Origin of the sequence: Chryseobacterium candidae, assembly GCF_004916905.1 — a bacterium.
GTDB classification, from domain to species: Bacteria; Bacteroidota; Bacteroidia; order Flavobacteriales; family Weeksellaceae; genus Chryseobacterium; species Chryseobacterium candidae.
In genome coordinates, this window is record NZ_SDLV01000003.1 from 288,357 (window position 1) to 403,699 (window position 115,343).

Annotated in this window: 93 protein-coding genes (2 of these 93 cut by a window edge); 47 read left to right on the forward strand and 46 right to left on the reverse strand. The window is 36.7% G+C overall.

Annotated features, from left to right (window positions below; translation table 11 throughout):
- The 3 genes from EK417_RS02060 to EK417_RS02070 all read right to left on the reverse strand — a co-directional run.
- A protein-coding gene (locus tag EK417_RS02060; RefSeq protein WP_136521194.1) for a DUF7336 domain-containing protein crosses the window boundary here: on the reverse strand, positions 1-486 show its 5' portion. The gene continues 12 nt to the left of window position 1, outside the view; the window shows 486 of its 498 coding nt (coding positions 1-486); the start codon lies at positions 484-486; its stop codon lies beyond the left edge, outside the window.
- A 145-nt stretch (positions 487-631) separates the two neighbouring features.
- On the reverse strand, positions 632-2,038 hold the full coding sequence (locus EK417_RS02065) for a DUF5689 domain-containing protein (RefSeq protein ID WP_136521195.1): 1,407 nt from the start codon (positions 2,036-2,038) through the stop codon (positions 632-634).
- A 26-nt stretch (positions 2,039-2,064) separates the two neighbouring features.
- Entirely contained in the window at positions 2,065-4,941 is a 2,877-nt protein-coding gene (locus EK417_RS02070; protein WP_136521196.1) for a carboxypeptidase-like regulatory domain-containing protein, read from the reverse strand.
- Positions 4,942-5,189: 248 nt separating this feature from the next.
- On the opposite strand from EK417_RS02070, the gene EK417_RS02075 reads away from it, so the two are divergent.
- Both EK417_RS02075 and EK417_RS02080 read left to right on the forward strand, forming a co-directional pair.
- Positions 5,190-6,380, forward strand: coding sequence for an endonuclease/exonuclease/phosphatase family protein (locus tag EK417_RS02075; RefSeq protein WP_076596011.1), 1,191 nt, complete (start codon positions 5,190-5,192; stop codon positions 6,378-6,380).
- Positions 6,381-6,430: 50 nt separating this feature from the next.
- Entirely contained in the window at positions 6,431-6,850 is a 420-nt protein-coding gene (locus EK417_RS02080; RefSeq protein WP_110366508.1) for a DUF6146 family protein, read from the forward strand.
- 70 nt (positions 6,851-6,920) lie between these two features.
- Here the strand turns inward: EK417_RS02080 and EK417_RS02085 are convergent, their stop codons facing one another.
- Together EK417_RS02085 and rho are read right to left on the reverse strand one after the other, a co-directional pair.
- Positions 6,921-7,517 (reverse strand): superoxide dismutase, encoded by a 597-nt coding sequence (locus tag EK417_RS02085; RefSeq protein WP_076596015.1) that lies wholly within the window; start codon positions 7,515-7,517, stop codon positions 6,921-6,923.
- Positions 7,518-7,711: 194 nt separating this feature from the next.
- Positions 7,712-9,535 (reverse strand): transcription termination factor Rho, encoded by a 1,824-nt coding sequence (gene rho / locus EK417_RS02090; protein WP_136521197.1) that lies wholly within the window; start codon positions 9,533-9,535, stop codon positions 7,712-7,714.
- Positions 9,536-9,679: 144 nt separating this feature from the next.
- Here rho and EK417_RS02095 point away from each other — a divergent pair, with 144 nt between their 5' ends.
- From EK417_RS02095 to EK417_RS02110, 4 genes are all read left to right on the forward strand, one after another.
- Positions 9,680-10,069, forward strand: a complete 390-nt coding sequence (locus EK417_RS02095) for a DUF4293 family protein (protein WP_076596017.1) — start codon at positions 9,680-9,682, stop codon at positions 10,067-10,069.
- A 146-nt stretch (positions 10,070-10,215) separates the two neighbouring features.
- Positions 10,216-11,136 carry a M28 family peptidase gene (locus EK417_RS02100; RefSeq protein ID WP_136521198.1) on the forward strand — a complete coding sequence of 307 codons (921 nt, stop codon included), beginning with the start codon at positions 10,216-10,218 and terminating at the stop codon, positions 11,134-11,136.
- A 229-nt stretch (positions 11,137-11,365) separates the two neighbouring features.
- Complete coding sequence (locus EK417_RS02105; RefSeq protein ID WP_136521199.1) at positions 11,366-13,204, forward strand: ABC transporter ATP-binding protein; 1,839 nt, start codon at positions 11,366-11,368, stop codon at positions 13,202-13,204.
- An 18-nt stretch (positions 13,205-13,222) separates the two neighbouring features.
- Positions 13,223-13,570, forward strand: coding sequence for a DUF1801 domain-containing protein (locus EK417_RS02110; RefSeq protein ID WP_076596020.1), 348 nt, complete (start codon positions 13,223-13,225; stop codon positions 13,568-13,570).
- 50 nt (positions 13,571-13,620) lie between these two features.
- On the opposite strand, the gene EK417_RS02115 is transcribed toward EK417_RS02110, so the two are convergent.
- From EK417_RS02115 to rsfS, 9 genes are all read right to left on the reverse strand, one after another.
- Positions 13,621-15,429 (reverse strand): phage tail-like protein, encoded by a 1,809-nt coding sequence (locus EK417_RS02115; protein ID WP_136521200.1) that lies wholly within the window; start codon positions 15,427-15,429, stop codon positions 13,621-13,623.
- A 365-nt stretch (positions 15,430-15,794) separates the two neighbouring features.
- Positions 15,795-16,115: a transposase gene (locus EK417_RS02120; RefSeq protein ID WP_076596022.1), complete on the reverse strand. Its 321-nt coding sequence runs from the start codon at positions 16,113-16,115 to the stop codon at positions 15,795-15,797.
- 1 nt (position 16,116) lies between these two features.
- Entirely contained in the window at positions 16,117-16,530 is a 414-nt protein-coding gene (locus EK417_RS02125; protein WP_076596023.1) for a transposase, read from the reverse strand.
- A gap of 97 nt (positions 16,531-16,627) precedes the next feature.
- Entirely contained in the window at positions 16,628-17,620 is a 993-nt protein-coding gene (locus EK417_RS02130) for a helix-turn-helix transcriptional regulator (protein WP_083688841.1), read from the reverse strand.
- Between the two features lie 434 nt (positions 17,621-18,054).
- The gene (locus tag EK417_RS02135) at positions 18,055-18,711 is read right to left on the reverse strand and encodes a phosphatidylserine decarboxylase family protein (RefSeq protein ID WP_076596024.1); all 657 of its coding nucleotides are present in this window, start codon (positions 18,709-18,711) and stop codon (positions 18,055-18,057) included.
- A 4-nt stretch (positions 18,712-18,715) separates the two neighbouring features.
- Positions 18,716-19,588: a phosphatidate cytidylyltransferase gene (locus tag EK417_RS02140; RefSeq protein WP_076596025.1), complete on the reverse strand. Its 873-nt coding sequence runs from the start codon at positions 19,586-19,588 to the stop codon at positions 18,716-18,718.
- 24 nt (positions 19,589-19,612) lie between these two features.
- On the reverse strand, positions 19,613-20,194 hold the full coding sequence (locus EK417_RS02145; RefSeq protein ID WP_110366516.1) for an LUD domain-containing protein: 582 nt from the start codon (positions 20,192-20,194) through the stop codon (positions 19,613-19,615).
- 136 nt (positions 20,195-20,330) lie between these two features.
- Positions 20,331-22,352: an ATP-dependent zinc metalloprotease FtsH gene (gene ftsH, locus EK417_RS02150; protein WP_136521201.1), complete on the reverse strand. Its 2,022-nt coding sequence runs from the start codon at positions 22,350-22,352 to the stop codon at positions 20,331-20,333.
- Positions 22,353-22,373: 21 nt separating this feature from the next.
- Entirely contained in the window at positions 22,374-22,739 is a 366-nt protein-coding gene (gene rsfS / locus EK417_RS02155) for a ribosome silencing factor (RefSeq protein ID WP_136521202.1), read from the reverse strand.
- Between the two features lie 87 nt (positions 22,740-22,826).
- On the opposite strand from rsfS, the gene EK417_RS02160 reads away from it, so the two are divergent.
- Positions 22,827-23,540: a biotin--[acetyl-CoA-carboxylase] ligase gene (locus EK417_RS02160; protein ID WP_110366518.1), complete on the forward strand. Its 714-nt coding sequence runs from the start codon at positions 22,827-22,829 to the stop codon at positions 23,538-23,540.
- On the opposite strand, the gene EK417_RS02165 is transcribed toward EK417_RS02160, so the two are convergent.
- The 4 genes from EK417_RS02165 to EK417_RS02180 form a co-directional block, all read right to left on the reverse strand.
- Positions 23,534-24,646 carry an LptF/LptG family permease gene (locus EK417_RS02165; RefSeq protein WP_076596029.1) on the reverse strand — a complete coding sequence of 371 codons (1,113 nt, stop codon included), beginning with the start codon at positions 24,644-24,646 and terminating at the stop codon, positions 23,534-23,536. The two genes, EK417_RS02160 and EK417_RS02165, sit on opposite strands and share 7 nt — an antisense overlap.
- 6 nt (positions 24,647-24,652) lie before the next feature.
- Positions 24,653-25,783, reverse strand: coding sequence for a tRNA guanosine(34) transglycosylase Tgt (gene tgt, locus EK417_RS02170; RefSeq protein WP_136521203.1), 1,131 nt, complete (start codon positions 25,781-25,783; stop codon positions 24,653-24,655).
- A 67-nt stretch (positions 25,784-25,850) separates the two neighbouring features.
- Entirely contained in the window at positions 25,851-26,219 is a 369-nt protein-coding gene (locus EK417_RS02175; RefSeq protein WP_076596042.1) for a DUF4296 domain-containing protein, read from the reverse strand.
- 5 nt (positions 26,220-26,224) lie between these two features.
- Positions 26,225-26,941, reverse strand: a complete 717-nt coding sequence (locus EK417_RS02180) for a polyprenol monophosphomannose synthase (protein ID WP_136521204.1) — start codon at positions 26,939-26,941, stop codon at positions 26,225-26,227.
- Positions 26,942-27,183: 242 nt separating this feature from the next.
- Here EK417_RS02180 and EK417_RS02185 point away from each other — a divergent pair, with 242 nt between their 5' ends.
- From EK417_RS02185 to EK417_RS02205, 5 genes are all read left to right on the forward strand, one after another.
- On the forward strand, positions 27,184-27,852 hold the full coding sequence (locus EK417_RS02185) for a DUF4271 domain-containing protein (RefSeq protein ID WP_110366521.1): 669 nt from the start codon (positions 27,184-27,186) through the stop codon (positions 27,850-27,852).
- A gap of 12 nt (positions 27,853-27,864) precedes the next feature.
- A complete protein-coding gene (locus EK417_RS02190) occupies positions 27,865-28,605 on the forward strand; it encodes a uroporphyrinogen-III synthase (protein ID WP_076596032.1) in 741 nt (246 codons plus the stop codon).
- Positions 28,606-28,971: 366 nt separating this feature from the next.
- Positions 28,972-29,703 carry a T9SS type A sorting domain-containing protein gene (locus tag EK417_RS02195; protein ID WP_076596033.1) on the forward strand — a complete coding sequence of 244 codons (732 nt, stop codon included), beginning with the start codon at positions 28,972-28,974 and terminating at the stop codon, positions 29,701-29,703.
- A gap of 143 nt (positions 29,704-29,846) precedes the next feature.
- Positions 29,847-31,895, forward strand: a complete 2,049-nt coding sequence (locus EK417_RS02200; protein ID WP_136521205.1) for a S9 family peptidase — start codon at positions 29,847-29,849, stop codon at positions 31,893-31,895.
- Positions 31,892-32,233 carry a hypothetical protein gene (locus EK417_RS02205; RefSeq protein WP_076596035.1) on the forward strand — a complete coding sequence of 114 codons (342 nt, stop codon included), beginning with the start codon at positions 31,892-31,894 and terminating at the stop codon, positions 32,231-32,233. The genes EK417_RS02200 and EK417_RS02205 overlap by 4 nt, the downstream gene beginning before the upstream one ends.
- Before the next feature lie 115 nt (positions 32,234-32,348).
- Here EK417_RS02205 and EK417_RS02210 read toward each other — a convergent pair whose 3' ends face one another.
- The gene (locus EK417_RS02210; protein ID WP_136521206.1) at positions 32,349-32,840 is read right to left on the reverse strand and encodes an SRPBCC family protein; all 492 of its coding nucleotides are present in this window, start codon (positions 32,838-32,840) and stop codon (positions 32,349-32,351) included.
- Positions 32,841-33,039: 199 nt separating this feature from the next.
- On the opposite strand from EK417_RS02210, the gene EK417_RS02215 reads away from it, so the two are divergent.
- The 5 genes from EK417_RS02215 (at position 33,040) to EK417_RS02235 (ending at position 39,310) form a co-directional block, all read left to right on the forward strand.
- Positions 33,040-34,584: a sensor histidine kinase gene (locus EK417_RS02215; RefSeq protein ID WP_076597877.1), complete on the forward strand. Its 1,545-nt coding sequence runs from the start codon at positions 33,040-33,042 to the stop codon at positions 34,582-34,584.
- 158 nt (positions 34,585-34,742) lie between these two features.
- Entirely contained in the window at positions 34,743-35,429 is a 687-nt protein-coding gene (locus EK417_RS02220; RefSeq protein ID WP_002982671.1) for a response regulator transcription factor, read from the forward strand.
- 72 nt (positions 35,430-35,501) lie between these two features.
- The gene (locus tag EK417_RS02225) at positions 35,502-36,152 is read left to right on the forward strand and encodes a polyadenylate binding domain-containing protein (protein ID WP_136521207.1); all 651 of its coding nucleotides are present in this window, start codon (positions 35,502-35,504) and stop codon (positions 36,150-36,152) included.
- 100 nt (positions 36,153-36,252) lie between these two features.
- The gene (locus EK417_RS02230) at positions 36,253-36,534 is read left to right on the forward strand and encodes a hypothetical protein (protein ID WP_228457876.1); all 282 of its coding nucleotides are present in this window, start codon (positions 36,253-36,255) and stop codon (positions 36,532-36,534) included.
- Positions 36,535-36,604: 70 nt separating this feature from the next.
- Positions 36,605-39,310, forward strand: a complete 2,706-nt coding sequence (locus EK417_RS02235; RefSeq protein ID WP_136521208.1) for a TonB-dependent receptor domain-containing protein — start codon at positions 36,605-36,607, stop codon at positions 39,308-39,310.
- 251 nt (positions 39,311-39,561) lie between these two features.
- Here the strand turns inward: EK417_RS02235 and EK417_RS02240 are convergent, their stop codons facing one another.
- The 12 genes from EK417_RS02240 to EK417_RS02295 all read right to left on the reverse strand — a co-directional run bounded on the left by EK417_RS02240 (position 39,562) and on the right by EK417_RS02295 (position 60,268).
- Positions 39,562-40,059, reverse strand: a complete 498-nt coding sequence (locus EK417_RS02240; RefSeq protein WP_076597874.1) for a cupin domain-containing protein — start codon at positions 40,057-40,059, stop codon at positions 39,562-39,564.
- Positions 40,060-40,084: 25 nt separating this feature from the next.
- Positions 40,085-42,367 (reverse strand): GH92 family glycosyl hydrolase, encoded by a 2,283-nt coding sequence (locus tag EK417_RS02245; protein ID WP_136521209.1) that lies wholly within the window; start codon positions 42,365-42,367, stop codon positions 40,085-40,087.
- A gap of 21 nt (positions 42,368-42,388) precedes the next feature.
- On the reverse strand, positions 42,389-43,249 hold the full coding sequence (locus tag EK417_RS02250) for an ROK family protein (RefSeq protein WP_136521210.1): 861 nt from the start codon (positions 43,247-43,249) through the stop codon (positions 42,389-42,391).
- A gap of 130 nt (positions 43,250-43,379) precedes the next feature.
- Complete coding sequence (locus EK417_RS02255; RefSeq protein ID WP_136521211.1) at positions 43,380-45,788, reverse strand: endo-beta-N-acetylglucosaminidase H; 2,409 nt, start codon at positions 45,786-45,788, stop codon at positions 43,380-43,382.
- 57 nt (positions 45,789-45,845) lie between these two features.
- Positions 45,846-47,996: an endo-beta-N-acetylglucosaminidase H gene (locus EK417_RS02260; protein WP_136521212.1), complete on the reverse strand. Its 2,151-nt coding sequence runs from the start codon at positions 47,994-47,996 to the stop codon at positions 45,846-45,848.
- A 110-nt stretch (positions 47,997-48,106) separates the two neighbouring features.
- On the reverse strand, positions 48,107-49,534 hold the full coding sequence (locus tag EK417_RS02265; protein WP_136521213.1) for a glycoside hydrolase family 125 protein: 1,428 nt from the start codon (positions 49,532-49,534) through the stop codon (positions 48,107-48,109).
- A gap of 32 nt (positions 49,535-49,566) precedes the next feature.
- Positions 49,567-51,798 (reverse strand): GH92 family glycosyl hydrolase, encoded by a 2,232-nt coding sequence (locus tag EK417_RS02270; RefSeq protein WP_136521214.1) that lies wholly within the window; start codon positions 51,796-51,798, stop codon positions 49,567-49,569.
- A 128-nt stretch (positions 51,799-51,926) separates the two neighbouring features.
- On the reverse strand, positions 51,927-52,898 hold the full coding sequence (locus tag EK417_RS02275; protein WP_136521215.1) for a glycoside hydrolase family 130 protein: 972 nt from the start codon (positions 52,896-52,898) through the stop codon (positions 51,927-51,929).
- Between the two features lie 42 nt (positions 52,899-52,940).
- Positions 52,941-54,230: an MFS transporter gene (locus EK417_RS02280; RefSeq protein ID WP_110366535.1), complete on the reverse strand. Its 1,290-nt coding sequence runs from the start codon at positions 54,228-54,230 to the stop codon at positions 52,941-52,943.
- Positions 54,231-54,403: 173 nt separating this feature from the next.
- Positions 54,404-56,029, reverse strand: a complete 1,626-nt coding sequence (locus tag EK417_RS02285; protein WP_136521216.1) for a SusD/RagB family nutrient-binding outer membrane lipoprotein — start codon at positions 56,027-56,029, stop codon at positions 54,404-54,406.
- 17 nt (positions 56,030-56,046) lie between these two features.
- Positions 56,047-59,007 carry a SusC/RagA family TonB-linked outer membrane protein gene (locus tag EK417_RS02290; protein WP_136521217.1) on the reverse strand — a complete coding sequence of 987 codons (2,961 nt, stop codon included), beginning with the start codon at positions 59,005-59,007 and terminating at the stop codon, positions 56,047-56,049.
- A gap of 382 nt (positions 59,008-59,389) precedes the next feature.
- Positions 59,390-60,268, reverse strand: coding sequence for an AraC family transcriptional regulator (locus tag EK417_RS02295; protein WP_136521218.1), 879 nt, complete (start codon positions 60,266-60,268; stop codon positions 59,390-59,392).
- A 199-nt stretch (positions 60,269-60,467) separates the two neighbouring features.
- Here EK417_RS02295 and EK417_RS02300 point away from each other — a divergent pair, with 199 nt between their 5' ends.
- The 5 genes from EK417_RS02300 (at position 60,468) to fabF (ending at position 65,350) form a co-directional block, all read left to right on the forward strand.
- Positions 60,468-61,334: a helix-turn-helix domain-containing protein gene (locus EK417_RS02300; protein ID WP_136521219.1), complete on the forward strand. Its 867-nt coding sequence runs from the start codon at positions 60,468-60,470 to the stop codon at positions 61,332-61,334.
- 87 nt (positions 61,335-61,421) lie between these two features.
- Positions 61,422-61,841 (forward strand): OsmC family protein, encoded by a 420-nt coding sequence (locus tag EK417_RS02305; protein WP_002982623.1) that lies wholly within the window; start codon positions 61,422-61,424, stop codon positions 61,839-61,841.
- Positions 61,842-62,020: 179 nt separating this feature from the next.
- On the forward strand, positions 62,021-62,626 hold the full coding sequence (locus EK417_RS02310) for a TetR/AcrR family transcriptional regulator (protein WP_110366539.1): 606 nt from the start codon (positions 62,021-62,023) through the stop codon (positions 62,624-62,626).
- A gap of 10 nt (positions 62,627-62,636) precedes the next feature.
- Entirely contained in the window at positions 62,637-63,905 is a 1,269-nt protein-coding gene (locus EK417_RS02315) for an acetyl-CoA C-acetyltransferase (RefSeq protein ID WP_136521220.1), read from the forward strand.
- A gap of 203 nt (positions 63,906-64,108) precedes the next feature.
- Positions 64,109-65,350 carry a beta-ketoacyl-ACP synthase II gene (gene fabF, locus EK417_RS02320; RefSeq protein ID WP_136521221.1) on the forward strand — a complete coding sequence of 414 codons (1,242 nt, stop codon included), beginning with the start codon at positions 64,109-64,111 and terminating at the stop codon, positions 65,348-65,350.
- Between the two features lie 323 nt (positions 65,351-65,673).
- On the opposite strand, the gene EK417_RS02325 is transcribed toward fabF, so the two are convergent.
- Positions 65,674-66,444 carry a murein L,D-transpeptidase catalytic domain family protein gene (locus tag EK417_RS02325; RefSeq protein ID WP_076596412.1) on the reverse strand — a complete coding sequence of 257 codons (771 nt, stop codon included), beginning with the start codon at positions 66,442-66,444 and terminating at the stop codon, positions 65,674-65,676.
- Positions 66,445-66,625: 181 nt separating this feature from the next.
- On the opposite strand from EK417_RS02325, the gene EK417_RS02330 reads away from it, so the two are divergent.
- Complete coding sequence (locus EK417_RS02330) at positions 66,626-68,143, forward strand: hypothetical protein (RefSeq protein WP_136521222.1); 1,518 nt, start codon at positions 66,626-66,628, stop codon at positions 68,141-68,143.
- Positions 68,144-68,177: 34 nt separating this feature from the next.
- Here the strand turns inward: EK417_RS02330 and msrB are convergent, their stop codons facing one another.
- Positions 68,178-68,624 (reverse strand): peptide-methionine (R)-S-oxide reductase MsrB, encoded by a 447-nt coding sequence (gene msrB / locus EK417_RS02335; protein ID WP_410493704.1) that lies wholly within the window; start codon positions 68,622-68,624, stop codon positions 68,178-68,180.
- A 142-nt stretch (positions 68,625-68,766) separates the two neighbouring features.
- Here msrB and EK417_RS02340 point away from each other — a divergent pair, with 142 nt between their 5' ends.
- Both EK417_RS02340 and EK417_RS02345 read left to right on the forward strand, forming a co-directional pair.
- Positions 68,767-70,011, forward strand: a complete 1,245-nt coding sequence (locus tag EK417_RS02340; protein ID WP_136521223.1) for a DUF445 domain-containing protein — start codon at positions 68,767-68,769, stop codon at positions 70,009-70,011.
- A 25-nt stretch (positions 70,012-70,036) separates the two neighbouring features.
- On the forward strand, positions 70,037-70,927 hold the full coding sequence (locus EK417_RS02345; protein ID WP_136521224.1) for a hypothetical protein: 891 nt from the start codon (positions 70,037-70,039) through the stop codon (positions 70,925-70,927).
- Positions 70,928-70,957: 30 nt separating this feature from the next.
- On the opposite strand, the gene EK417_RS02350 is transcribed toward EK417_RS02345, so the two are convergent.
- Both EK417_RS02350 and EK417_RS02355 read right to left on the reverse strand, forming a co-directional pair.
- Positions 70,958-71,995 (reverse strand): quinone-dependent dihydroorotate dehydrogenase, encoded by a 1,038-nt coding sequence (locus EK417_RS02350; protein WP_076596416.1) that lies wholly within the window; start codon positions 71,993-71,995, stop codon positions 70,958-70,960.
- 379 nt (positions 71,996-72,374) lie between these two features.
- Positions 72,375-73,082 carry a pseudouridine synthase gene (locus EK417_RS02355; RefSeq protein WP_136521225.1) on the reverse strand — a complete coding sequence of 236 codons (708 nt, stop codon included), beginning with the start codon at positions 73,080-73,082 and terminating at the stop codon, positions 72,375-72,377.
- 302 nt (positions 73,083-73,384) lie between these two features.
- On the opposite strand from EK417_RS02355, the gene EK417_RS02360 reads away from it, so the two are divergent.
- The 3 genes from EK417_RS02360 to EK417_RS02370 all read left to right on the forward strand — a co-directional run bounded on the left by EK417_RS02360 (position 73,385) and on the right by EK417_RS02370 (position 77,500).
- A complete protein-coding gene (locus EK417_RS02360; RefSeq protein ID WP_136521226.1) occupies positions 73,385-74,926 on the forward strand; it encodes a glycine--tRNA ligase in 1,542 nt (513 codons plus the stop codon).
- Positions 74,927-75,029: 103 nt separating this feature from the next.
- Positions 75,030-75,863, forward strand: a complete 834-nt coding sequence (locus EK417_RS02365; RefSeq protein WP_136521227.1) for a hypothetical protein — start codon at positions 75,030-75,032, stop codon at positions 75,861-75,863.
- Positions 75,864-75,970: 107 nt separating this feature from the next.
- Positions 75,971-77,500 carry a hypothetical protein gene (locus EK417_RS02370; protein ID WP_136521228.1) on the forward strand — a complete coding sequence of 510 codons (1,530 nt, stop codon included), beginning with the start codon at positions 75,971-75,973 and terminating at the stop codon, positions 77,498-77,500.
- A 69-nt stretch (positions 77,501-77,569) separates the two neighbouring features.
- Here the strand turns inward: EK417_RS02370 and EK417_RS02375 are convergent, their stop codons facing one another.
- A complete protein-coding gene (locus tag EK417_RS02375) occupies positions 77,570-78,898 on the reverse strand; it encodes a M48 family metalloprotease (RefSeq protein WP_228402561.1) in 1,329 nt (442 codons plus the stop codon).
- Between the two features lie 100 nt (positions 78,899-78,998).
- Between EK417_RS02375 and EK417_RS02380 the strand changes: the two genes are divergently transcribed.
- Both EK417_RS02380 and EK417_RS02385 read left to right on the forward strand, forming a co-directional pair.
- Positions 78,999-80,132: a serine hydrolase domain-containing protein gene (locus tag EK417_RS02380; protein WP_136521229.1), complete on the forward strand. Its 1,134-nt coding sequence runs from the start codon at positions 78,999-79,001 to the stop codon at positions 80,130-80,132.
- Positions 80,133-80,134: 2 nt separating this feature from the next.
- Entirely contained in the window at positions 80,135-80,749 is a 615-nt protein-coding gene (locus EK417_RS02385; protein WP_228457878.1) for a YdeI/OmpD-associated family protein, read from the forward strand.
- Positions 80,750-80,773: 24 nt separating this feature from the next.
- Here the strand turns inward: EK417_RS02385 and EK417_RS02390 are convergent, their stop codons facing one another.
- Both EK417_RS02390 and EK417_RS02395 read right to left on the reverse strand, forming a co-directional pair.
- Positions 80,774-82,045: a Y-family DNA polymerase gene (locus tag EK417_RS02390; protein WP_076596423.1), complete on the reverse strand. Its 1,272-nt coding sequence runs from the start codon at positions 82,043-82,045 to the stop codon at positions 80,774-80,776.
- Between the two features lie 183 nt (positions 82,046-82,228).
- On the reverse strand, positions 82,229-83,812 hold the full coding sequence (locus tag EK417_RS02395; protein ID WP_136521230.1) for a Na+/H+ antiporter: 1,584 nt from the start codon (positions 83,810-83,812) through the stop codon (positions 82,229-82,231).
- A gap of 234 nt (positions 83,813-84,046) precedes the next feature.
- Between EK417_RS02395 and EK417_RS02400 the strand changes: the two genes are divergently transcribed.
- From EK417_RS02400 to EK417_RS02450, 12 genes are all read left to right on the forward strand, one after another.
- A complete protein-coding gene (locus EK417_RS02400) occupies positions 84,047-84,547 on the forward strand; it encodes a M15 family metallopeptidase (RefSeq protein WP_110366553.1) in 501 nt (166 codons plus the stop codon).
- 190 nt (positions 84,548-84,737) lie between these two features.
- A complete protein-coding gene (locus EK417_RS02405; RefSeq protein ID WP_076596426.1) occupies positions 84,738-85,775 on the forward strand; it encodes a patatin-like phospholipase family protein in 1,038 nt (345 codons plus the stop codon).
- A gap of 236 nt (positions 85,776-86,011) precedes the next feature.
- On the forward strand, positions 86,012-86,182 hold the full coding sequence (locus EK417_RS20955; RefSeq protein WP_168801917.1) for a hypothetical protein: 171 nt from the start codon (positions 86,012-86,014) through the stop codon (positions 86,180-86,182).
- A gap of 230 nt (positions 86,183-86,412) precedes the next feature.
- Positions 86,413-87,033 carry a leucine-rich repeat domain-containing protein gene (locus tag EK417_RS02410; RefSeq protein WP_110366556.1) on the forward strand — a complete coding sequence of 207 codons (621 nt, stop codon included), beginning with the start codon at positions 86,413-86,415 and terminating at the stop codon, positions 87,031-87,033.
- Between the two features lie 10 nt (positions 87,034-87,043).
- On the forward strand, positions 87,044-89,101 hold the full coding sequence (locus EK417_RS21285) for a hypothetical protein (protein WP_181446065.1): 2,058 nt from the start codon (positions 87,044-87,046) through the stop codon (positions 89,099-89,101).
- Positions 89,102-89,157: 56 nt separating this feature from the next.
- Positions 89,158-92,943: a hypothetical protein gene (locus EK417_RS02420; protein ID WP_136521231.1), complete on the forward strand. Its 3,786-nt coding sequence runs from the start codon at positions 89,158-89,160 to the stop codon at positions 92,941-92,943.
- A gap of 73 nt (positions 92,944-93,016) precedes the next feature.
- Entirely contained in the window at positions 93,017-95,410 is a 2,394-nt protein-coding gene (locus EK417_RS02425) for a hypothetical protein (RefSeq protein WP_136521232.1), read from the forward strand.
- Between the two features lie 3 nt (positions 95,411-95,413).
- The gene (locus EK417_RS02430) at positions 95,414-95,896 is read left to right on the forward strand and encodes an SMI1/KNR4 family protein (RefSeq protein ID WP_136521233.1); all 483 of its coding nucleotides are present in this window, start codon (positions 95,414-95,416) and stop codon (positions 95,894-95,896) included.
- A gap of 231 nt (positions 95,897-96,127) precedes the next feature.
- Entirely contained in the window at positions 96,128-96,682 is a 555-nt protein-coding gene (locus EK417_RS02435; RefSeq protein ID WP_136521234.1) for a hypothetical protein, read from the forward strand.
- A 110-nt stretch (positions 96,683-96,792) separates the two neighbouring features.
- A complete protein-coding gene (locus tag EK417_RS02440; protein ID WP_110366561.1) occupies positions 96,793-97,713 on the forward strand; it encodes a helix-turn-helix transcriptional regulator in 921 nt (306 codons plus the stop codon).
- A gap of 53 nt (positions 97,714-97,766) precedes the next feature.
- A complete protein-coding gene (locus tag EK417_RS02445) occupies positions 97,767-98,384 on the forward strand; it encodes a hypothetical protein (RefSeq protein ID WP_228402566.1) in 618 nt (205 codons plus the stop codon).
- Positions 98,384-98,815 (forward strand): nucleoside deaminase, encoded by a 432-nt coding sequence (locus EK417_RS02450; RefSeq protein ID WP_076596437.1) that lies wholly within the window; start codon positions 98,384-98,386, stop codon positions 98,813-98,815. The genes EK417_RS02445 and EK417_RS02450 overlap by 1 nt, the downstream gene beginning before the upstream one ends.
- A 69-nt stretch (positions 98,816-98,884) precedes the next feature.
- Here EK417_RS02450 and EK417_RS02455 read toward each other — a convergent pair whose 3' ends face one another.
- On the reverse strand, positions 98,885-99,412 hold the full coding sequence (locus tag EK417_RS02455; protein WP_136521235.1) for a GNAT family N-acetyltransferase: 528 nt from the start codon (positions 99,410-99,412) through the stop codon (positions 98,885-98,887).
- 68 nt (positions 99,413-99,480) lie between these two features.
- Positions 99,481-100,239: a type III pantothenate kinase gene (locus EK417_RS02460; protein ID WP_076596439.1), complete on the reverse strand. Its 759-nt coding sequence runs from the start codon at positions 100,237-100,239 to the stop codon at positions 99,481-99,483.
- A gap of 484 nt (positions 100,240-100,723) precedes the next feature.
- Here EK417_RS02460 and EK417_RS02465 point away from each other — a divergent pair, with 484 nt between their 5' ends.
- Positions 100,724-101,347 carry a hypothetical protein gene (locus tag EK417_RS02465; protein WP_136521236.1) on the forward strand — a complete coding sequence of 208 codons (624 nt, stop codon included), beginning with the start codon at positions 100,724-100,726 and terminating at the stop codon, positions 101,345-101,347.
- Positions 101,348-101,464: 117 nt separating this feature from the next.
- Here the strand turns inward: EK417_RS02465 and EK417_RS02470 are convergent, their stop codons facing one another.
- The 3 genes from EK417_RS02470 to EK417_RS02480 all read right to left on the reverse strand — a co-directional run bounded on the left by EK417_RS02470 (position 101,465) and on the right by EK417_RS02480 (position 105,871).
- The gene (locus EK417_RS02470) at positions 101,465-103,303 is read right to left on the reverse strand and encodes a M1 family metallopeptidase (RefSeq protein WP_136521237.1); all 1,839 of its coding nucleotides are present in this window, start codon (positions 103,301-103,303) and stop codon (positions 101,465-101,467) included.
- Positions 103,304-103,517: 214 nt separating this feature from the next.
- On the reverse strand, positions 103,518-103,988 hold the full coding sequence (locus tag EK417_RS02475; protein ID WP_136521238.1) for a DinB family protein: 471 nt from the start codon (positions 103,986-103,988) through the stop codon (positions 103,518-103,520).
- 191 nt (positions 103,989-104,179) lie between these two features.
- Positions 104,180-105,871: a DUF6909 family protein gene (locus tag EK417_RS02480; protein WP_136521239.1), complete on the reverse strand. Its 1,692-nt coding sequence runs from the start codon at positions 105,869-105,871 to the stop codon at positions 104,180-104,182.
- A gap of 172 nt (positions 105,872-106,043) precedes the next feature.
- Here EK417_RS02480 and EK417_RS21675 point away from each other — a divergent pair, with 172 nt between their 5' ends.
- The 4 genes from EK417_RS21675 to EK417_RS02500 all read left to right on the forward strand — a co-directional run bounded on the left by EK417_RS21675 (position 106,044) and on the right by EK417_RS02500 (position 111,682).
- Complete coding sequence (locus EK417_RS21675; protein ID WP_083688865.1) at positions 106,044-106,220, forward strand: transposase; 177 nt, start codon at positions 106,044-106,046, stop codon at positions 106,218-106,220.
- A gap of 642 nt (positions 106,221-106,862) precedes the next feature.
- Positions 106,863-108,269 (forward strand): T9SS type A sorting domain-containing protein, encoded by a 1,407-nt coding sequence (locus EK417_RS02490; protein ID WP_136521240.1) that lies wholly within the window; start codon positions 106,863-106,865, stop codon positions 108,267-108,269.
- A gap of 167 nt (positions 108,270-108,436) precedes the next feature.
- On the forward strand, positions 108,437-110,632 hold the full coding sequence (locus tag EK417_RS02495; protein ID WP_076596445.1) for a glutamine synthetase III family protein: 2,196 nt from the start codon (positions 108,437-108,439) through the stop codon (positions 110,630-110,632).
- 339 nt (positions 110,633-110,971) lie between these two features.
- Complete coding sequence (locus EK417_RS02500) at positions 110,972-111,682, forward strand: C40 family peptidase (protein WP_076596446.1); 711 nt, start codon at positions 110,972-110,974, stop codon at positions 111,680-111,682.
- A 184-nt stretch (positions 111,683-111,866) separates the two neighbouring features.
- Here the strand turns inward: EK417_RS02500 and EK417_RS02505 are convergent, their stop codons facing one another.
- The 3 genes from EK417_RS02505 to EK417_RS02515 form a co-directional block, all read right to left on the reverse strand.
- Positions 111,867-112,442 carry a pentapeptide repeat-containing protein gene (locus EK417_RS02505; protein ID WP_136521241.1) on the reverse strand — a complete coding sequence of 192 codons (576 nt, stop codon included), beginning with the start codon at positions 112,440-112,442 and terminating at the stop codon, positions 111,867-111,869.
- A 103-nt stretch (positions 112,443-112,545) separates the two neighbouring features.
- On the reverse strand, positions 112,546-113,775 hold the full coding sequence (gene rodA, locus EK417_RS02510; RefSeq protein ID WP_110366567.1) for a rod shape-determining protein RodA: 1,230 nt from the start codon (positions 113,773-113,775) through the stop codon (positions 112,546-112,548).
- Positions 113,772-115,343, reverse strand: partial view of a penicillin-binding transpeptidase domain-containing protein gene (locus tag EK417_RS02515; RefSeq protein ID WP_076596449.1) — the 3' portion only. Its footprint extends 474 nt past the window's final position; only the last 1,572 of its 2,046 coding nucleotides appear in the window; the start codon falls outside the window, past its right edge; the stop codon is at positions 113,772-113,774. The genes rodA and EK417_RS02515 overlap by 4 nt, the downstream gene beginning before the upstream one ends.

Here is a 115,343-nt window from a genome sequence, read left to right on the forward strand (position 1 = left end):
CTTCCATAAAAGGGTCGCAAGGTCTAGTTTACTGATATTAAAATCATTCTGATGATCTTTAAATCCAGGCTTATTTTTCAGTTCTTCAATAGCTTTTTCTGCTTTTTCTAAAGATGAAAATACTCCGACATATCTTTCGTCATCCAGAAAGCTGTGTATGGTATAATAATGACTGACACTGAAAACCGTATTTAAACCTAACTCTTTTATTGAAATACAGTTGTCATCTATCTCGTCGCCTTTTAAAATATAGTCACGTCCAATTTCCCCAATGACCTCCTGAAATCCTTCATTCCAATGTATCTTATCCAGAATATAACAATCTGTAAAAAATGATTCGGGATAATCTCTGAATCCGGATAGAATAACTGCTTTGGTTTTCAGTTCCTCCAAATCTTCAATACTATTGGAAAACCCGAGAAATTTGGTATCTGTATGGGATTCATCTGTGTAGGTATGGTTTAATGCATAAATAAAATATTCCATTTTAGATTTACTTTCCTTTTTAGAAATAAAAGTATAAAATTGCAATTGATTTAAACAACTTTCTATCGTTAAAAATAAGATCGGGCAGCTTTTCAAGCTGCCCGATTTTTATAAAGTGTATCAGAATATATTTTATCCTAATGTATTACTCAATTTTGATATTATCAATCTGAAGATCATACACTCCTCCATTCCCGGTTTTGATAGCAAACATATCTTTTCCGGCTGTAGTGTTAATATCAGCAATACCTGTAAGGGTAAGCTCAACTAATCTCCACTGTCCATTTGTATTGATAGAACCGTTGTAAGAGTTAGCACTTTCTACTCCTAAAGTAGCACCAGTAGAGAATGTTCCTAAGTTGAATACGTAGAAGCCTCCACCTGCTTTATATACGTTGAAAGAAAGACTTTTCCCTGTTGCAGTACCTTTGATATACATTGTAATTCTTTTTGGCACCGCTGGGATTCCTGTAGTAGCCACAGATGTAAATACATAATCGTTAGCTGTAGGAGTACCTTTGATCTGAAGTGAATTTGTACCATTATACCCAAGACCAACACCTTGTGTAGCGTAAGGCTTAAGACCGAAAGTATTTACACTTGATAAGAAAGATGTCCAGTTTTCAAAGTCAGAACCTGCGAAAAGGTTTACAGCAGAAGCAGACGGAGCATCAGGTTCACCCGGATTGAATCTGTCGTTAGGGAAGTTAATATCATCAAGATTTCTGATATAAGCCTGATCTGTGAAAATCGTTGCATTACTTGAGCTGGTAAAACGGCTTAGTAGAAGAACGATATCACCACTTTTTGCATATTTAGGAGAGATCGGCGATTTCGCAAAAGTTGCATAGTTACTGAAACGAAGATCTAATCTACCAGCCTTTTTATCAGTGATATAACGGTCTCCTGTTCCTGATTCATCAGCAAAAGTTTTTGTCAATTCAGGATCTTCGAACTGAACATTTTTAATTTTTACGAGCTGATTGATGTGAGCACCATTTTTAAGAGCATCAGCGATAGAATTAAACTCTAATGGCTTTATTGCAGTTACAACAGCCTTTTGTCCGTCACAAACTCTTGCAATATAATTTGAAACTTTATTAGGGTTGATTCTTCCAATAGGATAGTTAGGGTCATAAGAACCTACTTTAATGTTTCCATTAACTCCCTGAACGATCAATCCTTTCAGGTTGATTCTTACTAAAGCTCCAATAGGATAATCAAGATACTGATTTCCACCATCGATGTCAATTTCAATCCCTTGCGTTGGGTTTTCAGGTTTATCCTGAAGGAACATCATTTTATAGATATTTCCTGATTCATCACTTGAAGAAACATAAGCTTCAACAATGTAATCTTCTTTAATGATATCAGCTTCAGTTGGTTTTGCTTTTGCAATGGTAGCAAGATCAGTTAACGGGTGATTAGCTGCTGCAAATTTGTTGGTACATTTAATTTCCGGTAATTCATAATCATCAGTTTTTACACAAGACGAGAATGTCAGCATTGAAATAGCACTAAAGATCGCCGCTTTAAAATATATATTTTTCATTGTTTTCGATTTTTAATTTTAGTTTTTTAGAATCTGAATTGAAGATTAACAAAATAAGATCTGCCCTGATTATACCAATACTTTGGAGCGAATACCATATTTCCGCTGTCGTAATCATTAGCGTAATCAATATAGTTAACGTTTCTGGTCTGTTCAAATCCTCCTGTAATATAATTTCTGTTATTAAGGATGTTATTAACCGATGCAGACACCAATACATAATACTTACCAATCAGCCAGGACTTCCCTGCATTGACATTGAAGAAGAATGCTGAAGGAAGCTTTGTAGGTGTAAGAACTCTTGCAAGTTCTTCATCAGTTACCTGATCATAAGGAACTCCAGGTGTGTTAGGATTGGTATAGAATCTTGCGGTTCTGGTTACCGGAGACGGATCCAGGAACGAATGTCCGAAATAGTTCCATGTTGCTCCCAGCCACCAGTATTTAGGGCTGCTGTAACGAAGACCTAGCGTATATGCTTCCTGAGGCGTTCCACCCTGTCTGTAGTTTTTAAGTGTTGCTTCGCCCATATTGGTATAAGATCTTGATACGATATTTCCGTTCCCGTCAAGCTCTCTGAATGTTCCAACAGCGTCAGATGCAAAATAAACGGTAGGGTTATTGGTATAAGTGTATTGCCCTAAGCTTAATAAACCACTTGCTGTTAAAGTAGGAGTTACTTTTACTTGTGCGCCAAGCTCAATTCCCATATTTCTTTTATTTGCACCTGCCAGTACCTGCGTAATGAAAGCTCCATCCTGAACCGGAGCCTGATCACCACTCTCAGTAAGGTTTGTCAGTTTAACTCCCTGTGCAAAATATCTTTGTACACTTGTTTCGTTTTGAGTATTAACAAGGTAACCTGTCAGTCTAAGTTTAACAATCGGAGTAGAGATTACATAACTCAGATCGTTGGCATCAACAACAACATTCTTGATTCCCGGCGTTGTAACACCACTTACTCTTGTATTAAAATAAATATCATTTAAGAAAGGAGACTGTGAAAAGTAAGCTCCGTTATAAACAAGGAAGTTTCTACCATTAATTTTATAGGTAACCTGACCTTTCACCCCTGCATTCCAGAAGTTTTGGTCTGCACCTTTTCCATAAGAAGACTCATACAGATAATGTTGGAATAATCCTTCTCTGCTATTTGTTGTATATCCGAATAATCCGGAAATAAAAACATCAAATTTTCCTGTAGAGAATTTGAAAGCAGGGTTTATTTTGAATTCCTGTCTTCTGAAAATATAGCTGTACCCGATTTTATCGCCTTCTCTTTTGGCAACATCTGTATCACTTTCTCTCGTATTAAATTTTCCCCAAACGCTTCCTGCATTCGTATTGGATGCAAACGGATCCATATTCAGGGCAAAATCAGCACCTAAAAGGTCATTTACTTCTCTGTACTGTTCAGATCTGTAATTCTGGTAAGATAAGTTTAAGATAAAACGGGAAGTATCCGTGAAGTTATAAGTATAGTGAGTAGATACATTCCATACTTTATCGTCTTTTACATCATCTACAAGATAATAAGCAGCTCTTCTTCCGCCCAATAATGCATTGTATTCTACATTTCGGTTGGCATTATAAAGATTATCCCAGTTGATCTGTGTGTGTGATTGATCGTCATTGGTCCACCAGTCTCTCGTAATTCCGATATTGGCAGCCTGTTCCGGTGATGGATTTGTATAGTTTAACCAATAGCTTGGCAGATTACGGTAATAGGTTGGAGAAGGGTTATTGGCTCTGTACCAGTCCAGTCTTGAACTGTACTCTTTACCGAACTGGTAAGAAACAGATGTCCATAGCTGAGAGTTTTTATTGATTTTCCAGAAATCCTGCAACTGGATCATCGGCTGGAATCCTCTTTTCACTCTTTCATTTCTTTTATCTCCGTTCTGCCATCCCCAATAAGAGTTATAATGAACTCCTCTGAAGTCATATACTTCCTGAGTACTTGGACTTGAGGAACTTCTTGCATATTTAGATCCAATGGCATTTAAAGTCATGGTATGACTATCACTGAATTTTTTTTCAATACCAAGATACCCACTGTATGCATCATAAGCGGTACCATCCTGGATCCCTTCCTGTGCCCATCTTCTGGCAATCATTCCTGTAAATGCCCATCCGTTCTTATTCATTCCGGATGAAAACCTGTAGGATAATCTATTGGTATAATTTCTGTTGGTCAGAGAGTAGGTTAACTGACTTCCTTTTCTATACTCGCTGGCTCTTGTATTCTTATAAAATACTCCGGTAGTTCCTCCGAAAGCATATTCTGAAGGGGCATGGTTAGCTGCAATTTCCGGGTAACGGGTAATTTCGTTCAATCCTCCCCAGGTACTGAAGTCTACATCTCCATTATCTGCAGCAGCCATAGAAACCCCGTTAATCATATTCTCACCTGTTCTGCTGTCAATCCCTCTTGGGCGAAACCAGTAGGGTCCCAAATCAAAACTTGCCATTCTGTTGAAAACATCCTGAGAAGACTGTAGTAGTCCTACGGTTGCAGTTTGCTGTGCACCACCGCCGTCGCTTTCTCCGGAATCTTCTATGATAGCTAACCCCTGATCTGCACCATTCAGTGCAGAATAAAGAGTAATTACTCCAAGATCTTTTCTTTTCTCATCACTGGTTACATCAAATTCAAAAACTTTAGTTTCAAAATTGGGTTTTGTAACCATAATCTGATAATGTCCGGGCATCAAATCCGTAAATTGGAAATATCCGATTTTGTCTGCCTTTGCATCATTTCCTGCTCCTTTTAAATCTACACTTGCCTGCTCAACAGGCTTGCCTTCCGCATCCTTAAGATACGCAAACACTGTTGTCTGCGCATAATAATATGATGCAGGCAGCAAGGTAAATAAAGAGATCAATGATAATTTTTTAATCATGAGTATATTTATTTTTTTAATACTTTTCTTGTTAATTTTCAACAGTTTAAAAGTTGGGGGCACAAATTTAATCAAATTTTGCAATCCGGAACTTTTTTAACGGATTTTTTTCTTAACATTGCAATCTTTTAAGAATCATTATAAAAGAGAGATTCGAATTACTGCTTTTAAATTTACAAATATTTAAAACGCAGTGAGTTAAAAAAAAGTAAATTTGTAATTAATAGAATAATAAAAACTCTAAAGAGATGAAGAGATTTTCGAGTTTGTTTGCCCTGTTTATTTCGATCGTGGCATTCTCACAACAACAAGGAAAACTGAGAAAAGTAGCAACCGTGGGTTTCTTAAATGTAGAAAACCTTTGGGATACTATTCGCTCAGCAGATTATATAGACGGAACCAAAGACATTAAAAATCCCGCTTTCCACAGAAGTATTCCTATAGATTCTATTAAGTTTCTGGAAGCTGAAAAATATGACGGGCCATGGAGTGACGGAGCTTTAATTGGCAAAAAAGTAGTTAGAGAACAAGGTGGTTCTGAAGAGTTTACTCCAAAAAGTGCAAAGAACTACGGAAGTAAAATTTATAAGGCAAAGCTGGCTAACGAAGCTAAGGTAATTTCTGAAATGGGAGCTCAATATACCAAAACAGCTCCCGCGGTAGTGGGTCTTATTGAAGTTGAAAACAGACAGGTGATTCAGGATCTTGTGAATGAGCCGGCTTTAAAGAAATATGATTACGGAATTATCCACTACAATTCTTATGATTACAGAGGAATTGATGTGGCGTTGATCTATCAGAAAAGAAGATTTACTCCTACCAATTCATTAAAAAAAGAACTGGTCATTTACGGTGATAGCGGAAGAAGAGAATATACAAGAGATATTCTTGTGGTAACAGGATTTTTAGATAATGAAAAAGTAGCATTTTTCATGAACCACTGGCCTTCAAGAAGAGGTGGTGAAGCAATTTCTTTACCTAAAAGAAATGCTGCCGCAGCGTTATTAAAAAAACAAATGGACAGTGTAAGAGCAGCAGATCCCACCACAAAGCTTTTTGCAATGGGCGACTTTAATGATGACCCTGTAAGCCCAAGTTTAAAAAACCATTTGAAAGCTCAGGCCAATCCAAAAGATTTAAGCGAGGAAACTCCTTATCTTAACCTGATGTATCCTTTATATAAGAAAGGGGTTGCTTCTTTGGCTTATCAGGACGCCCCGAACCTGTTTGACCAGATTATCGTTTCTAAAAACGTAATTTCAGATCAGGTAACTAAAGAATATTCTGTTTACAAAGCAGAAATCTTTGCCCCGCCTTACCTCGTTAATAAAGAAGGGAATTATAAAGGATATCCTTTCAGATCCTGGAATGGAGACCAGTTTACAGGAGGCTACAGTGATCACTTCCCGGCATTTGTAGTTCTTCAGAAAGAACCATAAAAAAGTTAGGCACTCTTATTGGAGTGCTTTTTTTATATAAATGTCACGTCATGAAAAATATTGTTTTATTAGTAATAATTGCCTTGATACCTTTAAGCTGTTTTTCTCAGGAAACTCCAAAGAAAAATAAGGAGCAACATGAAATGAAGCCCTCTAAAAATGAAGACGGAGAATGGGACCTTACCGTTATCGATACCCAATTTGACTATTTTCTGAGTGCTGTTGCAAAACCCATCAGCCAGTATTCAGAATCTTATCTGAAAACAAAAAATACGTTTTTGGTGAATGAATGGAATGGTTATTATAATTCCGGCAGATACAGAAATATTATAGAATCCGGAATAGATTATGATCCTAAGGAAAATTACGGAATCAGGTTTGAATATAAATTATATCAGGTTTTTGTCTATGTAAACTGGAAGTATAAGCTAAGATTGAATGGATTATCCGGAAGCGATGCGATAAGGTAAATTTAAATAATACTCAATAAAAAAGGTTCAGAGTAATTCTGAACCTTTTCATTTTTATAATAGCTGAAAATTATTTATTGAATAATTCCTCTACTTTATCCCAGTTTACTACATCGAAAAATGCAGAAACATAGTCAGGTCTTCTGTTTTGGTAGTTCAGATAGTAAGCGTGCTCCCAAACGTCTAATCCTAAAACCGGAGTTCCTTTAACGTCTGCTACAGGCATTAATGGGTTATCCTGGTTAGGGGTAGAAGAAACAGATACAGAACCGTCAGTATTTTTTACTAACCAGGCCCATCCTGAACCGAATCTTGTTTTAGCAGCCTCAGAAAAATCAGTTTTGAATTTATCAAAACCTCCGTAATTTTCGATAGCAGCCTTTACATTTCCTACAGGCTCTTTGCTTCCACCGGGAGTTAAAATTTCCCAGAATAAAGAGTGGTTAAAGTGACCTCCTCCGTTATTTCTTACTGCTGGCTTGTCAGTTCCTGTCTGGCAGATTTCTTCAATAGTTTTTCCTGCTAGTTCAGTTCCTTCAACTGCTTTATTTAAATTGTCAATATATGCCTGGTGGTGTTTTGTATGGTGGATTTCCATAGTTCTTGCATCGATCGTTGGTTCCAATGCATCGTATGCATATCCTAGTTTTGGTAATTCAAATGACATAATCTTTATTTTTAATGTTATTATTCAAAATTAGCCAATATTTAAGGTATTATCAAGGATTGTGGATTACTTTAATAAATCTTTAACATTGATATATTGATTTAGAATGAATTAAGTTTTAATTTTTTTATCATATTAATAAAAAGCACGAACCCAATGATCCGTGCTTTCTATTTAACAATATTAAATTAAATTTATTTATTCATAGACATCAGGAATTCCTCATTATTGAGAGTTCCTTTGATGTTTTTATTTACAAATTCCATTGCTTCTACAGGATTCATTTCAGAAAGATATTTTCTGAAGATCCACATTCTCTGGGAAGTTACTTCATCCAGAAGCAGATCATCTCTACGTGTGCTGGAGGAAATAAGGTCAATAGCAGGATAAATTCTTCTGTTCGCAATTTTTCTGTCTAGCTGAAGCTCCATATTACCGGTACCTTTAAATTCTTCAAAGATAACTTCATCCATTTTAGATCCTGTATCAATTAATGCCGTTGCAATGATGGTAAGAGATCCTCCTCCTTCAATTTTTCTTGCCGCTCCGAAAAATCTTTTAGGCTTGTGAAGAGCATTGGCATCTACCCCACCGGAAAGTACTTTACCAGATGCAGGCGTTACGGTATTGTAAGCTCTTGCTAGTCTTGTAATAGAGTCCAGTAAAATCACTACATCATGTCCGCATTCTACCATTCTTTGTGCTTTTGCAAGAACAAGGTTGGCTACTTTTACATGTTTTTCTGCTGCTTCATCAAATGTAGAGGCAATTACTTCTGCATTTACGCTTCTTTCCATATCAGTAACCTCTTCCGGACGCTCATCAATCAGAAGAACCATCATATAAACTTCCGGGTGGTTTGCCGCAATAGAGTTAGCTATATCTTTAAGCAACATCGTTTTACCGGTTTTAGGCTGTGCAACAATCATTGCTCTCTGACCTTTTCCGATAGGTGCAAATAAATCTACAATTCTGGTAGAAATGGTAGAATTACTTCCTGCTAAATTGAATTTCTCTTCCGGGAAAAGGGGAGTAAGATATTCAAAAGCAACACGGTCTTTGATAAATGCAAGGTCACGTCCGTTAACTTCTGTTGGCTTTAGCAATGAAAAGTATTTCTCCCCTTCTTTTGGAAGTCTTACAATTCCTTTCACGGTATCTCCGGTTTTTAACCCGTAATTCCTGATCTGAGCTGTAGAAACATACACATCATCAGGAGAAGATATATAACTGAAATCTGAAGAACGTAAAAACCCGTAGTTATCCGGTAAGATCTCCAAAACCCCTTCAATACTTACCAATCCATCGAAATTGAATTCTTTTTTATGGTCGTGCTGCTCCTCTCCTTTTTCAGAATTTCTGTTTTGATTCTGATTTTGGTTTTGATGCTGCTGGTGCTGTTGGTTTTGATTTTTATGTTGGTTTCCACTGTTCTGTGGATGGTTGTGTCCTTTTGGAGGTCTGCTAGCCTGCTGTTGTTGAGGGTTGTTAGGCTTTTCTTCAGCCTGAACAGGCTCTTGAGGTTCTGTGTTTTTTGGAGCTTCAACTCTTTCCTGAGATACTTCTGCGTTAGCTGTATTGGTAGAAACTCTTTTTCTTTTCTTTTTTGCCTGAGCGCTTGCTGCTGATTCTTCTGTTGCTACAGCGGTTTCAGCTTTGGGTTCTTCCGGTTTTATTTCTTCAGAAACAGGTATCTTTTCTTCTGTTATTTCCTCTGTTTTAGTTTCTACCGGAACTTTTGCAATTGCTTTTGGCCTGGCTGCTGTTTTTTTCGGGGCAGCTTTTTTTGCCGGGGCTTTGGCAGGTTTCTCTGCTGGAGCCTCTTCAGTATTTACACTGGCGGTTTCTGTGGCGTTGAAATAATCTTTTGCAACTTTAGGGTTAGAAGCCTGAAAGTCAAGAATAGCAAAGATCTTGTCATTTTCATTGCTGGTTCTTGCAACTTTAACGCCCAAATCTTTTAAGATTTTAGTCAGTTCCGTTACGGATTTTGACCTTAACGTTTCTATGTTAAACATATTTAATGTAAAAATGTAATTAATTGTGAGTAAGAAAAGTAAGTCCGGCGACTTTGGTTTTCAAGTACATTGTATAATGCAAATCTACACTTATTTTTGAATTGTGCAAAATTTATATTATTTTTGCCAAGAATTTAATATTCAATGCTACAGAGAATACAAACCATATGGACCTTATTAGCAGTTTTAGCTGCAGTTTTCCTTTTTATAACAGGACAGGATGTTGTCATTTCAGACAGTATTCCTTTACTTAATATAGGCTGTATGGTACTTGTTATCACCGGAGCATTAAGTATTTTCAGTTTCAAAAACAGAAAAAGACAAATTTTGCTGAATACCATCAGCATCATTATAAACGCTTTGTTGATTGGTGTATTGGCGTACTGGTTACTAAACTTATCCGGAGGAATTCAAATTCCTGAGAAGGGTATTGAGCCGATTTTCCCATTGATTGCGGTAATCTGTCTGCTTATAGCAAACGTTTACATCCGTAAAGATGAGAGGCTCGTAAAATCTGTAGACAGACTTCGATAGCCTTACAACGATTTTTTGAGTGAGAACAGCTTCTTTTTAGGAGCTGTTTTTTTATTTTGTCATCCCATTCTTAATTTAAATTATGTAAATTCATTGCAACTTTTTGATTAAAAACACGACATATCATATAATTTTAACAAAAGACAATGAAAAAGCTAACCTATCTTACTTTATCACTATTCTCCATATTTACCTTTGGACAGGAGGTTTCCAAAGAAAGAGTAAAAACAGTTCTTTCCACTCTCGCTTCAGATGAAATGAAAGGCCGTGAAATCGGGACTCAGGAAAATGAAAATGCTGCCAATTATATCGCTAAACTTTTCAAAGAAAATAATCTGGAATACTGTACCGGAACATCTTATCTGGTTCCTTTTGACTACAACGGAAAGACGGTATACAATGTTTGCGGAATCAAAAAAGGAAAATCAGGTCAGTATCTTGGTTTTTCAGGGCATTTTGATCATATCGGAACCAGTGATAAAAGCGGAGACAATATTTATAACGGAGCAGATGATGATGCCAGCGGAATCACTACTCTGGTAGGTATTGCCGATTATTTTAAAAACAAAAAACCGGAATTCTCCATGGTATTTATGGCATTCAATGGAGAGGAAAAAGGAATGCTGGGCTCACGAGCTATTTCCACAGATAAAAATCTGGATCATATTTATAATAAGATGACAGCTCTTTTCAATTTCGAAATGGTAGCTACAGAATCTCAATGGGGGAAAAACGCATTATATATGACAGGAGACGGATTCTCAGATCTTGACGAGCTTTTCAATAAAAATGCAGTAAACGGATTAAAAATTAATGCCGATCCTTATGCGAAACAGCAGTTGTTCTACCGTTCAGACAATGTGAGTTTTGTAAAAAAGAAAATCATTGCCCATTCATTTTCTACCGTTGATATGACAAAAGCATCTCATTACCACCATGAAAATGATGATATCAATATTGTAGACTTCGATAACATGACACAGATCATCAATAACTTTGGAAAAACACTGGATCAACTGGGTCCTAAAAATTTTGCTCCGAAGTACAATGACCAGGTTAAATTGTAAGTGAAATCATAAAAAATTGCTGTTGCAGCAGTTTTTTACTAAATAGCAATACCTTTTTATCTCCTGTTCTTAAGCCATGCTAAGGTTTATTTATTCAAAAAATAAAGCTGAATAGCGCTGGGTTGTAACAAAAAGATACTTTTTGAAACTTATCCAATAAAGTAAAACAGGATTAAGAACGTCTTATCTTGTAATTTTACGTAATTTTGCTATCCAATTTTTTCATTGAATGAACGAGTATAAAAAAATCTTAAAGTTCGCGAGACCGCATCAGAAATATATCTACGGCAGTTTATTTTTCAATATCCTGTACTCTGTATTTCAGATTGCTTCCTTAGGGACTATTCTACCGGTTTTGGGAATGCTTTTTGGCACCATAAAACCCGAGAAATATAAAACTGCACCTGTTTATTCCGGTGATCTTATTGACTTTTTCTCTTTTGCAAAAGATTATTCCAATTATTTTATTCAGTCATTAGTTTCTGAATATGGCTCTCTAAAAGTACTTGCCTGGCTATGCATTATCACAGCATTTATGTTTCTCTTAAGAAATATTTTCAGGTATTTAGGCTCACTTTTATTGATCAATTACCGTGTAGGTGTTACTAAAGATTTACGGGGAGCTATGTACAGGAAAATATTGACTTTACCCGTTTCTTTTTTTACAGAAAGCCGAAAAGGAGATATGATGTCCCGTATGTCTAATGACGTAGGAGAAGTGGAAGGAAATATTCTGGGAAGCTTAGTTGAATTAATCAACGCGCCTTTTATGTTGATCAGCACTTTGATTTCTTTATTTATTGTGAGTCCGGAAATGACACTTTTCTCATTATTGGTATTGCCTGTAATGGGAACAATGATCGCTTTGATTGGAAAAAGTCTAAAAAAAGACTCCCATGAAGCACAACATGAGCTGGGAACCATCTTTTCTATCGTAGACGAAACACTAAAATCTTCAAAGGTTATTAAAATATTTAATGCTGAAAAGATCATGGATAACCGCTTCATGCAGTCCATGAACAGATGGATTTCCAGCTCAATGAGCTTGGGAAAAAAGAAAGAATTAGCATCGCCAATGAGTGAATTTCTAGGTTCTATTACCTTTTTAATCATTGCATGGTATGGAGGAAAACAGATTATTGTAGACCAAAGTTTATCGCCTGCAGGGTTTTTGGTATTCTTGGGAATGTTTTTCCAAATCTTACCACCGGCCAAAAGCTTATCTACATCCATTTCCAATGTACAGAAAGGAGAAGCTTCATTGAAAAGAGTATTGGAAATTCTTGATGCAGACGTAAAAATTGATGAAATACCCAATCCTGTTTCGATCTCAACATTAAATCATTCCATCGAATTTAATAATATTGGCTTTTACTACGATAAAGATCATACCATTCTTAAAAACTTCTCACTTTCTATCCCTAAAGGGAAAACAGTTGCTCTTGTCGGGCAAAGTGGAAGCGGTAAAACAACGATTGCCAATCTTTTAGCCAGATTCTATGATGTTTCGGAAGGAGAAATTCTGATTGACGGAACCGATATCAAGCATTTAAAATTACAGGAATACCGTAAGCTATTGGGAATGGTAACCCAGGAATCTGTATTGTTCAATGATTCCGTTTATAATAATATTCTGATGGGTAAACCTGATGCTACCAGAGAAGAAGTAATTGCTGCAGCAAAAATTGCCAATGCAGACTCATTTATTACAAGGCTTCCTGAAGGTTATGATTCCAATATCGGAGATGACGGTGGTAAACTTTCCGGAGGTCAGAAACAAAGAGTTTCTATTGCCAGAGCGGTATTAAAAAACCCGCCAATCATGATTCTGGATGAAGCAACCTCTGCGCTGGACACGGAATCTGAAAGATTCGTACAGGATGCACTGGAGAAAATGATGGAAAACAGAACGTCTTTAGTCATTGCCCACCGCCTTTCAACCATTCAGAAAGCAGACTGGATTGTAGTGATGGAAAAAGGAGATATTGTGGAACAGGGAACCCACCACGATCTGATCGCAAAAAGAGGAATGTATCACAAACTTGTTGAACTTCAAAACTTCGACTAACCTTTTAACTGAATTAAAATGAACCCTATACAAGAGTATTTCTACAGAATCCAAGAACCTGAAAGAAGTACTCTTTTATTTTTGCGTGATACCATCTTAGCTTCAGATCCGGAAAATATTACAGAAACATTCAGTTTCGGACTTCCGTTTATCAAATACAAAAAGAAAATGCTATGCTACTTTTATTACAGCAAAAAATATCAAAAGCATTATCTGAGTTTTTATCATGGTGACAGACTTGATTATCCTGAATTGATACAGGATGGCAGAAAGAAGTTTAAAATCCTTCTTATCGATATGGATAAGGATATCCCTGTGGAATTAATATTAAACATGATACAGGACGTTAAAAAACATATAAAATAAAAAACTCCGGCACGAATAATCGTGCCGGAGTCATCTTTAAAAAACTTTTATCATTGTGTGTTTATTCCATTGAATTCTGCCTTTTTAATGGCCCATGCAAGAGCATTGGCATAGAATATTGAATTGTATACGTTCATCTCATAAGCAGCAGCTCCGTTTCCATAGTTGGGTTTAGGAATAGGCTTATAGTTCGTATCTGCATAGAATGGGCATATTGTGTCTGAAGTATTCGGAGCAGCCACCGTTCCACACTGAGAATTGAATCCACCATCTCCTACCCAGATGAAATTTAAACTGTTATGCTTAAATGCAGTTACACGGCCTACTGTTCCTGATGGTGAAGCTGTAGAGATATTTGTATCTCCTGAATATACTGTAATTTCACTTGATGGCAGCCCTGTAGCATAGGTTGTAGCAGAAGCATCTTCTCCCCATTGCAATCCTCTGATATCACCAAAAGGACCGTTCAGGATTTCATCATTAGTCAGGGGCAACTTATAGATTGATCCTGCGCTGTTTACACTTCCTGTATTTACAGATCCATCAAAAACATTTCTTAACAGGTTCTGCATTCCGCTGTTACTTTCAGAATAAGCAACAATTACACCACCCTTTGTCAGGTAATTTCTTAATACCTGTGCTTCTGCAGCATTCATTCCCCATGCATATCCTATTACAATAATATCTACAGGGTTAGCTCCCGTTGTCCATGTTGTAAGCTGAGCAGCGCTTGGGCTGTCTGTACCGTCTATGATTTGATCCCATCCTTCATATTTTACAATACTATTAGCCAATGTGCCAAAATTGGCTGCGGCTTTGGTTACCATCCCTGATGGAGAAGTTCCGGATACGTTATATCCACAACCGTTGGGTGCTGTTCCAATAGTTAGAAGTTTTTTCTTGGGAATCACTACAATTACATTTACAGAGCATGTGGTAGATACTCCTCCCTGGCTGTCGGAAGTAATGGTCATTGTTTTAACCGTCGTAGAAGAAGGTGAACCTGTTCCTTGTAAAGTAATATTCTGATTTCCTGTAGAGGTAAATGTTCCTGATCCGCTGAAAGAAATTCCATCAACGGTATTGGTTGTAACCGTGTAACTTCCCAATGCCGAAACATTTACAGGCAATGTAATTGTATTGGACGCTGTAAGTGCTGTTCCCACTTTATACACGCCATTTACGGTTGCACTTCCACAGCTCATGGTATAAGACCCGGCCGGGCTTAGTACTGCAATAGAAATTGCTGGTGTACAATTAACTGCTGCCCCATTGGCTTCAAGTGTTATATTATCCGTCTGCACATTCTGAGGAGTTCCCTGCCCCGGAATCTGTATTGTTTGTACGCCTGTATTAAGGAAAACACCTGTTCCATAAAAGTTATATCCATTCGGTGTAGTTCCTGTAATTGTATAATTTCCTAATTTAGTTACATTTACAGCAATACTCAGGTAATTTGAACTGGTAAGTTCTTTTCCTTTAACATAGCTTCCCATTGCTTTGGAAGAAGAGCAATCTACTGTAAAAACAGCTTTCCCCATCTGTCCGCAGACACTTTTCCACTCATTATCAGCAAGACTCCAGTAATTAATACAGTCTTCTGTTGTATTATAAATTGTCAAGCCATCATCTTGAGCATTGTTGATTACAATAGCATTTCTTTGTGCTTCAGTAAGTCTAGGGATAAGAACCCCTTTGTTGTTATTACTAGAAACAACATCCAATACAGAATTGGCATTAGGTGTTGTAGTATTAATCCCTACTGCACCATTGGTGCTTTGAGAATAATATTCTCCAAAAGTAAAGAGAAGTGCAATTAAAATGCACTTGATCGAGGGCGATTTAAATTTTGTACTCATCATATTAAGTTATAATTGTTTAATGGTTAATTATTTTAACTAAAATTATAAAACTTTTCGCAAAATAACAACAACATTTGCTTAATATCATGATTTTAGCTACGCAATACTACTCATGCGTAGCTAAACTCATAAACAACCAACGAATTATAACACATATTAAATAATAATCAAATTTAAGTGATTTTATAAAAAAGAAAAATGATTATGAACATTAAAAAAACAATCAAAACATTAAGAGCATTAAAACATGCACCGCTTTAAGCATAAAAACAGAACAATGTCTTATGTTTTAGGTTTTTCATAAAGACCTTAAATAGCAAATAGTCTTTGATAACGTAAAAGTTCATGGCAAAAACACCTTTTCATTCATTAAAAATAGTTTTCCATTTGGAAATAGTATTTCTACTTATCTTAAACAGTCTGCTCAGCTGGAGATTATTAAGTCCGTTCTGTTTCTGATATTTCAGAATTTTTAATATAGATTTTTCGTCATATGAACGAAGTCTTTGATTATTAAATCCAACCGCATATTCAGGCTCTCCAAAAACCAGCTGATTAAACTTGAGAACATCAAAAGCCGAATTCAATGTTTTAAGCTTAAGCCTGATTGTAGCGTCTATTAACTTTTCCGGGAACTTTTCCTCGAGAATATCAGTATAAATCTGTTTGTAATCCGGAGTCATATTATATTTTTTTCATCCATTTGTATAAAGTAGTTTTAGGTATTTTATACCTTTCCACAGCATCGCTGACAGTCATTGTTCCGGTTTTTATTTTTTCCAGAATAAAATCCTTCACCTCTTGCGTATAAATGCTTTTTCTGAAAATCAGGGTATTTTCCTTTTTTCTGAATGCATTATCAATTCTGGACTGCGGAGAATACAAAATAAGATGCCCGGTATAAAATCTAAAGAAATCAAACTTTAAAAGCTTGCACCATTTCAGAAGGATATCGGTATCCATACTTTTCGTATGGTACATTTTTTCTATATCTTCTTCCGTTTGCTCGAAAAATCTGCAGATTCTTTCTATAGAAATCTGATGCTCTTCTACTTTGGACCTGATCAGATCCCCAATATTAATGTCCTTAATATTCATCACAATATTTTTAAGTAAAAATATTGACAAGAGAAGCAAAGATCACCAAGAAAAACTACTCAAAACTACGTATAAGTAATAAAAAACAGGATTCTGTTTAAATTTTTATAAGAAAGCTGTTGATATTGATCTCCGAGGAAATATTCAGTTTTTTCCGGATTCTGTATTTTTTACTTTCTACGGCGCGAATACTGTTATTGGTACACTGTGCTATTTTCTTAGTATCAAAATCCAGCTTCATCAAAGCACAAAAATACAACTCAGAATGAATGAGATTAGGATTGATCGTTAAAAGATCTGGAATAAAATGAGGAAAAAACACCTGAAACTTTTCAAAAAACATAGGCGAATTGTTTTCTGCCAACATTAAAATTTCCCTGATATTTTCTTCCGAAAGATGATTGATAAGCATTTGATGCTTCATCAGCTCTGCATTCGTTTTTACAAGATCTTTGATGGTAGAATCTTTCTCATTTTTATCTGTAATTAAGCCATGGATCAACTGATCTTTCTGGGTTATAAAAACGATATCCACCAGGAAAGAGGCAACAGAAAACAAAATATTCAGCAATTTTATGGTCTTAAAATCCTCTTTTTCTATAAATCTGCTTTTAGGAAGAAAATCAAAATCAAAGTAAAGGCAAGCAATAAAGTTAATGCTGATAATAAAAGTAATAAAAAAAATTGCAAAAGCATCTTTTTTATAGTTCAGAAAGAATGGAACGGCAAACAAAAGACAAAAATAGAAATACTCTACTCCTGCATTTTTATAGGTATAGATATTAAAAAAGTTCACTATAAAAGTAAGTAAAACGAATATTCCGATTATGGAGGTTTTCAAAATCTTTTTAAAACGTTTCGTTTTTCCTTTTATAGCAATCAGAAACAGCCAGAAAAAGGTAATGACAGTAAGGAATATGGAGATCAGCATATCTCCGAAAAAAGTAATAATAAAAATAGAATAAAACAGGAATATGAAAAACAATAAAAGCAAATACCGGTTAATAAGATGAAGATAATTACTTTCAAAATCATCATCCATGTTCTCAGCTTCGTCGTTGATCACCTTAAATAAAAATTTATAAATCATCTTGATGTTTTTTATGTTTTCACAAGCTTAAGTTGGCATTTGTACTCCTGAAGGCATAAATTTCCCAATATTAACAGCTTTTTATGCAAAAAAAACTACAAATGAAATTTACTAGTCTTTTTCAGCATTAAAAGAATATGATTAAGGTGTTTTTTCTAGCTACAATTTACTAAAAATTGATATTAAAATTATCAAATGAAATATCATTTTTGAAAACAAATTAATAAGCATTTACCTCATATCACTTAAAAAGCATGAGCTTGTGTTTTTTGAGCATGCAAAATTATTAATCACAATGGAAAAGCACCCATCTTCCAATACGCAATATTACTCATGCGTAATTTAAACTTTATACACTTAAATGTGGTTTCGTATTACTAAATAAAAAAGAGAGCTGTATAAGCTCTCTTTTCATTCTATATGCGATAAGAATATTAATTTTCTTTCAGTTTGGCGATAACATCCTCACCACCTTTTGTAATATCTCCGATTTTACAGATAATCTCAGTATCCAAAGGCAGGAATACATCCATTCTGGAACCGAATTTGATAAATCCGAATTCATGTCCGGCTTTTGCCTTATCTCCTTCATTACAGTAGAAAACGATTCGTCTTGCAACATAACCTGCAATCTGTCTGAAGACTACTTTATGATCAGTCATCGTCTGAATAGCTACCGTAGTTCTTTCGTTCTCCGTAGAAGACTTTTCATGCCATGCTACAAGATACTTTCCAGGGTGGTATTTTTTGTAAATAACATCTCCCGAAACCGGATATCTACAAATGTGAACATTGAGAGGAGACATAAAAATAGAAACCTGGATAGCTTTTCCTTTGATAAACTCATCCTCTTCCACTTCTTTGATCATTACCACTTTTCCGTCCACCGGAGCAATTACGTTTTCTTTGTGATCAAGAATATTACGATCAGGAACTCTGAAGAACCAGAAAACTAAACCGTAAATAACCAATAAAGGCATAATGATCACCAGTGACCATATTTTAAGGAAATAGATTGCGAGAGCACCCAGTATAATAAAAAGCAGGGTTGCAACGGTAATCGTTCCTTTTGATTCTCTATGTAATTTCATGAGACTAAATAAATTTTTCTAAAATAAAGTACAAATATACGACAGGAACGCAGATAATAAAACTATCAAGTCTGTCTAAAACTCCTCCATGTCCAGGAATAATGTTTCCACTGTCCTTTACACCGAAGTTTCTCTTCAATTGACTCTCCACCAAATCGCCTAATGGCGCAAAGGCAGCCACTAAAAATCCTACGACCATCCAGTTCCCCCTCAACTCCGGCTGATAATGCTCAATAAAGTAGGATAAAACCAGTGTTAACACGACACCTCCCGCATATCCTTCCCATGTTTTTTTAGGAGATATTTTAGGGGCCATTTTATGTTTGCCGAAAAACTTCCCTACCAGGTAAGCAAAGGTATCGCTACTCCAGATCAGAATGAACAGAAACAGAACCTCCAAAGAGAAACTATCACTATAGCTGGAGAACTTTGGCAGCCCTAATGCAAAACTAAATGGCAGTGCTACGTAGATAACAGTAAAAATAAGCTTCCCGCTGTCGAAGTATAATTCGTTAGGATATTTGAATAAAGTAACTACAGCAATACCAATAAGTGCCAGTGCCAGTATTTCACTAAGCCTGAAATCAAAAAAGAAATCGTGATTAAAATATCTTTTGGAAAACATGTAGAAAATAAAAATGACCAATGGATATACGACCCATTTTTCATAGCCGTTTCCAAACTTCATGATTTTTACACATTCCCAGGTTCCTACAATCAGCAGCAGACTCATCAATCCATGATAAAGATACTGTTGCTTGATAAGACCCGGTACAATATTGTTCAGCAGCTGTGCTCCCAGCGGAGTAGAACAAAGAATAATGATAGCTACATAAACGATACCTGATATGGTTCTTTGAATGAGATTTTTGTCCAAAATTTAAAATTTAGAAATGGTTGCTTAATCTTCAAGCAGCAATAAAAACAGTTTTGTACTGGAATTGGAAGAACTGTCCATTTTTGATTGGCTTCCGCTAATGGAAGTAAGGTTCTTGATATTTCCGTTCCTTTTTATTTTCCCCATAGCATCATTCAGGTTGTTTACAATCTGAGAAACATTGGCAATGATGATAATTCTATCGGGAAGCCTTGAAGAATGATAATGAAGAATATTATTATGTGAAAGCATGATTCTGCCATCATAGGCGATCAGGTATTCACAGGTGATGAATGCGGCGTCATTAGACGGCTGAAGTTCTGAAGTGTAGGTAGACTTCACAACATTCAAAAAGTTCTGAAGTTCTTTATCCCAACAGAAAAGGTTTTGAATACCTTCTATTTTGACAATCTGATTTAAAGTTTGTAGAGCTTCCGCTTCATCTGCACAATAATTAAAAAATCCCCCGGAATGCGTAAATAATTGCGCAAACTTATAGTCAAGATCCGCATTTTTCAGCGAATCCCCAAGCTTCTCCAGGCTCTGTTTATCCTCTTCTTCAGGCTGGTTGGTAAGTTTGCTTACAATCCTCTTGAATAAATTCAACTTAATCTATTTTTAGTCAACTTTATACAAAAATAGAAAATAAATTACAATAGTGTCCAAAATATCTCCTTAAATATAAAAAACCTGACAATTTTACAGTTGTCAGGTTTTTATGAATTATATTTTTTTTAGAATCTTAAAGCTGTGTCGGGCTTTCCGGAGCCTGAATTTCGCTTCCTTCTTCTTTTTCTTTGATCTGAGGTGTTTCCACTACTAGCGGCTCATCTTTTTCAGGAATAGTATTGGTTACAGGCTTCTCTGTCAATTCTGGATCCCATGCTCTTTTTCCGAATATTTCTTCTAAGTCTTCACGGAAGATCACTTCTTTTTCTAACAGTTTATTAGCCAAAGCATCAAGTTTATCTTTATTTTCTTCAAGAATTCTTACCGCTCTTTCATACTGATTTTCGATAATCAATTTGATCTCAGCATCAATTTTGGTAGCCGTTTCTTCGGAATATGGTTTTCCGAAATTGTATTCAGACTGGCCAGAACTGTCATAGTAAGAAATATTACCGATATTAGGGCTTAAACCGTAGATTGTAACCATTGCCTGAGCTCTCTTTGTTACTGTTTCCAGATCAGAAAGTGCTCCTGTAGAAATATTATTGAAGATCACCTGCTCTGCTGCTCTACCTCCTAATGTTGCACACATTTCGTCCAACATCTGTTCAGTAGTGGTAAGCTGTCTTTCTTCCGGAAGATACCATGCTGCTCCTAAAGAACGTCCTCTTGGAACAATCGTTACCTTTAAAAGTGGAGATGCATGTTCTACCAGCCAAGAGATTGTAGCGTGACCTGCTTCATGATAAGCAACTCTTCTCTTTTCAGATGGTTTGATTGCCATGTTTTTCTTTTCAAGTCCACCGATAATTCTGTCAACCGCATCCAGGAAATCCTGTTTTGTAACAGAAGTATGGTTATATCTGGCCGCAATAAGCGCAGCTTCGTTACAAACATTAGCAATATCTGCCCCACTGAATCCAGGAGTTTGTTTTGCTAAGAAATCTCTATCAACATTATCATCAAGCTTGATCTTTTTCAAGTGCACATCAAAGATTTGTCTTCTTTCGTGAAGCTCCGGAAGGTCTACATAGATAGAACGGTCAAAACGTCCTGCTCTCATCAAAGCTTTATCCAGGATATCTGCTCTGTTGGTTGCAGCCATTACAATTACATTCACATCTGTTCCGAAACCGTCCATTTCAGTAAGAAGCTGGTTCAGGGTATTTTCTCTTTCGTCGTTTCCGCCGGAGAAATTATTTTTTCCTCTTGCACGTCCGATGGCATCAATCTCATCAATGAAGATAATTGCCGGAGATTTTGCTTTTGCCTGAGCAAAAAGGTCTCTTACTCTTGAAGCACCTACTCCTACAAACATTTCAACGAAATCTGAACCTGAAAGTGAGAAGAACGGAACTTTAGCTTCCCCAGCAACGGCTTTTGCCAATAACGTTTTACCTGTTCCCGGAGGCCCTACCAAAAGAACACCTTTAGGAATTTTACCTCCAAGTTTTGTATATTTTTCGGAGTTCTTCAAGAAATCTACCACTTCCTGAACTTCTTCTTTGGCTCCTTCCAATCCTGCAACATCTTTAAATGTTACCTGAATTCTTTCTTTTTCGTCGAAAAGCTTTGCTTTGGATTTTCCGATTGAGAAGATCTGTCCGCCAGGACCTCCGCCTCCACCCATCTTTCTGAAAAGAAGGAAGTAGAATAATCCAAGAATAGAAATCCAAACCAGCGCAGGAACCAAGATGTCCATTAGAGCACTTTTGCCTGTTCCGTAATCTTTAGTTGTTTTAATAGCCGGATTGCTGGCTTTGACCTGCTCAAATTTCTGAAGGAAAAGTTGAAGGTCTCCGTATTTCACAGAAAAATCTGCTTTAGGAGCCATTTCGAAAGCAGAAAGAGGATTGTTTTCTTTTCCTGCTTTGGAAACCATTGCCGTTTTCGCTTCTTTTGTTAGGAAAACATCAGCTTTCTCTATGTCTTTGTATATAATTATATTCTGGACTTTGCCCGCCTGCATTTCTCTAAAGAAACCATCTTCATCAATAGATTTTGCTGCATCACCTCCAAGGAAATTGGAACCAAAGAATAGCAAAAGAGCTACGATTGCAATAGGAAAGAACCAGTTGAATCCTTTATTATTCATTTAGACTTTTTAAAATTTTTATTATTCATTTTCAATTTTGGTAATGACTGCGTCACCCCAAAGTTCTTCTATGTCGTAGTACTCACGTACCTGTTTTTGGAATATATGAACCACCACTGAAACGTAATCCACCAATACCCACATTGCATTTTCAGTACCTTCTACGTGCCAGGGTCTGTCCTGTAGTTCGTTTCTTACTTTCTTCTCTACATTTCCTGCCAATGCAGCTACCTGTGTATTTGAGTTTCCGCTGCATATCACGAACGTTTCTGCTACGGAGTTTTCGATGTTGGAAAGATCGAAGATCATAATGTCTTCCCCTTTTACATCCTGGATAGCTTCAACGATTTTATCTATTAACGCTTGTTTTTCTGCTGTTTTATTCATTAAAAAAATACTATAATCTGCAAATTTATTGTTTTTTCTTTACTTTAACCTTACTTTTACCCTCTTAATCTCTTAAAGTTTTCTTAAATGAGTCAACTCTTCTATCTGAAAGAATGTTCTTCTACTAATGACGAAATATCAAAGTTTTTACTTTACGGAGATTCAAATTTTATAGGGCTTCATACTTTTAATCAAACAAAAGGCCGTGGTCAGTATGGAAATGTCTGGACTCAGACTGCCGGAAAAAACCTGGCTTATACGCTGGCAGTGAATACTCAGAACATCCTGTGCTCCGACTTTATGTTCAATTATTATACCGCAATGGTGATCCGTGATTTTCTTGCCAATTTGTCTGACTCTGAGGTAAAAATCAAATGGCCGAATGATATTATCCTTAAAGGTAAAAAAATCGTTGGAATTTTAATAGAAAAGAAAAAAATTAATCAGAATAATTATTTCATCATCGGAGCAGGCATCAATATTCTGCAGGAAAATTTTGATGAAATATCCAATGCAGGATCACTCCTGACACAGACAGGACTCCAATTTGACCTGGAAGAGCTTGCTTTAAACCTTCATGAATATTTGTCCGGAAAACTGAAAAACATGCCTTCCGATCAGGAAATTCTGGATGGATTCAATAAAAGACTTTTCAGAAAAGATCAGATATCGGTCTTTGAAATTGAAAAAGAACGACAAAATGGCATCATCCGATATGCAGACGAAAAGGGCGAACTCTGGATTGAACTGGAAGACGGAATGCATTCCTTTTATCACAAAGAAGTAAAACTTCTTTATTGATTGGCTCTTTTGATATAAAGATAAAGGGTAAGCGGTAAAAATACCATATTAGGCAGCCACATGGCTACTGCTGGAGACAGGCTTTTATTTTCTGAAACCACTTTTAAGGCTTCGAATGAAAACACAAAAATAAAGGCCAATGAAATCCCTATTGCAAGGTTAATTCCCAACCCTCCTCTTTTCTTTTGTGATGACAGGGAAAGCGCCAGAAATGTCAGAATAATGATCGAAACGGGCATTGAAGTTCTTTGGTGAAGTTCATTCAGGTAAGAATTCAGGTTACTGTTTCCTCTTGCTTTTTCTCTTTCAATAAATTTCAGAAGTTCCGGTGTGGTTTTATTCTGTCCCAAAAGCTCATTAGGGAAAAGTTCTTCCGGCGAATGGCCGTAGTTCTTCCTTAATTCTATCCCGTTTCCGAGTTTTTCGGTATTGTCTTTATTGATTGTTTTTTCCAGATAGTTATTTAAAACAAACTGCTTTTTTTCTTTATCCCAATATACTTCGCTTGCTTTCAGCTCATAGATCATTTTTCTGTCTTTATCATATTTCTGATAGACAAAACTTGATCCTCTTTTTTCTCTTTTATTCCATGAATCAACGAAAATATATTCCGTTTTACTCAGCTGTGAAGAAGCCGGAGCTGTTCCTAAAATCTTTTCTTTATTAGCTGCATTATAAGTATATGCTTCCAACTCATTTTTCTTGATATTGGCCCACGGCAGCACCATATGGTATACCACAAGGGCAATCAATCCAATAAAAACAGATGTAAATAGGTAAGGCTTGGAAAACCTGTGAAAACTGGCTCCACTACTTATAATAGCAACAATCTCAGTATTATTTGCCATTCTGGAGGTAAAATAAATTACTGAAATAAACACCAAAATAGACAAGAATGTTACCACAAGATTGATGATCCAGAAGGGATAAAAATGGATAAGGAAATACGTAAGATCCAGTTTCGGATCAATAGCCTTGGCGTTTTCTATCCTTGGAATCTTCTGCTGAACATCAATGACCAGTACAACTATAGACAATAACACCAACATGAAACTGAAAGTTCCAAGGTATTTTTTAATGATATATCTGTCTACAATTTTAAGCATATTCTTTTACAGTCTTTGTCTGAGAACCGGTACTACAGAGTTTTTCCATTCGTAAAAATCTCCTGCCATAATATGTTCTCTGGCTACCTTTACCAAATCAAGGTAGAATGCGAGATTATGAATCGAAGCGATCTGTTTTGCCAGATATTCTTTAGAAACAAACAGGTGGCGAAGATACGCTTTTGAATATTCACGGTCTACAAAACTGGTTCCAAATTCATCCAAAGGCGAAAAATCGCGCTTCCATTTTTCATTTTTAAGGTTCATTACCCCTTGCCATGTGAAAAGCATTGCATTTCTTGCATTTCTTGTTGGCATCACGCAATCCATCATATCAATTCCTAATCCGATAGACTCAAGGATATTCCAGGGAGTTCCTACTCCCATCAGGTATCTTGGTTTTTCTTTCGGAAGGATATCTGTCACTTCGTCAGTGATTCTGTACATTTCTTCTTCGGGCTCTCCAACGGAAAGTCCTCCGATAGCATTTCCTTCTGCTCCTGCTTCAGAAATCACTTCAGCAGAAATTTTTCTAAGATCAGAATAGGTAGATCCCTGAACAATCGGGAAAAGCCTTTGTTTATGTCCGTATAATTCAGGATTATCATTTGTCCATTCAATACATCTTTTCAGCCAGCGGTGGGTAAGCTCCATAGATGATTTTGCCTGGTTGTAATCACATGGATAAGGAGTACATTCATCGAAAGCCATGAAAATATCGGCTCCAATCTGTCTTTGAATCTCCATTGATCTTTCAGGAGAGAACATATGATAGCTTCCATCGATGTGGGATTTGAATCTCGCACCTTCTTCTGTCATTTTTCTGTTACTTGCCAGCGAAAATACCTGAAAACCACCTGAATCGGTAAGAATAGGAAGATTCCAGTTCATGAATTTGTGCAAACCACCTGCATCCTGCATCGTTTCCATACCCGGACGAAGGTATAAATGATAAGTATTTCCCAGAATAATCTGAGCTTTAATGTCTTCTTTTAATTCTCTCTGATGAACTGTTTTTACACTGGCTACAGTTCCCACAGGCATAAAAATAGGAGTTTGAATCTTCCCGTGATCTGTGGTAATTTCCCCTGCTCTTGCTTTTCCTTCAGAGGTTTTTTCTATATTAAAAAATTTCATCTCTATACTTTTTTAAATGCACTGTTGTTTTCAGTGATTTTTGTGAAACAGAAACTCTCAGGCTAATTTACCTTACTACAGGTATTACAGCACCATTTTGTTTCAGTTTCTCCTTTACATATTTATCTGCTTTGGGATCTTTTTTCAGCAATATTTCCTGCGCATCATTGGTGATCCCCTCCATTTCTTCTTTAATCACATAGTATTTGAAACTATTTACAAAATCATCAGGCTTTACTTTATGTGATTTCAAAACAGCTCTTGTCCCTGCTTCCATATTTTTGTCAGGATATACAAAGATAGCCTGATCGTTGATCGCAAGATCGGCAATAATTTCTGCCATTATATCTTTATCGATTAGATTTTTAGGCTTATCAATATAATCGCCGCACGAAAACAGGCCCAACAAAACGAAAATAAAGATTAAATTTTTCATCAGTTTCATAATCTGTTGATGATTGATTTCCATTTTAAGTTCAGCACTCCGAAAACTGCTTCATGGATAATTCCTCCATTCATTTTGCTTTCTCCTAAAATTCTGTTGGTAAATATAATAGGAACTTCTACAATTCTGAAACCTTTTTTAAAAGCTCTGAATTTCATTTCTATCTGAAACCCGTATCCTTTCAGTTTCACGTTATCCAACCCTATTTCTTCCAATACTTTTCTTGAAAAACATACAAATCCTGCAGTGGTATCATGAATTGGAAGTCCCAATACAAACCTTACATATTTGGATGCAAAATAAGAAAGCAGCACTCTTCCCATAGGCCAGTTCACTACATTTACTCCTTTTGAGTAACGGGACCCTATTGCCATATCTGCATTTCTGCATGCTTCAAAAAGCTTCGGCAGATCGTTAGGGTTGTGTGAAAAATCGGCATCCATCTCAAAAATATAATCGTATCTATTTTCGATGGCCCATTTAAACCCATGGATATATGCCTTTCCCAATCCGTCTTTTATATGCCTTATGGACAGATGCAGATAATGCGGATGTTTCTTCTGCAGTTCTTTTACAATTTCTGCAGTTCCATCAGGAGAAGAATCATCTACTACTAAGATATGAAAGTCGTCCTCCAATGCAAAAACAGCGGAAATAATATATTCAATATTTTCCTTTTCGTTATAGGTTGGGATGATGACGAGTTTTTTCATTTCAGTTTGCAAAGATAGTTTATTTAACCTTTTTATTTTATACAAAATAATCTATAATTTTGCAAAAATATTTCTCGGGGATTAAGCGGATGAAACAGAAACTTTTATTCAACAGATCTGAACAAACGTAAAATCGATGAGAGCAAATATTTTAACTGCAGATTCACGGATCTGGGTGACAGGAAAATCTGTGTCGGGCTTTGTTATCTGAAGTTAAATAATAAATAAAAAAAACTTAAATTTTGCCATCATCACAACACTTCATCAATCACGTAAGAATACCTGAAAATAATGATTGGGTAATCTTTATCCTTGTGGGCTGTATATTTTTATATGTTTTTATGATGAACGTCATAGAGAGAGATGCCAGCCTTAAAGATTTTTTGCTTCAGAAATATTTTGATGCAAGCAACAACCTTCCCAGCTGGATCATCACGTCCTGTGTAACTACACTTACCCTGTCTGTATTAATTTCACAGTACGTTCCTATAGTACCGAAATATATTGCAGATCTTCAGCTTCTGGGGTATCAGCTTAATAAATTTGGATATACATTGCTGGCAGTGCTGCTTTTTTATTTAATAAAGTCAACATTAGGATTTTTATTTTACCAAAGTATTGGGGATGGAAAAAAGTGGACTATCTTTTATTTTACTTCCACAAAGTTTTATTTCATTCTTTCATTTTTGCTAATAATTCTTTGTGTAGCTCATTATTACTTTCCGATAGACAGAAATAAAATGTTTCTATATTATTTCTGCTTTTTCGCTTTTGTATTCATTTTCAAAGTTTTTTTCTATTTATTTCACAAGAACAAGATTCTTCCCGAGAAATGGTATTATAAATTTTTGTATATTTGCACCCTCCAAATTGCACCATTATTATTGCTTTGGAAGCTGTTATTTTTTTAATAAATGTCAATGATGAGAATAAAGTCTATATTGGTTTCTCAACCAGCGCCTAGTGAGTCTTCTCCATATCTGGATATAGCGAAGAAGGAAAAAATAAAGATTGATTTCCGTCCATTTATCCACGTCGAAGGGGTTGACAATAAAGAGCTCAGAACACAGAAAATAGATCTGACGCAGTATACCGGTATTATTTTTACCAGTAAAAATGCGATTGACCATTACTTCAGACTAGCAGAGGAATTGCGTTTTGCCGTTCCGGATACAATGAGATACATCTGCCAGTCGGAAGCAATTGCCAACTACCTTCAAAAGCATATTGTGTACAGAAAGAGAAAAATCAGCTTTGGGGAGAAAAACTTCTCAGACCTGCTTCCTCTTTTCAAAAAGTTTCCTACTGAAAAATATCTGTTGCCATCTTCAGATGTTTTGAGTCCGGATATTGTAAAAACCATGGATGCATCTAATGTAGAGTGGACAAGAGCAATTATGTACCGTACCGTATGCAGTGACCTTACCGATATCAATGTCAAAGATTACGACATGCTGATTTTCTTCAGTCCGCAGGGAATCAAATCGCTGCAACAGAATTTCCCTGATTTCAAGCAGGATGAAACCAAGATTGGAGTTTTTGGAAACACAACTCTGGCAGCTGCAGAAGAAGCTGGATTAAAAGTAGATTTAATGGCTCCTACGAAGGAAACTCCTTCTATGACGATGGCCCTTGAAAAGTATATTAAAGCTCTTCACAAATAGGCTTACTATAAAAATTCAAATCCGCCTTTTTCTTTGAAAAAGGCGGATTTTTTTATTAAAAACAGAATGTTTGTTCATTTTTCAAAATGACCAGTATACTCCCACGCGAGCTGATCTCTAGCTCTTTTTTATCATTTTTTGGAGATATTTTACATTTAAAACCCCTTTTCGTCTCAATATTTTTTTCACCTCTACAACTATTTGTGACTATTTACTTCTATACAAAACTCAATTAAAAAAAAGCCATTAGCCATTAACAACCAAACAGTTAAATACATTTAATTTATCACAAAGTTAATAGTAATTAAGTACATTAGATTCAGAAAAACAATTCAATTATTATTAATAACTAAAAAAAACGTATGTATGAAAAAACTATTATTTGGTTTAGTCTTCCTGACCGCTACATTTGCCAATGCGCAGAACGATAATTGCTCAGGAGCAACATCACTGACTGTAGGAAACGATTTTACTTCCGGAGCCATTACCGTAGACAATACAGGAGCTACCACAGATGGAAATCCTTCATCCTGTAACTCAGAGTCTGAAGAAAATATCTGGTTTAAAGTTACCGTTCCTCCAAGTGGAAATGTTACGATTGAAACAGCAGCAGCTTCTGGTTCTTTATTTGATGATTCTGTACTTGCGGTTTACAGCGGAAGCTGTGGTACTTTAACTGAAATTGACTGCAATGATGATAAAGACATTGATAATGAAGATTATTTCTCATTAATTTCTTTAAGCGGACAGGTCCCAGGCACTACGCTGTATATAAGTGTTTGGAAGTATTCTTCAGATACAGACAGTGGTCAGTTTAAGATCTCAGCATATGATAGCTCCAATTTATCAACGAATGAAGTTTATGACAACAAAAAAAGAATTCAGATATATCCAAATCCTTTCAGCAAAGAGCTTAGTATTGCTGATATCTCAGAAGTAAAAGGCATTTCTGTCACAGATACTTCGGGAAAAGAAGTCAAAAACATTGGAAAACTATCGAATCCTATTGATCTGAGTGACTTAGTAAAAGGAATATATTTCATTACCCTGAAAATGAATAACGGAACATTAAAAACTACTAAAATCATAAAAAAATAACTCCTTCCATTTAATATTACTAGAAAGGCTATCATAAATTTGATAGCCTTTCTTATATTTGAACAAGAATTAACATTGAATAAAACGTCTCTGGAAAAATTTCTAAAAAGATATATATAAGACGTAAAAAATAAAATACCAGGATGAAAGCTCCACAGGCAAAAAAAATAGAAAAAATATTAGAAACACACGGCGACAGAAGAATTGATAATTATTTTTGGCTGAACGAAAGGGAAAACCCTGAAGTCATCCAATATATTGAAGAAGAAAATGCCTACGAAGAATTCATCATGAAAGATACGGAAGCTCTTCAGGAAGAGCTTTTCGAAGAGATGAAAGCCCGCTATAAAAAGGATGATGAGTCTCTCCCTTATTTCTTTAATGAATACTGGTATATTGTGCGTTATGAAGAAGGCAAAGAATATCCTATCTTCTGCAGAAAGTATAAAAGCCTTGAGAACGAAGAAGAAATTGTACTCGATGTTAATATTCATGCGGAAGGGAAAGAGTTTTTTGAAGTAGGAAGTGTAGCGGTAAGCCCCAACAACGAACTGGCTTCTTTTTCTTCAGATGATGTAGGAAGAAGAATTTATACTCTTAATTTTAAAAATTTAAAGACTGGAGAAATTTTACCGGACACAATTGCCAATACGACAGGAAAAGCTGTTTGGGCAAATGATAACCAGCATATTCTTTACATCAGGAAAGATAAAAGCCTTCGTGCATTTCAGGTTTATAGACATCAGCTGGGAACAGATTCAGCAGAAGATGTTCTGATCTTCCACGAAGAGGATGAGACTTTTGATGTCAATGTATTTAAAACAAAATCGTTAGAGTATATTTTTATTGCAAGCTCAAGTACTATTTCTGATGAACACCGTTTTATTCCTTCTGACAATGTATTTGCAGAATGGACAGTGATCCAGCCAAGAATAGATGATCTTGAATATTCTGTAGAGCATTATGAGGATGAATTCTATATCATTACCAATGCTGACGATGCCATTAATTTCAAGATTGTAAAGACAAAGATTGATAACTGCAGCATGGAAAACTGGATTGATGTCATTCCGCACCGCGCAGAAGTTTTACTGGAAGGTTTTGAGATCTTTAAAGACTATCTGGTTCTTGAGGAAAGAGAAAGAGGCTTGCTTCAGATCAAAATCATTGATGAGAAGACACAGGAATCTTATTATCTCCCTTTCTCCGATCCTACTTATACGGCATATATTGGAATCAATCTGGAATTTGATACAGAGATTTTACGTTACGGTTACACCTCTCTTACACAACCAAGCTCCACCTATGAATATAACATGAAGGATAAGACAACAAAGCTTCTGAAACAACAGGAAGTTTTGGGTGGAAAATTTGCTCCTGAAAATTACGTTTCAGAAAGAATCTGGGCAGATTCAAGAGATGGAAAGACCAAAGTTCCTATTTCATTAGTGTATCATAAAGATACCAAAAAATCTGCTAACACTCCGCTTCTTCTGTATGGATATGGAAGCTACGGACATACGGTGGACGCCAGCTTTTCAAATGTAAGATTATCCATTCTGGACAGAGGTTTTATTTATGCTATTGCTCATATCCGTGGTGGAGAATATCTGGGAAGAGAATGGTATGAAGACGGAAAAATGCTGTTTAAGAAAAATACATTCTTTGATTTCATTGATGCAGGGAAATATTTAATCAAAGAAAATTATACTTCATCGAAGCATATGTATGCAATGGGAGGAAGTGCCGGTGGTCTGCTGGTAGGCGCCGTGGTCAATTATGAGCCTCAGCTATTCAACGGAATTGTAGCACAGGTACCTTTTGTAGATGTTGTTACAACAATGTTGGACGATACAATCCCATTAACTACCGGAGAATATGACGAATGGGGAAATCCAAATGATGAAGAATACTATCATTATATGAAAGATTATTCTCCATATGATAATGTAGAAGCTAAAGATTATCCCCATATGCTGATCACAACAGGATTCCACGATTCACAGGTACAGTATTGGGAACCTGCCAAATGGACGGCAAAACTTAGAGAATTAAAAACAGACGATAATATTTTAGTCTTTAAGACTGACATGAGTTCAGGACATGGAGGAGCAAGCGGAAGATTTGAATCCCTGAAGGAAGATGCGTTGGAATTCGCATTTCTGTTAAAACTAGAAAATCAAAAAGAATGATCAACGAAGCTGAATACTGGAAAAAAATAGAACAATTCTTTGAAGACAATTTCCAAACGGAGAAAAACCCGCCTATTGAGACCCTTTTATTTCTGATAGGGCTTCAGGAGCTGGGAAGCGGCCAGCAAAAATACACAAAAGAAGATAAAGTAAACCTGATCCACATTGCTGTCTGCAGATTACTTGAACCTTTTGGATATTATAAATTTACACACTATGAAGACGGATGGCCACATTTTGAAACTCTGGAAGAACTTCCGGAATTAAAACCTAATGAGCAGACTTTGCTGATGAAAAAGGCAATTATCCAGTATTTTCAGGAAGAGGAGCTTTTGTAAAGGCATGAAGCTTGAAGAAAGAAGCAGGAAGTTAACCCCTGTTGATAAATAAAAAAGAGGATTTTCCATGGAAAATCCTCTTTTTCATAAATGATTATTTTTTACTGGTTCAAACTTATCCAATCAATTCTTCCAATTGATTAAGCCCCATTTTAAAACCTTCTTCAAATCCCATATCCATAAGTTTTTTCATAATTTCAGGAGAATGATAATGGATATTAATGGTTACTTTAGTTCCTTCATCCACTCCGGTAAAGCCAAGCAGCCATTTTGACCTTGGGAAATCTTCATTGACATTCCCTTTCTCATCACAGAAGGCACTCATCCAGTCGAGACTTCTGTGCTCCGTTATTTCCCCATATTGAGTTTGAGCATACATAGGTCCTTTTTCACCGTTTGGGCCTACCATTGTATACATCCAGATCCCTCCTTCTTTGAAATCCTGACTTACCGTTTCACATTTCCACGGTTCAGGCCCCCACCACTCATCCAATAATCTGGCTTGTGTAAAATGGTTCCAAATGGTTGAAACATCAGCCTTAAAGATCTTCATAACATAAACACTTGATGCATCAAAATCTTTGTTGAAAATAATAGCAGATTCCATAATTTCTATTTTTAATAAAGTTAGCATTTTATTATTGAAAAGGACTTTTCATATAACAAGTAAAGGATAATTCATAAATAATTGTTAAAAAACACTCTTTTAAGAAAAAAAAAACAATTATTTGGCTCGTTTTTTGTTTATGTAGTCTTAAAATAATTAATTTTAACATTCATTTTTTCAAAACCTATATAATTAAATAATGAATAACAAATTCATCCCAATAATTTCAGTGTTTATGACAATCTCACTGATTGTCTTCGTGACGCTCCAATTTTATTGGTTGAAAGGCTATTACGGCGTACTGGAACAGGATTTTTCAAATAAAGTATATGCGGTTTTGGAAAGTACTTCAAAAAGTATTGAAGAGATTGAAGCTGATAAATACCTGAATCAGGATTATAAAGATTTCAGAAAAAATATTCTGGCAAACAGTAAACAGCCGTCTTTAACTACAATTCAACAAGTGGAAGACTCCGGTACTCAAAGACAGATTATCTATTCCAAAAATATTATTGAAAAAACGCAGCTCCCAATTTCTCAGAAAGGAGATTCTATTAAGCTGACTACTCTATATACGGACGAAGCTGCCTACAAAATAAAAAGAGACACCACAAACCGCGAACTTCTTACCACAGATATCAATCAGGAGATCGAAACGGGAGATTACTCTATGAAAGAGTTTGTGAAAGTATATGGAAACAACCTTCCTATTACTAAAAGAGTAGATCCTAAAACACTGGACTCCGTTATTGCCAAAGAACTTAAAATACGAGGGATCACTGCCAAGTTCGGATATGGAGTTCTGGATCGTAATAATAAGCTTACCAGCATTGCCAATAAGGCTTATAAAGAAAAGAAAGACAGCAATACCTACAGTTTTCCTCTTTTTGCAGATAAGAAAAATACGTTATACAGCCTTGCATTGGTATTTCCTAAAAAAGAATATTCCCTGGCGATGAACAACTGGCCGATGCTTTTGGGAACATTCCTTTCTCTCCTTACCATTCTTGGAATTTATATTATTTCCATCAATTATATGATGAGACAGAAAAAGCTTGCTGAAGTAAAAACAGACTTCATCAACAATATGTCCCATGAGTTTAAAACTCCATTGGCAACCATTTCTGTCGCAACAGATTCATTGGCCAATGACAAAATTGCCACCAATCCGGATAAGGTAAAATACTATTCCGAACTGATCAAACAGGAAAACTTAAGGATGAAAAAGCAGGTGGAAAATGTGCTTAATATGTCCAAGCTTGAGCGAAATGAAGTAGAGCTGTTTTTAAAGGAAGCCAACGTAAGAGAGCTGATTAAAAAAACAACAGAATCTTTCAATCTGATTGTACAGCAAAGAAACGGAACGCTTACGCAGAAGTTCAATGCTACGCAGTACAATTTTAAAATAGACGAATTCCATATCTCCAATATGCTGGTCAACTTACTGGATAATGCCAACAAATATTCTCCTGAAGCACCGGAAATACATGTGGAAACAAGAAATGAGGGACACTGGTACGTGATTGAAATTTCCGATAAAGGAATGGGAATGGATACCCAGAATAAAACCAAAATTTTCGAAAAATTCTTCAGAGAAGAAACCGGAAATATTCACAATGTAAAAGGACAGGGATTAGGCCTTTCTTACGTGAAGAAAATTGTAGAACTGCACAAAGGACAGATTATCGTAGACTCTCATAAAGGAAAAGGAAGTACGTTCACGATAAAGCTGCCAATGAGCTAGAAAATAAATGATAGATGATAAGCGATAAATGATAAAAAATATCTTCACATCAATTATCAATGATCGTTTATCAATTATAAGTTTAAACCAAATATCAAAATATAGAAGATAGAGTGAGGAAGTTCATTCTTAATTGTTAATTATTAATTATTAAAATTATGAGCAACAGAATATTATTAGTAGAGGACGATCAGAGTTTCGGGGCGGTACTTAAAGATTATTTGACCATCAATAATTTTGAAGTAACTCTTGCCACTGACGGGGAGCAGGGACTAAAAGAATTTACAGAAAATGAATTCGATATCTGCATATTTGACGTAATGATGCCTAAAAAAGACGGATTTTCATTAGCGGAAGATGTAAAAAAGATTGATAAAAATACACCCATCATATTCCTTACTGCAAGAAATATGAGAGAAGATATCTTGAAAGGATATCAGCTGGGAGCTGATGATTATATCACAAAGCCTTTTGATACTGAACTTCTTTTATACAAGATCAAAGCAATTCTTCAGAGAAGTTCTACCTTGGAAAATGAAGAACAGGAACAGTTCAAGATCAGCAATATTTTCTTTGATTCTATGCTGAGACAGCTGAAAGTAGGTGATAAAGAATACAAGCTTTCTCCTAAAGAAAATGAATTATTAAAACTTCTTTGCATCCACAGAAATGATTTTATGCCAAGAGATCTTGCTCTAAGAAAAATCTGGAAAAAAGAAAATTACTTTACAGCAAGAAGTATGGACGTTTATATTGCCAAGCTTCGTAAGTTGTTAAAAGACGACGAAGGATTAGAAATCATCAACGTTCACGGAGAAGGATTCAGGCTTTTGGTAAAAAATTAATCCAAAAATCAAATTATAAGTATAAAATTAGCAAAACAATTGAAAATGTTTTGCTAATTTTGTTTCATACCCATGGATATGAAGAATACATTTATAGGTTTGATCGCCGTATCACTATTAGCCGCATCCTGTAAAAAGGATGAAAGAGCTACTTACTTAAAAGATGAAGCTAACGCAGGACAACCCAACGTAGCCCTAAATACCACCTCAAAAACCGCTCTGATGGATCAGGCAGGTATCCAATCCAGCCCTAATCCTGCTCCTATGGCTACCGCTCCGGGAATGAATCCTCCACACGGACAGCCCGGACACCGATGTGATATTCCGGTAGGACAACCTCTGAATGGTGCTCCTGTTACCGCTACTCCTGCTTCTCAAAATATAAATGCAAACGGAAACAATATTGTTCAGTTAGATCCTAATGCCTTAGCACCAGGAAAAATTACCATTGACAACAATGGAAAACAGGCGAAAACAGCGCCGGGAATGAACCCTCCACACGGACAGCCGGGACACCGATGCGACATTCCCGTAGGACAGCCATTAAACAGTAAGCCCGCTCCAACACCACAGCCAGCACAAAATACAGTTCAGGCTACTCCAAGTCCGGCTCCCGCTCCTGCTGCACAGAATCTGGCAATGGGTGAAAAACCCAAACTGAATCCGGCACATGGAGAACCCTGGCATAGCTGTTCTCTGAAAGTTGGTGATCCATTACCATAAATTTTGTATTTTTGCAGAGATGAAGCTGTTTCACCTACTTGCAATAGTTTTTTGTCTGGGAGTTTTTTTGATTCCCAAGGATAACTTTTATGCGCAATCTATGCAGGAAACATGCTGTAAAGCAGAATCTTCTCAAAAAATGGACTGCTGTAAAAATCATTCTTCAAAAAAAGACAGCAACCATGATAAAACAAAATCATGTAATGATGACTGCTGCTCGTCATGTGTTGCCTGTTACACGTTTATTGAAACCCCTTTCTCAAAAAATTTACGTCTGGAACTTTCTTATTACAAATCAAATAAGAATCCTCAGTTTCAGTATGCAGATCCTTATCTTTCAGACCGTTTAAAGGAAATCTGGCAGCCGCCCAAGATAGGTTAATTAAAATCTTAAGGGTTCATTATGTCCTATAGTGAACTGTTTTTTTAATTAATTTAAACTTTTAAACAAAATGAAATTATCTATTTCCAGGTTAATACTTGGTGCATTATTCCTGTTTACCCAATTGATATCTGCTCAGACCCTTTCAAAAAATCAGTTCAAGGTAAAAGGGAACTGCGAAATGTGCAAAACCCGAATTGAAAGTGCGGCCAAAAAAGCAGGTGCTAAAACGGCAGTTTACTCTATCGATCTTCAAACCTTAACCTTTGAAACAGACAAAATATCTGCCGATGATATCTTAAAAAAGGTAGCTGATGCAGGGCATGATAATGAGAAATTCAAAGCTTCTGATACAATCTATGAAAGCCTTCCGGGATGTTGTCATTACGACCGGGACTTACAGCCTTCACAGGCTGAAACACATCATGAGAACCATGCAGAAACTAATATTTTCACTAAAAAAGAAAATGAATTCTACGTAAGAGGAAACTGCGCTTCTTGTAAAGCAAGAATTGAAAAGGCAGCAAAAGATGCGGGTGCGAATACTGCGGAATGGAATGCAGAGAAACAAACGGTTGCTTTACATTTTGATCCTTCAACAACCTCATCAGATAAGATTTTAAAAGCAATTGCTGATGCAGGTCATGATAATGAAAAATATAAAGCATCAGATGACGTATACAACGGACTTCCGGGATGCTGCCTGTATGACAGGGATTTTACTTTTGGTGAACCCAATCCAAAAGTACACTACGAAGAAGAAACAAAGCATGAGAATCATAAAAGCAATGATACCTCGAATGCCCAGGAGGATCATTCTCAGCACGAAAGGAGTATTGATGGTGTTGTTTTAACAGGCTCTAAGGCGGCAACAGCTTTAAGCAAGAAAGAGGCCGGACTTGTCTTTACTATTGATAAAAAAGAGCTGTTAAAGGCAGCTTGCTGTAATCTTTCCGAAAGTTTCGAAACCAATGCAACGGTAGATGTATCTTTCAGCAATGCGGTTACCGGGACAAAACAGCTGAAAATGCTTGGTCTGGATCAGAAATATACCAGCTTAACGAAGGAACAACTCCCTGAAATCAGAGGATTGGCTTCTGCTTACGGATTAAACTTTATCCCGGGAAGATGGATTGAGAGTATTCAGCTGACAAAAGGTGGAAGTACCGTAACGAACGGTTATGAAAGTATCACGGGGCAAATCAATACTGAGCTTTTAAAGAATGCAAAGACTCCTGAAACATCGCTAAACCTTTTTTCTGACTTCAATGCAAGAGCAGAGATCAATATTACCAATGTTTCTCCTATCAACGATAAATGGTCACAGACTTTCCTTCTCCATGGAAACGGAACGTTTGGAAATACAGATATGAATGATGACGGTTTTCTGGACAGACCGAAAGGAATACAGATCAATGCAGCCTATTTATTGAATTATAATGACCTTGAAAAGTCAGGATTCGGGTCTCATTTCGGGATTAATTTTATCAGAGATGAAAGAACTGCAGGACAGATTGGTTTTGATAAAAAATTGTCTCAGGATAAGCAGTCTCCATACGGTGTAGGAATCGATATTTCAAGATTCCAGGTCTGGAATAAAACAGGGTATGTTGTTAAGGGAAAACCTTACCAGAGTATCGGATGGATGAACCAGTATGTTTATCACCAACAGGACAGCTTCTTCGGATTAAGAAATTATGCAGGGCAGCAGCACACATACTATTCCAATTTAATTTTTGAAAGCATCATCGGAAATACCAACCACAAGTATAAAGCTGGTGCAAGTTTCTTATATGACGGATATAAAGAAATGTATCTGACAGATGATATGAGAAGAAATGAAATTGTACCGGGAATTTTTGCCGAATATACTTTAACTGGTTTAAAATATACTTTAGTGGCTGGTTCAAGGGTGGATTTTCACAATCTTGCAGGCACTCAGTTTACACCGAGGCTTAATTTCAAATATGATTTCACGCCTCAGACTATTTTAAGACTTTCTGCGGGAAGAGGATTCAGAACGGCGAATGTTTTTGCGGAAAGCCAGCAGTATTTTGCATCAAACAGAGCCATTAATATTGTACCCAACGGAGGAAATATTTACGGATTAAGACCTGAAATTGCATGGAATTATGGGGCAAGCTTACAACAGGAATTTAAGCTATTCGGAAGAAAATCCAGCATTATTGCAGACTTTTTCAGAACAGATTTCCAGGATCAGGTGTTGGTAGATTTGGATAAGTCTCCTCAACAGCTGACATTCTATAATCTGGAAGGAAAATCCTTTGCTAATTCATTCCAAACGCAGTGGGATTTTACGCCTTTCAAAAATTTTGATGTAAGGCTAGCTTATAAGTATTATGATGTACAGGCTGATTATATCGGAGGAAGAAGAGAAGTTCCTTTTATGGCAAAACACAGGGGTTTTGTGAACCTGGCCTATTCAAGCAATAAAAATGATAATGGTGGATTCTGGAGCTTTGATACGACTTTAAACTGGGTTGGAAAGCAAAGACTTCCTGATACATCAACTAATCCGGCAGAGTTTCAGCTACCAGCTTATTCGGAATCTTATGCAGTTCTGAATGCTCAGATCTCAAGAAATTTCAATAAAAAGATCAGAGCTTATGTTGGAGGAGAAAACCTGACTTCTTATTATCAGAAAAATGCGATTGTAGATTTTAAAAATCCTTTCGGAAATTATTTTGATGGCGGAATGGTGTACGCTCCAATTATGAAGGCGAACTTCTATGTGGGACTGGATGTGACGTTTTAAAAGCGGGAAGCTGGAAGAATGAAGCAGGAAGTGCTATTAGCCGATAGAATTCTTATTTGGGATAAATTACAGATGTTCTCTGAATAAACAAAACCTAATAGGTCTTTGAGACCTATTAGGTTTATTTTTTTGCTGTCAGCTAATAAATTCAGCATTTGTAACGAAAAATAATAAAAAGTTTTGAAAACCCGCAGCAACTCCCATCTTCCTGACTCAATACAAAATCCGCTTCAATGAAGCGGATTTTGTATTTATCTCCCAAAGTCATCCTGTACTCTTACGATATCGTCTTCGTCTGAAGGATTGGAGGCATCTGTATGCTGCCAGATTTCAGCTACAATTCCCCAGTCTGACAAACCTATCAATCTGTGTCTTTCGCCCTGCTGAAGTTTCACCTGATCTTTCGGCCCGTATTCTTTCAATTCTCCTTCTTCATCAGTATTGCTTCTTTTAATTCCTACCGTTCCTTCCACTACCTGCCAGATTTCGGCTCTTCTGTGGTGATACTGCCAGCTTAATCTTGCTTCCGGAGCAACGATAAGAATTTTTGGGCTTAGTTTTCCTCCTATTCTCAGGTTATCTACATCAATTCCATCGAAATATTGGTTGGCAAAATCCTGTGCCTGTGTTTCATCAATTACAAAAAAACCACCCCATGGTCTTGTATCATCTTTTGCTGCGATGTTAAAACCTTGTGTCTGCAGCATGCTTCCTACTCTATCGAATATTTCTTTTTTTCCTGTACTCATACAGCTTGTATTTCTAAATTAACAATTATTTATTTGATTCTTCTTTTGACATTGAATAGGGAAAATCTTTTTCCTGTGAACCTCTTTCTTTATTGGGCTTGTTATCCATCTTAAAGTCTAAAATGGCTCCTTTCATCAATTCTTTATGGCTCAGCCAGTTTTTGGAGTAAGGCTGTTGGTTTACGTTCAAAGATTTTACATATAAATTATCTGCGTTGTTTTCCGGAGCTTTTATTTCAATTTTCTTACCATTTTCCAAATGAATGGTAGCTTCTTTAAATAATGGTGCTCCCAACACATACTGATCCGTTGCTGGTGTTACCGGATAAAACCCAAGGGCTGAGAAAATATACCATGCGGAAGTCTGTCCATTATCTTCGTCTCCGCAATATCCGTCAGGGGCAGCGTGATACAGTTTGTTCATCACCTGTCTTGCCCAATATTGAGTTTTGTAAGGAGCTCCTGCATAATTGTACAGATAAATCATATGCTGGATAGGCTGATTTCCGTGGGCATACTGTCCCATATTCATGATCTGCATTTCTCTGATCTCATGGATCACGCCTCCATAATAGCTGTCATCAAAAACCGGAGGCAATGAAAATACCTCATCTAATTTGGCTTCAAATTTCTTTTTCCCACCCATCAGTTCTGCCAAACCGTCGATATCCTGGAAAACAGACCATGTGTAATGCCAGCTGTTTCCTTCTGTGAAAGCATCTCCCCATTTGAAAGGATTGAATGGTTTCTGGAAATTACCGTCTTTATTTTTACCACGCATCAGACCTGTTTCTTTATCAAACAGATTTTTGTAATTATACGCTCTTTTTTTGTAAATATCAATTTCTGAAGCTGGTTTTCCCAATGTTTTCCCCAGTTGATAAATGGAAAAGTCATCATAGGCATATTCTAACGTTCTTGCCGCATTTTCATTGATTTTCACATCGTAAGGAACATAACCCAATTCATTATAATATTTTACTCCTGCACGGCCTACCGCTTCAATAGGGCCTTCGTTATTGGCTCCATGTTTTACGGCCTGCCAAAGGGTTTCCACATCGTATCCACGAAGTCCCTTGATATAGGCATCTGCTACTACTGACGCGGAATTGTTTCCGATCATAATATCAGAATATCCGGGGCTGCTCCATTCCGGTAAGAAACCTCCTTCTTTGTAAGCGTTCACCAATCCTTCCTGCATTTCAACATTGATCGAAGGATACACAAGATTCAGGAACGGGTACAAAGCACGGAAAGTATCCCAGAAACCTGTCCCGGCAAACATTCTTCCATCTACAATTTTCCCGTTGTAAGGACTCCAGTGTTTTATTTTGTTCTGCGCATCCACTTCATATAATTTTTGCGGGAAGAATAACGTTCTGTATAAAGAAGAATAAAATGTTCTCATCTGCTGATCTGTTCCTCCTTTTACGTCTATTTTTCCAAGTGTTTTATTCCAGATATTTTTAGCATCGTTTTTTACCTGTTCAAAGTTTTTATTTCCGATTTCTCTTTTAAGATTCAGTTCGGCCTGTTCAAAGCTGATGAATGAAGAGGCTACTTTTGCATAAACCGTTTCTTTGTTTTTAAGTTTAAAACCTACTACAGCTCCGGTATGATCACTGGTAATTTCCAATTGATCATTCACCAGTTTATCGTCTTTCCAGGTTTTTGTCAGTTCAAAATCTTTATCAAACTGAATGACAAAATAGTTTTTAAAGTTTTCATATTTCCCGGTAGAATATCTTGTCGTATAGCCCAGAATTTTTCTTTCCTTCGGTAAAATCTTGATGTAAGATCCTTTGTTTAACGCATCAACCACTACATAAGCGCTGTCTGTCTTTGGAAAATCAAATTTAAAATAAGAGGTTCTTTCCGTAGGGGTAAATTCTGTGGTAACATTGATGTCCGCAAGATAAACGCTATAGAAATAAGGTGTGGTAACCTCAGCTTTATGGCTGAACCAGCTTGCTCTTTCGTCTTCTTTAAATTTCACTTTTCCTACTCCAGGCATGATGGCAAATGCGCCATAATCGTTCATCCATGGAGAGGGCTGGTGAGTTTGTTTAAACCCTTTTATTTTATCTGCATCGTAGGTATATGCCCATCCGTCACCCATTTTACCGGTCTGCGGTGTCCAGATATTCATTCCCCATGGAAGTCCGACGGCCGGATAGGTATTTCCATTGGATAATGAAGGTTTGGATTGTGTTCCCATCAAAGGATTCACATAATCTACGGGAGATACATTCTGACCTAAAGCCCAGGCCTGTAATAACAGTAAGCAAGTAGAAAATATAAACTTCATTGTATCTTTTCGTTTTTTAATTTATATACGCTTTTTTAATGCATAGCTGGCAGCTCCAAGAATGGCCGCATCTTCAAATATCGCAGAAATTTTAACCTGCAAGTTAATATTATTCTTTGTTAAATTCTGGATAAATCTTGGCTCAAAATAAGGATATGCTTTTGCTATATTTCCTCCTATAACTAAAACTTTCGGTTTGTAGTGGTCTACATATTTAACGATAAATTCTGAGAAAGAGTCTGCATATTCATCAAATATTCTGGTCTGTATTGCTTTGGGTTTATCCAACAAATCTTTAGTCCCTGAGATTTCTTCTCCGGTTATTTCTTTATAACGATTCACAAACCAGCGTGTTGCCAGATAGTCTTCACTGATGGAACCTCTGAATGGAGAATCCCATAAGTCTTCATCAGTAGCCAATTCTCCATTGAAGAAGGTAGTTCCCAACCCTGTACCGAGCGTCAATCCAAAAATTCTGTTGAAACCCTGGGCACAACCTCCGTATACTTCTCCTTCCATAAATGCTGCAGCATCATTTACAAAATGAATCTGCTCCTGAGAAATACCGAGTCTTTTTGCCAGCTCTTCTTTAATATTCACCTGATAGATATCAATAAATTTTCCCTGCTGCATCAGCGATATCCCATTTTCATAATCGAAAGGTCCGGGCATTGCGATACCGATCAGAAGATCTTCTTTTACCAGATTATGAGCTACTTTATGGATAGCTGAAACCCATGCAGAGAAAATAATCTCTTTTTTATCAAAAGCATCTACATGTTCTCTCACATAGGTGGATGAAATGATTTCACGCTTTTCCGGATCCACCTGAGCCAGCGTGATATGTGACCCTCCGATATCAATTCCTACTATATTCTGCATTATTTTTTATTTTAAATTCAAACATCCTTTGACTGAAAAAACAGACAAACAGGAAAACACCTCCTGTCTGTCTGCTTTGTATTTCAGACTTTATATTATCAATTCCGATAACTATTTCATTATCTTAAACTTATTTTACGATTACTTTACCAGTCGATATCACTTTACTGTTTGCAGATGTAATCTTGTAAATATAAGTACCACTGATTAAATCCTGTGTATTCACTGCATTATTATTTTGATTAATGTTCTGTTTTTTGAATAATTTTCCTGAAATATCATACAATGCTACTTCAGCTGCCGAATTGTCGCCAATAGCAAAGTGAATATCATTTCCTCGTTTCACAGGGTTCGGATAGACTGCGCTGTTGTCTTTCACAGATTCAACATCTTTCACTGCAAGATTAGAAGCACAGGCAACATCTGTTCTCCAGTTGGCATCTGTCATATTGATCAGGGTTGCAAAATGAGTGTTGGCTGTAGCATCCAAAGCTCCCATTCCACTTCCTTCATCCATTTTCCAGTTGGCTTCAAGACCTGTAGAGTTGGCAGGAACATTACAGCTGTTACTCAGGATTTCCTGTGGTGTAAGTGCTTTTTTCCAAACTCTGAATTCATCCAGAAAACCGTTGATTGTACGGGAATTATCATAGTTTCGTCCCAGATAAAGGATTCCGTTTGCCGTAAAGTTACCCGTTACCGCAAAAGTGGCATCGAGGTTCCCATTCACATAAATTTTCATTGCCGCACCATCATAAGTGGCTGCTATATGATACCATGTATTAGTGTTGAATGCTGTATTCGTATTCAGTTTCACCTGTGACGAACCAAAACTCAATATAAACTGCAGCTTATTATTCGCCAGGTTTCCATCTCCGAAACGAAGCATGGCCGAGTTATTATCTCCTACTTCTATACCCATTACTGATGAAATATATGGGAAGCCTGTTTTGAAAGCATTTACTTTTACCCAGCCTTCAAATGTCACGGCATTTCCACTCAGGTTAAATTGTCCTGCATTAAGATAGTGTGTGCTTCCGTTAAAAGAAAGAGACCTTGCCCCCGGACTTGTAACCGGAGCAAAACCACTGTTGAAAGCTCCTTCCCCTGAATAGGTACTTGTAGTTCCTCCCGCACATGAAGCCTGTACTTTCCATACATAGTTTGTATTAGGTGTCAGGTTTTGTAATGAATAGGAATTAGTTGTAATATTTGGAATTTCAGACCAGGTTGTAGCAGCGGCAGTTTTATATTGCAGTGTATATGAAGTTGTGTTTCCTGCATCCCAAGACAACTGAGCGGTATTACCAAGGAAACTTCCGGAAGTCAATCCTGATGGCGTAGTGCAGCCACTTCCGGAGTTGAACCTTGGGGCAAAAATATAAGTACTTGTTAATGTCGGTGAGCAGTTCGACTGTATTCTCCAATCGTAATTGGTATTCAGGGTAAGATTGTTGATGACAATATTATTCCCTGAATAATTATTAGCAACGTTTGTCCATACCGTTGAATTAGCTGGTTTGTAATCAATATTGTAAGACTGGGAAGCATTGGAAGCCCAGTTCAGCTGGGCAGAAGTTCCTGTTACATTGGAAACATCAAGTCCCAGTGGCGGATCACAGGTTTGCCCCTGAGACCATGAATATAACTGACCGCTTAAAAGAGTATTTTCATTATAAAGAATATTGGAGCCTGTACTCAGATAGCTTGCTACGTCCGTCCCTCCCAGATCATACCACATAAACACTCCGTATTGGTCATTCTTTGTACTGGTAGCTAAGCTTGCCAGTGTAGTTGCAGAAGTTGAACTTGGATTTGAGTTTTGAATCCAGGTTGCAGCAGCAGAAATTTTAGATTTATCAAGAGGTGGAACAACAGGTGCATTGTAAGTACTATACATTGCGTTCCAGGTATAATTAATATAATTTCCTGCTAAATCTCCGTTATACGTTTGTCTTGTAGTAGCAGGTCCGTAATAATAGAATGTGATCAGTTTATCCGGCATTGCAGCTTTTAATTCCTGCAAAAGCATTACAAAAGAACTGTTATTGGGCTGTCCTGTTCCGTTATTTCCATATCCCGCGTATTCATCATCAAGGTCTACTCCATCCAAACCGTAGGTATAAACAGTATGAGCTACCTGTAAAGCGAAATCTTTAGCCGCTTCACGGTTAGGAAAATTGGAAATCCCGGCTCCCTGGTGGTTTCCCAATAGATCCAGTAATACTTTTATTCCTTTTTGCTGTAAGGGTTTTACGTAAGTATTAACATCATTCAGAACTTTAGTAACATTATTATTGTTTGAGATATAAGCTCGGTTTTTGGAAACATCATAGTTGATATTCGCTGCAAAAATAATCGCAACATCAAAAAGCTGTCTGTTGGTATTCTGCAGAGTATATGAACCTGCATTCAGCATATTATTGTTATTCACCTCCACATAGCAGACTCCCAGAGGATTAAGCTGCTGGGCTTTGAGCAACGGCGCTGTCTGAAGCATCAGGGCCATTAGGGGAATAAAAAAGGATTTTTTTCTCATAGTATATCAATTTTGTAGTAGAAAAATCATTGGGCCGAAGCCCAATGAAATGGGTTATTATTTTACAATTAGTTTTTCAGATTGTTTCAGGCTTCCATCATGAGATTCAAACTGAACGATGTAATTTCCTGCCGGAATTCTGCTCAATTCATATTGATTATCTCCTGAATTCAGGGATTTTGTATCTACGATTCTTCCATTAAAATCATAAATTGTCAACTTTCCTTTATTGTATTCATCCGGAACAGACACTGTCAGTAGTGAAGATTTGCTTACCGGATTAGGATATAATTTGATTTGATTTTTAAGGTTTGTCTCTCCTGCATTTATCGCTTTTTGCCCTGCAGTTCTTGCTAATACTGAACTTCCAGTTGTACATGGTATATCTGTTCCCCAATTAGAAGAATCAACACCTGTCAATGTTAAAGTCGCACCATTCCCTGAAGTATCCTGAACAGTAGAGCCACTTCCTTCGTTAAACTTCCAATAAGCAGCCAGTGAAGTTGCCGGAACAGAAACATTACACATCTTCTGGCTGATTTCCGTCTGGCTTAATGCGCGCTTCCAAACTCTTACCTCATCTATTTTTCCATTGAAATTCCTTGATGTGTTATATAAATATCCTACGTTGAATGCACCTGTTGAATTCACACTTCCGGTTTGTGTTTTAGTGGCATCCAAAACACCGTTGATGTACAATTTCATATTGGCTCCATCATAAGTAGCTGCTACATGATACCAGGTATTGGCATTCAAAGCCGTTGCGGAAGCCAGTTTTTGCTGTACATTATTAATACTTACCACAAACTGAAGTTTATTATTAGCCAGGCTGGCATCTCCTAATCGTAAGAATGCAGAATTGCTGTCGCTTACCTCCGTTCCCATGATAGAGGAAATATATGGGAAAGCAGATTTGAAGGACGAAGGTTTTATCCATCCTTCAAAAGACAATGCAGAACCGCTTAGATTCATATTTCCGGCGGCTCCTGATTCACTGGTTCCATCCAGAGACAGAGCATAAGAACCTGTAGGCGTTGTTCCTGAAGTACTTGTAAATCTTGGAGCAAACAAATAAGCGCTTTTCACGCTGCAGTTGGTTCTGATTCTCCAGTCATATTCGGTGTTAGCTGTTAATCCGGAAATAGTTACAGAAGTGGCACTTGTTGCAGATACGGCATTCGTCCATGTTGTGGAAGAAGCTGGTTTATAATCAACATCATAGGTATTGGTTCCTACGGCTGACCAGTTTAGTTTTGCGCTTGTTCCGGTAAGATTGTTTGTGTACAATCCGATAGGTGCATCACAGTTTGTGCCTTGTGTCCAGGATTGTAAAGTACCGCTTAAAACAGTCGGCTGTCCATACAATGTCTGAGTTCCTGCTGAAAGTTGTGACGTTTCATTGGTTCCGTGCAGATCATACCACATAAATACTCCGTATCCGCCATTTTTGGTCTGAGTTGCCAGACTGGTTGTTGTAGAATTGGAAGTATTTCCCATCCACACCGCTGCCGGAGAGATCTGTGCTTTGGTAAGCGGAGGTACATTAGGCGCGGAGAATGTTCCATACATCGCATTCCAGCTGTAGTTAACGTTGTCTCCTACTCTGGCTCCGTTCCAGGAAAGTCTTGAAGCAGCCGGGCCATAATAATAAAATGAAATAATTTTATTTGGTAACAATGCTCTTAACTCCTGAACAAGCATTACAAAAGAGCTGTCATTAGGCTGCCCTGTTCCGTTATTTCCGTATTCAGAGTATTCATCATCAAAATCAATTCCATCAAGACCGTAAGTGTTCACTGTATTGGCAAGCTGTAATGCAAAGTCTTTTGCGGCTTCGCGGGTAGGAAAATTACAGATCCCAGCACCCTGGTGATTCCCTAAAATAGTCAATACTACTTTAATTCCTTTTTGCTGAAGCGGCTTTATATAGGTATCCGCATTGGTAAGAACCTTCGTAACGTTATTATTGGAATACAGATAAGCTCTTCCACGGCTGGTATCATAATTAATATTGGCCGCAAAAATATTTACCACATTAAACAGATAGCTGTTCGATGTCTGCAGTTTGTACGCTCCTGCATTCAGGAGGTTGTTATTATTCACTTCCACGTAGCATATTCCTGTAGGATTAAGCTGTTGTGCGTTCATCAGAGAACCGGTCTGAAGCATCATGGCAATCAGTGCGGTAAAGATGGATTTTTTTTTCATTGTATAATTTTTTTAAGGTGTTTTTGGTGTGTGAATTTTATATAGCAATCCCCTGACACCTCCATTTTCGGGAAGGAATCTCAGATGAATAAGCGATATAAAAAGGTTGGCTATGTCAGTAGCTCCGGGTTTTCGTTAAAGGTTTTCCATAACAATTCGCCAAATAGGGTATTGGCCCATGCAAACCATTCTCTGGTGAATTTTTTGTCATTGTCTTTATGGAAGGATTCATGCATAAAGCCTGTTCCTCCGTGCGTTTTCTGAAGAGTATTGATGCACCATTTGACCTCACTTTTGTCTTTCGTAGTGAGTGCCTTCATGATGATACTCATTGGCCATATCATGTCCAATCCGATATGCGGACCTCCTATCCCTTCTGCCAGCTTACCTTTAAAGAAGAACGGGTTGTTTTCTGACCACACAAATTTTCTTGTATTCAAATAAACAGGGTCATCAGCTTTCACCGCATCCAGATAAGGCAGTCCCAGCAAGCTTGGACAGTTCGCGTCATCCATCAGATTGTAGCTTCCGAAGCCATTCACTTCAAAAGCATATATTTTTCCAAATTCAGGATGATTGTAAATTCCGTATTTTTTAATGGCTGTTTCTACCTCATCAGCAAGGCTGTTCAGTTGTTGAGCCAATGTTTTTTCATTTTTAATCTCAGCTACCATTTCTGCAGCCTGACGTAAGCTTACCACTGCAAATAAGTTGGAAGGTATCAGGAATCCGTAGATGGTAGCATCATCACTTGGACGGAACATAGAGCTGATCAATCCCACAGGTTTCGTTGGATAACCATATCCTCCCATAGGAACTCCGTCTGTAGCCCAAGCTGTGGTACGCTCGAATTTATAAGGTCCCAGATCATGTTTTCTCTGCTGTTCTGTAAAGGTCTGCAGGGTAAGTTTAATTCCTTTCAGCCAGTTGGCATCAAAAGGTTTTGTATCTCCTGTTGTTTTCCAGAAGTGGTAGGCCAGACGGATAGGATAGCAAAGCGAGTCGATTTCCCATTTTCTTTCATGGGTTCCCGGCTTCATATCGGTATGATCATATTCTTTCCATTTACTGATCTTCTGGTCGTCGTTATAGAAAGCATTGGCATAAGGATCTTTCAGTATGAAAGTGGTCTGTTTGTGGATTACTCCTGAGATCAGCTTATGTAGTTTTTCATCTTTTTTTGAGAACTGCAGATAAGGGAAAACCTGTGCGGAACTGTCACGAAGCCACATGGCATCAATATCCCCTGTGATCACATAGGTATCAGGTGTTCCGCTGGTTTCTGTATAGTAAACAGTAGTATCCAATGTATTCGGGAAGCAGTTTTCAAAAAGCCAGCTTAACTCTTTGTTTTTTACTTTCTTTTTAAACGCTGCAATAGCACTTTCTACGGATTCGCTGGTAAAATGTCTTTTATCTTTAGGAACACGGACAACAGGAAAATCGTCCAGAACTAAATTTTTAGCAAAAACATTCTGAGTAAACAGCAATCCGGCTCCTGCCAGTGCACTTGTTTTAATAAAATTTCTCCTTTCCATTGATACTTTTGTTTCGTTTATTTTTATGAGTCTTATTTTACCGGTTTGCTTCCCATTACGAATCTCAGCTCGCCTCCATTCATAATATCGCTGTGGTTCAGCTCCCAGCTTTTGTATTCTTTTCCGTTCAGGAACATTTTCTGTACGTAGATATTCTTGTCAGATATTTTGTCTGCAATTACGGTGAATGTTTTTCCATTTTCAAGCTTTAAAGAAGCTTTCGGGAATTGTGGGGCTCCGATGGCATAAACAGGTTTCCCCGGTGTCACAGGATAGAATCCTAATGATGAGAAGATATACCACGCTGACATCTGACCGCAGTCTTCATTGTTAACGATTCCATCAGGTTTAGCTGCATACATATTGTCGCGGATATATTTTACCATTTTCTGAGTCTTGTAAGGACTTCCTGCATAGTTGTACAGGTATGGAACATGATGTCCAGGCTCATCCCCGAATCCTAAAGATCCAATGAAACCTGAGATATCAACATGCTGTTCTCCTTCCATATGAAGTGTTTCTGTGAAGGTTTTATCCAGTTTTTCTTCAAATCCTTTTTTCCCGCCGTATAGATTCATCATTTCATCAATCTGGTGAGGAACAAAGAAATCATAAGCCCAGATGTTTCCGGAAACCCAGTGGGGCTGCAGCTTTTTCCAGTCATTAAGCTTGAAATCTGCTAAGAATTTTCCGTCTTTCTGTCTTGGCCAGAAGTGATTATTTTCTTTATTGAAGGTATTCAGAAAGTTCATAGAACGTTTTTTATACACTTCTGATTCTTCTTTTTTACCTAATTTCTCAGCAAGCTGCTGGATACACCAGTCATCATATGAATATTCCAATGTTGCGGAAACAGAAGCTCCGTTCTCTGAAGGAGTATAACCTAATTTAATATAATCGTTAAGACCGCCGCCTCCATCGCTGCTGCTCATTTTATCAGTAAGAGAAGCGTCTTTCATAGCAGCAAATGCTTTTTCTGCATTAATACCCGGTATTCCTTTTGAGATTGCATCCCAGATTACGGATGCGCTATGATAGCCCAGCATACAGAAATTATCATATCCGCAAAGCTCCCAGATCGGCATATGATCTTTACGATCCGTATATCTGCTGATTAGAGAATTGGCAAATTCTTTTGTATGTTTTTGATCCATAATAGTCAATAATGGATGTGTTGCTCTGAACCCGTCCCAGTAAGAATAGGTACTGTAGTTGGTGAACCATTTCGTATTCATGTTTTCCTGAGCGGCAACATAGTCTCCATTCACGTCCATATATAAATTCGGTGCAATGAATGTATGATAAACCCCAGTATAGAAAATTTTTCTCTGATTGTCTGTACCTCCTGTCACCTGGAATCTGCCGATCAGATCTCTCCATGTCTTTTGTGCTGTTTCTTTTGCTTGTGCAAAGTTTATATTTTTAGCTTCAGTATCGAAGTTTTCCTGTGCATTTTCTGTACTCACGGGAGATAAAGATACTTTTACTTCTATACTTTCCTGATCTTCCGTTGAAAATCTTACAAAAGCTTTAGCATCCTTGGCAAGGGCAATTTTTTCATCATTTTTGATTTTTCCGTCAGCATATACACCGTAAGACTTAAACGGTTTGGAAAACTCCATCACGAAGTAAGCAAACCGTTTACCTCCCCAGCCGTTGCTGTAACAGTAACCTTTGATTTTATTATTGCCTTCCACACTCACTAAAGTATGATAGATATTTCCGAAGATTTTGTTGGTAGGATCAATAATGATATTGGCTTCACTACTCTTCGGGAAAGTATATTTATGAAATCCGACTCTTGGGGAAGCGGTAAGTTCAGCTTTAATTCCGTAACTGTCCAGCATAACAGAATAGTATCCCGGAGACGCTACTTCTTTATCATGGGTAAATTTTGAACGATAGCCTGTTTCAGGATTTTCTTCAGATCCGGGAACCATTTTTAGCTGTCCTACCGTAGGCATTATCAGAATATCTCCAAGGTCGGCCCATCCTGTTCCGCTCAAATGGTTATGACTGAATCCCATGATCGTTTTGCTGCTGTAGTGATATCCGGAACACCAGTCCCAGTCGCCACTTTTCGTATTCTGATCCGGACTCAGCTGTATCATCCCGAATGGCGTAGTTGCCCCCGGAAATGTATGTCCGTGGCCTCCTGTTCCAATAAAAGGATCTACCCAGGATAAAACATCGTTTTTATTTTGCTGGGCATTCGCTACAGAAATCAGGGTTGTAAAAAAGCAGATGAGCAGTTCTTTTTTCATGATAAGAGAGATATCGGAGATTTTTTTGTTTAAAAGCTGGTTTAAAAATAGGAAAACCATTATAAAATTCCCAGTAAATGGGAAAATTAAGATGATTAACCTATTCTCCTAAACTTTATATTACTGTATTAAATTGAATTCTTTTTCATAAAATCAATGATTTCTGAGATGTATCCAAAGGCAATCGCAACTACGGTATCAGCAGCACCGTAATATACTGTTACTTTGTTCCCTTCCGTCAATGCTGCACAAGGGAAAACCACATTCGGTACATCTCCTGTCAATTCGTATGATTCGGCCGGAGCCAAGAGGTAAGGCTTCGTTCTGTACAATACTTTTGTAGGGTCTTCAAGATCAAGCAAAGCTGCTCCCATTGAATATCTGAATCCTCTGCAGGTATTGATCACTCCATGATAGAAAAGCAGCCATCCTTCTTCTGTTTTGATAGGAACAGGCCCACCTCCGATCTTTGTACACTGCCATGCACTGTCTTCAAAAGGCGTTACTTTCATCACGCAGCGGTGCTCACCCCAGTACTTCATATCAGGGCTGTAGCTGATATAAATATCTCCGAAAGGCGTATGTCCGTTATCACTAGGACGGCTCAGCATGGCATATTTACCATTGATTTTCTCAGGGAACAAAACACCATTTCTGTTGAATGGAAGAAAGGCATTTTCACACTGAAAAAATTCTTTAAAATCAAAAGTATACCCAATTCCGATGGTAGGACCATTGTAACCGTTGCACCATGTAATCCAGTAGCGGTCTTCAATGAAGGTTACGCGGGGATCATATTTGTAATCGGATTCAATCATATCCGTATTTCCGGCCTGCATTTCAATAGGATCATGATTGATATCCCAATTGATTCCGTCTTTACTGAAACCAGCAAAAATATTCATCTGTACTGCCTTGTTGTCACAACGGAATACTCCGGCAAATCCGTCTTCAAAAGGAATCACGGCACTGTTGAATATACTGTTGGATGTTGGTATCGCGTATCTGTTAATGATCGGGTTTTCGGAAAACCTCCACATGATATCATTGCAACCTTCCGGGCGATCCTGCCAGGGGATCATTACTGATTGAGCTGTCATAAAGTATTTTTTACTTTTTATTTTTAATTATTATGAGTTGATTTATTGTTCTTTCTGATTTTCAGGGTAAGGGAAAGGAACGAATAAAGTGGCCAAAAAAGCAGGAATGGTAGCAATCAGCACCCAGATAAAGAACATTTTGTATCCGATCCAGTCGCTGATCGTTCCACTGATCATTCCGGGAATCATTACGCCAAGGTTCATAATTCCTGTTGCAAATGCGTAATGTGCCGTTTTGTGTTTTCCGGGTGCAATCTGCTGCATCATGTAGAGCATTAACCCTACAAAACCAAATCCATATCCGAAATATTCCACAACTACGGCAACTCCTACCGGCAAAAGGTCCGCTGGCTGATAATGCGCTAATAATGCATAAACCACAAATGGAATGTTGAATGCACAGCATAGCCATATCAAAGATCTTTTCAGTCCGCGGGCTGAGATAAAATATCCTGCCAATACGGATCCAAGGATAAATGCTGCAGAACCGTATGTTCCGTAAATAAGTCCGATATCTGAAGTAGATAATCCCAATCCTCCTGAGGTTCTTGGAGCTTTAAAAAATAAAGGAGCTATTTTGATGGCAAATCCTTCTGCAAAACGGTACAGAATAATGAAGAGTATACACCACAGAATTTTCTTTTTGGTGAAGAAAGAGGTAATGACTTCCAATAGTTCCTGACGAACGTTTCCGGCCGTTTTCTCATCTTTCTGCTCTTCTTTGTTTTCTTTTGGCAGAATGAAATAGTGATAAACAGCCAATCCCAAAAAGAGTAATGCATAAATCACCATAATGATCATCCAGGCATGGGTAACTCCTTTTGTTTTTTCTAAAACACCTGCGAAATAAACTAATGCTCCACTGCTTATAATCTTGGCAAGATTGTAAAAAGCACCCTGCCAGCCGATATATTTTGCCTGCTCCTTATTGGTCAAAAACCCGATATACGTTCCGTCTGCTACCACATCATGGGTCGCTCCACAAAATGCTATTACTGCAAAAAGCGCAATACTGTATTTGAAAAAATCATGCATTGGAAGACTTAAGGCTACTAATGCGAACAGAATTCCTATCGCAAACTGAGTAGAAATAACAAAGAACTTTTTTGTTTTATAGATCTCCAAAAACGGACTCCAAAGTGGTTTTAACGTCCATGAGAACAGGATAAGAGCTGTCCAGAATGTAATCTGCGAATCCGAAACCCCCATGTCTTTATACATGATTCCTGAAACCGCATTAATGGTTACAAAGGGAACACCCATTGCAAAGTATAATGTGGAAATCCAAAGAATTGGCTGAATCCGACGGGTTACGGAGTTGTTTTTTCCCATATTTAAAAATAAGATTCCAAATAAAAGAGAACATCTCAAACATTCATTCAGGCTAAAAAACGAAACTATAAATTTTTTGGAGATTCTACTCTATTCTCCTGCCTTAATGAATGTATCAAATAAAAATCTGATGTTGAGATGTCTCTTTATTAATGAGTGATTCTGAATATTTTTTATTTCTTATCCCACCAAAGCTTTGTACCTCCGGTATCTGGACCGTTAAGCATTTGAGCGGCCTGCTGGTAATTATATAATGATGTTTTGGTATCAATAGTGAAAGGAATTCTTCTGATCATTGCTTCTGTACTGATGGCTCCGCCACTGTCATTCTTTCTTACTTTGAAGAGAATCGGATATCCTGTTCTTCTCTGCTCTGCCCATGCTTCCGGTCCGTTGGGATAAAGAGAAAGCCATTTTTGGGTAATAATTCTTTCTAATTTTCTTTCGTTGGTATCCCCGTTATTCCATGCAATGGTAATGGTACTTAGCTGAGGATGTCCTAAACCGATGTTATTGTCTGCATTTTTCGGATCTACATAAGGTGCTTCTGTAGAAGTGTTATCCGCAAGGTATGTTGCAACGCTCGCACTTTTCCCCCATTCTCCAAAAGACTGCTGAACTCCGGTTGTATAGTTGGTCTGAATATCACCAGCTCCTGCATATCCTCTTAAAGCAGCTTCTGCTTTTAGGAACCATGTTTCTGCAGCGGTGAATAATTTCATTTTACCATCAGTTCCTGAGAAATAATCTCCGTTGGCAGATTTTGCCTGTGGCTGAGAGAATCCTCCGTATGTTGATTTTCCATTTAATAAATCAATTCCCTGGCGTATTCCTATATATTTACCCTGAACATCGGCATCTTTTGCAGGAATTGCATATGCCGAAAGTCTCGGGTCATTATATCCGTTCATATAAGCCATCAAAGGTGCACCTATTAAACAGTCTCCCCATGAGTAAATGATGAAGCTCAATTCTGACTGTCCTACACTGATTAAAGCGTTATCTGCATTGTCAGTAATTAATCCCGCAGGTGAAGCCAAAGCCTCTTCTGCATATTGCTTAGATTTTGCAGGATCAGCATAGCTCATTCTCATGGCTAATCTCAGCTTTAATGAATTGGCCAGTTTTGCCCATTGTGCCATATTTCCTCCATACACTAAATCTGCACTTTTCAATGAGGTCTTATCTTCAACATTCTGTGTTGCCGACATTGCAATTACTTTCTGTAAATCTGTAATGGCTGCCGTAAGATCTGCAATAAAATAGTTGTAAGCTTCTTGTTGAGAATCAAAATCTGTAACTCCGTTAGGGTTAGGTTTTTCATATTTGCTGTAAACTACAGGACCATGGCTGTCTGAAACTCTTGCCGCTGTAATAACTTTCAGAATTTTTTTCACAGCAAGGGTTCCCGTAAAATCTACACCCGGATAGTTCCCTTTGGCAGCATTATCAATAATGATAGAATAATTAAAAATATCCTGTTGTCTGGCAATGATTCTATTGTTCCATCCATCCATCATAGAGTAAGTAAGGTTATTTACTCCTCCGTTAAATGGTGTTGCGGTACTGAACATTCCGCTGTACATATCTGCACTCAGGTTAGGATATAACTGATAATCTGCCTGCAACCCTCTCTGGATAGATTTCATAGGGTTCACAACTGCGATAAAGTCAGCGTAAAAATTTTCAGGGCCTCCAAGCTTTTCCTGATTATATTGGTCAAAGTCATTAGTACATCCGGAAGCTGAAAACAGAACTGCAGCTCCAAATACCAATGTTTTAATAGTATTGATTTTCATTGTCGTAATTGTAAAAGTTAGAAGTTAGCTTTTAATGATAATCCAATAGATCGGGTAATCGGTAATCCGAATGAATCTACTCCCACTCCACCAGGCGTATTCCCTGATACCTGCTCAGGATCAAACGGTGCTTTCTTATAGAAGAAAAATAAATTGGTTCCTACTAAACTTACCGTTGCATTTTTCAAATATTTTGAATTGACATCAAACAGATACGAAACAGATACCTGACGTAAACGTATTGTTGTAGCACTATACAGATAGGCTTCATCAACTCCTTTTCCAAATCCTTCAGTTGTTCCTACTGCTTTATAATAATCTTTAGCGTTAGTCAACCCAGTATAGGCCTGCCCTGCATTAGGAGTTCCCGGTGCATACACTGCATTTGGGATTGATACGCCTCCAGCATCTCTAGCATCAGCAGTGGTCTGACTTACTCCATATAAATCATTGGCTTTTTCTGTAAGTGATAATACTTTACCTCCGAATTTCCCATCAATAAGGAAAGAAATCCCCAGTTTACCGATATTGAACGCGTTATTGAATCCAAGAATAAACTTCGGGTTCGGGTTACCCAAATAAGAAGGCGTACTCTCTGCTAAAGGAACCCCTTTCTCATTCACAAGAACACGGCCCTGATCATCTCTTTTAAATTTGATTCCGTAAAGATCTCCAAAAGCCCCCCCCAGTTTTAATCTTGTATAGTCACCACCTCCGGTTAGTGAAAAAGTCAAGTCTTTAGAAACATTTATGCTTGTTGGTAATAATTCAACGATCTTGTTTTTATTGGCCGAAGCATTCAATGTAGCGGTCCATCCGAATTTTTCCGAATCAAAGATTTTATAAGATAATGAAGATTCAAAACCGGTATTTCGGATTTTTCCCGCATTAATATAATATGATCCCGGAGCCAAACCTCCTAAATAAGAAGGAATTGTGGTTTCCAACAACTGGTTGCTGGTATTTGAATTGTAATAAGTAATATCAAAATTCAGTTTGTTATTCAGCATTCTTAACTCAGTACCTGCTTCAAACGTTTTATTAAGTTCCGGTTTTGGAAGCAATGCCTCAAAACCTGCCCCTGTAGCAAAAGAACTCTTAGGATATACAATCGTTCCTGCATCTACTCCATAAACATATCCTTTATTATATTCAACCATTGCATTGGTGATATTCGTAGGTAATCCCAAACCAACAGTTGCATAAGACCCTCTGACTTTCCAGAAATTAATAACTTCCGGAAGTTTGAAAACAGAAGATAATATAGCATTTGCTCCTACAGATTCATAATCAAATCCGGTTCTTCCTGTTAATGCTAAAGTAGAATCCCAGTCATTTCTGAAAGTCATGTCCACATAGAACATATTTTTGTACCCTACGGAAGCACTCGCAAAAACAGACTGTACCTGTTTTTTCATGTTCGTATAGGTATTATGATAACCATCTCCCGGCGCTCTGTTTATATTCCACTGAAGGTTATTCAGTGTAAAAAGATTAGGATTTGCCAGATAAGCATTATCAATTTGTCCTATTTTATTTCTTGTCGTATTAATACTTCCTCCTACTGTAAAATCTAAAGAGATAGATTCACTTACTTTAGGACTACCGATCAATAAAACATCACCATAAGTAGAAGAATTTTCATAGGTGTTTTTAAGCATTCTACCATTAATACCATTTGCAAGTAAGCTAGGCGCTGAAAAAGCAGCAATATCACGCTGGCTGTCTGAAATATTCCAACTGTAGTTTCCTCTCACTCTTGCAATCAACCATGGATTTATCTGGTAAGACAATGAAAGGGCACCGTATATATTTTTGTTACTCACTGTTACCGGGTTTTTGTTTAAGATCCAGTAAGGATTCTGTGTCACAGGATTTCCTTTGAAGCTTCCGTCCGGATTTACTTCCCACCAGTTTTGAGCTGGCAAAAATCTCGTTTTATCCAAATAAGAATAATTATCGCCTCCGTATTGATCAAAATCTACTCCTCTCGGTAACCAGTACAAACTTGTCAAAGGAGAAAAAGAAGCTCCCGGAGTCTGTCTGTTTTTACTTTCCTGTAATGACCCGATAAAGTTGGCATCCAATGTCAGTTTATCATCAAGAAACTTACTTGAGTTTCTGAAAGAGACATTATACTGATCAAAATACGACATTGGAACCACTCCTTTATTGGTAGTATTTCCGATAGAGAAATAGTTTGTTGATTTTTCATTTCCTGACTGGAAAGAAAGGCTGTTTACCCATGTAGTTCCTGTTTGCAGAAAATCTTTAAGATAATCCTTTGAAGATCCTTTTGCACCCCAGCTGTCTACAGCCTGTCCTGGCTGCTGCCCAGCAAAAGATGGATCATAAGACAGATAACTGTGCTGCAGTTTTGGAAGACTGTATGCTCTGTCTACAGTAAGGCTGGAACTGTAAGTAATTGAACTTTTCCCTGCACGTCCTTTTTTAGTCGTAATCAGAATAGCCCCGTTACCTCCGGCAGATCCATACAATGCACTAGCAGAAGCTCCTTTCAGGAAGTTGATACTCTCAATATCATCAGGATTGATGGAGCTTAGTACATCTCCCGGATCCGGCATATTGGAATACTGTCCGATATCTGCAGACTTCCCTGTTCCGTTAATAATAGGAATACCATCAATTACATACAATGGCTGTGTATTGTTTACAGACTTATTCCCTCTCATGATCACCCTTACGGAGCTACCTACACCATTGGTTCTGTTGATTTGTACATTGGAAACTTTTCCGTTGATCGAATTTAATAGATTGGGAGTTTTCACTTCTGTAAGCTCATCCCCGCCAATCTGCTGGCTGGAATACGTTAAAGAGCGGGCCTGCCTTTTAATCCCCAAAGAGGTGACTACGACCTCCTCAATACTGGTTGTCTTCGTAGTGTCGGCCGCTTTTTTCTCCTGTGCATTCGCAGTAAGTGAAAAAACGAACAGAACGGGTATAACTGCTTTTCTCATAAGGTATAGATTCTTTAGATTTAATTGAGAATCAGTGACATTACTTTATTTTTTAATACAAAAAAAATTATTGTTCTTCAGCAAAACTTTGCCGTTTATGTATTAAATTATTTAAAGTTTTGTTAAGATTTAATTCACATTCACAAATCTAAATTTTGTAGTCAGTCTGATATAATACTATTTTATCATAAAACGATATTATTTTTTCAGCAATCAAAATTAAAAGCTATTAATGCTTTAAATATCAGCAAAATACAACACTTCCCTAACAATTAAAAAAGGGGATTTATTCCGTTATTTTAACAAAAAAAGTAGATTTCTGGACGGAATTATAGAACGCCAGATAGGATAAAAAAAGAAAAATGTAAATTTTTAATACGTACTATTCAATCTTTTTAACTCCTTTGAATTGCTCTTTAAATTCGGTTGGAGTTGTTTTTTTGATGGACTTAAATACCTTGTTGAAGTTCGCAATATTATTAAACCCGGCTTCAAAAGCAATTTCAAAGACCGTAAGATTTTTTTCCATCAACCAGCGTGCAGCATAACTGATTCTGATCTCATTAAGATAATTAACAAATGTTTTCCCTGTTCTTTTTTTAATAAACCTGTTAAATGTCACATTGCTCATGTTCACCAATGAGGCTACATTATCCAGCGTTATTTTATTCTCAAAATTTTTATGAACAAAATCATGAACAACCTTCATTTTATCATTATCAGCAAAAGACTCAAGCTCAATACTATACGAAGATAAAAGTGTTTTATTTTCTGCCACAGCCAATTCATTCAGAATCTTCATAATTTCTATGAAAGATTCAAAACTGTTCATTTTTGACAAATTGAGAAACGAATTTTTTAGTTTCTCAGCCGTTTCTGTAGAAAAAAGAATCCCTCTGATGGAGTCTTTCATCAGATTATTGATGGGTTTCAAAATATTTTTCTCCATTAATGACTGCTGAAAGAAATCCTGGTTGAATTGTATGGTGATTTCGTGGGTTTTTCTGTTTTTGCATCTGTAATTAGCCCAACAGTGCGGTAAATTAGGACCTACCAACACCAGCTCTATATTTCCGATCTCTCCGGTATGATCTCCTATCATCCTTTTGTACCCCTTCCCTTTATAAATAAAATTGATTTCAATTTCCGGATGGTAGTGGTACGGAAAGTCGAATGAAGCTTTAATCCTGTCAAATACGAGAAAACTATCTTCAGGAGATAGTGGAGTTATTTCTCTCAGAATATTTTCTAATTCGCTCATACAGGCAGTTATGAAAAAAAGTTAATACTATTAGGTCACAATACAAATCTTTGTAAAAATGATAAAATAATATCAATGTAAAAACATATTTCCGATTTATTTATTCCAGATTTTTATGTCAGACATCAGAAATTAGCGTTTCAATAATTTAATACAGCTTACATCATTCATTTTTGTATCTTTAAACTAAAGTTAAAGGATGCCGCAACAGCTTATTTTTGAAGATCAATATAAAAGACTCGGACTGGAAGTATTTACACCGGAAAATCTGGAGAACTTTAATGGAAATCATTTCAAAACTGATATCAAAGTATTTTTTATTCCTTCAGGATATGAGCTTACGGTAGATTTTAACCATTACAAAACGAAAAAAACCTCTCTTTTTTTTCTCACCAACCAGCATCTGAATATCCAGAAAGGAAAAGATGAATCGGTGCTCCTTTTCTACAACCGTGATTTTTACTGCATCCAGATCCATGATAAAGAAGTAGCCTGCGACGGGCTTCTCTTTCATAATGTATTTGAAATTCCTTTTGTAGAGCTTGACGACTCAGAAACAACTCTTATAAAATCTCTGTTTCAGAATATTCAGGATGAACTTGAAGGGAAAGATTCTTCTGCAGAGGAAATGATAAGAACCTATGTAAAACAGATCATTATACGCGCTACCCGAAAGTGGAAAAAACAAAATCTGGATAATGACACGCTCAGAATACCAGGCAGTGAACTTGATATTTTCAGGGATTTCAGCAGACACCTGGAAATTCATTTCAGAGAAAAACATAATGTCGCTGATTATGCAGAACTGCTTCATATAGCCCCCAAAACTTTAACTCATAAATTTAAAAACCTAAACCTGGAATCTCCCAATCAGTTGATCATCAACAGAATTTTATTAGAAGCAAAAAGATTATTGTTTTATACAGACAAACCTGTAAAAGAAATTGCCTATGATCTGGGCTATGAAGATCCGGCTTATTTCAACCGTCTTTTCACCAATAAAACAGGAAGCACTCCCGCAAATTTCAAAAAAAATTACATTACGGGAAAAAAGTACAATATTTAGCTCTTTTTATCTATTGAAAATACCTTGTCACAGACATACCTTTGTAACATTAAAATCAGACAATACTAAATACAAAAAAACAACATTATGAGACGTAACGCAACAGCCGTTTGGAACGGTACTATCAAAGAAGGAAAAGGACATTTAACTACTCAGAGTACAACTTTAAACCAGACTCAATATTCTTTCAACAGCCGTTTTGCAGATGGTGTAGGGACAAACCCAGAAGAATTGCTGGCAGCCGCCCATGCAGGATGTTTCACAATGAAACTGGATGCCGAATTATCTCAGGCGGGTTACAATCCTGAAGAATTAAAAACAACTTCTGTCATTACTCTTGACCCCAATATCGGAAAGATTACAAAATCTGAACTGACTCTTACAGCTAAAGTTCCGGGGATCTCAGAAGAAGAATTCCAGAAATTTGCTAAAATCGCAGAAGAAGGATGCCCTGTGAGTGCAGCATTCAACTTTGAAATTACATTGAACGCTACTTTGGAAAACTAATTTAAGTATTCATTCAATATCAATAGAAACGGGCTAAAAGTCCGTTTTTTTAATTTAAAAAGAATCCATTGGCTTCAGCCAAAACTTAAATCCAAAACATTCAAATTAATTATTCTTCCTCAATAAAATATACCGAGTGGTATATTTTTGTATATTTGCATCATATTTAAACATTTATAATGTCAAAGGCAGAAAAAACAAAACAGCACATCATCGAGAAAACCGCAACCCTTTTTAATACCAAGGGTTATATTTCCACTTCGCTGTCAGACATTACACAGGCAACAGGATTGACGAAAGGCAGCATCTATGGAAATTTTGAAAACAAAGATGAAGTAGCTATTGAGGTTTATAAATACAATGCCGGATTATTAGGCAAAACCCTCAGCCGTTCCTTTGGCGATGAATACATTACTTCGTTGGATAAGCTTCACGCATTTGTAGAGTTTTACAGAAAAAACTGGAAGTTTGTTTTTGCAAACGGCGGATGCCCTTTGATGAACGCTGCAACAGAAGCTGACGACTCTTTTCCGGCATTAAAAACTCAGGTTAAAAGATCTTTTGAACAATGGTTGACAAAAATATCAGATGTCATCGATGAGGGACAACGTAAAGGGGAAATTGATAAAAAAGCCAGTGCTGAACAATATGCTTCCTTATTCATCATGCTTATTGAAGGCGGGATTTTGCTTTCAAAAACGATGGGTGATCAGAGTTTTCTAAACCATGCTTTAGACAAAGTCGCCAGCATAATTGATCATGAACTTACTATTCTTCCATCATAAATTATACCATATGGAAACAAAAAAAGTGGCTATTGCAGGATACAACAGAATTCCTTTTGCCAGAATGAATACCTCTTATTCAGAGCAGAACAATCAGGATCTGCTGCTTGCTTCTCTCAACGGGTTGATAAATCGTTATCATTTAAAAGGAAAGAGACTCGGAGAAGTTGCGGGTGGCGCAGTGATTAAGCACATCTCTGAAAGCAACCTCATCAGAGAAACGGTAATGGATACGACTCTTGATCCCGCAACACCTGCTTGTGACCTTCAGCAGGCATGTGATACAGGAATTGAAGCTGCTATTTATATCGGAAATAAAATTGCTTTGGGTCAGATAGATTGCGGCATTGCCTGCGGAGTGGAAGCCATGAGCAACATTCCATTCGAATCTTCACCAAAATTAAGGAAAGCACTTTTACGTGCGAATAAAGAAAAGTCAGCGTTTGGAAAATTGAAACAGTTGTTAAGCCCGAAACTGAAAGACTGGATGCCCATTCCTTATAAAGGGCAGGAACCCAAAACAGGTCTTGTGATGGGTGAACATACAGAAATTACTGCCAATTATTACAATATAACAAGAGAAGAACAGGATGAACTGGCATTAAAAAGCCATCAGAATATGGCAAAAGCTTATGATGAAGGCTTTTTTGAAGACATGATTACTCCTGCTTTTGGTTTAGAGAAAGATAATAACTTAAGACGCGATAGCAGTATTGAAAAGCTTTCTCAATTAAAACCTGCTTTTGATAAGCAGAACGGAAGCTTAACGGCAGGAAATTCAACACCATTTACAGATGGCGCTTCAGCAATTTTACTGGCCAGTGAAGAATGGGCAAAAGCCAATAATCTTCCTATTTTAGCTTATATCACTTTTTCAGAACTGGCAGCCATAGAATATGTTGAAAATAAACAGGATCTGCTTCTTGCCCCTGTTTTTGCAGCAGAGAGGATGCTTAAAAAAGCAGACATGAATTTGTCAGACTTTGATTACTATGAAATTCACGAAGCATTTGCTGCACAGGTTTTGGCCACCATAAAGATCTGGGAAAATGATGAGCTTGCCAAGAAATTCGGATTGGAAAAGACTCTCGGAAAAATAGACAGAAGCAAACTGAATGTAAAAGGAGGAAGCCTTGCGGCAGCTCATCCATTTGCAGCAACCGGAGGAAGAATTATCGCAACACTGGCAAAATTACTTCATGAAAAAGGCAGTGGAAAAGGATTTATATCCATTTGCGCAGCCCGTGGACAGGGAGTAACCATGATTTTGGAAAAGTAATAGCAGCATTATTCCATATTCAAAAAAGAGCAGATTCTTTTATTATGTAGTAAATAATATGATTGATTATTCGTTTGCAGAGAAAGAAAATTGATAATATTGCAGTGGAAAATGAGCTGATAAAAGAAGTAATTAAAATGAAACATGAGATAAACAGTTTTTATCTCATGAAAATCTAATCTATTAAAAAAGAGTAACTATATATGAAAAGAGTTGTCATCACAGGATTAGGTGCTGTGACACCTTTGGGAAATAATGTTGAAGAATTTTGGCAAAACAGTATTAAAGGAGTCAGCGGAGCAGGACTCATTACCCATTTCGATACGGAAAAATTTAAAGTGCATTTTGCCTGTGAGGTAAAAGGCTTTGATCCAAAAGTATATCTGAACCATAACGAAATCAAGAGAAGTGATCTGTTTACACAATATGCCATGTATGCTTCTGCGGAAGCGATTCAGGATTCCGGGCTGGAACTTGAAAAAATGGATCCGTTCGATACAGGAGTCATCTGGGGAACAGGACAGGGCGGAATGTGGACCTTTGAAAAAGAAGTGATGGATTTCGCTGCAGGTGATGGTACACCACGTTTCAATCCGTTCTTTGTGCCAAAGTTTATCGCGAATATGGCTTCGGGAATGATTTCCATGAAATATGGTCTTCAGGGAATTAATTATACTACTGTTTCTGCCTGTGCTACAGGTAATACGGCATTGATGGATGCTTTCAATTATATCCGCTTAGGAAAAGCAAAAGTAATCATCAGCGGTGGTTCTGAGGCAGCCATCACTCCGGCTTCCATCGGAGGATTCTCTATTATGAAAGCCATGTCTACAAGAAATGATGATTTTGCAACAGCCAGCCGTCCTTATGACGTAAACAGAGACGGTTTTGTAATGGGTGAAGGTGCAGGAGCTCTGGTTCTTGAGGAATATGAACATGCTGTTGCCAGAGGAGCAAAAATTTATGCTGAATTAGCAGGAGCCGCAATGACAGCAGATGCTTATCACATGACAGCACCTCATCCTGATGGTGTGGGAGCCATTAAAGCAATGCAGCTGGCAGTGAAAGAAGCAGGAGCGAATATGGAAGATATTGATTATATTAATCCACATGCTACTTCCACACCGATTGGAGATACGATTGAATTAACAGCGATCAACAAAGCCTTTAAAGGAAGTAAAAATCTTGATATCAGTGCAACAAAATCCATGACCGGACACTTATTGGGTGCTGCCGGAGCAGTGGAAGCCATTCTTTCGATCAAGGCTATTCAGAATGGGATTATCCCTCCTACAATCAATCTTCACTGTATTGATGAGAATATTCCTCAGGATATCAATATCGTTTTCGGAGAAGCGAAAGAAAAAGATATTACCTATGCTTTAAGTAATGCTTTTGGTTTTGGAGGGCACAATGCTACTTTAGTTTTTAAAAAATTCAGTTAATCTCATTAAATAACAATTGAAAACCCCTGTATGAAAACCATGCAGGGATTTTTTATCTACTTTATAAATAAACAATACCTGTTTACAAGTAATAATTTTCTGATTTAAAAAAAAAAATGAAAAATTAATTATAATACGACTTCTTTTGTCGCTACCCGACAATACTTTTGTTTTAGTAAAATTACTTGCAAGAATTTACAAATAAAATTATTAAACAGAAAAAGTGATGTATAATTTAAACTTAACGACCACAGAATATTTTCTATTCAATTGTCCAAAATTAGCAATACATAAAAAAAGCAGCCCAACCTGACTGCTTTATCTCATACTTGCCCTTTCAACCATTCCGAAGAGGAAAGATAATTCTGATCAGGATAATAAATGAACAGAAGATTTCTACCTTTTATGGTATTGATGATCGGCTGCGTCAGCTCTCTTGGTACTGCGGGGCATCCCCAGCTTCTTCCGATCCTTTTGTGCATAGCAGCAAATTCATCGCTTACATAATTGGCTCCGTGCATTACAATTGCTCTTCTGTAAGCTGCATCATTGAATCCCCTGTCCATGCCCAACAGTTTTAAAGAATATCCGTTTTCTCCCTGATAGGTTGCATCTGTGATATAAAATCCCAGGCTGCTCTGTAACGAACTTTCCCTGTTAGAAAAATTCGTCGCAAATTCTTCGCCTGTATTTTTACCATGGGCAACCAATGAGTTGAACAGAACTTTTTTGTCTGCAAGGTCAATAACCCAAAGTCTTTTGGTGTTGGAAGACATAGAAAAATCGCAGATCGTTAATAAATGCGAATCTTGAGTAAGCAATCCTGCTTTCTTTAAGTTTTCGTAACCGGTCAATGCTTTTGAGAATACGTCATAGTTCAGTTCATGCCCTTGGTCAAATGCAATTGATTGGTATAATGCTTCTGATGAAGAAACAGCAGTTGTAGTCTTCTCAGATTTCGTGTCATCAGCAATAGATACTATTTCAGTCTTTGCCGTCATGAAATTTTCATTCTTTACAGCTCCTCGTGGAGAAATGTAGAATGAGGTGGTAACCATGTAAACAAGGCCTAATACGCTATAAAATCCTTTCATTCAATACTATATAAATCCAAATTAGTGGAGCAAAAGTATAAAAACATCATTACGCAAAGGGTAAAAACGAAAAAAGTTTAACGCTATTTAAGAAACTTTAACGTCCTGATTCTGTGAATAATTTAATATCAATACTTTAAAAACATCAATATTCAAAATAACAAAAAAAAACAAAATTATTATGTCAATACAAATTGTAAACCCAGCAACCAATGAAACGCTGAATTATTTTCCAACCGCTACATTTCTTCATAATAACTCTCCTATTTCATCAACTATTAACAATGAAGATGGAGTTATTTATCTGGAGCATTCCGGAAATACCTATGTGCTTGAAGACTATATGGGAGGTCACCCAATTAATGTCAGAAGATTTGGACTTAATGCAGACAGAGGCTACACTTCAACCGCTATCAATAAAGGAATAAAGCTTGCAAAAAAATATAATTACAAGTCTCTATATATTCCCAATGGTGATTATGATATCACCGAAACGGTTAATATAGATGTTGCTCCCGATACAACAATAAAAATTGAGGGTAATTTAAATGTAAAAGAATCCTTTACCGGAAATGCTATTGTTATAGGAACTCATGGCCCTGCTATTACTCAACCTGTAGAGGATTCATTGGCAGGATTAAATATCCAGGGGCTTAATTGTTCAAAAAAGATATATAATGACTCAAACTCAACAGGAATAGTAATTATGAATGTAATCGCTTCGACCATTGAAATTAAAAGGGTGACCGGATTTAAAATAGGGACATTAATATATTCTGATAATGGCCGAGGTGGCGGAACTTCATATAACACCTTCTTTATCAACTATTTTCACGACAATAAAATCAATCTGAAATTCGAGAAAAATGATGTTCAAGGCTATATCAATGAAAATACTTTCTATGGTGGAACATTCAACCATAGTACCAGTTTCCCGAAAGTTAAAACATTCCATATACTTATGGAAGATAAACAAATCAATCTCCATCCTTATAATAATAACAGATTTCTTTATCCGTCTTTCGAAGACAATGATCCTGACAATGCTACCGCAGCACAAATAACCGGAGAAAGCAATACTATCGTAGGACCAAGAATGGAAAATCCACAAGATCCATTCTATGCAATCATATTTGATAAATATTCTAAAAGATGTCAGGTCATTTCAAAAGGTTTTGGACTTTATAAAAGTTCTGTAGAAAACAATGGGGAAGAAAATTCTTATGAAACGAACAGCGGAAATTTACTAACCACAAATTCAGTAAACCCTGTATTAACCTTACAAAATCAGGCATCTTCCTCATATGAACTTTATAGCGGATTAGATGCCTCTGGCAATAAAGTATTTTTTGTGAACGGTGAAGGAAAAGGATTTTATGGAAATTCTGTATATGCAGAACAAGGATTCAGATGGGCTACTTCTGATGGCAGTAAAAACGATAGAGGTCTTTTTAATGGAAATGGAGCTCCAAGCATTGCGGCCAATCCTGGAAGTATTTATATCAATAATGATGGAGGTAACAAGATGCTATGGATAAAAACAGCCAGTGGAAGCTCATCCGGATGGAAACTCATAGGAACACAGGCCGATGCGCTCACAGCAGCTGAACCTTCACCATCAGCAACAGCACAAGATGTATGGGTAAGGTTAAAAAACCTGGAAGATAATCTTAAAGCAGCCGGACTATTATCCTCTTAAAAGTGAGAAACCACCTGTAGCAGGTGCTTTTTATTTATTTTTGAGAATCCGGAACAAATTCCAGGCTTACAGAATTCATGCAATATCTCAATCCTGTAGGCTTCGGACCATCATCAAAGACATGTCCCAAATGGGAATCACATCTTTTGCAGAGTACTTCTACTCTATCCATTCCATACGACTGATCTCTTACATAATACACGCCTTCTTTATCCGCTTCAAAAAAACTTGGCCATCCACAGCTGCTGGAAAATTTAGATGTAGAACGGAACAGGTGATTTCCACATACGGCACAATAATACTCTCCTACCTCATCAAATTCATTGTATTTTCCCGTAAAAGCTCTTTCTGTAGCTGCTTCTCTGGCAATGGCGTAGAGATCCGGAGCAAGGATCTTTTTCCATTCTTCATTGGAAATATTGAGTTTTTCAATATCTGTTCTGGAATAGTATGGATTATTATTTGCTTCTGTATTTTTCATAGAAGGGGTTTTAATGGGTTGGTAGTTCTGCGTACAAGCCTGCAGAATAATTAACAGGGTTATTAAAATTAAAAATTTCATCATCAATTTTAATTCTGTAACCACGAATGGTTTCATAACCAAATTTAGTAAATTTGAGAATATGAATGACGAAGCAAAAAGAAAACAACTCAGAAAATACAAAGCATTTGCTACAGGATTATTTGTCCTGATGGCTGTTATTTTTATTGTTACCACTATTTTACAAAAGTCTAATCAATCTCATTGGATCGGCTATGTGCGCGCATTTGCTGAAGCTGCAATGGTAGGTGCACTTGCTGACTGGTTTGCGGTTACTGCATTATTCCGGCATCCTCTGGGGCTTCCTATTCCCCACACCAATCTGATTGAAAACAGCAAACAGAGACTGGGAGATAATCTTGGAAATTTTGTAGTGGGAAACTTCCTTTCCCCTCAGAATATACGTCCTTATATTCAAAAGCTTAAAGTTTCCAATTTTGCCGGGGAATGGCTGGCTAAGGAAAAAAGCCAGGAGATTTTAATTAAAAACCTTTCGGATATTGTTCTTGATATCCTTAATAAACTGGATGATTCTACAGTAAGCCAGTTTATCAGCAAAAAGGTTTCTGAAATGACAGATGATATCAAGCTCAATAAAGTGGTTGGAAACGGAATCGGATATATTCTGGAAAAGAATGACCATCAGAGAATCATCACCAATCTTTCCAAACAGATCAAAGAATATATTATTGAAAACGATGAAATGATACAGGAACGGGTAAAAAAGGGCAGCTATTCCTTCATTCCGTCTTTTATAGACAATAAAATTGCGGATAAAATTACCGACGGACTTTCTGATTTTTTCAAGGAAATAGAAGAAAATCCTCAACACGAAGTAAGAGGATTAATTACTCAGAAAATTCATGAATTCTCTATTGATCTGAAAGAAGATCCGAAGTGGGATGAAGAGTTTAAAACCATTAAAAACGGTCTTCTCAAAAATGATAAACTGGATGAATATTCCAATGATATCTGGGTTTCCATAAAAAAAACATTGATGAAAGAACTTCAGGAGGAAAACTCGGCTTTGAAAAACTATCTTACTAAAAATCTGAATGAGTTTGCCCAAAACTTAAAAACGGATGAAACCCTTCAGAACAAAATTGATCATTGGGTTCGGGTGACAGCTTATAAATATATTCTGAAAAACACTCATCAATTCGGGAACCTCATCAGTACTACCGTTGGAAACTGGCAGGGAAAAGAACTGAGTGAGAAGCTGGAACTGGAAGTGGGAAAAGATCTGCAGTTTATCAGGGTCAACGGAACACTGGTCGGCGGGCTGGTTGGACTCATTATCTACACCATCGCTCACTTCTTCATTTAAAAACTAAATCCACGATAACTCAACCATGAAAAAAATTTTCAGTGTCTTCTTTTTCTTTTTTCTCACATTCTTTCTCGGTCAAAAAATTGAATTAAAGAAAGTAACGGATTCTTCCCAGACGTTTAAGGGAGAAATCGGAGGAATGCCTATTACCATGGAACTCAACTATACAGGCATTGTAGATTGTGATCAGTATCAGCATTATGTGGACGGATGGTACTATTATGACAAATACAAAAAGAAAATCCCTCTTACCGGAATATATGATTATTATGGAAATATTTCTCTTTATAATTTTGGAATCCGGCAGAAGCAAAATTCCAGGCTTTTGAAAGAACACATCACATCCCTTCAGAAAGTAGAACAGACAGATGAAATAGCACAGAAATTAGTACCAAAGGAATCTATTATATTTGAAAAAAGCAGCCAGAATACCAATCCAATTCCAGGGAACTTTTATCTGGGCAAAAAGGTTCAGCCTGCAAAATTATTTACAGGTAATGCGATGATCTACCGCCTCAACAATTATCTGTACTTACCGAATAATAAAAAAATCAACACTTTTGATTTCATTAATAAAGCAGGTGGAAATGAATTGATCTCCTATGCTTCAGGAAAAAACGGAAACAGGATTTTACTTTATTTTGAACAGACTTCAAATTTTAATGCCTGCGGCCAATGCGGGGCAAGTGAAGGAGAAAAAGGTTACAGAGTTCTCTATTTCACAAAAGACTGGAACTATAAAAACTATGAAGAATTCCTTACTGAAAGCTGCCGGGAAAATATGTATGACGTTACCAAAACGAAATCCAAAGACCAACAAACCATTACCTATAAAATAGGCAAATCCGAAAGCACTCCGCCCCATACGCTTACGGTAGATATTAAAAACGCATCTGTAGTAAAGTTAAAATAAAAAAGAGAGTTATATCAACTCTCTTTTATGTTATCTTGGTAATCTGCTGGCTCTTTTTAGTAATTCCTGATTGATGTCGTTGATCAGTTGCGGACCTTCATAAATAAATCCGGTATACAACTGAACCAATACAGCTCCTGCATCCAGCTTCTCCATCGCATCTTTAGCAGAATGAATTCCTCCTACTCCAATGATTGGAAATGCCCTGTTGCTTTTATCAGAAAGGTATTTGATCATTTTTGTACTTCTTTCACGGATGGGTTTTCCACTTAATCCACCATTTCCTATCTGTTCTAAAACTTCGGGAGAGGTTTTCAGCCCTTCTCTGTTCACAGAAGTATTGGACACTACAATACCATCAATCTTTGTTTCTGCAATCAGTTCAATGATTTCATCCAATTGATTATTATTAAGATCCGGTGCAATTTTAAGTAGTATAGGTTTCTGTACAGATTTTGATTCATTTATCTTTTTCACTTCCGTAATCAGCTCTCTCAGATAGTCTACATCTTCCAGCTTGGCGTGGCTTCCTACGTTCGGGCAGCTCACATTCAGGACAAAGTAATCTACATGAGGATGAAGACCTTCAAAGCAGTCCAGATAATCCTGGGTATAATTTTCCGGGCTTGTATCTGTATTTTTTCCGATGTTTCCACCGATAATTATTTTTCCTTTGTTGGATTTCAGCTTCTCAATAGCTGCTTCAAGACCGTCATTGTTGAATCCCATTCTGTTGATAATTCCACCATCTTCAATAAGACGGAACAATCTTTTCTTAGGATTTCCGGCCTGAGCTCTTGGAGTTACGGTTCCGATTTCTACAAATCCAAAACCAAGATCTCCCAATTCGTTAAATAACACTGCATTTTTATCGAAACCGGCAGCCAGTCCTACAGGATTTTTAAATTTCAATCCAAAGACTTCTCTTTCCAGACGTTTGTCTTCAATAGGTTTTGGTAAAAACAGTTTGGTAAGAAATCCAAAATTCTTAAGCATTGAGAATGTAAAGTGATGAACATCTTCAGGATCGAATTTGAAAAGAATCGGACGAATGAGCGATTTGTACATTGAAAAAAAGTTTTACAAAATTACTCTTTTTAAAATTAATGCTATATTGATGTATAATATTTTATCGAAATGGCTCATCTATAGTATCTATAAGCTGGAAAACAACTATATATGCAACAAATCAGTGGGGTTTTTTAACGCTGCGACTGCAAAGAAATACGATTATCCTGAAAACATTTTGGTTCGCAAGGGCGTTTCACTTAGCGAAGCACCCGCTATTAGGATTTGCTGAACGAAGTGCCCTTGCGATCGGAAATAAAAAGCAGACATAATTAAACTTTGCGAACATTGCGTTAAAAACAACAGATACAGAGAAATCTACGTTATCTGTTAAATGAAATGGGATACTTTTTTAATATAATTATAAACACCATCCTTGTCAGGGTTTTAATGAAGAGTACGCACTCAGGTCAAAATTCAGAATATCCCCTACCCTTTTGAACTCTTCATCTATAGTAGCATTTACTGTAATTCTTTCATTAGAAACAGGATGATTGAAAATCAATTGATGGGCATGAAGCGTCATTTTATTGATCTCAAATGTTTGAAGCCACAATTTATTCTGTTTATTGCAGCCATGTTTCCGGCAGCCTAAAATAGGATGGAGAATATGTTTAAAATGTTTTCTCAGCTGATGAAATCTTCCTGTTTCAGGGATGGCTTCTACCAAAGAATATCTTGAAGTCTGGTGTTTTAAAAAGGGTAAATCTATTTCTGAAGTCTGCAAACGACGATAGTAAGTAACCGCATTCTGTGTGACTTCATTTTCATTAACCAAATCATAATCAATGGTTTCTTCTTCTTTTGTCCATCCCCGAAGAATAGCCAGATATTTTTTCTCTACGTCGCGTGATGCAAACTTCTCACTCATGATTCTAAGAGTATCTTTATCTAAAGTAAATAGCAGAACACCCGAAGTTTTTCGGTCTAAACGGTGTACGGGATACACTTTTTGCCCAATCTGCTTCTTCAGCTCCTGAATAGCATAGGTATCGGCTTCTCCCGCATAGAAAGATTTATGAACCAATAATCCGCTGGGTTTGTTGATGGCAATAAGATGCTCGTCACGATAAAGAATTTCTAACATTCGGCAAAAGTAAAGATTTTCGACTGATATTATATGCGGCCATATTTGTAAACCTAACAGGTTTTGAAAACCTGTTAGGTTTAGACATTCCTTTATCAATAGCCCCGATCTAAGAGAAAATCCCGCATTGAGGCGGCGGCGCGAAGCAGAGCCGCCGAGCGAGGAATTGGAACGAAGAGCGGGTTCCCGGCTCCTTAAAAATTAATTTGTAGATATTTGTCTGTTTATTAACCGCTTTTTTTATTGAAACTCATGATTTTGATTCCAAATTCATATTTTTGCATATCAGACGTAAAAAAATTATGGCAAAGCAAGAAGATGTTTTCAAGAAAGTGATTTCTCACGCTAAAGAATATGGTTTTATTTTCCCATCGAGTGAGATCTATGATGGTTTATCCGCTGTTTATGATTATGGACAGAACGGTGCCGAACTAAAAAATAATATCAAACAATATTGGTGGAAAGCTATGGTACAGCTTAACGAAAATATTGTCGGCATTGATTCGGCGATCCTAATGCACCCAACAACCTGGAAGGCATCGGGCCACGTAGACGCTTTCAACGATCCATTGATTGATAACAAAGATTCTAAGAAGCGTTTCAGAGCAGACGTTTTGGTGGAAGATTATTGTGCTAAAATTGAAGATAAAGAGAACAAGGAAATTGAAAAAGCAGCGAAAAGATTCGGGGATGCTTTCGATAAAGATCAGTTTGTGGCTACAAATCCAAAAATTCTGGAATACAGAGCCAAAAGAGAGACTATTCTCTCAAGACTTGCAAAATCTCTGGAAAAAGAAGACCTTGCTGATGTAAAAGCTTTGATTGAAGAGCTTGAAATTGCAGATCCTGATACGGGTTCTAAAAACTGGACAGAGGTAAGACAATTTAATCTGATGTTCGGTACCAAGCTGGGAGCTTCTGCTGACAGCGCCATGGATCTTTATCTGAGACCAGAAACGGCTCAGGGTATTTTCGTTAACTTTTTAAACGTACAGAAAACTTCACGCCACAAGCTTCCTTTCGGTATTGCACAGATTGGTAAGGCGTTCAGAAATGAAATTGTGGCAAGACAGTTTATTTTCAGAATGCGTGAATTCGAACAGATGGAAATGCAGTTTTTCGTTGCTCCGGGTACAGAACTTGAATTCTACGAGCAGTGGAAGCAAAAGCGTCTGAACTGGCACAAAGCTTTAGGTTTGGGAGATGAGAATTACAGATTCCACGATCACGAAAAGCTTGCTCACTATGCAAATGCTGCGGCTGATATTGAGTTTAACTTCCCATTCGGATTTAAAGAACTGGAAGGTATTCACTCAAGAACAGATTTCGACTTAAAAGCGCATGAAGAATTCTCAGGAAGAAAACTTCAGTTCTTTGATCCTGAGAGAAACGAAAACTATGTTCCTTACGTAGTGGAAACTTCAGTAGGTTTAGACCGATTATTCCTTTCTATATTCTCACATTGTTTAAGAGACGAAGTATTGGAAGACGGTTCAGAAAGAACAGTTTTATCGTTACCTCCGGCATTGGCACCAATTAAAGCAGCTATTCTTCCATTGATGAAGAGAGATGGTTTAGCAGAGTATGCAGAAAAGATCTTCAATGATCTGAAATATGATTTCAACCTGTTCTACGAAGAGAAAGATGCTATCGGAAAACGTTACAGAAGACAGGATGCCATTGGTACTCCATACTGTATCACTGTAGATCATGACTCTTTAGTTGATCATACGGTAACCATCAGAGACAGAGACACAATGCAGCAGGAAAGAGTTCCCGTTTCAGAGTTGAGAAGAATCATTGATGAGAAGACAAACTTCAGAAATTTACTTTCTCAATTATAGTTTAAAAGCCCTGTTTTTCAGGGCTTTTTTATTTTTCATACATTCCGGATCAACATACCATAAAAATGATTATTTTTAGCGGATTAAAAAACTAATAATAACCATGAAAAAGCTAATACTTTCATCACTGGCTGTGGCAGTGCTCTCAAGTTGTGTGTCTAATGATAATCCGGCCGACCACAGAGACAACAGCAATAACTCTCATAACAATAACACGGGTACTTCTCCACTCTTGAAAAAAGCAACTGACGTCAATCCTGGCGGCCAGCCTTATGTGGTGGAATTTAAGTATAATGGAGACAAGCTTATAGAAACCTACAATGCATCAGATGATGATAGAGTAATTTATACTTACAGCGGAGATTATATTGCTAAGACAGAAGAGTTCATTGGCGGCTCTCTGGTTCTTATGAGAGAATTCACCTATTCCAATGGAAGACTTTCAACGGAAAAGATAACTGATAAAGAACAGGGAACGCTGATCTATACCAAAATTTATCAGTATCTCAGTGATACCCATGTTCAGTTTGATGAATATAAAAGCGGAACTTATAATCCTTCAACAGGAACGTATTCCAATCTTGTATTTGCACAGGTGGATGTTAATTTAACCAATGCAGGAAATGTGGCTTCAGCTAAATATACGTATAACGGAGTTACCTATAATATTACCAATACCTATGACACCTTCAACAATCCTATGAAGAATATAAAAGGTTTTGTTAAGATTAATTTATTTGATGTGAGTGACGGGCAAATAGGGTATAATAATCTATTGAATCAAACAGAGAGTTATTCCGGTTTATCCAATGGAATCAACAAAATTACCGCAGTTTACACGCTTAACGGAGACAACTATCCTACCAAAGCTGTTACTACATATGATATCTCAGGCTATGGAACAAGTACTCATAACTGGCTTTACGAGTACTATTAATAATTATTTTGCATTTTAGGTTGTAAGCTTTGGAAATATTTCCAGGGCTTTTTTATTTTTCACAACATATGAGTTAATTTATTACTTTTATCCCTCAAATTTTAACCATGAAAAAAATAACGCTGATGATGTTTGGATTAATCCAGACATTTGCATTTTCCCAGACTCAGGACCTTACAACACTCGCTGCAGGTGATCATGTGGGGATGAATGCTCTATTCGATGATAAAGACAATCTGTACGGTTACGTTTCTCTATATTCTTACGGTAAATCCGGTGATAAGACCAAGAAGTTTGAGTATGTGATCCTGGATAAAAACCTCAACCCTGTTGCCAATAAAGAGTTTGAAGGAGATATCACGGCTGCCTCTTATCTGGGATATGTTGATTTTAAAGGTCAGATTATCTTAAAGCCTTCCATGATGGATTATTCTCTTGTGAAAAGCAAAGAAATATTTACTCCGGTTTCTATGGTAATCGATCCGAAAACCAATGCTATTACCCGAAAAATATATTATGATTATCTGGAAAACGGTACTTTCAAAGAGATCAACGAACCGAAGAGCTGGAAAGAACAGCGTAAGGAAAACAGTGATGAGAAAAAAGAAAAAGGCTACAACTACGTTTCCGCAGTAGGAGAACTGAAAGAAGGCGGTTATTTTGCTGTTGAATACAAAGACTATGGGAAGTACGAAAATAACAACAGTCTAATGAGGTTTGATGAAAACAAAAAGGAAATCTGGAGGTATAGATACAATACTGACGGAAGTAAAAAACTGTACACTACTTTATCCGTTCTGGAAAGAGACGAAAACTATATGTACTGTATCCTGAAGAAAGTGAATGACAAGCAGAAGACATTCAGCCTCATGGTTCTTGACATGAAAACCGGAAAAGAAACCTCCAACAAACCGATTACCGGATTATCTGATGATACAATAGACAATATTGAATCCTTCTACTCCAACTACAGAAAGCTTGATAATGATAAAACTTTTGATGATAAAGTAGTTCTGTTGGGAAGAAATTATGATGATTCCGAATCTGTAGGATTTGCAAGAATGATCCTCAACAAATCTGATTTTTCAGTAGATATGAAAGCGATCAATTATGAGCCCAATATCTCTGCTTTTCTTCCAAAAGTCAACAAATATGGAATGGTAGAAAGCGGTTACATGCTTCAGACCAAAGATATGTACTTTATGAATGATGGAAGTGTAGGTATTTTATCCGAAAAATACAAACCGGCTGGTCAGTACAACGCTCCGAAGACCACTGATCTTGTATACATTTACACTGATAAAGATTTCAAAGTGAAAAATGTTCAGGTTTTTGAAAAGGAAAAATCAAAATGGGTAAACAGTGATTATCTGTTCTCCCAGTACCTCAACGGAGGAAAAGACGTGGTATTTTTCTACCGCGACTATCAAAAAGATGAAGTAACCAAACAGAAAAGATGGAATCTGTTTATCAACACCATTATTGATGGAAAATTCAAACAGGAAATTATTCCAATCTCTGAAAAAGATAATTATGCAGTAACGCCGTATGTAGGAAAAGAAGGTTATATTCTGCTCCGTGAGTATAATGAAAAAGAAAAATTCAACAAGATCCGTTTGGAGAAATTAAATTACTAGTATAAAAGAAAAGAGGCCGTCTCCTATGTTTGCAAAGTCAAATGTAGGATACAGCCTCTTTATTAGAAATCACTTTACTTTCGCTATGGTTTCATTAGTCTGATAAAAGTCTGCGATATTCTTTATTTCATCAAGACTTAAGTTCCACATAAAGTTCAGAAACTGCTGATAACTTTCACTTTGATTTTTGGGTTCTATTCTATCCAGATACCGGTTCAGATTATAGTTTTTTCTCGCTTCATATATTTTTGAGAAACATCTTCCCAACCAGCTTTTATAATACTTTTCTTCCTCATCATCCTGTAAAAACTGCATGGCAGTATAAATTCCCAGCCCATAATCTTCTGAATGGAAATAATTGGGTAAAATCTCCATCCTCGCCGTTTTCTTTAATGTTAAGAATAGATCTGAAGGCTTTTCCGGACTAACAGAAGTTTTAAGTTCGGTAAAAGTTTTTTTAAGCATTTCAATCCTTCTGGATACTTCAGGATGTGATGCCAGAGAATCTTTGTTCAGCTTTTCTTTGTAGAAATTATAATTGTACAGGGAGAAATCTTCCTTTTTCATCCATTTTTCATTGAACGCCTGTTTGGGAAGGTTAAAAAGTTTTTTATAGGTTTCAACCTTTAATTCTCTCGGAGAAATGGTATCAAAATCCTGTAATCTCTGAAGAGCATTGACGAATTCCGCTTTCCTGAAATCACCGTTTCTGAAAAAGACATACCCCAAAGAATCTGCCTGCATTTCACTTTGTCTTCTTTCTACTCCTTTCCTGTAGACTCTGTTTTTAAAAATATCGAAAGCTTTTTGGTTCCGGCTCTGGCTCCTGCTTGTTGTAGTGGATTTTATATTCTCAACCACCGCTTTATCCTGTTTATCCTGTTCAATAATTTTTAGAAAAGTTTTCAGGGAATGCTCCTCTATTTTATGTCCCAGCTCATGGGAAATCACTGCAGCAATCTGTTCCTCGTTATTCAGCCAGCTGTAAAGCCCCATGTTGATTACAAAGGTTCCGTCAGCAAGGCAATAGGCATTGGGAGTGTTGTCTTTGGCAATCAGAATTTTCAGATCCTGAGGAATTGTTGGGTTATTCTTTTTAAGACGTTGAATCATAAACTGTATACTGGTTTCAAATTCAGATTTAAAGATAAAATCCTTATTCTTCACCTGCTTCTCAAAGTCAGTTCCGAATTCTTTATAAATTTTGGATAATTCTGAGCCTGTTCTCCCGGAATATTGAGACTTTAATCTCTTTACAGTTGCTTCATTATTTCCTTCAAAACTCTTTAAAAATGCTTTTCTCTGTATATAATCTGCAGTATCTATCGGTTTATAAATCTGGGCCATTCCCATGATTGAAAATAAGAAGTACCCCAATACAAAAAGTTTTCTGGTCATAGTTTTCATCAATTAAGAGCAAAAATAACTTATTTGCTGGTTCATTTTAAATTTTATAGCCAAATTATTCTAAATTTGTTGAAGACCCATTCATGAAAAAATGAGAATACTAAAGTATATGGTAGGTGGAGCGGCAGCAGGTGCAGCGGCGGCTTATTTTTTTGGATATGATTATTTATTTAGTGGTATTTCCAAAACCTACCTTAAAGGAAAGTTGAGCGCACACATTGATGACGGAGATCTTTTTCCCAGCAATCCTATTGTAACAGAAGAGCCCAGACTCTGGGAAGAGGATTCTGAATATAACAAAAAAGACTTACCTAGACATTTAGTTGAAAACTTAAAACATTCCAGAACAGCAGCTCTGGTGGTGATAAGAAATGGGAAAATTCTTCATGAACAATACTGGGATGGCTACAACCAGCTATCGCCAACCAATTCTTTTTCTATGGCAAAAGCAGTGACTGTGATGCTTTTGGGAAAAGCGCTGGAAGAAGGAATTATTCCGACTATCGATGAAAAACTTTCAGAATTTTATCCGGAATTTAAAAATAAACCTTTCGGAAATCAGGTTACTCTTAAAAATTTAGCTCAGATGGAAGCCGGATTAGACTGGAATGAAGACTACAACAATCCTTTTCTTCCCAATGCTAAAGCCTATTACGGAAAAAGCCTTGTAAAAGCTGTTTTTTCAAGGAAATTCAAGGAAGAACCAGGAGTCAGATTTGAATACCAAAGCGGCTCTACCCAACTTCTTGGTTTTGCTCTTCGAAAAGCATTGGATAAGCCATTGGCAAGTTATTTATCAGAAAAATTCTGGAGTCCTCTGGGAATGGAACAAAATGCCAAATGGAGTACAGATGATTATGGTATAGAAAAAGCCTATTGCTGTATTCATTCCAATGCAAGAGATTTTGCCAAACTCGGACAGCTGTTTCTGGATGACGGAAAAGTCGGATCTCATAAGATCCTTAATGCAGATTTCATTGAACAGATGAGAACTCCAACAGAAAAGTCTGAAAACATTTATGGAATGGGGCTTTGGATCAATCATGACAATCCTATCAAACATTATTATTTTCTGGGATTGCAGGGACAGTTTATCATTATGGTTCCTGAACACAATATGGTTATTGTAAAAACCGGAAGTTATTCCAACAACCCTAAAAATGACAGAGGAAGACCTGATCAGGTAAAATTCCTTGTGAATGAAATTGTACAATTATTCCAATAAACATGATGGAGAAGTATAGTTCTACAATTGATGCATATATTGAAAAATCACAGGATTTTGCAAAACCTATCCTGCATTACATCCGTGAAGCCGTTCATGAATTCTGTCCTGATGCCGAAGAAACGATGAAGTGGGGTTTTCCGCACTTTATCTATAAAGGGAAAAATCTTTGTGCCATGGCTTCTTTCAAACAGCATTGTACTTTTGGATTCTGGCTTGAAAGGGAAATGAAAACCATGCAGGAAATCACTCAGGATATTGAGAAAAATTCAATGTTCAGTTTAGGAAAAATTGCACAAATCGGGGATCTTCCCTCCAAACCTCAGCTGAAAAAAGCGATTAAGGAAGCCATGGAGCTTACGGATATGGGCGTTACCATGAAAAAAGCAGCTCCTTCCAAAACAGAAATGGAGGTTCCTGATTATTTTCAGGATGCCTTAAATACCCATCAGATTGCTCTTGACGTATTTTTGAAGGCTTCCCCATCTTTCCGAAAGGAATATATTACATGGATTGCAGATGCTAAAACAGAAGCTACGCGACATAAAAGAATGGATCAGGCTTTAGAATGGATCGCTGAGGGTAAAGGAAGAAACTGGAAATATGAAAGAAAATAGATATAAACTGCAGACGAGATATTCTTAATGAAATCTGAAGTTCGCTTCCGGTAATGTGTTTTTTTTCAGAAAGGCCTCATATTCCGGGGACAGTTTTGCGCGCCCAAAGGTATTTTCCCCGCTCATGCTTCCCAGTCTCACTTTATCTTTTCCAAATTTCCTGTTCATCGCATCCATAGCTTTCATCACAGGAAGGTGTTGGTTTTGAATATCTTCCTCGAAAAGACTGATCTGTCTCTGATCTTCAGGCACAAAATCATTCACCATTACTCCTGCTCTCTTATAATGAAACCCTTCTCTGTAAACCGATTCAAAAAGCTCATTGACCACCCTTCCGATGAGAATGGACGAATTGGTAGGATTAGAAAGAATGCGGGTCACCGCATTTTTGTATTCAGGAAGATCTTTTCTGAACCGGTTGGTTTGTACAAAAACAGTGATCATTTTACAGCAGGTATTCTGCTTTCTTAATCTTTCCGAGCAATACATTCCAAAAGTCTCTACTCTTTCCCGTACTTCTTCTTTCTTTGTAAGCATCTGCATAAAACTTCGGGTAACCGCTATGGATTTTTTAGGAGAAGGAGCATCCAGTTCCAGCTGACGAATTCCCCTCAGTTCATGGATCATTCTTACTCCATGAATTCCCATAACTTTTCGAACCCACATTTCAGGTTTCTGAAGAAGATCCCATGCCTTGTATACCCCATTGTCATTCATTTTGGCAGCAAGCCTTCTCCCTATTCCCCACACGTCTCCTATATTGAGCCATTTCAAAGCTTTTTCAATTTTCTCAGGAGTATCCAGAATATACACTCCTTTAAATTTATCCGGAAATTCTTTTACGATTCTGTTTGCCACTTTACATAAAGTCTTGGTGGGCGCAATTCCTATACTTACCGGAATATTTTCTTTCTCATCAATCTCATTTCTGATCTTGAGACAATATTCATAAATATCAATGTACTTGAATCCCGTCAAATCAAGAAAAAGCTCATCAATACTGTAAACCTCATGATCAAGAACATACGATTTAGCGATATTAATAACCTGCTGGCTTTTGTAATTATACAGTTCAAATTTTGCTGAAAAGCTTTTTACATCATATTTCTGAAAAAGCTCTTTATATTTGAATGCAGGAGCAGCCATAGGAATCCCCAGATCCTTTGCCTCTTTGCTTCTGGACACAACACATCCATCGTTGTTGGATAATACCACAACGGGTTTGCCTTCAAGGTCAGGATCTAAAGTCCTTTCACACGAAACAAAAAAATTGTTACAATCTACCAGAGCATACATGACAATTGTATAGTAAAATTCTACACAAAATTATAGTTTTTAAAGAATAAAACAATCTTTTAAACCATAATTAACATCACATTTAACAATCTGAAAAACAAATGAATAAAATTTTTAAACACGACATGTTTTGTCGCATTAACGCTTTAATTTTGTTTTCAAAAACATTGATTGTGATACGGATTAAATCATCCGCAAACGTTCTTCCTCAAGATCGAGCTGATAGAGTTGATGGCGGATAATTTCTTCGTTGACAGAAATATCTTTATTCAATTCTGAAAGAAACTGTCTTTGGCTTTCCAGCATTTCAAAAAAGATATCTTTGGTCTTTTCATTCATCCAGTCTGTATTATGAGTCTGTATTTTTTCCTCCCATTGTTTCAGCATTCTTTCTAATCCTGCATGGCTGTTCAGTTCATTTTCATGCTTATTTTTAAGAAAATGATAAACATGCTGTTTCAGTTGATGTTTTATTTCTTCCCTCGTCTTTTTATCTTTCTCTTCATCTGTAAAATCATCAAATACATGTCCGTATTTTATAAAGTAGGGCAAAGTAAGTCCTTGTACGAGTAAGGTAAGCAGAATCACAACGAAAGTAATAAATAGGATAAGGTTTCTGTTGGGAAAAGGGAGTCCGTTTTCAAGGGTAATCGGAATGGCAAGTGCAGCAGCCAATGAGACAACACCTCTCATCCCCGTCCATCCGAGCATCAGAGGCATCAACAGGCGTCTTTTTGCAGAAGAAGCACGAGGAGCAACACTTGGTCGGAAAATCAATGTAGCCAGCATAGCAGCATAAGAACTTATGATTCTGGCGGCAATCAGAATACCGGTCACCAACACTCCATATTGGATAGCAATTCTTAAAGGAATTCCTTCAGACCGCAGCCCTCCCACAATTTCAGGAAGTTCGAGTCCTATTATTAAGAATACAATACCATTCAGAATAAATACAAAGCTTTGCCATACGCTATACCCCATAATACGGCTGGTACTGTTTAAAAATATCAATCTTTTACCTGACATATAAAGCCCTCCGCAAACTACAGCCAACACCCCGGAAGAATGAAACTGTTCTGCAATCCAATACATAAGATAAGGTTCAATAAGTGTGAGTGCAATATCTGAAGAAGCTTCTGTAGGAAGTCTTTTGTGAGCCTGTACAAAAATCCATGCCACTAGTAACCCGATTCCTGCCCCGCCTATTACCATCCATAAAAAATCCAGCGAAGCTTCCTGCCATATAAACTGTCCTGTTCCTACAGCAATTAAAGCAAAACGGAATATAATGAGTGAAGATGCATCATTCAGCAAACTTTCTCCTTCCAGAATAGCAGATGTAGTGGAGGGTATCTTTACAAACTTCATAATGGCTCCTGTACTCACGGCATCTGGTGGAGATACGATACCACCAAGCAAAAACCCGAGAGCAAGTGTAAATCCGGGAATAAAATAATTAGCCGTCACTGCTACTGCCAGTGCCGTAAAAAATACTACCAAAAAAGCAAAGCTTCCGATAATACGCCACCATCGTTTCATTTCTTTAAAGGAAATTGACCATGCTGCTTCAAATAAAAGAGGAGGTAAAAAGATAAAAAAAATAAGATCGGGATTGATCTTTACAACCGGAAGACCTGGCACAAAACTGACCAGCAATCCGAATACAACGAGCAAAATAGGGTAAGCAATTTTTAGCTTTGCAGCCCACATATTGAGCAGCACAATGGCCACAATCATGGCTAATAAAAAAGGTAGGATAGTATGCATTAATATTGTGTTTTATCCGTCATATTTACTACTTCTATTTGATTTTTAAAAATTTAAAAGCAAATTTTCTCATTTTTTTGTGTATAGATTAATTTAAGCATTTCTGAATATGTCTCCCTTTTATGTTTTCATCCTCTGATAGAATGTTATATAATTTTAATCAAAATTCAAATAAAACACGTCAAGTTTCGTCGCATCCGCGCTATACTTTTGTCCTGTAACAAAATAAGAAATATGGACAAAGTAACCTTAGAAAGAATTCAGAAGCTTCACCCGTTGGTAAGAGATGAAGTGAAGCAAATTATACAGGAATGTGATGAAGCACTTACCGGAAGAGCCAAAGTACGGATCACTCAGGGATTAAGATCTTTTGAAGAGCAGGAAAAGCTGTATGCAATCGGAAGAATTACTTCAGGAAAAAAAGTAACCAATGCAAAGGCAGGACAAAGTATTCACAATTATGGCCTGGCAGTAGACATCTGTCTTATGATTGACGGGAAAACAGCAAGTTGGGATACGGCAAAAGACTGGGATAATGACAACGTTGCAGACTGGTACGAATGTGTAAAAATATTTGCCCGCCACGGCTGGGATTGGGGTGGAAACTGGAAAACATTTAAAGATCTTCCCCACTTTGAAAAAAAGAACATCCCTTCTAAAAAAGGACCTGTAAAAACCAGCTGGAGAAAGCTTTTGAAGATGCCAAAAGACCAGCAGAATTACGTTGTTTTTTAGTGTTATTTATTTGAAATTAAATTTAATACGACACGTTTTGTCGCTTCCCCAGCCTACCTTTGCTTTATAAGAAAACAACGAAAAAAGCAATGAAATCTAAGTATGGAATCTCAATATTTTTTGATTATTCAACGGATTCTGTAGATTTAAGATTGCATGTGTCCTTTTAAAAAACCATTAAAAATATCACATGAAAAAGACAACCATTCTTTCTTTGGACGGAGGTGGAATAAGGGGAATCGTAACCTGCATTATTCTGCGTTACATAGAAGAACAGCTCCAGTATTATGATAAGCCGGCTGCCAAGCTGGGAGACTATTTTGATCTGGTGGCCGGCAGCAGTACCGGAGGTCTGATTGCTTCTATTATTCTCTCTCCTGATGAAACCCGAAAAGCAAAATATTCTATTCAAAAAGGGTTGGAATTATATGCTGAAAAGGGTGGCGACATTTTCCAGGTTTCCTTTTGGGAAAAACTGGTCAATCCATTCGGATTATTGAATGAAAAAATTTCCCAGGAAGCTCTTGAAAAAAACTTAAATGACTTTTTTGGAAATCTAGAATTAAAAGAATTCATAAAACCATGTTTAATAACGAGTTATGATATTGAAAACAGAAGAGCAAAACTTTTCAACTCCTGGAAAGCCCACCTCAGCACAGACAATTTCTTTGTAAGAGATATCTGCAGAGCGACTTCAGCGGCTCCCACTTATTTTAGTCCGGTGCAGATCAAATCTATGTATGGACAGATCTTCAGCCTGATTGACGGTGGAATGTTTGCGAATAATCCTGCACTCTGCGCCTATGCTGAAGCAAGAAAGATCCCTTTTGCAGAAGTTTTAAAAAACCATCAGAAAGCCAACCATCCAAGTGTAAACGATATGATCATCGTCTCTATCGGAACAGGAATTGAAGCAAGACCTTACTCTTTTAAAAGACTGGAAAAAGCAGGAAAAATTGGCTGGGTAGGCCCAATCGTTGACATTTTGATGTCTGCCAACGCAGAAACTGTAGATTATCAGCTGGAACAGATGTTTCAGACTCTGGGCCTTAGAAATCAAAAAAACTATTACCGTTTGAATCCTTCATTGAAAAATGCTTCTCCCGCCATGGATAATGTAAGAAGATCCAATATTGAGAATCTGATACAAGCCGGATTGAGCTATATTGATGATAACAGAGAAACATTAAACCAAATTGTTCAGAAGCTCATCAAAAATAAAATATAAGCTTTTAACCTTATAAAGACCCAATATAAGCTTTAAAAATTATATTTTAAAATTGGAAAATCTTTTTTAAACACGTCAAGTTTTGTCGTTTCACCCGATTACCTTTGGAGTATCAAAAAAGACACAGACAACAATCCTTAAAAACTTTTATAAAGCATTTGAATTCAACATTTCCCTATGCTGAACAGCCTGAAATATGTTCAAAAAATTATAACCAACACCTTATCACACAAAACATGGAAACACCAGATCACAATACAGATATACTCATCGATGAAGATCTCTATACGATAGAATGGAGCGATATCGAAAATGCTGAGATGGATTATGAAAACTATCTCAATGACATTGAAAACTTCTTCAGAGAAGATTTTGAAAAAGGAATACCTGAAGAAGATGTTTTTTAAATAAATTTAAAAAACACGACAAGTTCTGACGCTGTCCGCCATTACCTTTGAAATCTCTATAATACACGCACAGTAATCTCATTAAATAGTCTCAACACCTTTGAATTCACCATTCACAAAATGCTGGACAGCCAGAACTATGTCTGAAAATACAGGATAAAAATGGAAACTCCGCCATCCATAAAAGGAGAAAAAATGAATTTATTAACCTACAAATCACACAAAATTTTATGAAAACAAAAGAAGAATTAAAACTCTATTTCGAAAATGGAGATATCCCAAAACAGGAAGACTTTTGGGAATGGCAGGACGCTTACTGGCATAAAGGAGAGAAACTAAACAATACTTCACTTGATCTGCCTGTTTATACAGAATTTGCCTATTCACCAACGGATAGTACAGAAATTATTGGAACTGATAACATCATTGTTTTTCCTGAAGGTATAAAAACTGTGGGAGGATTTATCTTTTCAGTATCTGTACCACGCATTTCAAAAATTATTTTTCCTAAATCTCTGGAAAGGATAAAAGCTCGAGCATTTAACTCTCAATACCTAAAGGGATCCATAACAATTCCTGGTTCATGTAAAACAATAGAAACATTCGCTTTTGCAAGTGGTAACGCCCGGATATCAAAATTAATATTAGAAGAGGGAGTAGAAACTATTGAATCATCAGCATTTCAGTTATCAACAAGTAACGACCTAACAGCTTTATATATTCCAGATTCAGTCAGCTCTGTTGGAGAAAATGCATTTGCCATTCCTTCCCTTAAGAATGTTTCAGCGCCTACAGGATTAGATCTAAGTAAGGCAGGTATTCCGTCAACAGCTACAATCACCTATAGATAAACTCAACAACATGAAAACAAAACAAGAATTAAAACAATATTTCGAAAACGGAGACATTCCGGTACAGGAAGAATTCTGGGAGTGGCATGATTCATACTGGCACAAAGATGAAAAGATTCCTGCAGATCAATTAGATTATGATCTGTCTAAAAAAGCAGATGTAAACGCTTCCAATATAAGCCAACAGGATGCTCAGCTTTGGAAAGAAAAAATTGAAACTCAGACAGCTATTCAGTCGCCCCAACTAAATGGAAACGTCTTAACCGTATTTTATACAGGTGAGAATGGGGTTCAGCAAAGTAAATCGGTAGATTTAAGCAGTTTGGTAACCCGTGATATCAGCATTGAAAACGCGGTATATGATGCCTCTCAAAATATGATTACCATTACCCAGAATGACGGATCAGCATTTCACATCAATCTCTCGGAATTCAGCATCATTCCAACGACCAATGCTGATGGAAGTGTAACAGTATCACAGGAAGGTCAGGAAAAAATCACTGTAAAAAAAGTAGCTGTAACAGGAAGTTACAACGATCTTTCCGATAAGCCAACTTTTAGCGGGAATGATAATTTGCAGAATGTCATCGACAGAGGTAACGGAACAACCAAACCTATTATTTTTCAGCCAAGCCAGGGCAGAGCGGGCGAAATAAACTTCAGTCCTACCACTTATTCCTTTTGGTTTGGAAATTTGAATACGGATCATACCGGAGCTTACGGACTAGGCATTGGTTATAATACATTATCAAAATTAACCACAGGAGCAAATAACGTAGCTCTCGGTTCTTACTCTTTAAATGAAACCACCACAGGAAGATGGAATACCGCAACAGGTGTTTCAAGCGGAGCTAAACTTACAACGGGTAATTTCAATGCTTTTTTCGGAACACAAGCGGGAACTGAAACAACAACAGGAAATGGAAATACGTATATCGGAGATGAGGCAGGAAACAAAAATATTGCCGGAACCAATAACACTGCGCTCGGTCTTGGAGCCGCTTATTCCTTAACTAATGGAACCCAGAATACCTTTTTAGGTGCTTTTGCGGGAAATATTCATGGAAAAGTGACAACTTCAGGCGCATGGGGATCTAATACTTTTGTTGGATATAACGCAGCTTCCACTACTCATGCTATGGGAGTTTGGGGTGATAACAATGTCGTTATCGGCTGTAATGCACCGTTAGGAGGTTCAACATTCAACAAGTTGGTTATTGAATCCAATCCGGTAGCAAGACGTCATGATTTTGTAACCCCTTTAATTGGTGGAGATTTTGCCACAAGAACATTGGATTTTGATGCTGTAATCAGTGCAAAAAGAACTCCACTGGCCGATAACACCTATACAAAAGTAGCGGTTCTGAATGCCGGTAATGTATTCGGATATAAAAATATATCAGATTTTACTGATTTTGTTCCACTTTCAGGTACAGCATCTGCTAAACCTATTACAGGAGATATCCACTTAAATGAAAGCGTTAGCTTTATTAACTACGTTAATCCGTCTTACAATTCTAAATTCGCACTAGAAGATGGTGGTTTTGGATTGACAGGTACCGGAGGTTCTGGAACAGATACCTTTTCGCTAACCATTTCTCAGGCGAGGGAATTGAATTTCACATCAAGTTTTGCTGATTCAAAAGGTATAACAAGTGACGTTTATTTTGGTAATAATTATGATGACAACTCTTTTATTCAAAAAAAATATGCAGACAAGCAGCATACTTATACTCGTCATGAAGAATTAACTGGCGGAACGTGGATTAATAACAAACCTGTTTACAAAAAAACTTTGTATCTGGATCAGATTCCGAGAACAGGTGAAATTGATTTGAAGGCTGAATTCCCGGACCTTGAAACCATCATCTCTAATGAAATGTTTACAGAATGGTATGCAATAGATGTAGCATTCGCAGGAAACCAATGGATGTCAAAAGCTTTCATAACGTTGGATAAAAGAATGATAAGATTTGAACTTATAGATGTTCCGGATTATGATTACTCCTCAATCAATTCTTTTACCCTGACTCTTGAATACACTAAAAAGAATGACAGCCCCATATAACAACAACTCATTAATTAAGCAAAAATTAAATACACAACAAAAACAAAATATTAAAAATGGCAACTAACGAAACAAACAACAGCGCACCACAAACCCTATTCAGGTTTGTAAGCTTAAGAAATCCGGAGTTAACAGAAACTAAAAAAGTAAATCTAGGATTCATTCACAGACCATCGCAGCTTACAACCTCTTTTGACACTGCAATTAATCCGGGAAGCACGGCTTTAGAAAAATTCAAGGCATTGGAACATGCTGCCAAATCTTTCAATCCGGTAGATTATCAAAGCGAAATTGAGATTGAAAACGGACCTCTTTCCGAAGCACTAAAAGTCGGAAGAAAAATTGCAAAAAAAGAAGCAATTTCTTTAGCAGATGAAATTACAGCTAAGAATCTATATAACAGCAATGCTATCCAATCTAAAATGGGAGAAATTTGGGATAATCTTATTTATCAGACCGTTACCCAGAAAAACTTCTATGTTAAAGAAGCTTTGGTTCACATCTTAAGGGCTCTTCACTTCGGATATGTTTGTGATCTACCTGTCACAACGGAATTAATAAAAATCAATGGTGAGGATATAAAAGCAAAAGCATTGGAAGCAAGAGTTGTTTTACCAATGAAGCTTTTCGGAGACGGATACGAAGGAGAAGGCACTACATCAAGCCCTTCAGGAAATACCTTTCAGGTAAATCTCTCTAAAATTGGAGAGGGAGTTATCAACGGCACCACTCCTCTTTCCTTTTCAGTACAGCAGCAGTTAAAAGCAGAGGGAGAAAGAATCTCAGAACTGTCTTATCTTACCTTTGAGAAGGATGGATTGTTACAGTTGAGAGCAGAACTGGAAGCTACTCAGAAGCTATTCTATACACTGAGAGCAAAAGCATATGATGCTGCTTATAAACAATACATGAATACCCATCAGACAGATATTGAGAAATACAATGCTTTGCAGGAAAGTGTTAAAGCCCAAATTGCAAAAGGTGGTTTAACCCAGGAACAAATTGATGCTTTGTATGCTTCATTGGAAGCATTAAAGGTTCCGCCATTCAAGTTTGAATATAAAAATGAAATTAATTTCGAAGATCTGAAAGAAAAACTTTCATTAGACTCTTTCAAATTATTTGTCAATATTTTCACAAAAATAACAAGTGGGGAAAAGCCTGAAAACGGATTGGACTTTTCAACAATCACGGTTTTAAGTGATAGAAAACTACAGTTAGGGACAATTGAAGTTTCCATTACTGACGAGTTTGATACTTATCCGGAAATCTTTGAAAAACTGGATGAAGAAACTGCTTCAAAAGTTCAGACCTTATTCCAGAAATCACCAGTTACTGAACAGACGTATGCCAGCGTAGGAGGAGTATTGATTCCTGTTGCTTCTAATTACAGTGCTTCATCTCGGGTTGTTCCAAGATCATATTACCTGAAAACCTCCTATGAACCTTTGTATTCAAGAATGCCTGCAACAGCTACATTCTATTATCAGGCTGAAAGCAATGCATGGGGTGCCGCTTCTGTAAGAATCAATGCCAGCACAGATTTTGGCTTGTTTGAAGAAAGCTTCTCCAATATTGAAGTGGTAGACGGAAAAGTGGCATTACCGCTGTTCCTGGTTGATAAGTTTGGTAAGTTCATCAGGTCTATGGATATCAAAGTTTATTTTAATAACGGAAAAGAAGCTTCATTAAACCTTTCTGAAATTGAAATCAACAGAACTTTCACAGGAATTCTATATACCGAAGAAACAAAAGATGAAACTGAAAATCCATCTGAAGGAAATGGCGGTTACAAACCTGGAACATTCATTCCTAAACATTTTGGAGTAAAAAGACTGGGTATTGCAGATTATTTAAAAGTTGTTCAGACAACGCACGCTTATGTTCCGGGTGAGGTAACTCATATCGAGAATATTATGGCAAAAGAGTTTAAACAAAAATCAACCCGCAGGCTGAGAAGAAGTGAAATTCAAACAACAACTTCCAAGTCGACTGAAAGAGAAACGTTAAGTGATACTACAACTACAACCAGAAACGACATGCAGTCTGAAGTGGCAAACGTTATTCAACAGGATATCAATACAGAAGCACATTTCAGATATGGAGGTATGGGTAAATCCTTTGAAGTGGGAGGAAGCTTTGCAGCCAGAAACTCTAAAGAGAACAGTACAAGACAGGCTATTTCAAAATCTCAGGAAATTACAGAAAAAGCTACGGAAAGAATTCTTACCAAAGTAGCTGAGGAAAGAATTGAAAAAATTATTGAAGAGTTTGAAGAAAACAACGCTCATGGTTTTGATAACAGAAATGGAAACAAACATGTAGTAGGCGTTTACAGATGGGTTGATAAGAAAATGAAAAACCAGATCTTCAACTACGGTAAACGTACTATGTTTGAATTTATGGTTCCTGAACCTGCAAGACTTCATACTTTGGCTACGGCTGCTTCGAAATCTGATACATTAACACCACCGTTAGATCCAAGAACTGTTACCGGCCAATGGAATATGCCAAGTGCTCAAAAAGCGACTCAGCAACAAATCGAATACTGGGCAAATTACTATAATGTAAAACTTACCGAGCAGCCAAAATCTCCTATCAATCTTATTCTTGGAAAACAATGGGAAAAAGTAGATGGAAACGGAGAATTCAGACACAGACAAATTGATATCCCTGATAACTATGAAGCAAGCGCGGTAAAAATGTTCTACGGATTCGAAAGAAATTCAAGAGGGAAAAGTGTTTTATATACAAGCAATTTTGCCGGCGGTACAGTAGCATTGGAAAACTGGAATACTTCAATTGACAGTACTGCTTATTTTACGCCACAAAACGTAACCGGTTCCTATGACTTCGTTTATAGATGTGAAAATATAGACTCTGTCAACATCGCATTCGAAATTACTTGCAAACTTTCTGCAGCGTATATGGCATCATGGTTCTTAGAAAACTTCACAGCAATCATCAAAGCTTACGATGAAGCCTATGCAGTGTTTTTAGAGAAAAAAGCAGAAATCGAGAAAAAAGCGAAGGAGGAAGAAGAGCAGAATAAAGAAAAATTGAACTCAAGCAACTTCTTCCGTAACATGGAATCTGTCATCCTGAAACATAACTGTATTGCTTATCTACTGCAGGATTATGCTTCCCTGGGTAAAAACTTCACTAACGGAGCAGAAAGAATGCAGGACTTCAGTATTGTGCTAGGCGAAGATCTCGAACAATATACCGCATTAGCGAAATTCATGGAACAAGCCTTTGAATGGAGCATCATGGACTATACCTTCTATCCTTACTATTGGGGAGACAAAGCAAAATGGCAGGATATGTATCTGTCTCAAAGTACAGATCCTTTATTCAGAAACTTCCTGCAGGCAGGGATGGCCAGAGTAATTGTTACCGTAAAACCAGGATTCGAGGATGCTGTACAATTCTTTATGTCTACCGGAAGAATCTGGAATGGTGGAGAAGTACCGGTAATTGGAGACCCAATGTATCTGAGTATCGTAGATGAAATGCGTGAGCCTGTAGGAGTAAAACAAGGAAAAGCATGGATTACTGTACTTCCTACTTCTCTGAATATCTTACAGGAAGACTCAGCCGGATTAAAGACAACCACAGCATTACCATTTACAAAGGAAAATCCTGAAGATTTTGAAGTTCCTTCAGATGTTGTTATAGAAACTGAATTTTCTATTGTTGACTCTAAATTAAATGCAGGAGACGATAAGTTTGTAGACAAAATTGAACTTAACAACGGATTCCTTGAGCTAACGACAGATGATAATCCTAAAGAAGTTATCGCTTCATTACCATTATCTGAATTAAAGCAGGCACTGCAATAATTCTGTTGAATCCTAATTCATGAGGCAGAGTGTTTTACTCTGCCTTTTTTATTAATCTTTAAAATTATTAAAAATGAAAAACACAGATTATAAAGATGTTTTTGATGTTGGTGAGGAAGCATTGTCGATGGAGAATAAATTTTCTTTCCCCTCAATGCAAAAAGCTTTTACCATAGGTGAAAATATCCGAGGGATGAACAATGTGAGTCCGCTGGCAACGGTAAAGCTTTTCAATCAGTCCGTAGAAGATTTACAAATGAAATACTATCCTGATGGAAGCCCTCCATTGGAAGGGACATTTGCATATATTTCTGATAAAAACAGTGATCTTACTCCTGTAATTAAGACTACTGTAAAAGATTTTTATTACTATGGTGTAAAAGATGTGAAAAACTTTGCCTTTAAAGTCATCATATTTTCTTCTACAGAAGCAACAAAGCTTAAAGAATGTTTTGAAGTTTCGAATCCTAAAGGCAGGGAGATTTTAATTTTTGTAGAGGATAATTCTACAGATAGTGTCAGCGGTACCTATGGTGCAATAAAGATTTCAAATGATGTATTATCTTTCCTAAATTCTAAAAACAGACTTGCTTATGACGTATATGATAATAATGAGATTTACAAAGAAATCAAAGCCGTAGTCCCTGAATTATCTGATGATCAAATACAAAGCCTTTTAAGAAATGGTTTTATTGAAGACTATCGTGTTGATATTGCCAAAACATACTTTAAAGTAGCATCTTTCTTTTCCAGCGGAATTTCTTTAATCCATCCCAGTCTTGGAATTCTGACAAATGACGCTTTGAGAGCAACGACAAGTACAGTTCTTGAAAAAATTATTCAATTTATTGAAGCTGCAAGGCTTGAAGAAAATAAATGGCAACCCAAACCTCCAAGACTTAAAAATGGAGAAATTGATAAAAACTATAAATATACCCCTATTATTTCCTCAGGGAAAAATGAAGAAGGCTCGATAAACTTTACAGTAATAAGCAGTCATTTAAAAACTATGCTTACAGAGCAAAATGATTTTGTAAAATTAGTATTGAATATCAGAAAGGACTTTAAGCATGACAGTCAACCAAAAGGATTGTTGGAAATTTTATATAAGTCTTATTTGGATGCCTATTATATTATGCATGATATTGCTTCCAACCTGGAAAGTCTTTCTGAAATCGAAATTTTAAAATATGGAACAAAAGTATACAACGCTTTACTTTGTGGTATATGGAATAGTCTTATAGATGCTGTTGCCGGCTTATTTGCGATGGTAAAAATGATTTATGATGGTATTACACTAGGTAAGGATTTTGCTCAAAATATTGAAAAATATCTTCCTTCACTTTTAGAACAGTTTGATGAAGTAATTCAAGCAGTTAAGAATATAAGCTTCTCAGAAATTGCTAAATATGCGTTTGAAAAACTCAAGAAAATAAATCTAACCTTTGATCCAATTTCATGTGCATATTTTATTGGTTATGCCTATGGCTTAATCATATCTTTAATTATTGAAATTATAATCGGAATAATTATTAGTGGAGGAACATTCAGTGTTGCCGTGATAATTGAAAAACTTGCAGAAACTATTTTTGGAATTTTTAGGATGATTGGCTCAGCAGCAACAAAAGTTATTAGAACTTTTTCTAAATTTGTTGTAAAGTCAATCAGAAGTTTAATCGAATCCTTCTTAGGCTTAATAAATTACCTGAAAAATGGTGATGCTGCAATAAAAAGAATAATAGATGATGTTTTTTCGGCTTTTGGAGAGTACTTTAAAGAGCTAAAGAATTTATATATTGTTCCACAAACCCCCGCTGAAATTAAGCTATTAAGGAAGCTTATGAAAGCTTTTTATGAAGAGTACAAGATATTATTACTGGAGTCTTCTAACTTAGAAAAAGTAGTTATTAAATGGAAAAAATTAAATGCAGTCAGCGACCTCTCTAAAAGCGATATGGAGGAGATGCTTGCCATAAGAAGAAATCATCTTGGTTCTAATGATGGAGCAAATGTTGCTATAATGAGACAAAAAATTCTTATTAATGGTAAAGAAGTAATCTTAGAATATAAATCATTGGCAGGAAAAGGAGGTCCGCCGGAAGGGTTTATCCCCAGAGTCGAAAAAAGTTATCTTGAATCAAACCTTAATATTCGTGGTAAAGAATTGGAAAGTCATTTCAAGGATGATATTCAAACTAGATTTTATGATTCTGAGCATAATATATTTTTTCAGAATGATAAAGACCTACAGTTGCTTTTTAATCAACATGGTAAAAAAAACGTTCAAGTATTAGAAATACATCTTCAAACTTTATATGAACCTTGTCCGTCATGTCAAAAACAGATTTTAATAAGACAAGAAATGTATAAAATTAAAAATATAAAAGTAGAAGCGGTTAGATTTGACGATTTCGGTCATGTTCAAAATAACAATGATTTAAAAAAACTAGGTATAATTAAAAGTTAAACAATGGAAATTAAATATTTAAAAAAACTAAAAGAAAACCCAACAATTAACAGACGAACAATTAAGGGAATTTCTGAAGACGCAATAAAAAAAATAGAGAAAAGACTGAATGTAAAGTTTCCTCTTGTTTATAAAGAATTTTTATATCTAGCGGGAGACTATACTGGTGGTTTGAGACTTGCTGAAGGCAATAGCAGTATAGATATGCTGGTGAAAGACGATGTTAGAAAAAAACTGGAGAAATCAATAGAACAGTTTCAAATCCCTATCAATAAACCTTTTTGGGTAATCTCAGAAAAAGATGGATTTCAGCAGTTTTTCTTCTTCTATCTTAATGAGGGAACAGAAAATCCCGCTGTATGGTTCACCACTTATGGAGAAGATGATGAAGATCCTAATATACTTATCAAACTAAATGATACTTTCAGTCAATTTGTTGATGAATTGGTAGATAAATCCATTTTGTTTGCCCAAAGAGGATATTAATTTTAGATTATATGATATATCTTATTTCAGCACATTCTTCCATTATATATTGAATTCAGTTAAAAAAATAAATTCTATTAATAAACTATAATTTTTAGCGGTAACTTACAGTTACCGTTTTTATTTTTATAAACTTTCATTCCTGATAAGTCAAATAAAAATTCTTCTTTATAAAAGTACGGAGGGCGGGATTAAAAAGCTACATGAAAAACCGTAAAAACATTATAAATTATGGTAACAGATAAAGATTTAGAAATTTTATTTTATACTACTCCTGAAAAGTACAGATTAACTGCACTCGATCAGGAAATACATGATCCTAATACATTGGAAAATATGAATAAGGAAGAACATTTGGAGGAATTGTTGTTACAATGTTCTTTAAATGATTTAGTGGCAACCATTATCAAAGTATTCAAAAACAAATATGCAAATCCTTTACCTATCTGGACAGGAATTGTAGATTATGATATGAAAACAAAAAAAGAATCATCTAAAAGAAAAGATATCAAAAAAATACAATTTGATTTTAAAGATGGTGTAAAAACTGTCTTCGGAGGAAATACTGAATATTTGGACAACTTATTGATGGAGTTCCAAACGCCTTCACCAGGGTTTAAAGATATTGTAAAAAATCATTTACAAGGGAAATCATTTACAGAAAATGAACAAAATAATAAAACAACTTTTGTTATTTCCAATAGTCCTATTTCAAAAATAGAAGTTACAACCACAACGTTTCATTTATTTATTAATAAGAATTCTTTCATAGATTACGGGCAATAAGTTTGTAATAAAAATTATAACACGACACGTTTTGTCGCTTTAACCGCATATATTTGTCTTATAAAACCTTACCATGAAACGCAGCACTGCTGCACCATAAAAAAAGAGAAATGAAGAAAGATTTTTATCTGACAAGATATGCCTTAATTATTAAAAGATTAGAAAGTTCTCCAGCTACTTACTCCCAGCTGGAGCACTATCTTTTGAATTCTTTTGAATTCCAGGATGCCGATATCAAAAGTTATTCTATCCGTACCCTGCAGAGAGATATCCGCGAGATTTCTGATCTCTTCAATCTTTCCATCCACAACAAGAAAAAAGGAGACAATCGATACTACATCGAGAGCCGTCCCATTATGGAAGTGGATGAGTACAACCAAAAACTACTGGAATCTTTTCAGGTGAGTAACGCCATGAATACCCACCCCGATTTTTCAGATTTTATCTTCTTCGAAAGCCGTAAACCCACCGGTGTAGAACATTTCTATGACCTGTTCTTCGCGATCCGAAATAAAAGGGTTGTAAGCTTTGAGCACTATAATTATAAAAACAAACTGATGACTTCCAGAAAAGTTCATCCTTTAGCCTTAAAAGAATCCAAAGACCGATGGTATCTTATTGCCATTGATACAAAAGATAAAGTTTTAAAATCTTTCGGGCTGGATAGAATCAACTATCTGGATGTATCCAAAAATCAGTTCAGAGAAAAGTACAAATACAACTTCAGGGAGCATTTCAAAAATGCATTCGGGGTGATGAACCTGACAGAACAGAATCCACAGAACATTGTATTGAAATGCAGCCGCCACCAGGGAGAATATATCAGAAGTTTTCCTCTTCACCAGTCACAGAAAGAAACCAAAGAAACTCCGGAAGAGATCTATTTTGAATTCTTCCTCCACCCTACTTATGATTTTATGCAGGAGATTCTTTCCTACGGAAAAGAAGTAACCGTTCTGGAACCGAAAGGTTTAGTTGATGATATCCGCAATCATTTGCAGGAATCTTTGAACCGTTATCTTGAAAGCTGATCATCAGGAATATATTCCATATTTTTTGTTATATTTACATAAATATACCTTTATTGAAAACTTTATTCATTGGCATCAGCTGCTTTATCTCTTCCTTTTTTCTCGCCCAGCAGAAAGAAGAGTTCAGGCTTGTAAAAAGTTATTATAATCAGCACAGAAATATGCTGAATAAAGAGTTTAAAAAGAAATTTGATGCCGAATCCAATACGGTAAAAAAAGCTGCTATAAAAGGAGATTTTCTTTTTTTCATGAAAAAAATGGACAGCATTGAAAACAATGCCCTGATCGGAGCTTTATTAAAAGTCAGAAACCTGGAAGACCTTCAAACCATCAAAAACACCACATTCACCTCATCTGAAAAGTTTGCAGATGCCGAAAAGATCGCAGATTATCCCGGAGGTATCAATTCTTTGAGACAGGAAGTTGCCAATCTGCTGTACGTAGACGGGGTATATTCTGAAGAAAAGATGGTAAAAACAGATGTCGCTTTTATTGTAGAAAAAGATGGAACTGTCAGCAATGTTCATGCACAGGGAAATAATTTCACCTTCAACAGGCAGGCAGAAATAGCCCTGTATTCTCTGACCGAAAAATTTTCTCCGGCAATGCTGAAAGGCGATCCTACTATTTACCGTTTTAAACTTCCTTTAACTTTAACGATAACGGATTAATGTTTACCGACGAATATTACATGAAAATGGCTCTACAGGAGGCAGAAACCGCTTTAGAAAAAGATGAGGTTCCTATCGGATGCGTGGTGGTTTCAAACAACAGAATTATTGCAAGAGCCCATAATCTCACCGAAACACTGAATGATGTTACAGCCCACGCAGAAATGCAGGCCATCACCTCCGCAGCCAACTTCCTGGGAGGAAAATATTTAAAAGACTGTACGCTGTATGTTACGATGGAACCTTGCGTCATGTGCTCAGGCGCACTTTCCTGGTCTCAAATCTCGAAAGTAGTGATTGGAGCACGGGATGAACAAAGAGGTTTTATCAATAAACATCTTTCTCTCCACCCGAAAACAGAAGTTATTACGGGAATCATGGAAGCGGAATGCTCTTCTATTGTTAAAGAATTCTTTAAAAGTAAAAGATAATTAAAAACAAAAGCCAGAGGATATTAATATTTTCTGGCTTTCAATTTTATAACCACAAATGCCTTATATTCAGTCTTTTAAGATGCAATATCTCACCAGATCAAAATATTCTCCGTCCTTTTTCACTTCTTTTATGAGAACAGCCTCCTGCTCCATTCCTATCTTCTCCATAATTCTTCCGGACGCGGGATTGTGAAGGAAATGAGTGGCAAAAATTTTATTCAACTTTAATTCATTAAGACCAAAATCTATTATCGCTTTTGCGGCCTCAGTTACATATCCTTTATCCCAGTAAGGAATTCCTATCCAGTAGCCAAGTTCAGCTTTATCATCATCTCTGTCATGCAGCCCAATAGCTCCCATGATTTGACCTTCTTTATTCCGGATAGCAAATGTGTATCCGGTATTGTTATCAAAAGCTTCTTTTGACATTTTCACCCAGGATATCGCATCATTTTCCACGTATGGATAAGGAATATTAGAGGTAAGATCAGAAAAAATTCTGTGCTGAAGATATTCAACTATAGAAGAAATATCTCTTTCTTCCAGCTGGGAAAGAGTCAGCCTTTCTGTTTGTATGACGGGAAATTTTTTCATTATGTTAACAGTAAGATTGAGGAACTAAAGTATCGGCTGGATTCAACCTCAACTTTAACCATTTAAATTTATAAATCTTTTCCGAGGAAATAAAGACCTTTCAGGGTGTGAAGTCTGTCCATCACATGAATCTTATCCGTCAGAGGCTTATAGACGTGAGAAACACCTCCTGTTGCCACTACAAAACAATCGTCATTCACTTCCTCATTGATGCGGGTTACAAAACCTTCTACCATCCCAAGAAAGCCATATACCATTCCGCTTTGCATACAGGTTACCGTATCCAATCCCAGGACAGATTTTGGTTTTTTCAGTTCGATATCCGGAAGTTGTGCGGTCTGGTTGATCAGCGAATTCAGAGATGTAACAATTCCCGGAGCAATAATGACTCCTAAAGTTTCCCCTGTTTCAGCTACACAGCTTGCGGTAAGAGCCGTCCCAAAATCTATGACAATCTTTTTTCTGTTCGGGTACAAATTGTGTGCAGCCACCAGGTTTGCGTAAATATCTGTTCCCATCTGCCTGGATTTCGCCTGAACTCCCGAAGGTGTTGACCTATCAACAATCACAGGATTTGTTCCATGAATTTTTTTGATGCCGGAGCTCATTACTTTGGTAAGCTGAGGTACTACGGATCCGATAATTACCTTATCAATCTCTTTGGGATCAATTTTATAGGTCTGATACAGCATCAGCATCTGTACATAAAGCTCATCTGCTGTTCTGTAAGGTTTTGTATTGATAACCCACGAAATATCACAATTATCCCCATTGAAAAGACCAAATCTGATATTGCTGTTTCCTACGTTTATTACAATTGAATTCATTGACATATTTTTCAGAAGAAATTCATTACATAAATTGAAATCCCGCTTATTTTTGAGGCACTAAATTTAATGATTTTTATAAAAAAAACCTGCCAATCTCCCATAAATTACAATGATCTCAATACTATCATTGACAGAATTCACATCACACAAAACAAACCGTTGGTATCCTGTACAAATCCTCCGGAAGTTACAAACACAGATATTTTAGCCTTCCGGAGACCTCGAGAGGTTTAAAACAGGCTTGCGGGAGCCTTCCGGAGATCTCCGGAAGGCTCCCGCAAGCTGGGGGGAATCAACTGAGCCCTCCGGAAAGCTCCGGCCTATTCATTTGTAACAAAATGAGATATATTGTACCATGAAACATCCTCGTAAAATATCATCTGCAGCATATCTAAAGGTTAAAATTATTTTTTCAGGAAAAGGGTATTGTTAATTGATTAAAAAAAATTATTCTTGCAATAAGATTTTAAAAATGCAAAAAATGATTAGAAATTCAAAAGCTATAATATGTTTTTTATTTATGCTTATTAGCTTTAGTTGGAATGCACAGTCTCATTATACATTTGATTATAAATTTCTCATAAAAAGCAATCTCAGCACAATAGATAAATCACAATTCCTGATAAATTCTGAAAATCCAAACTATGTTATGTATCAATATCATGACAAAGCAGTAAAGATATTTGATCATGAAAATAATGAAGTTATAGTACTTAATCACAATACAGAATTCAACAGGAATATTTATAAATTTATTTCTTCTCAAAAATTTAACCCTCAAAATAGATTTATAGCTGATGATATTATCATTGAAGAAAAAGGAGATCATCAATATTTAATAGAATGTTACCAAGCTATTGAAAATAGAAAAACGAAGATTAAGCTAACTGTAAAATTAAAGCCCTGGGATAAAGATTTAATTCGATTTTATTTTTCAGATCTGGATGATGGCCTCAATAAAAGACTTGTTGAAAGTTTAAAAGAAAAACTGAATGGAAATTATAATTTTATTATTGAAAGCTATACCATAAATTATGGAAAAGGATACAGATTCAGCCATTCAATAGAAAACCTGGAAGAGATCAGGTTGAAAATAGTATTATAAAAATTAAAATAGTAAAACCCGCAGAGGGCTCTGTGGGTTTTACTATGTTTCATTCTGAAAAGATTGACTAAAAAAACATAAAGGCAGCTATCTAGTATGGATAGTTTTTTATGTAGATTATTTTACCTCAACAAAATTATTTTCCATATTCACATCTGCAATTCTCTGGCTGAAATCAATCCCCAGAACAGATAACTGAGATTTTGTGTAAGGAATAGTAAGGGTATATTCTTTCTGAGTCCATGGCCAGTAAGGCATTGTTTTAAACTCACCATAAATATCCTTTTCTTTCCATGTATGAGTCATATTCATTGGAATCTGATAGGTAACGATTTTCTTATCGGTTGTCATCACTCCAAAGTCAATCGGCATTGGAACCTGTCCGTTATTAACCAATGTAATAGTAGTAGAATTGGCATCATATTTTACATCTTTGATTCCGTAATCGATTGTCTTTGTTGTATTGATCCAATAGTTATGGAACCACTTCAGATCCATTCCGGAAACTTTTTGGGCAATATGAAGGAAATCTCTGTCTGAAGGATGTTTCATACTCCACTGGTCATAATATTGTTTTAAGGTTTCTGTAAGATTCTGCTCTCCCATAATATATCCAAGCTGTACCAGATACAACTCCCCTTTCACATAAGATGCATAGGTATAAGCTGTTCCGTTATCATGGTGGTCACCTAACCAGACTGCCGGTTCTTCAATTCCTTTTTTAATAAAATTTCTGTAAGCATCCAGTGTTTTAGCAAAAGGATTTGGCAGATCTTCAGGGAATAACTGATACATGGTATAGCCTTCCGCATAGCTGGTAAAACCTTCATCCATCCACGGACGTACAGATTCGTTAGTGGCAAGCATCTGCTGATACCATGAGTGAGCGCCTTCGTGAGCCATTAATCCCATTAAATCTTTAATATTTTTAGCTTCCCCCAGAATCATGGTACACATCCCGTACTCCATTCCTCCATCACCTCCCTGGATAAATGCGTAGGTAGGATATACATATTTTCCAAAGTGAGCATTCATAATCTGGAAATATTTCGTGATATAAGGCTGAGATTCACCCCATGCTTTCGTTTTATCATTTTTCTGATACACCAGATATACTTTCGGACCTTCCGGAACATTGAAGCTTTCTACCGAATAATCTCTGTCTGCACTCCATGCAAAATCAAGAATATTTTTTGCAGTCCATTTCCAAACCGCTTTTTTGTCTTTTTCTATTTTTATTTTGGCATTGGCATCGTAGCCTTTTACTTCTGAAGGGTTCTCCAGGATTCCTCCTGCTCCTACTACATAATCTTTGTTGATTTTAATGGTAACATCAAAATCGGAGAATGGTGCATGGAATTCTCTTCCCAGATAATCAAAAGTGGCCCAGCCGTCATAATCGTACTCAGCAATTTTCGGATACCACTGCGTCATGGTCATATCTACTCCTTCTCTGTTGTTTCTTCCGCTTCTTCTGATCTGCATAGGAATCACAGCATCCCAATCCATTGTAAACGTAGTGGTAGAATTTGGCTTGACAGGTTCTGCCAGATATACTTTCATAATGGTTTCCTGAACTTCAAATTTCAGATCTTTCCCATTTTGTTTAATCCAGTGAATATTCTGAGCCCCTTCCTGGTCTTTAGGAATGGAAGCAAGTCTTGAAACACCGTCTTTCTGTAGTCTTCCGTCACCATTTTTCCCTTGGGAAGCCACTCTCTGATCCATCATAGAATTAGGTTTGAAAGCATTCCAGTATAGATGAAAATAAACCACATTCAGCTCATCCGGCGAATTGTTGGTGTATTCTAAAGTTTGTTTTCCCTGATAGGTAAATTTTTCAGCATTGACATCAATATCCATCTTGTATTTCGCAGCCTGCTGATAGTAAGCTCCTTGCTGAGCCTGAAATTGTGAAATGATAAACGCAAAAATGATTGCAGCCGATTTTCTCATTTAAAATTTTATTTTTTCTAAAGGTAGGTAATTTAAATAAAAGCCTCAAATAGGAGTTATTCTGAGGTTTTATTCTGTTTGTTATGGTTATAGATGGATTTTGATCTGAATTGTTAAATTTCTTTCTGAGTTTTCTTGAAATAATTCTTGTCAAGGTTTGAAACCTTGACAAGAATCACTGATACACAGCTTTTCAAAGGTGCTATATTTATTTTCAGACGTTTCTTAATAATTTCTTAATTAAAGTAATCTGCCCCAGATGATAATAGCTGTGTTCAATCATTCCATCGATATTTCTTCGGTAGGTTCCGTATTTTTCATCAACAAAAACCTCATCAAGTCTGGAATCAGGCATTTGTTCTAATAATAATGCAAATTTTTCAGAATCTGCCCAGAGTTTATTCAACAGCTCTTCCCATTGTTGCTGAGATTCTATGGCTGGAAGATCAAAACTGAACTGATCTTTGATCTCAAGCCCGCCGCCTTCAAAAACATTAATAATGCCTGCAATATAATAATCAATATGAAAGGTAAGCATGGCAATGGTATTTAAAGAATCTACTTTTGCAACCGCCTGTTCCCAGGTAACATCTGAAAGCTGATCTTTAAAATTGGTATTGGCGATCCAGAAACCATCCAGTAGAACCTCTCTGAATCTTTTGGCAAGTTGTGAAATTGAGCTCATGGATATTTATTTATGTTTCCTAAAGATAGGTTTTTATTTAAATACAAATTTCACCAATGAAAGCCACTATTCTAAACACAATAAAATAGTGCAATTTGTGCAAATAAATTTGTGATATTCGTGTTTAATTAATTACAAAAAACCTCAAATACAAAAGTATCTGAGGTTGATATTATAATTTTAAATTACAATTATTTTTTTGCAGAAGCTTCTTTCTTTCCACTTCTTAAAATCTTTTCAAGAATTCTTAAAGTGATCAGATAGGTTGGCTTTACTCCCGTAAGCCCCAACCCTCCTGAAGACAATGTACTCCCTGTTTCCAGCGGATTATCTGAAGCGTAATAAGCATACATTACAAACAGGTCCGGTGAAATGTGGTGTCTGATCTTAGAGGCTACCTGAATGGCTTTCTGGTAATGCGCTCCTTCCATTTCAAGACCTATTGCTTTCCATGAAGTATTCATAAAATACAAAAGAATATCTTTATTCTGAAGAGAAGTACCCAGAACGGTAATCATAGGACCTTCAAAAGCTTTTAATTCATCATCTTTGAAATCTTCCAGTTTTAAAGCATTTTCAAAAGGATAGTTATCTGCAGTTCCTTCAAAAATATGGGAAGTAGGAATCATAATATCTCCTTTTTCTCCGGTAAGAATTCCGGCTTTACCCATAATGGAAACAGATTTTACATGCATCATATAGACTTCTGCTTTATGTTCAAAAGGACGAAGCAATTCATCCATTACTTCAAAAGCCTGCTCTCCGAATGCATAATCAAAAACCATTACCACATCATCTCCTCCGAACTTGCAGTCTGCAAATGGGGTATTCTTTAGATCTGTTTTGCTGAGGTCTATGATTTGTACATCTATATTACTTCCGCTCTTGTCCGCAATATGGATCATTCCTTCCTCCAAAGCATATTTTAAAACCTTATCACGAAGTTCTTTTTTGTTCGAAATCTCTTCGTACAATTTATAATCCACCTCATGATGCTGCTTCTTTTTAAGGGCATTATTGGCATACAGCATATTTTTCACCGAGTGCATATTGGCAGAAATAATATGCAACGGACGCATGTGAAGATTGTTTTCAAATAAAACCTCTTTCACTTTGTTGGCCCATTTTTCACCAAAATAATGGTGACCTACTCTTTCTTTTAATATAGAACTGAAATGAATTTCCCTTTCTCTGCTTCCTTTGGCATCATCAAGACTTACTTTTGCCAAGTTGTAAATGATTTTGAACAGACGGTCAGGATTATGATCATCACCGAAAGTATTGTAAGCTCTCAACGTTTCATCAAAAGATCTTCCTATTAAAGAAGAAAGATGAATAAGCGCTACTTCTTTTTCTTTTCTGCTGAATTTCTTTTCACCTTTCACTACTTCTTCAATAATTTTGAAAGCACGTGTCGGCTTCCAGTTTTCATCCTGAATGAATGCCAGATTACGGATTTTGTCAGCTTCTATAAAAAGGAAGGTAAGGTGGGTAAGAATGTCATAAATTTCGGAACGGCCCAAAAGAACCTCAATATTCATCTGGTGTTCGTCTATTCTATAGCAGTTTCTTCTTCTTTTCTTAGGGACAATAGGTTCGAAACTTCCTTTATCAAACCCTTCATCAGATGTAAGGTGAATAAAAGCGCATTCTTCAATTCCTTCCGGAAGTCTGTCCAGCACATACATCAAACCGTCCAGTTCCAATTTACTTGGAATATTCATGGTTCCATAAATTTCCGGATTGATGGTCTTTAACAAACTTCTGATACTTTCTCCTGAAACTCCGCCCGGCTTGAAAAATCCTCTATAAAACAGGTGTCTCATAGAGATGTATAGTCTTTCAATAGCCTCTGTTGTTTCTCTTGCTCTAGAATTTGTCATAAAATAAATTTCACACAAATATACAAAATCTCTGCTCAACTTATTTTAAGCAACCTTTAAGAAAACACTTAAAATAGTGTGAGTTTGCTATTAGAAAAGGGACGGAAAATTTAAATCCTTTTATCCTGGCTGTATGAAAATTTACGAAAAAGCATTTTCCTGAAAAGTAAAAATCAATCTATCCAATTGTTCCGGGATCAGCCATTTAGATATTAAGGCTTTGAGGTTGTGCCACAGCAGGAGAATTCATAAGTATAAAACCTTTAAAGAAATTGCCAAAAGGGGCCTGTTTTTCTGGGGTGATTTTACAGTTTTAAACTTCATGTTTTTTACCAATGACAAAGGCTGAATTATTGATTGTATAATCACTGCTGCAACTTTAGATGAACAGAAATCCACGGCAATATAAAAACTTTACGAAAAATATATGAAAACAAAATCTTTAACCTGAATGTTCGATGCCTATGTGCTGCGCAGAAGAGTTACTATGGAAACCATCTTTGATCAGCTTAAAATATTATCAGGTACAGCATTTATGACACAGAAGTATAGCCCAATTACCTCAATACTATTTTTTCTGCACAGATAATATCCAATTTCATTAAAAAAAGCTTTCTCTAAAAAACAATTCTGCAGATACTAAACAGATTTATTTATTTTAATAGTTATACCGAACTCTCTTGAAATTATTTAACAATATCGCTGTAAAACAAAATAACCAGAAGTAATATTCACACAAAACTGCAATTTATCATTTCAGTTTAATATTTTTTTAATGATATTCATTGTGTATAATAAAGATTTTCATCTAAATAAAGAGGAATTAATAGTGGTTATATTTCATGTTTTTTTACATTTGCAAAAAACACATTTATTTATTTACTGAATTGCCACGGCAATTAAAAAAATCTATTCTTCACAACGACTATTAAAGTTTAATGGATAGATTATTATTTTTTTGAAACATTTAACTTGTAAATTAATAATAATTATGATGAAAAAAACCTCTACAATCTACAAATGGGCATTTTTACTTATTTGCTTATTTCTTAACAACAAAACCAAAGCTCAAATTTACACAAGCACGTATGATGGAATTAGTTATTCCTCTAACCAACCAAACAATTTGAATATAGTTTATTTTGTAGCAAATAATGTCCCATTAGATCCAACTTATAAAACACGTCTAAGTGCTATAATGCTTTGGGGACAAAATTTTTATAAACAAAATATGATAAGTAATGGATATGGTGCCAAGGCATTTGGCCTTTTTAGAGAAACGGCGAATCCTAATAATGTTAAAATTATTTTGATTCATGGAAGCCAACCCCTTTCAAGCTATCCTTATACCGATTCTGGTTTAATGCAAAATGAAGTAAATACTTATTTTGCGAATAATCCAACACAAAAAACCAGTGAGCATACACTTGTGATTGCAGCCGTTCCAGATCAGGCTACCGCAAACGTTCCTTTTTATGGCGTAGGCAAAACTTGTTTTGCACTTGATTATCCACAATTTAATATTCAATATGTGGGCACCAGTACTTATGAATTTTCTAAATGGTTTGGGGGAATGATGCATGAACTTGGACATGGCCTTAATTTGCCACATAGCAGGCAAACCAACTCCGAAAACTTGAATCCAAATAAAGGAAAGAACCTTATGGGTCCAGGCAATTTAACATTAGGAGCTTCACCAACATTTATTAACAGAGCAGGATCTGCTATACTTAATAACTGCCAAGTATTTGCCTCTGCTCCAGGAGGAACTTATTATAATAATCATAATGCAGGACTAACCTCTCTCCACACAACATATAATAATGGCATTCTTACTGTCTCAGGTTCATTTCAGTCTGACAGGCCTGTAACAGATATAAACATTTATCAAGATCCACACCCAGCACCACATAGTGTTGGAGGTGAAGCTTATGAAAGAAAAGCATGGTCGGTTCCACCGGTTGGAAACACATTTTCTGTAAACATGCCGGTAAGCGAATTAGAAATAACAAACGGACAATATAATTTACAAGTAGAACTTGTGCTTCAAAATGGAGAAACAACCTTTGATTATTATCCTTTTTCATATATAAACGGAATTCCTAATATTAATGTCCATTTTGGCACTTTAGCCACTCTGGAGACAGATTCTTTTTATAATAATCAAAGCATATATCCAAATCCTGTGACGGACGACCTAAATATTAATCTAGGTTCTGCTAATGACAATTATAATATAGAAATTATCAATACTTTAGGAGAGGTAATACACAAGACCGGCACTTCAAAAAAAACAATCAAAATATCATTATCTACCCTGCCGGCTGGTATGTATATTGTAAAAATAAAAAATTCTTCCAGTAATAGCGGTAAATCTTTCTCTATTATAAAAAAATAGTTCCTGATATTATTTTATAAAGGCTTGCAATTTTGCGAGCCTTTTTAATATAAACAACAAAGGCTGATTCAAAAAAAAAAAAACATATACACCCCTAAATTTTTTAGGGTTAAAACGCTTCCGATTCATTTTTTTTGTAAATTTGCCCTGTAAAAATTAACCCAATTATGTCAACCTTAAGATTCAAAGCATTAGAAACCCTTCCATTTAAGGATTTCAGAAAAGACAACTCTGTTGAGATCCCTGCAAAATTATCAGAGCTATTCTGTAAAAATGTTTTCTCAGAAGAAACAATGAGAGAATATTTAACAAAAGAAGCATTCGGTTCCATCATGGATGCAATTAAAAAAGGAACTAAGATCCAGAGACATATTGCAGATCAGGTAGCTGTAGCGATGAAAGACTGGGCAATGAGCAAAGGGGTAACCCACTATACTCACTGGTTTCAGCCTTTAACAGGTACTACTGCAGAAAAGCACGATTCTTTCTTTACACCCATTGAAGGAGGAAGAGCAATCGAAAGATTCAGCGGAAATATGCTTATCCAACAGGAGCCTGATGCATCATCTTTCCCTAACGGAGGTATCAGAAATACTTTTGAAGCAAGAGGTTATACAGCCTGGGACCCTACCTCACCGGCATTCATTATGGGAACTACATTATGTATTCCTTCTATCTTCATCTCTTATACAGGAGAAACGTTAGATTATAAAGCACCTCTTTTAAGAGCTTTGAACGCAGTGGATGAAGCTGCAACGAATGTAATGCAGTATTTTGACAAAAACGTAACTAAGGTAACGCCTACTTTGGGCTGGGAGCAGGAATATTTCCTTGTTGATTCAGCGTTATATCAATCACGTCCGGATCTTGTATTAACAGGTAAGACTTTATTAGGACATTCTCCGGCAAAAGGACAGCAGCTGGACGACCACTATTTCGGTTCTATTCCTACAAGAGTAATGAACTTCATGAAAGAGCTGGAAATAGAATGTATGAAATTAGGAATTCCTGCAACAACAAGACATAATGAGGTTGCTCCGAACCAGTTCGAGCTTGCACCAATGTTTGAAGAAGTAAACGTTGCGGTAGACCACAACTCTCTGTTGATGGACATCATGGCAAGAGTAGCGCACAAGCACCACTTCCACATCCTGTTCCACGAGAAACCATTCGCTGGAGTAAACGGAAGCGGAAAACACAACAACTGGTCTTTAGCTACAGATACTGGTGAAAACCTGTTAAGCCCGGGAAAGAATCCAAAGAAAAATTTACAGTTCCTGACATTCTTTGTTAACACTATTAAAGCGGTTCACGAATATGCAGATCTTTTAAGAGCAAGTATCGCTTCTGCAAGCAATGACCACAGACTTGGTGCCAACGAAGCGCCACCAGCCATTATTTCCGTATTCATCGGAAGCCAGCTGTTCAGTGTATTGGAAGAACTTGAAAAAGTAACCAGCGGAAAATTATCACCGGAAGAGAAAACAGAATTAAAATTAAATGTAGTTGGAAAGATTCCTGAAATCCTTTTAGATAACACAGACAGAAACAGAACCTCTCCGTTTGCATTTACAGGAAATAAATTTGAGATCAGAGCGGTAGGTTCTTCTGCAAACTGCGCAGAGTCTATGACCGTAATGAATACTATTGCTGCTAAACAGCTTAATGACTTTAAGAAAGAAGTTGATGCTTTAATTGAAACGGGCCTTAAGAAAGACGAAGCGATCTTTAATGTATTGAGAGAATACATCAAGCAGTGTAAAAACATTATGTTTGAAGGTGACGGATATTCTGATGACTGGGCAAAAGAAGCTAAGAAAAGAGGATTGAACAACCTTAAGACAACTCCTGAAGCTTTAAAACAGGAAATGGATAAGAAATTCTTAGATCTTTATGAAGAGATGGGAATTTTCAACCACAGAGAAGTAGAAGCAAGAAACGAGATTAAATTAGAGAAATACTCTACTGTAATTGATATTGAGGCAAGAGTGTTAAGCGATATCGCCAGAAACCACATCATCCCATCTGCATTAAATTATCAGAACAGATTAATTGAAAACGTAAAAGGTCTTAAAGATATCTTTGGCGATAAAGAATTCAAAACGCTGGCAAAAGAACAGATGAGTTTAATTACAAGCATTTCTGAAAATGTTTCTAAAATCAAGCTTGGGGTTGAAGATCTTATCAAAGCCAGAGAAGCTGCAAAAAGCATATCAGACAGCCAAAAACAGGCAGAAAACTACTGTAACAAAGTAAAACCATTATTCGATCCTATCAGAGAGGCTTCTGACGCATTGGAAATGATGGTTGACGATGAGCTTTGGCCAATGACAAAATACAGAGAAATGTTATTTACAAAATAACGTCCTGTAAGGTTCCATATTAGTTTAAATTCCTCGGTTTTCCGGGGAATTTTTTTGTTTTGTTAACATCATAGAAAATCAAGACGTTGAATCACAAAACCCGATATATAGAAGAAAATCGAAGAAGTTTGTTAAAGAATCTTAATAAAAAAAACCGCACACTTACCAAAAACAGGCTGTTGCGGTTTATTTTTCTTTAACATATGCAAACTATATGTTAAAATGTGTTAAAATAAGATTCTGACAATTATCATATCAGGGGTCTTTTGCTTGGAATCTCTACTTTTGTATTGCTTTTGAAAATAAATATTCCTTTTTAACACGGATAATCAAATATATATGAAGAAAAGAGTTTTGTTTTATTTAGTTGCTTTAGTCTCTACAGTTTCATTGCAATCGTGTGCTACAAATTATGTGGTTTCAAAACCAGCAACTTATACAAAAGAATACAAAACAGATGCCAAACTAGCTTCTATAGATTACAAAAAAATGGAGCAGGATAAGCAAAAACTTATCGACTCATTCCTTGCAGAAAAGGCGGCATCTATCGCTAGTGCTAAAAAAGCAGTTAAGAATTCTGAGATTGCAAAAGCAATCAAACATAATAAAACCATTGACGGTATCCTTGAAGAAGCTGAAACATACCTTGGGACTCCTTACAGATACGGAGGGACAACCAGAAACGGTATCGATTGTTCAGCTTTTGTTCTTTCTGTATTCGGGGCAGCAGCAGGCCTTAGCTTACCCAGAGTAGCGGCTTCTCAGGCCCAGGAAGGTGAAAGAGTAGAAAAAGGAGAACTACAGAAGGGAGATTTGATCTTCTTTTCTCATGGAAGAAGAATTTCTCACGTAGGTATTGTAGAAAGTGTTTCTGAAGAAGGTGAGATTAAATTTATCCACGCAGCAACATCAAAAGGAGTAATGATTTCTTCACTGAATGATTCTTATTGGGGACCTAAATTCAGATTCGCCAAGAGAGTGATCAACGAAGAAGGAGAAACTTATAATAACTTAGCTGCCTCTACTCCGGCTACACCAGCAAATTTTTAATTTTATAAATAATTGATTTAAATAATGAAGCCATCAGATTTCTGATGGCTTTTTTATGTGCACATTTTTGGTAAGTTTTCGTTAAGCCAATGGCATAGCAGTTAAAGAGAAAAGCGGTTAAAATCCGCTCCTATTGATTTAATTCTGACATTTTAATATAGCAGTTATTACACAACTGAAGATATCAACTGTTCTTATCAATTTCAATATCTAACTTATACAACAGTCCATAGATTTCAGAAAGAGAAAATTTAGCTTTTTTAAGCCTGTTTAAGGCAGGATCTATTGAATAATTAACCGATGTACGGAAATCCGCTTTTTCCAGATTTGTGCCATCAAAAACAGCGCCTGAGAGATCGCAGTTATTGAAGACTGCATTGGACAAATCACATTCACTAAAATCTACCTCAATCAATTTGGAATTTCTGAAAACTGTTTTCTTAACAGATGTCTGATAAAAAAGCGAATTATTGAGAGCACTTCCATCAAACATAAAAGATAATCCGAAGGCATTACAATCACCGAACTGAAGGCCAAACATCTTACATTCTTTGAAAACAACCTCATGAAAAGACGTTTTTACCAATTTCGCCATGCTGAGATTACACCCTGAAAACTCACAGTCTGTAAAGCTGAAACCGGATAGATTTCCGTATTCAAAATTACAGTTTCTGAACGTACAGTTTTCGTACCCGCCCTTTTCTATTTGAGAAAGGTCGGTATTTTCAAAATCCTGATCCAGGACGTAAGCTTCTTTCATCTTTTATGTTTTATGTTTTATGATACGACAATATACCCTGCAATCTGCAGGCTTATCAAATGGGTAAATACTAGTTTTTGAGAGTCCTTTTAACTCCAAAACATTACACCAAACTGTTTTTATCCGAATAATTAAGTTTAAAGAAAATAAAAGTCATCATAGAGAAGGCCAGTAAAGAACTTCCTCCATAACTGAAATAAGGAAGCGGAATCCCTACAGTAGGAAAAAGCCCCATAACCATCCCCAGGTTGATCGAAAAGTGCATCAACAGAATCGAAGCAAAACAATACCCAAAAACACGGTTAAAAGTAGATTTCTGCTGTTCAGAAAGATAATAGATTCTTCCTATGTAAACCAAATAAGCAAGCACCAGAAGAGCACTTCCAACAAAACCCCATTCTTCCCCAACCGCGCAAAAAATATAATCTGTCTGCTGCTCCGGAACAAATTTACCCTGAGTAACTGATCCTTCACGATATCCTTTTCCCCACAGTCCACCGGAACCGATCGCTGTTTTGGAATACAACAGGTTGTATCCCGAAGTATCCCTGAATGCCTTTTCCCCTTTGTAAAGAACCTCAATTCTTTCTCTCTGGTGCTTAGGAAGTTTTTCTAAAATATAAGGAGAACCGAAAGCCAGTCCGCACAATAAAAGAATGGAACCTGCAATTCCTGAAATTGAAATAACATCCCAAGACATTCTATGATAATTCATTGCAATAAGAACTCCTGCAATCAATAACACTGCAATCGTAACATAAATAGGAGGAATAGCCAGAGAGATCAGAAAAACTCCGGCAAAAACAAATCCTATACCGAATAAAAGGCCGCTCAGTCCTTCTCTATACAAAGCAATGAAAAATGCAATAAATACTAGCATGGAACCTACATCCGGGATAGCAAGAACTACTGCTGCCGGAATACCAATTATGGCTAAAGTAGTCCACAAAGACTTCTTGTTTTTAAGATTGAAATCTGGCCCTGAAACATAATTAGCCAGCATTAAAGCTGTTCCTATCTTTGCAAATTCTACAGGCTGCATGGTAAAACTTCCGAATTTATACCAGTTCTTCTGCCCCAGGATCTCTTTACCAAAAGGGAAAAGTCCTATGAGCAGCAATACGCCGCCAATATAAATAATCCCTGCCATATTCTCAAAGAATTTACTTCTGCTGAAAAAGATGATAAGCCCCACAAATAATGAAATACAGAAAAAAACCAGTTGTTTTTCTCCCAGTTTCTGGTCCACACTGTAAATATTTGCAATGGCAAAAATGCAAAGCAGGAAGTACAGCCCAAGCCCCAGTTTATCTATTCCTTCTGTCCATTTCATTGCTTCACAGTTTTTTTAGCAGTGTTATTCTTTTTGGTTTCCTCTTCTATCTTCTTTTGCAGTTTTGCTTTTTGCTGTTTCACCTGCTCCAGACTATCCTTTATTCTTTTCTGTCTGATTGAGTCAGGTTTAGGATCAATATATAAGCCTTTACGTTTCAAATCTGCAATCCACTGCCTTTTGTATTCAGGCATGAAACTCGATGTGATCATTTTTTTGTAAAGATGTTCTCTTTTCAGATCACCTGTAATATACTTTTCAGCAATCACTGTACAGGCTGGTCCTGCCCAGGTAGCTCCAAATCCGGCATGCTCCATTACTGCTACCACAACAATTTTGGGTTTATCAGCAGGAGCAATTAATACAAAGATGGAATTATCCTTTCCTTGCGGTACCTGCGCTGTTCCTGTTTTTGCTAATTGTGTAAAATCATTGGATTTCAATCCTCTTGCAGTTCCTCTCAGCACTACAGCTTCCATTCCTTTCAATACCGGTTCGAAATGCTTCGGATCAACTAATGTCTTATGTTTAACCTTAAATCTTGGATCTGGATTGGGTTTCCCATCAATTGCTTTTACGATATGAGGAGTATAATACCATCCTCTGTTAGCAATAGCTGCTACATAATTGGCCAGCTGAATAGGAGTTACCAAAACATCTCCCTGCCCCATTCCATTATAAATAGCACCGGTGGACATTTCATCCCAGTTTTTAAAATCAGTTCTCTGGGAACCGCTTGCCTTCATGATTGCTTTAAATCTTTTTTCGTAAAAATCTCCTGAAGGTATTCTTCCTTTTGCCCCGACAGCAAAGTCATTATTTAAAAATTCTCCGACTCCGAAGCTGCTCATTATTTTTTTCCACTCATCAACGCCTTTTGAAGGATTTCCCGGATATTTTTTGATAATGGCAATAAATGCGTAGGTGAAAAAACAGTTACTGGAAACCTGAATGGAAGGAATAAGCGGATCTGCTCCACCATGACCTTTAATTCTTTTTCCTTTATAGAAAAATCCTCCTCCACAAGGGAAGATTGTTTTCTCATCCATCACTCCCATCTGCATTGCCGCTAAAGCGGTCAGTAATTTGAAAGTTGATCCCGGGGGATATCCTGCCTGTAAAGAACGGTCAAAAGTAGGTTTATTTTCATAAAGCGTATCTTTTGAAAGGGCATATAAGTTTTTTGATTTATTAGGTCCGGTAAAAAGGTTGGGGTCAATATCCGGTCCGGTTGCGGCTACCAAGACTTCTCCATTATTAGGGTCTAAGGCCACAATTGCACCATGTTTGTTCACCAGCATTTCTTCCGCTGTTCTCTGAAGATCGTAATCAATGGTTAATGTAATATCTTTACCCGTAATCACATCTTTATCTAAAGCACCGTTCTTATAGGAGCCAATATTCCGAAGCCTGATATCTTTCTGGATATATTTCACTCCTTTTACTCCACGAAGTTCTTTTTCGTAGGATTTTTCAACCCCTGTTTTTCCAATAAAATCTCCCGGTAAATAGTAGAGAGAATCTTTTTTAATATCTCTTTCGTTTACCTCACTGGTATAACCGAGAAG

Coding starts and splice junctions, on each gene's coding strand:
- EK417_RS02110 (WP_076596020.1), top strand. CDS start 13,223: ATGAACCCTATACAAGAGTATTTCTACAGAATCCAAGAACCTGAAAGA.
- msrB (WP_410493704.1), bottom strand. CDS start 68,624: ATGAAAAATACAGAAGCAAATAATAATCCATACTATTCCAGAACAGAT.
- EK417_RS02120 (WP_076596022.1), bottom strand. CDS start 16,115: ATGACTCCGGATTACAAACAGATTTATACTGATATTCTCGAGGAAAAG.
- EK417_RS02065 (WP_136521195.1), bottom strand. CDS start 2,038: ATGAAAAATATATATTTTAAAGCGGCGATCTTTAGTGCTATTTCAATG.
- EK417_RS02225 (WP_136521207.1), top strand. CDS start 35,502: ATGGATATGAAGAATACATTTATAGGTTTGATCGCCGTATCACTATTA.
- EK417_RS02505 (WP_136521241.1), bottom strand. CDS start 112,442: ATGAAAGAAGCTTACGTCCTGGATCAGGATTTTGAAAATACCGACCTT.
- EK417_RS02325 (WP_076596412.1), bottom strand. CDS start 66,444: ATGAAAGGATTTTATAGCGTATTAGGCCTTGTTTACATGGTTACCACC.
- tgt (WP_136521203.1), bottom strand. CDS start 25,783: ATGAAATTTTTTAATATAGAAAAAACCTCTGAAGGAAAAGCAAGAGCA.
- EK417_RS02465 (WP_136521236.1), top strand. CDS start 100,724: ATGATTAGAAATTCAAAAGCTATAATATGTTTTTTATTTATGCTTATT.
- EK417_RS02270 (WP_136521214.1), bottom strand. CDS start 51,798: ATGAAAAAAGAACTGCTCATCTGCTTTTTTACAACCCTGATTTCTGTA.
- EK417_RS02380 (WP_136521229.1), top strand. CDS start 78,999: ATGAGAATACTAAAGTATATGGTAGGTGGAGCGGCAGCAGGTGCAGCG.
- EK417_RS02205 (WP_076596035.1), top strand. CDS start 31,892: ATGATCAACGAAGCTGAATACTGGAAAAAAATAGAACAATTCTTTGAA.
- EK417_RS02410 (WP_110366556.1), top strand. CDS start 86,413: ATGAAAACAAAAGAAGAATTAAAACTCTATTTCGAAAATGGAGATATC.
- EK417_RS02440 (WP_110366561.1), top strand. CDS start 96,793: ATGAAGAAAGATTTTTATCTGACAAGATATGCCTTAATTATTAAAAGA.
- EK417_RS02435 (WP_136521234.1), top strand. CDS start 96,128: ATGGTAACAGATAAAGATTTAGAAATTTTATTTTATACTACTCCTGAA.
- EK417_RS02290 (WP_136521217.1), bottom strand. CDS start 59,007: ATGAGAAAAGCAGTTATACCCGTTCTGTTCGTTTTTTCACTTACTGCG.
- EK417_RS02295 (WP_136521218.1), bottom strand. CDS start 60,268: ATGAGCGAATTAGAAAATATTCTGAGAGAAATAACTCCACTATCTCCT.
- EK417_RS02305 (WP_002982623.1), top strand. CDS start 61,422: ATGAGACGTAACGCAACAGCCGTTTGGAACGGTACTATCAAAGAAGGA.
- EK417_RS02200 (WP_136521205.1), top strand. CDS start 29,847: ATGAAAGCTCCACAGGCAAAAAAAATAGAAAAAATATTAGAAACACAC.
- EK417_RS02350 (WP_076596416.1), bottom strand. CDS start 71,995: ATGTACAAATCGCTCATTCGTCCGATTCTTTTCAAATTCGATCCTGAA.
- EK417_RS02080 (WP_110366508.1), top strand. CDS start 6,431: ATGAAAAATATTGTTTTATTAGTAATAATTGCCTTGATACCTTTAAGC.
- EK417_RS02160 (WP_110366518.1), top strand. CDS start 22,827: ATGAGTCAACTCTTCTATCTGAAAGAATGTTCTTCTACTAATGACGAA.
- EK417_RS02425 (WP_136521232.1), top strand. CDS start 93,017: ATGAAAAACACAGATTATAAAGATGTTTTTGATGTTGGTGAGGAAGCA.
- EK417_RS02450 (WP_076596437.1), top strand. CDS start 98,384: ATGTTTACCGACGAATATTACATGAAAATGGCTCTACAGGAGGCAGAA.
- EK417_RS02130 (WP_083688841.1), bottom strand. CDS start 17,620: ATGATTTATAAATTTTTATTTAAGGTGATCAACGACGAAGCTGAGAAC.
- ftsH (WP_136521201.1), bottom strand. CDS start 22,352: ATGAATAATAAAGGATTCAACTGGTTCTTTCCTATTGCAATCGTAGCT.
- EK417_RS02495 (WP_076596445.1), top strand. CDS start 108,437: ATGTCAACCTTAAGATTCAAAGCATTAGAAACCCTTCCATTTAAGGAT.
- EK417_RS02215 (WP_076597877.1), top strand. CDS start 33,040: ATGAATAACAAATTCATCCCAATAATTTCAGTGTTTATGACAATCTCA.
- EK417_RS02260 (WP_136521212.1), bottom strand. CDS start 47,996: ATGAAAAAAAAATCCATCTTTACCGCACTGATTGCCATGATGCTTCAG.
- EK417_RS02125 (WP_076596023.1), bottom strand. CDS start 16,530: ATGAATATTAAGGACATTAATATTGGGGATCTGATCAGGTCCAAAGTA.
- EK417_RS02115 (WP_136521200.1), bottom strand. CDS start 15,429: ATGAGTACAAAATTTAAATCGCCCTCGATCAAGTGCATTTTAATTGCA.
- EK417_RS02165 (WP_076596029.1), bottom strand. CDS start 24,646: ATGCTTAAAATTGTAGACAGATATATCATTAAAAAATACCTTGGAACT.
- EK417_RS02400 (WP_110366553.1), top strand. CDS start 84,047: ATGGACAAAGTAACCTTAGAAAGAATTCAGAAGCTTCACCCGTTGGTA.
- EK417_RS02190 (WP_076596032.1), top strand. CDS start 27,865: ATGAGAATAAAGTCTATATTGGTTTCTCAACCAGCGCCTAGTGAGTCT.
- EK417_RS02420 (WP_136521231.1), top strand. CDS start 89,158: ATGGCAACTAACGAAACAAACAACAGCGCACCACAAACCCTATTCAGG.
- EK417_RS02345 (WP_136521224.1), top strand. CDS start 70,037: ATGAAAAAAATTTTCAGTGTCTTCTTTTTCTTTTTTCTCACATTCTTT.
- EK417_RS02330 (WP_136521222.1), top strand. CDS start 66,626: ATGTCAATACAAATTGTAAACCCAGCAACCAATGAAACGCTGAATTAT.
- EK417_RS02355 (WP_136521225.1), bottom strand. CDS start 73,082: ATGTTAGAAATTCTTTATCGTGACGAGCATCTTATTGCCATCAACAAA.
- EK417_RS02085 (WP_076596015.1), bottom strand. CDS start 7,517: ATGTCATTTGAATTACCAAAACTAGGATATGCATACGATGCATTGGAA.
- EK417_RS02275 (WP_136521215.1), bottom strand. CDS start 52,898: ATGACAGCTCAATCAGTAATGATCCCCTGGCAGGATCGCCCGGAAGGT.
- EK417_RS02395 (WP_136521230.1), bottom strand. CDS start 83,812: ATGCATACTATCCTACCTTTTTTATTAGCCATGATTGTGGCCATTGTG.
- EK417_RS02300 (WP_136521219.1), top strand. CDS start 60,468: ATGCCGCAACAGCTTATTTTTGAAGATCAATATAAAAGACTCGGACTG.
- EK417_RS02430 (WP_136521233.1), top strand. CDS start 95,414: ATGGAAATTAAATATTTAAAAAAACTAAAAGAAAACCCAACAATTAAC.
- EK417_RS02175 (WP_076596042.1), bottom strand. CDS start 26,219: ATGAAAAATTTAATCTTTATTTTCGTTTTGTTGGGCCTGTTTTCGTGC.
- EK417_RS02100 (WP_136521198.1), top strand. CDS start 10,216: ATGAAAAAGCTAACCTATCTTACTTTATCACTATTCTCCATATTTACC.
- EK417_RS02240 (WP_076597874.1), bottom strand. CDS start 40,059: ATGAGTACAGGAAAAAAAGAAATATTCGATAGAGTAGGAAGCATGCTG.
- EK417_RS02490 (WP_136521240.1), top strand. CDS start 106,863: ATGATGAAAAAAACCTCTACAATCTACAAATGGGCATTTTTACTTATT.
- rho (WP_136521197.1), bottom strand. CDS start 9,535: ATGTTTAACATAGAAACGTTAAGGTCAAAATCCGTAACGGAACTGACT.
- EK417_RS02405 (WP_076596426.1), top strand. CDS start 84,738: ATGAAAAAGACAACCATTCTTTCTTTGGACGGAGGTGGAATAAGGGGA.
- EK417_RS02285 (WP_136521216.1), bottom strand. CDS start 56,029: ATGAAAATCAATACTATTAAAACATTGGTATTTGGAGCTGCAGTTCTG.
- EK417_RS02245 (WP_136521209.1), bottom strand. CDS start 42,367: ATGAAGTTTATATTTTCTACTTGCTTACTGTTATTACAGGCCTGGGCT.
- EK417_RS02095 (WP_076596017.1), top strand. CDS start 9,680: ATGCTACAGAGAATACAAACCATATGGACCTTATTAGCAGTTTTAGCT.
- EK417_RS02070 (WP_136521196.1), bottom strand. CDS start 4,941: ATGATTAAAAAATTATCATTGATCTCTTTATTTACCTTGCTGCCTGCA.
- EK417_RS02390 (WP_076596423.1), bottom strand. CDS start 82,045: ATGTATGCTCTGGTAGATTGTAACAATTTTTTTGTTTCGTGTGAAAGG.
- EK417_RS02180 (WP_136521204.1), bottom strand. CDS start 26,941: ATGAAAAAACTCGTCATCATCCCAACCTATAACGAAAAGGAAAATATT.
- EK417_RS02220 (WP_002982671.1), top strand. CDS start 34,743: ATGAGCAACAGAATATTATTAGTAGAGGACGATCAGAGTTTCGGGGCG.
- EK417_RS02315 (WP_136521220.1), top strand. CDS start 62,637: ATGGAAACAAAAAAAGTGGCTATTGCAGGATACAACAGAATTCCTTTT.
- EK417_RS02310 (WP_110366539.1), top strand. CDS start 62,021: ATGTCAAAGGCAGAAAAAACAAAACAGCACATCATCGAGAAAACCGCA.
- EK417_RS02340 (WP_136521223.1), top strand. CDS start 68,767: ATGAATGACGAAGCAAAAAGAAAACAACTCAGAAAATACAAAGCATTT.
- EK417_RS02075 (WP_076596011.1), top strand. CDS start 5,190: ATGAAGAGATTTTCGAGTTTGTTTGCCCTGTTTATTTCGATCGTGGCA.
- EK417_RS02250 (WP_136521210.1), bottom strand. CDS start 43,249: ATGCAGAATATAGTAGGAATTGATATCGGAGGGTCACATATCACGCTG.
- EK417_RS02470 (WP_136521237.1), bottom strand. CDS start 103,303: ATGAGAAAATCGGCTGCAATCATTTTTGCGTTTATCATTTCACAATTT.
- EK417_RS02365 (WP_136521227.1), top strand. CDS start 75,030: ATGAAAAAGCTAATACTTTCATCACTGGCTGTGGCAGTGCTCTCAAGT.
- EK417_RS02210 (WP_136521206.1), bottom strand. CDS start 32,840: ATGGAATCTGCTATTATTTTCAACAAAGATTTTGATGCATCAAGTGTT.
- fabF (WP_136521221.1), top strand. CDS start 64,109: ATGAAAAGAGTTGTCATCACAGGATTAGGTGCTGTGACACCTTTGGGA.
- EK417_RS02385 (WP_228457878.1), top strand. CDS start 80,135: ATGATGGAGAAGTATAGTTCTACAATTGATGCATATATTGAAAAATCA.
- EK417_RS21285 (WP_181446065.1), top strand. CDS start 87,044: ATGAAAACAAAACAAGAATTAAAACAATATTTCGAAAACGGAGACATT.
- EK417_RS02230 (WP_228457876.1), top strand. CDS start 36,253: ATGCAGGAAACATGCTGTAAAGCAGAATCTTCTCAAAAAATGGACTGC.
- EK417_RS02265 (WP_136521213.1), bottom strand. CDS start 49,534: ATGGAAAGGAGAAATTTTATTAAAACAAGTGCACTGGCAGGAGCCGGA.
- EK417_RS02475 (WP_136521238.1), bottom strand. CDS start 103,988: ATGAGCTCAATTTCACAACTTGCCAAAAGATTCAGAGAGGTTCTACTG.
- EK417_RS02455 (WP_136521235.1), bottom strand. CDS start 99,412: ATGAAAAAATTTCCCGTCATACAAACAGAAAGGCTGACTCTTTCCCAG.
- EK417_RS02255 (WP_136521211.1), bottom strand. CDS start 45,788: ATGAGAAAAAAATCCTTTTTTATTCCCCTAATGGCCCTGATGCTTCAG.
- EK417_RS02370 (WP_136521228.1), top strand. CDS start 75,971: ATGAAAAAAATAACGCTGATGATGTTTGGATTAATCCAGACATTTGCA.
- EK417_RS02105 (WP_136521199.1), top strand. CDS start 11,366: ATGAACGAGTATAAAAAAATCTTAAAGTTCGCGAGACCGCATCAGAAA.
- EK417_RS02135 (WP_076596024.1), bottom strand. CDS start 18,711: ATGAAATTACATAGAGAATCAAAAGGAACGATTACCGTTGCAACCCTG.
- EK417_RS02235 (WP_136521208.1), top strand. CDS start 36,605: ATGAAATTATCTATTTCCAGGTTAATACTTGGTGCATTATTCCTGTTT.
- EK417_RS02375 (WP_228402561.1), bottom strand. CDS start 78,898: ATGACCAGAAAACTTTTTGTATTGGGGTACTTCTTATTTTCAATCATG.
- EK417_RS02280 (WP_110366535.1), bottom strand. CDS start 54,230: ATGGGAAAAAACAACTCCGTAACCCGTCGGATTCAGCCAATTCTTTGG.
- rodA (WP_110366567.1), bottom strand. CDS start 113,775: ATGAAATGGACAGAAGGAATAGATAAACTGGGGCTTGGGCTGTACTTC.
- EK417_RS02480 (WP_136521239.1), bottom strand. CDS start 105,871: ATGACAAATTCTAGAGCAAGAGAAACAACAGAGGCTATTGAAAGACTA.
- EK417_RS02460 (WP_076596439.1), bottom strand. CDS start 100,239: ATGAATTCAATTGTAATAAACGTAGGAAACAGCAATATCAGATTTGGT.
- EK417_RS02195 (WP_076596033.1), top strand. CDS start 28,972: ATGAAAAAACTATTATTTGGTTTAGTCTTCCTGACCGCTACATTTGCC.
- EK417_RS02360 (WP_136521226.1), top strand. CDS start 73,385: ATGGCAAAGCAAGAAGATGTTTTCAAGAAAGTGATTTCTCACGCTAAA.
- rsfS (WP_136521202.1), bottom strand. CDS start 22,739: ATGAATAAAACAGCAGAAAAACAAGCGTTAATAGATAAAATCGTTGAA.
- EK417_RS20955 (WP_168801917.1), top strand. CDS start 86,012: ATGGAAACACCAGATCACAATACAGATATACTCATCGATGAAGATCTC.
- EK417_RS02500 (WP_076596446.1), top strand. CDS start 110,972: ATGAAGAAAAGAGTTTTGTTTTATTTAGTTGCTTTAGTCTCTACAGTT.